General features: G+C 63.2%; 106 protein-coding genes, 2 tRNA genes and 2 pseudogenes (2 of these 110 running past the window's edge). 64 read left to right on the top strand and 46 right to left on the bottom strand.

Going from position 1 to position 113,706, the window contains the following annotated elements; all coding sequences use genetic code 11:
• Positions 1–964, top strand: partial view of a cobyric acid synthase gene (locus LB551_RS16920; RefSeq protein ID WP_140551383.1) — the 3' portion only. It extends 512 nt beyond the left edge of the window; 964 of the gene's 1,476 nt are visible here — the last part of the coding sequence; the start codon falls outside the window, past its left edge; the stop codon is at positions 962–964.
• Here the strand turns inward: LB551_RS16920 and LB551_RS16925 are convergent, their stop codons facing one another.
• The 3 genes from LB551_RS16925 to LB551_RS16935 all read right to left on the bottom strand — a co-directional run bounded on the left by LB551_RS16925 (position 965) and on the right by LB551_RS16935 (position 3,186).
• Entirely contained in the window at positions 965–1,387 is a 423-nt protein-coding gene (locus LB551_RS16925; protein WP_224659917.1) for a VOC family protein, read from the bottom strand.
• An 84-nt stretch (positions 1,388–1,471) separates the two neighbouring features.
• Positions 1,472–2,311, bottom strand: a complete 840-nt coding sequence (locus tag LB551_RS16930; RefSeq protein ID WP_224659918.1) for a helix-turn-helix domain-containing protein — start codon at positions 2,309–2,311, stop codon at positions 1,472–1,474.
• Positions 2,312–2,400: 89 nt separating this feature from the next.
• A complete protein-coding gene (locus LB551_RS16935) occupies positions 2,401–3,186 on the bottom strand; it encodes a TSUP family transporter (RefSeq protein WP_224659919.1) in 786 nt (261 codons plus the stop codon).
• A gap of 184 nt (positions 3,187–3,370) precedes the next feature.
• Between LB551_RS16935 and LB551_RS16940 the strand changes: the two genes are divergently transcribed.
• Positions 3,371–3,802, top strand: coding sequence for a TerB family tellurite resistance protein (locus tag LB551_RS16940; RefSeq protein WP_140551387.1), 432 nt, complete (start codon positions 3,371–3,373; stop codon positions 3,800–3,802).
• A gap of 96 nt (positions 3,803–3,898) precedes the next feature.
• Here LB551_RS16940 and LB551_RS16945 read toward each other — a convergent pair whose 3' ends face one another.
• From LB551_RS16945 to LB551_RS16965, 5 genes are all read right to left on the bottom strand, one after another.
• A complete protein-coding gene (locus tag LB551_RS16945) occupies positions 3,899–5,521 on the bottom strand; it encodes an ABC transporter ATP-binding protein (protein ID WP_224659920.1) in 1,623 nt (540 codons plus the stop codon).
• Entirely contained in the window at positions 5,518–6,387 is an 870-nt protein-coding gene (locus LB551_RS16950) for an ABC transporter permease (RefSeq protein WP_224659921.1), read from the bottom strand. The genes LB551_RS16945 and LB551_RS16950 overlap by 4 nt, the downstream gene beginning before the upstream one ends.
• The gene (locus LB551_RS16955) at positions 6,384–7,331 is read right to left on the bottom strand and encodes an ABC transporter permease (RefSeq protein ID WP_224659922.1); all 948 of its coding nucleotides are present in this window, start codon (positions 7,329–7,331) and stop codon (positions 6,384–6,386) included. Before LB551_RS16955 ends, LB551_RS16950 begins: the two co-directional genes overlap by 4 nt.
• 256 nt (positions 7,332–7,587) lie before the next feature.
• Positions 7,588–9,066, bottom strand: a complete 1,479-nt coding sequence (locus LB551_RS16960) for an ABC transporter substrate-binding protein (protein ID WP_224659923.1) — start codon at positions 9,064–9,066, stop codon at positions 7,588–7,590.
• A 158-nt stretch (positions 9,067–9,224) separates the two neighbouring features.
• Positions 9,225–10,499 (bottom strand): acetylornithine deacetylase/succinyl-diaminopimelate desuccinylase family protein, encoded by a 1,275-nt coding sequence (locus LB551_RS16965; RefSeq protein ID WP_224659924.1) that lies wholly within the window; start codon positions 10,497–10,499, stop codon positions 9,225–9,227.
• A 217-nt stretch (positions 10,500–10,716) separates the two neighbouring features.
• Here LB551_RS16965 and LB551_RS16970 point away from each other — a divergent pair, with 217 nt between their 5' ends.
• Positions 10,717–11,145 carry a L,D-transpeptidase gene (locus LB551_RS16970; RefSeq protein WP_140551394.1) on the top strand — a complete coding sequence of 143 codons (429 nt, stop codon included), beginning with the start codon at positions 10,717–10,719 and terminating at the stop codon, positions 11,143–11,145.
• Between the two features lie 46 nt (positions 11,146–11,191).
• Here LB551_RS16970 and LB551_RS16975 read toward each other — a convergent pair whose 3' ends face one another.
• From LB551_RS16975 to LB551_RS17000, 6 genes are all read right to left on the bottom strand, one after another.
• On the bottom strand, positions 11,192–12,133 hold the full coding sequence (locus tag LB551_RS16975; RefSeq protein WP_263495906.1) for a lipid A biosynthesis lauroyl acyltransferase: 942 nt from the start codon (positions 12,131–12,133) through the stop codon (positions 11,192–11,194).
• Positions 12,134–12,172: 39 nt separating this feature from the next.
• Entirely contained in the window at positions 12,173–13,201 is a 1,029-nt protein-coding gene (locus LB551_RS16980) for a zinc-binding dehydrogenase (protein ID WP_224659926.1), read from the bottom strand.
• Positions 13,202–13,238: 37 nt separating this feature from the next.
• Positions 13,239–14,510, bottom strand: a complete 1,272-nt coding sequence (locus LB551_RS16985; protein ID WP_140517231.1) for a beta-ketoacyl-ACP synthase — start codon at positions 14,508–14,510, stop codon at positions 13,239–13,241.
• Between the two features lie 41 nt (positions 14,511–14,551).
• The gene (locus tag LB551_RS16990) at positions 14,552–15,739 is read right to left on the bottom strand and encodes a beta-ketoacyl-ACP synthase (RefSeq protein WP_224627943.1); all 1,188 of its coding nucleotides are present in this window, start codon (positions 15,737–15,739) and stop codon (positions 14,552–14,554) included.
• 17 nt (positions 15,740–15,756) lie between these two features.
• Complete coding sequence (locus LB551_RS16995) at positions 15,757–16,038, bottom strand: acyl carrier protein (protein ID WP_010909964.1); 282 nt, start codon at positions 16,036–16,038, stop codon at positions 15,757–15,759.
• A gap of 302 nt (positions 16,039–16,340) precedes the next feature.
• Positions 16,341–16,889 (bottom strand): histidine phosphatase family protein, encoded by a 549-nt coding sequence (locus LB551_RS17000; protein WP_224627946.1) that lies wholly within the window; start codon positions 16,887–16,889, stop codon positions 16,341–16,343.
• A gap of 250 nt (positions 16,890–17,139) precedes the next feature.
• Between LB551_RS17000 and LB551_RS17005 the strand changes: the two genes are divergently transcribed.
• From LB551_RS17005 to LB551_RS17015, 3 genes are all read left to right on the top strand, one after another.
• Positions 17,140–18,090, top strand: a complete 951-nt coding sequence (locus LB551_RS17005; protein WP_140551399.1) for an AEC family transporter — start codon at positions 17,140–17,142, stop codon at positions 18,088–18,090.
• A gap of 229 nt (positions 18,091–18,319) precedes the next feature.
• The gene (locus LB551_RS17010) at positions 18,320–19,777 is read left to right on the top strand and encodes an NAD-dependent succinate-semialdehyde dehydrogenase (protein ID WP_140555081.1); all 1,458 of its coding nucleotides are present in this window, start codon (positions 18,320–18,322) and stop codon (positions 19,775–19,777) included.
• Between the two features lie 85 nt (positions 19,778–19,862).
• The gene (locus LB551_RS17015) at positions 19,863–20,885 is read left to right on the top strand and encodes an aldose epimerase family protein (protein ID WP_140551401.1); all 1,023 of its coding nucleotides are present in this window, start codon (positions 19,863–19,865) and stop codon (positions 20,883–20,885) included.
• Positions 20,886–20,888: 3 nt separating this feature from the next.
• Here LB551_RS17015 and LB551_RS17020 read toward each other — a convergent pair whose 3' ends face one another.
• Positions 20,889–21,809 carry a sugar kinase gene (locus LB551_RS17020; RefSeq protein WP_224659927.1) on the bottom strand — a complete coding sequence of 307 codons (921 nt, stop codon included), beginning with the start codon at positions 21,807–21,809 and terminating at the stop codon, positions 20,889–20,891.
• Positions 21,810–21,961: 152 nt separating this feature from the next.
• Between LB551_RS17020 and LB551_RS17025 the strand changes: the two genes are divergently transcribed.
• On the top strand, positions 21,962–22,411 hold the full coding sequence (locus LB551_RS17025; protein ID WP_224659928.1) for a FixH family protein: 450 nt from the start codon (positions 21,962–21,964) through the stop codon (positions 22,409–22,411).
• Between the two features lie 7 nt (positions 22,412–22,418).
• The gene (locus LB551_RS17030; protein WP_224659929.1) at positions 22,419–23,618 is read left to right on the top strand and encodes a cytochrome-c peroxidase; all 1,200 of its coding nucleotides are present in this window, start codon (positions 22,419–22,421) and stop codon (positions 23,616–23,618) included.
• 1 nt (position 23,619) lies between these two features.
• On the opposite strand, the gene LB551_RS17035 is transcribed toward LB551_RS17030, so the two are convergent.
• Positions 23,620–24,072: an Lrp/AsnC family transcriptional regulator gene (locus tag LB551_RS17035; RefSeq protein WP_224659930.1), complete on the bottom strand. Its 453-nt coding sequence runs from the start codon at positions 24,070–24,072 to the stop codon at positions 23,620–23,622.
• Positions 24,073–24,234: 162 nt separating this feature from the next.
• Here LB551_RS17035 and putA point away from each other — a divergent pair, with 162 nt between their 5' ends.
• On the top strand, positions 24,235–27,846 hold the full coding sequence (putA, locus tag LB551_RS17040) for a bifunctional proline dehydrogenase/L-glutamate gamma-semialdehyde dehydrogenase PutA (protein WP_224659931.1): 3,612 nt from the start codon (positions 24,235–24,237) through the stop codon (positions 27,844–27,846).
• A gap of 28 nt (positions 27,847–27,874) precedes the next feature.
• Here putA and LB551_RS17045 read toward each other — a convergent pair whose 3' ends face one another.
• The 3 genes from LB551_RS17045 to LB551_RS17055 form a co-directional block, all read right to left on the bottom strand.
• The gene (locus LB551_RS17045) at positions 27,875–28,189 is read right to left on the bottom strand and encodes an antibiotic biosynthesis monooxygenase family protein (protein ID WP_224659932.1); all 315 of its coding nucleotides are present in this window, start codon (positions 28,187–28,189) and stop codon (positions 27,875–27,877) included.
• A gap of 108 nt (positions 28,190–28,297) precedes the next feature.
• Positions 28,298–28,741 (bottom strand): hypothetical protein, encoded by a 444-nt coding sequence (locus tag LB551_RS17050; protein WP_140551407.1) that lies wholly within the window; start codon positions 28,739–28,741, stop codon positions 28,298–28,300.
• 2 nt (positions 28,742–28,743) lie between these two features.
• On the bottom strand, positions 28,744–30,933 hold the full coding sequence (locus tag LB551_RS17055; protein ID WP_224659933.1) for a TonB-dependent hemoglobin/transferrin/lactoferrin family receptor: 2,190 nt from the start codon (positions 30,931–30,933) through the stop codon (positions 28,744–28,746).
• Positions 30,934–31,132: 199 nt separating this feature from the next.
• On the opposite strand from LB551_RS17055, the gene hemP reads away from it, so the two are divergent.
• From hemP to LB551_RS17080, 5 genes are read left to right on the top strand one after another with little or no spacing between them, the layout of a single operon-like run.
• Positions 31,133–31,339 (top strand): hemin uptake protein HemP, encoded by a 207-nt coding sequence (gene hemP / locus LB551_RS17060; protein ID WP_023757683.1) that lies wholly within the window; start codon positions 31,133–31,135, stop codon positions 31,337–31,339.
• 18 nt (positions 31,340–31,357) lie between these two features.
• Positions 31,358–32,419, top strand: coding sequence for a hemin-degrading factor (locus tag LB551_RS17065; protein WP_224659934.1), 1,062 nt, complete (start codon positions 31,358–31,360; stop codon positions 32,417–32,419).
• 10 nt (positions 32,420–32,429) lie between these two features.
• The gene (locus LB551_RS17070) at positions 32,430–33,338 is read left to right on the top strand and encodes a hemin ABC transporter substrate-binding protein (protein ID WP_224659935.1); all 909 of its coding nucleotides are present in this window, start codon (positions 32,430–32,432) and stop codon (positions 33,336–33,338) included.
• Positions 33,339–33,343: 5 nt separating this feature from the next.
• Positions 33,344–34,444: a FecCD family ABC transporter permease gene (locus LB551_RS17075; protein WP_224659936.1), complete on the top strand. Its 1,101-nt coding sequence runs from the start codon at positions 33,344–33,346 to the stop codon at positions 34,442–34,444.
• 9 nt (positions 34,445–34,453) lie between these two features.
• A complete protein-coding gene (locus LB551_RS17080) occupies positions 34,454–35,245 on the top strand; it encodes a heme ABC transporter ATP-binding protein (protein WP_224659937.1) in 792 nt (263 codons plus the stop codon).
• A gap of 58 nt (positions 35,246–35,303) precedes the next feature.
• Here LB551_RS17080 and rirA read toward each other — a convergent pair whose 3' ends face one another.
• Positions 35,304–35,765: an iron-responsive transcriptional regulator RirA gene (rirA, locus tag LB551_RS17085; protein WP_140551413.1), complete on the bottom strand. Its 462-nt coding sequence runs from the start codon at positions 35,763–35,765 to the stop codon at positions 35,304–35,306.
• A gap of 396 nt (positions 35,766–36,161) precedes the next feature.
• On the opposite strand from rirA, the gene LB551_RS17090 reads away from it, so the two are divergent.
• The 3 genes from LB551_RS17090 (at position 36,162) to LB551_RS17100 (ending at position 38,674) form a co-directional block, all read left to right on the top strand.
• Entirely contained in the window at positions 36,162–37,457 is a 1,296-nt protein-coding gene (locus LB551_RS17090) for a DUF445 domain-containing protein (protein WP_224659938.1), read from the top strand.
• Positions 37,458–37,528: 71 nt separating this feature from the next.
• On the top strand, positions 37,529–37,957 hold the full coding sequence (locus LB551_RS17095) for a phasin family protein (RefSeq protein ID WP_224659939.1): 429 nt from the start codon (positions 37,529–37,531) through the stop codon (positions 37,955–37,957).
• A gap of 219 nt (positions 37,958–38,176) precedes the next feature.
• A complete protein-coding gene (locus tag LB551_RS17100) occupies positions 38,177–38,674 on the top strand; it encodes a MaoC family dehydratase (RefSeq protein ID WP_140495716.1) in 498 nt (165 codons plus the stop codon).
• Positions 38,675–38,741: 67 nt separating this feature from the next.
• Here the strand turns inward: LB551_RS17100 and LB551_RS17105 are convergent, their stop codons facing one another.
• Positions 38,742–40,205: an MFS transporter gene (locus LB551_RS17105; RefSeq protein WP_224659940.1), complete on the bottom strand. Its 1,464-nt coding sequence runs from the start codon at positions 40,203–40,205 to the stop codon at positions 38,742–38,744.
• A gap of 130 nt (positions 40,206–40,335) precedes the next feature.
• Here LB551_RS17105 and LB551_RS17110 point away from each other — a divergent pair, with 130 nt between their 5' ends.
• A complete protein-coding gene (locus tag LB551_RS17110; RefSeq protein WP_224659941.1) occupies positions 40,336–41,226 on the top strand; it encodes a LysR family transcriptional regulator in 891 nt (296 codons plus the stop codon).
• A 23-nt stretch (positions 41,227–41,249) separates the two neighbouring features.
• Here LB551_RS17110 and LB551_RS17115 read toward each other — a convergent pair whose 3' ends face one another.
• On the bottom strand, positions 41,250–42,650 hold the full coding sequence (locus LB551_RS17115; RefSeq protein ID WP_224659942.1) for a PLP-dependent aminotransferase family protein: 1,401 nt from the start codon (positions 42,648–42,650) through the stop codon (positions 41,250–41,252).
• 108 nt (positions 42,651–42,758) lie between these two features.
• On the opposite strand from LB551_RS17115, the gene LB551_RS17120 reads away from it, so the two are divergent.
• Entirely contained in the window at positions 42,759–43,658 is a 900-nt protein-coding gene (locus LB551_RS17120) for a DMT family transporter (protein ID WP_224659943.1), read from the top strand.
• Here the strand turns inward: LB551_RS17120 and LB551_RS17125 are convergent.
• From LB551_RS17125 to LB551_RS17135, 3 genes are all read right to left on the bottom strand, one after another.
• The gene (locus LB551_RS17125; protein WP_224659944.1) at positions 43,655–44,695 is read right to left on the bottom strand and encodes a zinc-dependent alcohol dehydrogenase family protein; all 1,041 of its coding nucleotides are present in this window, start codon (positions 44,693–44,695) and stop codon (positions 43,655–43,657) included. The genes LB551_RS17120 and LB551_RS17125 overlap by 4 nt on opposite strands.
• Positions 44,696–44,830: 135 nt before the next feature.
• A complete protein-coding gene (maiA, locus tag LB551_RS17130) occupies positions 44,831–45,481 on the bottom strand; it encodes a maleylacetoacetate isomerase (protein ID WP_224659945.1) in 651 nt (216 codons plus the stop codon).
• Between the two features lie 4 nt (positions 45,482–45,485).
• Positions 45,486–46,184, bottom strand: a complete 699-nt coding sequence (locus tag LB551_RS17135; RefSeq protein ID WP_224659946.1) for a fumarylacetoacetate hydrolase family protein — start codon at positions 46,182–46,184, stop codon at positions 45,486–45,488.
• A 226-nt stretch (positions 46,185–46,410) separates the two neighbouring features.
• On the opposite strand from LB551_RS17135, the gene LB551_RS17140 reads away from it, so the two are divergent.
• The gene (locus LB551_RS17140; RefSeq protein WP_140495724.1) at positions 46,411–47,094 is read left to right on the top strand and encodes a response regulator; all 684 of its coding nucleotides are present in this window, start codon (positions 46,411–46,413) and stop codon (positions 47,092–47,094) included.
• A 9-nt stretch (positions 47,095–47,103) separates the two neighbouring features.
• Here the strand turns inward: LB551_RS17140 and LB551_RS17145 are convergent, their stop codons facing one another.
• Positions 47,104–48,444 carry a hybrid sensor histidine kinase/response regulator gene (locus tag LB551_RS17145; protein ID WP_224659947.1) on the bottom strand — a complete coding sequence of 447 codons (1,341 nt, stop codon included), beginning with the start codon at positions 48,442–48,444 and terminating at the stop codon, positions 47,104–47,106.
• An 8-nt stretch (positions 48,445–48,452) separates the two neighbouring features.
• Positions 48,453–49,589 (bottom strand): FIST signal transduction protein, encoded by a 1,137-nt coding sequence (locus LB551_RS17150; RefSeq protein WP_224625452.1) that lies wholly within the window; start codon positions 49,587–49,589, stop codon positions 48,453–48,455.
• Between the two features lie 305 nt (positions 49,590–49,894).
• On the opposite strand from LB551_RS17150, the gene LB551_RS17155 reads away from it, so the two are divergent.
• The 5 genes from LB551_RS17155 to LB551_RS17175 all read left to right on the top strand — a co-directional run bounded on the left by LB551_RS17155 (position 49,895) and on the right by LB551_RS17175 (position 56,575).
• Positions 49,895–50,383, top strand: coding sequence for a (2Fe-2S)-binding protein (locus LB551_RS17155; protein ID WP_140521053.1), 489 nt, complete (start codon positions 49,895–49,897; stop codon positions 50,381–50,383).
• Between the two features lie 98 nt (positions 50,384–50,481).
• Positions 50,482–52,830, top strand: coding sequence for a xanthine dehydrogenase family protein molybdopterin-binding subunit (locus LB551_RS17160; protein WP_224625453.1), 2,349 nt, complete (start codon positions 50,482–50,484; stop codon positions 52,828–52,830).
• 112 nt (positions 52,831–52,942) lie between these two features.
• Positions 52,943–53,740 (top strand): FAD binding domain-containing protein, encoded by a 798-nt coding sequence (locus LB551_RS17165; protein WP_224625454.1) that lies wholly within the window; start codon positions 52,943–52,945, stop codon positions 53,738–53,740.
• A 193-nt stretch (positions 53,741–53,933) separates the two neighbouring features.
• A complete protein-coding gene (locus LB551_RS17170; protein ID WP_140551426.1) occupies positions 53,934–54,956 on the top strand; it encodes an acyltransferase family protein in 1,023 nt (340 codons plus the stop codon).
• Positions 54,957–55,195: 239 nt separating this feature from the next.
• Positions 55,196–56,575, top strand: a complete 1,380-nt coding sequence (locus LB551_RS17175; protein ID WP_140551427.1) for an OFA family MFS transporter — start codon at positions 55,196–55,198, stop codon at positions 56,573–56,575.
• A 155-nt stretch (positions 56,576–56,730) separates the two neighbouring features.
• On the opposite strand, the gene LB551_RS17180 is transcribed toward LB551_RS17175, so the two are convergent.
• Both LB551_RS17180 and LB551_RS17185 read right to left on the bottom strand, forming a co-directional pair.
• Positions 56,731–57,225, bottom strand: coding sequence for a GNAT family N-acetyltransferase (locus LB551_RS17180; protein ID WP_140551428.1), 495 nt, complete (start codon positions 57,223–57,225; stop codon positions 56,731–56,733).
• On the bottom strand, positions 57,222–57,980 hold the full coding sequence (locus LB551_RS17185; protein ID WP_224659948.1) for a copper homeostasis protein CutC: 759 nt from the start codon (positions 57,978–57,980) through the stop codon (positions 57,222–57,224). Before LB551_RS17185 ends, LB551_RS17180 begins: the two co-directional genes overlap by 4 nt.
• 199 nt (positions 57,981–58,179) lie before the next feature.
• Here LB551_RS17185 and LB551_RS17190 point away from each other — a divergent pair, with 199 nt between their 5' ends.
• Both LB551_RS17190 and LB551_RS17195 read left to right on the top strand, forming a co-directional pair.
• Complete coding sequence (locus LB551_RS17190; RefSeq protein WP_224659949.1) at positions 58,180–58,608, top strand: SRPBCC family protein; 429 nt, start codon at positions 58,180–58,182, stop codon at positions 58,606–58,608.
• 117 nt (positions 58,609–58,725) lie between these two features.
• Positions 58,726–59,180, top strand: a pseudogene (locus LB551_RS17195) (carboxymuconolactone decarboxylase family protein).
• Positions 59,181–59,249: 69 nt separating this feature from the next.
• Here LB551_RS17195 and LB551_RS17200 read toward each other — a convergent pair.
• The 4 genes from LB551_RS17200 to LB551_RS17215 form a co-directional block, all read right to left on the bottom strand.
• Entirely contained in the window at positions 59,250–59,696 is a 447-nt protein-coding gene (locus LB551_RS17200) for a hypothetical protein (RefSeq protein ID WP_140551432.1), read from the bottom strand.
• Between the two features lie 230 nt (positions 59,697–59,926).
• A complete protein-coding gene (locus LB551_RS17205; protein ID WP_224659950.1) occupies positions 59,927–60,358 on the bottom strand; it encodes a cupin domain-containing protein in 432 nt (143 codons plus the stop codon).
• A 107-nt stretch (positions 60,359–60,465) separates the two neighbouring features.
• A complete protein-coding gene (locus LB551_RS17210; protein WP_224659951.1) occupies positions 60,466–60,885 on the bottom strand; it encodes a RidA family protein in 420 nt (139 codons plus the stop codon).
• The gene (locus tag LB551_RS17215; protein ID WP_224659952.1) at positions 60,882–62,096 is read right to left on the bottom strand and encodes an NAD(P)/FAD-dependent oxidoreductase; all 1,215 of its coding nucleotides are present in this window, start codon (positions 62,094–62,096) and stop codon (positions 60,882–60,884) included. Before LB551_RS17215 ends, LB551_RS17210 begins: the two co-directional genes overlap by 4 nt.
• A 353-nt stretch (positions 62,097–62,449) precedes the next feature.
• Between LB551_RS17215 and LB551_RS17220 the strand changes: the two genes are divergently transcribed.
• Together LB551_RS17220 and LB551_RS17225 are read left to right on the top strand one after the other, a co-directional pair.
• Entirely contained in the window at positions 62,450–63,451 is a 1,002-nt protein-coding gene (locus LB551_RS17220) for an ornithine cyclodeaminase family protein (RefSeq protein WP_224659953.1), read from the top strand.
• A 4-nt stretch (positions 63,452–63,455) separates the two neighbouring features.
• Entirely contained in the window at positions 63,456–64,598 is a 1,143-nt protein-coding gene (locus LB551_RS17225) for an aminotransferase class V-fold PLP-dependent enzyme (RefSeq protein ID WP_224659954.1), read from the top strand.
• Between the two features lie 6 nt (positions 64,599–64,604).
• On the opposite strand, the gene LB551_RS17230 is transcribed toward LB551_RS17225, so the two are convergent.
• Positions 64,605–65,609, bottom strand: coding sequence for a LysR substrate-binding domain-containing protein (locus LB551_RS17230; RefSeq protein WP_140551542.1), 1,005 nt, complete (start codon positions 65,607–65,609; stop codon positions 64,605–64,607).
• A gap of 153 nt (positions 65,610–65,762) precedes the next feature.
• Positions 65,763–67,091, bottom strand: coding sequence for an amidase (locus LB551_RS17235; protein WP_318012736.1), 1,329 nt, complete (start codon positions 67,089–67,091; stop codon positions 65,763–65,765).
• 518 nt (positions 67,092–67,609) lie between these two features.
• Here LB551_RS17235 and LB551_RS17240 point away from each other — a divergent pair.
• The 3 genes from LB551_RS17240 to LB551_RS17250 all read left to right on the top strand — a co-directional run bounded on the left by LB551_RS17240 (position 67,610) and on the right by LB551_RS17250 (position 69,879).
• Positions 67,610–68,395, top strand: a complete 786-nt coding sequence (locus tag LB551_RS17240; RefSeq protein ID WP_411970949.1) for a transporter substrate-binding domain-containing protein — start codon at positions 67,610–67,612, stop codon at positions 68,393–68,395.
• A 73-nt stretch (positions 68,396–68,468) separates the two neighbouring features.
• Entirely contained in the window at positions 68,469–69,191 is a 723-nt protein-coding gene (locus LB551_RS17245; protein ID WP_224659957.1) for an ABC transporter permease, read from the top strand.
• Between the two features lies 1 nt (position 69,192).
• Entirely contained in the window at positions 69,193–69,879 is a 687-nt protein-coding gene (locus tag LB551_RS17250; protein ID WP_224625465.1) for an ABC transporter permease, read from the top strand.
• Between the two features lie 57 nt (positions 69,880–69,936).
• Here LB551_RS17250 and LB551_RS17255 read toward each other — a convergent pair whose 3' ends face one another.
• Positions 69,937–70,191 (bottom strand): hypothetical protein, encoded by a 255-nt coding sequence (locus tag LB551_RS17255; protein WP_224659958.1) that lies wholly within the window; start codon positions 70,189–70,191, stop codon positions 69,937–69,939.
• A 78-nt stretch (positions 70,192–70,269) separates the two neighbouring features.
• On the opposite strand from LB551_RS17255, the gene tcmP reads away from it, so the two are divergent.
• Positions 70,270–71,220, top strand: coding sequence for a three-Cys-motif partner protein TcmP (tcmP, locus tag LB551_RS17260; RefSeq protein WP_224659959.1), 951 nt, complete (start codon positions 70,270–70,272; stop codon positions 71,218–71,220).
• Here the strand turns inward: tcmP and LB551_RS17265 are convergent.
• The gene (locus LB551_RS17265) at positions 71,195–71,950 is read right to left on the bottom strand and encodes a DUF5131 family protein (protein WP_224659960.1); all 756 of its coding nucleotides are present in this window, start codon (positions 71,948–71,950) and stop codon (positions 71,195–71,197) included. The genes tcmP and LB551_RS17265 overlap by 26 nt on opposite strands.
• A 342-nt stretch (positions 71,951–72,292) precedes the next feature.
• On the opposite strand from LB551_RS17265, the pseudogene LB551_RS17270 reads away from it, so the two are divergent.
• Positions 72,293–72,621 (top strand): annotated as a pseudogene (locus LB551_RS17270) (integrase); the annotation flags it as partial.
• A 38-nt stretch (positions 72,622–72,659) separates the two neighbouring features.
• Here LB551_RS17270 and LB551_RS17275 read toward each other — a convergent pair.
• Positions 72,660–72,734, bottom strand: a tRNA-Asn gene (locus LB551_RS17275).
• Between the two features lie 221 nt (positions 72,735–72,955).
• On the opposite strand from LB551_RS17275, the gene LB551_RS17280 reads away from it, so the two are divergent.
• Complete coding sequence (locus tag LB551_RS17280; RefSeq protein ID WP_140551440.1) at positions 72,956–73,216, top strand: hypothetical protein; 261 nt, start codon at positions 72,956–72,958, stop codon at positions 73,214–73,216.
• 52 nt (positions 73,217–73,268) lie between these two features.
• On the opposite strand, the gene LB551_RS17285 is transcribed toward LB551_RS17280, so the two are convergent.
• Positions 73,269–73,520, bottom strand: coding sequence for a hypothetical protein (locus tag LB551_RS17285; RefSeq protein WP_140551441.1), 252 nt, complete (start codon positions 73,518–73,520; stop codon positions 73,269–73,271).
• Between the two features lie 221 nt (positions 73,521–73,741).
• On the opposite strand from LB551_RS17285, the gene LB551_RS17290 reads away from it, so the two are divergent.
• The 4 genes from LB551_RS17290 (at position 73,742) to LB551_RS17305 (ending at position 77,223) form a co-directional block, all read left to right on the top strand.
• A tRNA-Cys gene (locus LB551_RS17290) sits at positions 73,742–73,815 on the top strand.
• Between the two features lie 89 nt (positions 73,816–73,904).
• Positions 73,905–74,573 (top strand): protein-L-isoaspartate O-methyltransferase family protein, encoded by a 669-nt coding sequence (locus LB551_RS17295; protein WP_140495747.1) that lies wholly within the window; start codon positions 73,905–73,907, stop codon positions 74,571–74,573.
• Positions 74,574–74,751: 178 nt separating this feature from the next.
• Complete coding sequence (locus tag LB551_RS17300; protein ID WP_140639227.1) at positions 74,752–76,131, top strand: TolC family outer membrane protein; 1,380 nt, start codon at positions 74,752–74,754, stop codon at positions 76,129–76,131.
• A gap of 258 nt (positions 76,132–76,389) precedes the next feature.
• A complete protein-coding gene (locus tag LB551_RS17305; protein WP_224659961.1) occupies positions 76,390–77,223 on the top strand; it encodes a PopZ family protein in 834 nt (277 codons plus the stop codon).
• 43 nt (positions 77,224–77,266) lie between these two features.
• Here the strand turns inward: LB551_RS17305 and LB551_RS17310 are convergent, their stop codons facing one another.
• Positions 77,267–78,520 carry an MFS transporter gene (locus LB551_RS17310; RefSeq protein ID WP_224659962.1) on the bottom strand — a complete coding sequence of 418 codons (1,254 nt, stop codon included), beginning with the start codon at positions 78,518–78,520 and terminating at the stop codon, positions 77,267–77,269.
• Positions 78,517–80,037 (bottom strand): FAD-dependent oxidoreductase, encoded by a 1,521-nt coding sequence (locus LB551_RS17315; RefSeq protein ID WP_224659963.1) that lies wholly within the window; start codon positions 80,035–80,037, stop codon positions 78,517–78,519. Before LB551_RS17315 ends, LB551_RS17310 begins: the two co-directional genes overlap by 4 nt.
• Before the next feature lie 44 nt (positions 80,038–80,081).
• Between LB551_RS17315 and LB551_RS17320 the strand changes: the two genes are divergently transcribed.
• The 5 genes from LB551_RS17320 to LB551_RS17340 all read left to right on the top strand — a co-directional run bounded on the left by LB551_RS17320 (position 80,082) and on the right by LB551_RS17340 (position 88,068).
• Positions 80,082–80,579, top strand: a complete 498-nt coding sequence (locus LB551_RS17320; RefSeq protein WP_224625470.1) for a MarR family winged helix-turn-helix transcriptional regulator — start codon at positions 80,082–80,084, stop codon at positions 80,577–80,579.
• A gap of 258 nt (positions 80,580–80,837) precedes the next feature.
• Positions 80,838–83,621 (top strand): valine--tRNA ligase, encoded by a 2,784-nt coding sequence (locus LB551_RS17325; protein ID WP_224659964.1) that lies wholly within the window; start codon positions 80,838–80,840, stop codon positions 83,619–83,621.
• 361 nt (positions 83,622–83,982) lie between these two features.
• Positions 83,983–85,203, top strand: coding sequence for an OmpP1/FadL family transporter (locus LB551_RS17330; RefSeq protein WP_140551447.1), 1,221 nt, complete (start codon positions 83,983–83,985; stop codon positions 85,201–85,203).
• Positions 85,204–85,508: 305 nt separating this feature from the next.
• The gene (gene ilvD, locus LB551_RS17335) at positions 85,509–87,233 is read left to right on the top strand and encodes a dihydroxy-acid dehydratase (protein ID WP_140638959.1); all 1,725 of its coding nucleotides are present in this window, start codon (positions 85,509–85,511) and stop codon (positions 87,231–87,233) included.
• Positions 87,220–88,068, top strand: a complete 849-nt coding sequence (locus tag LB551_RS17340) for a tetratricopeptide repeat protein (RefSeq protein ID WP_224625474.1) — start codon at positions 87,220–87,222, stop codon at positions 88,066–88,068. The genes ilvD and LB551_RS17340 overlap by 14 nt, the downstream gene beginning before the upstream one ends.
• Before the next feature lie 57 nt (positions 88,069–88,125).
• Here the strand turns inward: LB551_RS17340 and LB551_RS17345 are convergent, their stop codons facing one another.
• From LB551_RS17345 to erpA, 4 genes are all read right to left on the bottom strand, one after another.
• Complete coding sequence (locus tag LB551_RS17345) at positions 88,126–88,443, bottom strand: hypothetical protein (protein ID WP_318012737.1); 318 nt, start codon at positions 88,441–88,443, stop codon at positions 88,126–88,128.
• A gap of 64 nt (positions 88,444–88,507) precedes the next feature.
• Complete coding sequence (xth, locus tag LB551_RS17350) at positions 88,508–89,302, bottom strand: exodeoxyribonuclease III (protein ID WP_140495757.1); 795 nt, start codon at positions 89,300–89,302, stop codon at positions 88,508–88,510.
• A gap of 7 nt (positions 89,303–89,309) precedes the next feature.
• A complete protein-coding gene (locus tag LB551_RS17355; protein ID WP_224659966.1) occupies positions 89,310–89,702 on the bottom strand; it encodes a VOC family protein in 393 nt (130 codons plus the stop codon).
• Positions 89,703–89,709: 7 nt separating this feature from the next.
• Positions 89,710–90,057 (bottom strand): iron-sulfur cluster insertion protein ErpA, encoded by a 348-nt coding sequence (gene erpA, locus LB551_RS17360; RefSeq protein ID WP_140551452.1) that lies wholly within the window; start codon positions 90,055–90,057, stop codon positions 89,710–89,712.
• Between the two features lie 85 nt (positions 90,058–90,142).
• Here erpA and LB551_RS17365 point away from each other — a divergent pair, with 85 nt between their 5' ends.
• The 15 genes from LB551_RS17365 to LB551_RS17435 all read left to right on the top strand — a co-directional run bounded on the left by LB551_RS17365 (position 90,143) and on the right by LB551_RS17435 (position 107,754).
• A complete protein-coding gene (locus LB551_RS17365; RefSeq protein ID WP_224659967.1) occupies positions 90,143–91,357 on the top strand; it encodes a deoxyguanosinetriphosphate triphosphohydrolase in 1,215 nt (404 codons plus the stop codon).
• A 62-nt stretch (positions 91,358–91,419) separates the two neighbouring features.
• Positions 91,420–93,177, top strand: coding sequence for an arginine--tRNA ligase (argS, locus tag LB551_RS17370; RefSeq protein WP_140551454.1), 1,758 nt, complete (start codon positions 91,420–91,422; stop codon positions 93,175–93,177).
• Between the two features lie 103 nt (positions 93,178–93,280).
• A complete protein-coding gene (locus LB551_RS17375; RefSeq protein WP_224659968.1) occupies positions 93,281–96,679 on the top strand; it encodes an SPOR domain-containing protein in 3,399 nt (1,132 codons plus the stop codon).
• Between the two features lie 124 nt (positions 96,680–96,803).
• Positions 96,804–97,823, top strand: a complete 1,020-nt coding sequence (gene nagZ / locus LB551_RS17380) for a beta-N-acetylhexosaminidase (RefSeq protein ID WP_140551456.1) — start codon at positions 96,804–96,806, stop codon at positions 97,821–97,823.
• 63 nt (positions 97,824–97,886) lie between these two features.
• Complete coding sequence (locus LB551_RS17385; RefSeq protein WP_224660003.1) at positions 97,887–98,690, top strand: segregation and condensation protein A; 804 nt, start codon at positions 97,887–97,889, stop codon at positions 98,688–98,690.
• Positions 98,687–99,466 (top strand): SMC-Scp complex subunit ScpB, encoded by a 780-nt coding sequence (gene scpB, locus LB551_RS17390; protein WP_224659969.1) that lies wholly within the window; start codon positions 98,687–98,689, stop codon positions 99,464–99,466. The genes LB551_RS17385 and scpB overlap by 4 nt, the downstream gene beginning before the upstream one ends.
• A gap of 179 nt (positions 99,467–99,645) precedes the next feature.
• Positions 99,646–99,867: a twin-arginine translocase TatA/TatE family subunit gene (locus LB551_RS17395; protein ID WP_015317533.1), complete on the top strand. Its 222-nt coding sequence runs from the start codon at positions 99,646–99,648 to the stop codon at positions 99,865–99,867.
• 85 nt (positions 99,868–99,952) lie between these two features.
• Complete coding sequence (gene tatB / locus LB551_RS17400) at positions 99,953–100,708, top strand: Sec-independent protein translocase protein TatB (RefSeq protein ID WP_224659970.1); 756 nt, start codon at positions 99,953–99,955, stop codon at positions 100,706–100,708.
• Positions 100,705–101,568: a twin-arginine translocase subunit TatC gene (tatC, locus tag LB551_RS17405; RefSeq protein ID WP_140551459.1), complete on the top strand. Its 864-nt coding sequence runs from the start codon at positions 100,705–100,707 to the stop codon at positions 101,566–101,568. Before tatB ends, tatC begins: the two co-directional genes overlap by 4 nt.
• A 375-nt stretch (positions 101,569–101,943) precedes the next feature.
• The gene (gene serS / locus LB551_RS17410) at positions 101,944–103,251 is read left to right on the top strand and encodes a serine--tRNA ligase (protein ID WP_224659971.1); all 1,308 of its coding nucleotides are present in this window, start codon (positions 101,944–101,946) and stop codon (positions 103,249–103,251) included.
• A gap of 229 nt (positions 103,252–103,480) precedes the next feature.
• A complete protein-coding gene (gene surE, locus LB551_RS17415; RefSeq protein WP_140551461.1) occupies positions 103,481–104,239 on the top strand; it encodes a 5'/3'-nucleotidase SurE in 759 nt (252 codons plus the stop codon).
• Positions 104,236–104,889 carry a protein-L-isoaspartate(D-aspartate) O-methyltransferase gene (locus LB551_RS17420; protein ID WP_140551462.1) on the top strand — a complete coding sequence of 218 codons (654 nt, stop codon included), beginning with the start codon at positions 104,236–104,238 and terminating at the stop codon, positions 104,887–104,889. Before surE ends, LB551_RS17420 begins: the two co-directional genes overlap by 4 nt.
• Before the next feature lie 256 nt (positions 104,890–105,145).
• The gene (locus LB551_RS17425) at positions 105,146–105,433 is read left to right on the top strand and encodes a hypothetical protein (RefSeq protein WP_224659972.1); all 288 of its coding nucleotides are present in this window, start codon (positions 105,146–105,148) and stop codon (positions 105,431–105,433) included.
• A 243-nt stretch (positions 105,434–105,676) separates the two neighbouring features.
• On the top strand, positions 105,677–107,209 hold the full coding sequence (locus tag LB551_RS17430) for a LysM peptidoglycan-binding domain-containing M23 family metallopeptidase (RefSeq protein ID WP_224659973.1): 1,533 nt from the start codon (positions 105,677–105,679) through the stop codon (positions 107,207–107,209).
• Positions 107,210–107,448: 239 nt separating this feature from the next.
• Positions 107,449–107,754 carry a hypothetical protein gene (locus LB551_RS17435; protein ID WP_224659974.1) on the top strand — a complete coding sequence of 102 codons (306 nt, stop codon included), beginning with the start codon at positions 107,449–107,451 and terminating at the stop codon, positions 107,752–107,754.
• 82 nt (positions 107,755–107,836) lie between these two features.
• On the opposite strand, the gene LB551_RS17440 is transcribed toward LB551_RS17435, so the two are convergent.
• Positions 107,837–108,712, bottom strand: a complete 876-nt coding sequence (locus LB551_RS17440; protein WP_224659975.1) for an ATP-binding protein — start codon at positions 108,710–108,712, stop codon at positions 107,837–107,839.
• A 279-nt stretch (positions 108,713–108,991) separates the two neighbouring features.
• Between LB551_RS17440 and yajC the strand changes: the two genes are divergently transcribed.
• The 5 genes from yajC to LB551_RS17465 form a co-directional block, all read left to right on the top strand.
• Complete coding sequence (gene yajC / locus LB551_RS17445; protein WP_027024896.1) at positions 108,992–109,330, top strand: preprotein translocase subunit YajC; 339 nt, start codon at positions 108,992–108,994, stop codon at positions 109,328–109,330.
• 51 nt (positions 109,331–109,381) lie between these two features.
• Positions 109,382–111,934, top strand: coding sequence for a protein translocase subunit SecDF (secDF, locus tag LB551_RS17450; RefSeq protein ID WP_224659976.1), 2,553 nt, complete (start codon positions 109,382–109,384; stop codon positions 111,932–111,934).
• A 29-nt stretch (positions 111,935–111,963) separates the two neighbouring features.
• The gene (locus LB551_RS17455) at positions 111,964–112,353 is read left to right on the top strand and encodes an Mth938-like domain-containing protein (protein WP_224659977.1); all 390 of its coding nucleotides are present in this window, start codon (positions 111,964–111,966) and stop codon (positions 112,351–112,353) included.
• Positions 112,354–112,378: 25 nt separating this feature from the next.
• Positions 112,379–113,194 (top strand): phytoene/squalene synthase family protein, encoded by an 816-nt coding sequence (locus LB551_RS17460; protein WP_224659978.1) that lies wholly within the window; start codon positions 112,379–112,381, stop codon positions 113,192–113,194.
• Positions 113,195–113,276: 82 nt separating this feature from the next.
• A protein-coding gene (locus LB551_RS17465) for a type II secretion system protein (protein ID WP_224659979.1) crosses the window boundary here: on the top strand, positions 113,277–113,706 show its 5' portion. 5 nt of this gene lie beyond the right edge of the window; only the first 430 of its 435 coding nucleotides appear in the window; its start codon is at positions 113,277–113,279; its stop codon lies beyond the right edge, outside the window.

A 113,706-nucleotide genomic window follows, 5' to 3' on the forward strand; every position in this document is an offset into this window, starting at 1 on the left:
CGACATCGATCGCGGCGGCGTCATCGCCTCGGTCGCGGGCACCCATCTAATCCTGTCGGAGGAAGACCGGCGCATGATCGTCGGCTATCTCATCAACAAGTTCCGTGGTGACGTCTCGCTGTTCGACGACGGCATCAAGGCGATCGAAGGGTTCACCGGCTGGCGCTGCTTCGGTGTCGTGCCGTGGCTGAAGGCGGCAGCGCGGCTGCCCTCGGAGGATTCGGTGGTGCTGGAACGGCTTGCCTCCGGGGAGGCGCGTGCGCTGAAGGTGGCGGTGCCGATGCTCGGTCGCATCGCCAATTTCGACGATCTCGACCCGCTCAAGGCCGAGCCGCAGGTGGAAGTGGTGTTCGTGCCGCCTGGAAAGCCGTTGCCGCAGGATGCGGGACTGGTGGTCATTCCCGGCTCGAAGTCGACGATCGGGGATCTGCTGAAATTTCGCGAAAATGGCTGGGACCGTGATCTTCTTGCCCATCGCAGGCGCGGCGGCCATGTCGTCGGCATTTGCGGCGGCTTCCAGATGCTTGGCCGTGTCGTGCGCGATCCCGACGGCATCGAAGGCAGCGTCACCGAAGCGGAAGGGCTTGGCCTGCTCGACATTGAAACGGTGATGGAACCGGAAAAGACGGTGCGCAACGTCAGCGCCCGCTCGGTGCCGTTCGACCTGCCGCTCGAAGGCTACGAGATCCATCTCGGCCGCACCACCGGCCCGGACATGCTGCGGCCGTCGGCGATCATCAACGGCGCCGAGGATGGTGCGGTCTCGGCGGATGGCAAGGTGGTCGGAACCTATATGCACGGCCTGTTTGGCGCCGACGCCTTTCGAGGGAGATTCCTCGAAAGCCTTGGCGTCAAGGGCGGCGGCATCGACTATCGCGCCGAGGTCGAGAGGGCTCTCGACGAGGTCGCGGCCCAGTTGGAAAGCCATCTCGACTGTGACGCGATCTTTTCGCTGGCGCGGTAGCTAGTTGGCCATTTCGCCTGCCTTCGGCCAGTAGGTGCCGAAGGACCAGACACTGCCCTCCGGGTCGCGGCAGATGAATTCGCGGCTGCCATAGTCGCGGTCGGTCAATTCCTGGAGGATCGTGGCGCCTGCCTTCTTCGCTTTGGCGTAGGCGGCGTCTGCGTCGTCGACGGCGATGTAGATCGACTTGCCGCCGCCTGAGCCGGGTTCGCCGACCATCTTGCCGTAGTCATCGTCGCGCGTGCTGCCGAGCATGATCATCGAGGAGCCGAAGACCAGTTCGGCGTGATGCACGACATCGCCTTCGCCGTAGCGGGCACGGACGCTGAAGCCGAAGGCATCGCACAGCCAGTCGATCATTGTTGCCGCGTTCCTGTAACGCAAGGCGGGGTACAGGCGGGGGGCTTCAGGTGATGCGGGCATGGCAACCTCCTTCATTCGGGCTCATCGATGAACCCAGTCTGAGCGACAGCTGTGCCGGCGTCTTGAAGAAATGTTACCCGGGCTTCACGCCTGTGCTGGAACCGGGAGCGCTGTCGGTGTCTCGCCGGCAAGGACGCGGAACTCACGCACCAGATGCGCCTGGTCGGCATAGCCGCAATCGGCCGCGATGTCGGCCCAATCGCCGGCTTGCTGCCTCGACAGGCCAAGCGCACGGTTGAAGCGGACGATGCGCGACAGCTTCTTCGGGCCGATGCCGGTCGCGTCGGCGAATTTCCCCGCCAGATGCTTGCGGCTCCAGCCCAGCCTGTCGGCCAGCGACGAGATGCGCATGCGGCCGCCCGAGGCGACGATCCTGTCGTAGGCCCAGGCAATTCCGACCTGCGTTTCCGGCGCAGCTGCCAGCCGGGCGGCGACGAACATCTCGACAAGTGCAAAACGCTTGCTCCAGCCGGCCGTGTTGCCAAGCCGCTCGCGCAAGGCGGTACCTTCGGGGCCGAGCACATCGTCCAGGCTGATCATGCGGTCCGTCAACCCGCTCATCGGCAGGCCAAAGAACCGGCGTGCGCCAAGCGGGGTGAAATTGACCTGAATGCAGCAGGCGCCGCCGAAGGATTCGATCATCACGGGTCCCGCATAGAGGCCGGCGGCGAAACTGGCGAAGCGATCATTGTCGCCGGGCGGCTTGCCCAGGCCGATGGCGAAGGGTTCGGCGAAGCTGATGACCAGAGGCACGGTAAGGGAGGCATATTCTACATTGCGGTAATAGCCGGGCGCCGTTTCGCGATAACCGCAAATGTCTGACACAATGCCCGCGAGGGCAGGGTTGGGACGGCGCCGGCGCATCTCGAACCGCCCGGGGACTGACTGGTCCTGTTCCTGCTGGCATGGCATCTCGATTGACATCGACAGGACTCTAGCAGAGCCCGGACCGGAATCAAAAGCGCCCGGCTTTTGGCCGGGCGCTCCAAGTGGCATTCCATCAGGCGCGCGGGTCACACGCCAATCAGGACGCGCAGCGGGTTTACCGGGTCTGCCAGGAGCTTCGCCGCCAGTGCGACGCAGACGATGACAAGCAGCGGCTTGATCAGCCTGGCGCCGATCCGCATGGCCAGACTGGCGCCGAGGCGGGCGCCGAGGAACTGGGCGACGCCCATCATCAGGCCGATCTTCCAGGAGATGACACCGACCGCGGCGAAGACGACGAAGCCGCCGATGTTGGAGGCGAAATTGAGCAGCTTGGTGTGGGCCGTCGCCTTGAGCACGCCGTAGCCGGCGAGCGCGACGAAGGCCAACATGTAGAAGGAGCCGGCACCCGGCCCGAACAGGCCGTCGTAAAAGCCGATGGCCGGCACCAGCGTTATCCCGAACAGGAAGGGCGTCATACGCTCGGCGCGATCGACGTCGGTCATGTTGGGCTTCAGGGCGAAATAGAGCGCGATGGCGATCAGCACCAGCGGCAGAAGCGCCCGCAGCAGATCGCCGGGCACGACCGTTGCCAGCAAGGCGCCGACGGCACCGCCGGCAAGCGCCAGCAGCGCAGAAGGCAGTTGCCGGCGAAGGTCGACATGGCCTTTCGCGGCATAGTGGATGGTTGCGGATCCCGAGCCGAACATCCCCTGAAGCTTGTTGGTCCCCAGCGCCTCGACCGGCGAGAAGCCGGCCAGCAGCAGTGCGGGAATGGTAATCAGCCCACCGCCGCCGGCGATCGAGTCGACAAAACCCGCGGCAAAACCGGCGAAGGCGAGCATGGCGACGGATTGTAAGGTGAGGTCGATCATCAGGTGGGAAGTATCAAGCCAAAAGACGCTCCGGCTTCGATCACGAACACCCCGTTTGCGCAAGACCGATTTCACGCTACTTCTATCCAAGCGTCGCGCCGGATTTTGTGTTTGTGCTGTCGTTATCCCGACCGCTGCGCTTTTTGGGCTACATGGATTAGAGGAATCGGCAAAGGGGCTTCCGATGGCATTCGAACTGCTCGACCAGATACGCTCGATCTTCGACGGCGACCCGGGCGTGCGCAAGGTGGCGGACGACCCCGTGTTGTCGGCGGAACTTCTGATGCTGTTCCGCATGATCCTGGCCGACGGAACGGTGAGCGAGAGCGAGATGGTTGCCTTCCGACGCATCTGCAAGGATGCCTTCGGCATTCCGGAAACCAGCATCGACGCCGTCATCGAATATCTCAACGAATTCGGCTACGAGACCAACGGCTCGCAGGCCATTGCGCTGTTTCGCGACCTCGATATCGAGCGGCGCAAGCAACTGGCGCAGCATATGGCCGAGATCGCCAAGGCGGATGCGCAATTGGCCGAGACCGAGGTACGCCTGCTGCGCCGCACGCTCGACCTGCTCGACATCAGCCCGGTCGACGTGGTGAAATCGGAGCCGTAGGTTGATGGGATCCCGGGCGGGGCCGGTTGCCCACGGCACCCTCCGGCATTTGTTCCCTTTCACTCACACGGCGGATTCGCTTCGCGAACCGATCGCTCACCCCTGCTCCTGCATACGGCGTGCAATTGCCCTGTGCAGGTCCGGCGCTGCGGCGACAAGCGCCTTCGCTGCCTCGGATTGCGGGTGATCCAGCACCTCATTCGTCTTGCCGCGCTCGACGATCATGCCGTCATGCATGACCAGCACCTCGTCCGTGATGGCACGGGCGACGCTGAGGTCGTGGGTGATGAAGAGATAGGCGATGCCGAGTTTCTGGTTGAGCTCGGCGAACAGGTCGAGGATCTGAGCGCGGATCGAAACATCGAGCGCCGAAACAGGCTCGTCGGCGACGACCAGTTTCGGGCGGGTGATGATGGCGCGGGCGATCGACAGGCGCTGGCGCTGGCCGCCGGAAAATTCGTGCGGATACTTTTCCATGTCGTGCTGGTCGAGGCCGACTTCATGCAGCGCCTGCGCCACCATCTCGCGGCGCTCGGCGCGCCCCGGTTTCCTGTCCAGCACGTGCAGCGGCTCGGCGACCAGTTTCTCGACCTTCTGGCGCGGATCGAACGAGCCATAAGGGTCCTGGAACACCACCTGCATGTCGCGCCGCGCCGGCTTCAGGTCCGCCTCGCTCTTGCCGGTGAGGGGCTCGCCGCGAAAGCGGATGGTCCCCGAACTCGGCCGGTCCAGCGCCAGGATCATGCGTGCCAAGGTAGACTTGCCGCAGCCGGAGCGGCCGACCAGCGCCACCGACTGGCCCGGCTCCATCGATAGCGACACGCCGTCGACGGCGTGGATATCAGGGGCGCGCCTGAACAGTGAGGTACGCCGGCCGGGATAGTCGCGCGTCACGCCCTCGACCTCGAGCAAGGGCCTGGCTGCCGTGGCGCCATGCGGCCGGGCGCGTGCGGGCACGTGCATCGAGGCCAGCGCCAGCTGACGGGTATAGGGGTGGAGCTGCTCGGAGAGCGTGCGTGCCGTATCGCCGGCTTCCATGACTTCGCCCCGACGAAGGATGGTGATGCGGTCCGCCATCTCGGTGACGACGGCGAGGTCATGCGAGATCAGCAGCAGGCCCATGCCGCTCTCGGCGACCAGGTCGCGCAAGAGGGCGAGGATTTGCGCCTGCAGCACCACGTCGAGCGCCGTCGTCGGCTCGTCGGCGATCAGCAGTTTCGGCTTCAGCGCGCAGGCCATGGCAATGACGACACGTTGGCGCTGGCCGCCGGACAGTTCGTGCGGATAGCGCGACAGCGGGAATTTTGCCGATGGCAAGCCGACCCGGTCGAGCATTTTTCGCGCCCGCTCTTCCGCCTCGGCGCGTGTTGCCTTGGCATGCCAGCGTATGCCTTCGGCGACCTGCTCGCCGATGGTCTTGAGCGGGTTCAGCGCGGTCATCGGCTCCTGGAACACCATGCCGATATCGTCGCCGCGCAGGGCGCACATCTGATCCTCGCTTGCCGCGAGGATGTCGATGCCGTCGAAGGTAACGCGCCCGCTGGCACGCGCGGCATATGGTAAAAGCCGCATGACGCTCAGCGCCGTCATCGATTTGCCGGAGCCGGATTCGCCGACCAGCCCCATCACCTCGCCGGGCGCGATGGAGAGCTCGACGCCTTTGAGGATCGGTGTGTCTCCGATCGCCAGCGACAGATTGTCGATTTCCAGCAGGCTCATCGTTGCCGCCGCGATTTCGGATCGAGGATGTCGGCGATGCCGTCGCCCAGGAGGTTCAGCCCAAGCACGGTGATCACGATCGCCATGCCGGGAAAGATCGCCATCCAGGGCGCCACCACCATGCGGGTCTGGGCGTCGAACAGCATGCGGCCCCAGCTCGGCATTGGCGGTTGGGCGCCAAGGCCCAGATAGGAAAGCCCGGCCTCGGCCAATATGCCGAGCGCGAACTGGATAGTGCCTTGCACCAAGAGCAAGGTGGCGATGTTGGGCAGCACATGTTCGATTGATATCAGCGCTTTGCCCTTGCCCGCCGCGCGGGCGGCGAGGATGAATTCGCGCGGCCAGATCGCCAAGGCGCCGGCGCGGGCGACGCGGGCAAAGACAGGGATGTTGAAGATGCCGATGGCGATGATGGCATTGACGGCGCCGGGGCCGAAGATGGCGGTGATCATGATGGCCGACAAAAGGGCAGGGAAGGCGAAGACGAGATCGTTGATGCGCATCAGCGCCTCGTCGACGAGGCCGCCGCGCGCCGCCGCAAAAGCGCCGAGCGGCACACCGACGCCCATGCCGATGCCGACCGCGACCAGAGCCACGGCGATCGAATTGCGGGCGCCGACCATGATCATCGACAGGATGTCGCGACCGAAATGGTCGGTGCCGAACCAGTGCGCCCAGGACGGCGCGAGCGTCTTGTCGGATATGACCAGCCGGGTCACGTCATAAGGCGTCCAGACATAGGAGAGGATCGCCACCGCCGCCACGAACATCGTGACGACGAAGCCGGCGAGAAACGAGCGATTGCCGAACGCCTTGACGAGGATGTTGCCCAACGTCTCTTCGGGGATGTCCGGATGCAGCGTCATTGCCGGCTCCTGAGGCGCGGATCGACCACGGCATAGGAAAGATCGACGATGAGGTTGACGGCGATGACGGCGGCGACCAGCAGCATGACGACGCTTTCGACGACGATCAGGTCGCGCTGGGTGATCGCCTGGAACACCAGCCGGCCGAGGCCGGGCAGGTAAAAGACGTTCTCGATGATGATGGTGCCGGCGAGCAGGAAGGCGAATTGCAGGCCAAGGATGGTCAGCACGGGGATCATGGCATTGCGCAGCGCGTGCCGCCACAGGACCGCGCGATAGGGCAGACCCTTGGCGCGGGCGGTGCGGATATAATCCTCGTTCAGCACCTCGATCAGCGCCGAACGGGTGACGCGTGCCAGAATCGCGGCCTGCGGCAATGCGAGCGCCACAGCCGGCAGCAGCAGCGATTTCAGCGCCGGCCAGGCACCGGCCCCCCAGCCGGGAAAGCCGCCGGCCGGAACCAGCCGCAACCAGACTGCGAAGAGATAGATCAGCATCAGCGCGAACCAGAAATTGGGGATGGCGACGCCGAGCTGCGCGGCGCCCATCGCTGCCGTGTCACCCATCCGGCCGCGATGGTTCGCTGAAAACAGGCCGACCGGAATGGCGATGAGGGTGGATAGGGCGAGCGCGATCAGCGCCAGCGGCAAAGAGACGACGAGACGCTCCCGCACAAGATCGATGACCGGTACCGAATAGGTGTAGGAGCGGCCGAAATCCAGGCTGAGCAGGCCCCCGGCCCAGTGCAGGTAGCGCCATGCCAGCGGCGCGTCGAGGCCCATCTGGTTGCGCAACAGCTCGACCTGGTCGGCGCTGGCGTTCATGCCCAGCATCAGCCGCGCCGGATCGCCGGGCAGGATCTCCAGCACGGCGAACACAACCATGGAGGCCAGCGCCAGCGTGGCGGCGGCGATGGCGAGGCGTTTGAGGAGGTAGGCGGTCATGGGAGGTGGGAGGCCGGCGTGTTGCCTGGGGCGAACAGCCGGCGACGGTATAGCCCTACGGCGCCCCCCTCTGTCCTGCCGGACATCTCCCCCACAAGGAGGGAGATCGCTCGTTCATCACGGCTTTCGCCAATCGCTAGCATGGCATGGTCGGCGGCGGCGCTGAAATTGCCAATCTCCCCCCTTGTGGAGGAGATGCCCGGCAGGGCAGAGGGGGGCGCGAAGGAATGCAATCGTCGCCTGTTGCGCAACAATCTCACTCGCTCCACTTCACCTTGGTGAGATCATTGGCCTGGATCGGCGCGTTTTCCCACAGGCCCTGCAGCTTGGCGTCCCAGACGCCGACCTTGGGCAGTTCGTAGAGGAAGCCGACCACGGCGTCGTCGGCCAGAATCTTCTGTGCCTGCCCCAGCAACTCCTTGCGCTTGGCCTCGTCGGAGGTGACGTCCAGATCGGCGATCACCTTGTCGAAGGCCGGGTTGTCGTAGTTGAAGTAATAATCCTTGCGCGCGTAGATACCGATGTCGTTGGGCTCGGTATGGGAGACGATGGTCAGGTCGTAGTCTTTCTTGGTGAACACCTGATCCAGCCATTGGGCCCACTCGACGGGAATGATCTCGAGGTTGATGCCGACGTCACGGAGCTGCGAGGCGATGATCTCGCCGCCGAGCCTGGCATAGGTGGGCGGCGGCAGCTTCAGCGTCGCCTTGAAGCCGTTCTCCAGCCCGGCTTCCTTCAAGAGTTCCTTGGCCTTGGCGACATCGTGCGGATAGCGGCCGGTGAGGTCGACGTAATCCTTGTTGGCCGGCGACATATGCGAGCCGATCGGCAGGCCGAGGCCGGCCGAGGCACCGTCGATGATCGCCTTGCGATCGAGCGCGTAGGAGATTGCCTGCCTGACCTGCAATTTGTCGAAGGGCGGCTTCTTGTTGTTGATCGACAGGATGGTTTCGCCTTCGGTCGAACCGATCACCACCTTGAAACGCGGATCGTCCTTGACCTGCGCGAGACTGTCGGGATCGAAGAATGGGAACGCCTGGATATCGCCGGAAAGCAATGCCGGTACGCTAGCGGCGGCATCGGGCACGATGCGGAATTCGACCTTGTCGAGGTAAGCCGGCGTGCCCCAATAGCTGTCGGATTTCACCAGCGTGATCGAGGATCCCTTGGCCCAGCTCTGGAATTTGAACGGGCCGGTTCCGACCGGCTTTTCCTTGTTGGCGTCAGCGGATTTCGGCGACACGATAACCGCGTCGCCCCAGCCCATATTGTAAAGGAAAGACCCTTGCGGGTTCTTCAACGTCACCTTGACCGTTGCTGGGTCGATCACCTCGACCGTGTCGATGGCCGCGAACAGGGCTTTTTGCGCATTGACCGAATTGTCGGCGCGGGCGCGGTCGAGCGAGAATTTCACGTCGTCGGCGCTGAAGCCGGCGCCGTCGTGAAACTTCACGCCGCTGTGCAGCTTGAAGGTGTATGTCTTGCCGTCATCGGAGATGGTCCAGCTTTCGGCCAGGTCCGGAAGCACCTCGCCGTTGGGGCCGATGCGGGTCAGGCCTTCGAACACATTGGCGTAGAGGACCTCATCGATGGCCGCGGCGGCGCCGGCGGTCGGATCGAGATGCGGCGGTTCGAGCGGGATGCCGATGACCAGATCGGTGCGCGCCGCGAACGCGGGAGTGCCGGCGGCCAGCGCCAGGACGGCGGCTGCCAGGATGGTTTTCCACAATTTCATCGTGCGACTCCCCGTGTGGTCAAACATGCGCTCAAACCGGGCGAATAGAAGCGTGATTTCGCACGGGAGTAAATTGCGTTTCGTGCGGCGCGGCGGCGTAGCCGGGAATGTTTTTCTCCGGACGGCCGCATCGATCATTGGCTCTTGTCCGTGCGGCGCTATCGGGCGCCGCGCAATAGCACGTTGAGCCCAATCGCCATCACCTTGGCCGATTCCACCATATCCGAGATGCCGACCCATTCGTCCGGCCGGTGGGCGAGATCGAGAATGCCCGGACCATAGGCGATGCAATCATAGACATGGCCGATGCGGGCAATGTGCTTCTGGTCGTAGGTGCCGGGTGAAATGACGTAATCGGGCTCGCGATCAAAGATCGCGTGGATGCCTTGCGCGATTGCCTTGACGACGGGAGCGTCGCGCTCGGTCATCAGCGGCAGCACCTCCATCAGGTCGCGGATCTCGTAGTCGAATTTTTGCCGATCGCGCTTCAGCCGCTCGAGAATGCCGGTCACCTCGCCCTTGACCGTGGCGAGATCCTCTTCGAGCAGGAAGCGGCGGTCGATGGTCAGCCGGCAGGAATCGGGCACGTTGGGCGAGGGCAGGCCGGGCCGGAAATCCTCGGTCTGACCGCCATGGATGGAGTTGATATTCATGGTCGAGCGCTTCGCCCCTTCGGGCACGACCGGCATGCGCGTCATCTTGCGGTCGAGCGCAGGGAACAATTCGTCCTCGAATGCCTGCAGCACGGCGCCCATATGGCGCACCGCATTGTCGCCAAGGAACGGCATCGAGCCATGCGCGATTTCGCCCTTGGTCTCGATCTCGGCCCACCAGACGCCGCGATGGCCAAGGCAGATGCGGTCCTTGTTCAACGGTTCGGGAATGATGACGTGGTCGACCCTGGGTTTCGAGAAATAGCCGAGCGTCGCCAGATGCGCGACACCGCCGAAGCCGCCGGATTCCTCGTCGACCGTGCCTGATATCTCGATGGCACCGGGAAAATCGGGAAATACCTCCATGAAGGCTTCGGCCGCGATGATCGAGGAAGCCAGGCCGCCTTTCATGTCGCAGGCGCCGCGGCCGTAGACCTTGCCGTCCCTGACGACGCCGCCGAAAGGATCGACGGTCCAGCCGTCGCCGGCCTCGACGACATCGATATGCGAGTTGAAGTGGACGCAGGCGCCAGGCGAGCGGCCGTCGAAGCGAGCGACGACGTTGACGCGCGGGTAGCGGTCGGTGTCGCCGGGCGTGCCCTCGGCACGGATGAACTCGGTCTGAAAGCCGCTCTTCTTCATCCGCGCGCCAAGAAATTCGGCGCATGGCCGGTACGCTTCGCCGGGCGGGTTGATGGTGGGAAAACGGATCAGCTCGGCGGTCAGCGCGACGAGATCGTCACGCCGGTCATCGATCGCTTGCAAGAGTCGCTCGTTCATGGCTCGAGTTGAGCAGCGATCGGCGTCGTTTTGCAAGTCCGCTGGCAATTAGGCCGTTGCGGCGTGTCGTTACGGCAACTCTTGCGGGAATTCGTTCAAATTCGCTGCTTTGGATTCGCGAATTGGTCAAAGGTATATGTTATGCTGTTCACCTGCCATTAAAGAGATGAAAAACGACATGAAGGCAGGCAAGGGGCAATCAAGGGGGTTTGATCGCATGAAAAAGACAGTTCTCATGGCAGCAGCACTTGTCACGATGCTGTTCGGTGCTTCGGTGCAGAGCTGGGCAGCCAGCCTCATTGCAAATATAGACGTGTCGTCGCAGACAATGACGGTCAGGTACGGCCAGGAGGTTTACCGGTGGAACGTGTCCACGGCCCGGCCCGGCTACTTTACGCCGCGCGGCACCTACCGGCCGCAGCGAACGGCCCGGATGTGGTATTCGCGCAAATACGACATGTCCCCGATGCCTTATTCCGTGTTCTTCCACGGCGGCTATGCCATCCACGGAACGGGCGCGGTGAGGCAGCTCGGCCGACCGGCCTCGCATGGCTGCGTGCGGCTGCATACGGCCAATGCGGCGGCTTTCTACTCGATGGTGCGAGAAGTCGGCTTCGGCAACACGCGCATCGTCGTGAGGAACTGACTGCTACGCCGGCCATTGTGCCTGAGGCGCATCGGACAAATTCAGGTTAGGCGCTTCGGGTCTTTGCCTTGCGTCGCTTGCGGCTGATGTCCCATCTCTTGTGGAACCACATCCACTGGCCGGGATCCTCGCGCACCCAGCGCTCGACCACGTCGTTGAGGATCTGGGTGGTGGCGCGCACGTCGACGCTGCCATCGGCGGTGCGCGGTAATGTCAGCTTCTCTTCTATCTCGAGCCTGAAGCGGTTGCCCGGCAGCCTGACGCAGCGCGCCGGGTAGACGTCGCAATCATAGTGACGGGCAAGTGTGCCGAGCACGCGATTGCTCTGGCAGGGGCGGCCGAAGAATGTCGTTTCCAGGCCGCCCGTGAATTTCTGGTCGACAAGAACCCCGATATTGCCGCCGTTTTCCAATACCGAGGCGAGCGCGAATGAAGCGCCCGCCATCGAGGGCAGCAAAGATCCCATCGTCGCGCGGCGCGTCGAGAGGATGTAGTCGGCCAAATAGGGATTATTGGGCGGGCGAAACAGCGCGGTGATATTCATGCCGAACGTGGCTGCCGCCACCGGCAGCAATTCGAAATTGCCGAGATGCCCGGTGAAGACGATATGCGGCTTCTTTTCGGCCGCGATCTCCACGAAGTGGTCTACTCCCTTGACCTCGACGCGGCCGGGACTGGCGGCGGCTGGATCGTAATCGAACAAGGCGTCGAGGAAGATGTATTCGGCGGCCAGCCGCGCCATGTTGCCCCACATGTCGGAGGCGATGGCCTGGATCTCGGCTTCGCTCTTCTGCGGATAGGCCTTGCGCAGATTTTCGACGGCCACATTATGGCGTCCGACCCATGGACCGATGCGGCGGGCGACGCGGTCAGCGAAATTCAGCGCGCTGTCGGGCGGCAGCAGGCGCAGCACCGAGATGATGATCATCGCAATGCGCGCAACCAGCCAGTGCTCGAACCGGCGCAACTGCCGGCCGTAGCGGAACATCAGGTCGCGGCGAAGCTTCTTCAACACAGAAGTCAGGGCCTAGACGACGCGCAGGATGATCTTGCCAAAGACGTCGCGGCCTTCCATGCGCTTCAGCGCGGCGTCGATGTCGTCGAAGCCGACTTCGGTGTCGATGACGGGTGCGACCTGTCCCGCCGCCATCTTCTGCATGGCGTTGGCCATGTTCTCCATGCGGCAGCCGAACGAGCCGAGCAGCTTCAACTGCTGCTGGAAGAGCTGCATCAGGTTGACCTGCGTCGACACGCCCGACGTCGAGCCGCAGGTGACGAGCCGGCCGCCGCGCCTCAGGCACAGCATCGAGCCGGCAAAAGTGTCCGCGCCGACATGTTCGAACACGACGTCGACGCCCTTCTTCCTGGTCAGCTTGCGTACGACGCCCTCGAACCGGTCGTCACGGTAGTTGATGACATGATCGGCGCCGAGCGCCTTGGCTTTGTCGATCTTGTCGTTCGAGCCGACCGTGGTGATGACCGTGCAGCCCATCCGCTTCGCCAGCTGGATTGCGGCCGAGCCGATGCCGGATCCGCCGGCATGGACAAGGATCGTCTCGCCGGGCTCGAGCCTGGCATTGTCGAACAGCATGTGTTCGACGGTGCCGAAAGTGACGGGGGCGACCGCCGCGCCGATCTCGCTCACGCCCGGGGGGGCGGGGACCAGCAGGCGCGCAGGCAGGTTGATCTTCTCTTGGGCGAAGCCGTCGAGATGGAAGCCGTGAACGCCCGAGACGTGTTCGCAAAGATTGTCGCGGCCTTCGCGGCAGGCGCGGCAGAGGCCGCAGGTGCGCGCGCCGTAGATCGATACCAGCTGCCCCGGCAGCAGTCCGGAAACGCCGGGGCCGACGGTCTCGACCTCGCCGGAGGCTTCCGCGCCGACGACCAGCGGCAGCTTGCGCTTGGCGAAAGCCATGCCGCGCCAGCCCCAGACGTCGATGTGGTTCAGCGCCACTGCCTTGATGCGCAGCGTCACTTCGCCGAGCGCGGGCGGCGGCGGGGGCGGCAGGTCCATCGTTTCAAGACGGCGGTCCTCGATAAGTTGCAGTGCGCGCATGGAGCCTGTCGGTTCTGTTCTAGCGGAAGCGGCTCGCTTAGACCGGTTCCCGCGCCATGACAAGGCAAGTGTTCTGGCCGCCGAAGCCGAAGGAGTTCGAAAGCACGGTGCCGACCTGCGCATTGCGCTTCTTGTTCGGCACGACATCGAGCACGATCGCCGGATCGGGATTGTCGTAGTTGATGGTCGGCGGAATGACGCCTTCGCGCATGGTCATCAGGGAAAACGCCGCTTCCACCGCCCCGGCGGCGGACAGCGTATGGCCGATCATCGACTTGTTGGACGAGATCGGCATCGAGCCGATCCGTTCGCCGAACACCGTCGACAGCGACAGGTGCTCCATCTTGTCGTTTTCCGGCGTCGAGGTGCCGTGCGCGTTGACATAGTCGATCTCGTCCTCGCCCAGGCCGGCATCGGCAAGGGCCGCGCGCACCGCCGCTATGGCCGGCGAACCATCCGGCTTGGAGCGGGTGCGGTGGAAGTCGTCCGCCTTTTCGCCGCAGCCGCGCAGAATGCCCAAGACGCTCGCTCCACGGGCGAGCGCTGCCTCCAGCGATTCCAGCACCAGAGCGCCGGAACCTTCGGCCAGCACGAAGCCGTCGCGGTCCTTGGAGAAGGGCTTGGAGGCTTTTTCGGGGATGTCGTTGTGGGTCGAAAGCGCCGACAGCAACGAGAAACGAATCAGCGCCTCGGCGGTCGCCGAACCATCGGCGCCGATCGACAGCGCCCGATCGCACTCACCGCGGCGGATCGCCTCGACGCCGAGCTGGATGGCGGTGGCGCCGGAGGCGCAAGCGGTCGACAGCGTGATCGGCAGGCCGCGCGTGCCGAAACGGTCGGCGAGCCGGTCCGCGATCGAGCCGAACTGCGTGGTCTCGAAAGTATCGAGCTCCTTCAGGCCGCGCGCCACCCGAAGCAGCCTTTCGGCACCGGCGTCGTGCTTGTCGGAATTGTAGAGCGCGAACCGCTCATGCCAGTCGAGTTCGACCGGCGGCGAGGCCAGAAACAGCGGTCCGCCGAAGTCGCTGGAATTGAGGCCGGCTTCGGCAACAGCTTCCTGCGCGGCGGTCTCCGCCAGTTCGTAGGTGAGGGGGCTGGCGCCCTTCGAGCTCGACGCAAGGAAATCGACCATGCCGGAAATGCGGGTGTTGAGGTGGTCGACAGGGAAGCGGGTGATCGGGTGGATGCCCGACCTGCCCGAGGTCAGCGCCGCCCAATTGTCTGATTTCCCGGCTCCAAGGGAAGTAACCACGCCGATGCCTGTGACGGCAACGATCGGCCTGCCCATGTGATCTCTGAGATTGGCCATCCGGAAGCCCTACCTTTATCGTTGTAATGTGGCTGGCCGCTCTATGCGGCGTTGACCAGCGCCATGCCCTCGAATTGGTGGTAGCCGATCGCCGTTGCAAGGACGCTTCTTGGAATGCCTTCGAACGGTTTCTCGGCAGCGGCATCGAAAACCGGGTAGGCGGCCTTGCGGTCGACTGCGAGCGCCGCCAGCGCCACGGCGAAGGGAAACTGCGCTTCCTTCATGTGACCGGTCAGTGTCGCGAAGCCGCGCGCCGCGATCGCCGGATTGGCGTCGAATGCCGACTTCTCGGCGGCGGTAGCCGCGTGAGCGCCAGAGGCGCCAGACATGGTCAGCAAGCCGCCATCCGGTACGGCGGTCTTCTTGAGCAGCGCGGCGATCTCGGAATCGAGCTCGCCCTGCCGCCGCCTGGCACGGCCGGAGACGACCGGGCCGAGTTCGGCATAGATCCTGCGCCCCCGGCTTGCCGCGTGTTCGCGCTGCTCCAGCACCAGGAAGGCGCCGCCGGATCCCGACACAACGCCGCCGCCTTCGTCGCCTTGCCGCTGCCAGACCGGCCTCCAGGCGCCGCGATGCAGGTAGCCGGCAAGCTCATAGCCGAGCAACATATCGGAATGTTCGGTCTGGAAGGCGCCCCCAACCAGTATGTGCGTCGACTGGCCGGAGCGGATGCGCGCGGCAGCCGTCTCGACGGCGGCTACGCCGGCGCCTTCCTCGCCCATGAAGGTCCTGGACGATCCCGTCACCTTGTGGACGATGGAGATGTTGCCGGCGAGCAGATTGGAAAGCTGCGCCAGGAACAGGGTGGGACGCAATTCGGTAGTGAGCTTCTCGTTGAGCAGCACGTCACGATCATTGCGGTTTTCCGAGGCGGCCAGGATGGCGGCGTCGACCGCTTCGTCGCGCTCGCCGCCGCCGGCGGCCACGACCATGTCCATGGTCGTGCAGAGTTCGTCATTGCCCTTGATGCCGGCATCGTCCAGCGCAAGACCCGCGGCATAGGTGCCGAGCCTCTGCCAGGTTTCCATCTGGCGCTGGTCGCCGCGCTTGGCGATCTGCAGGTTCCAGTCGATCTCGGGCAGCGGATGGACGGTGTAGGGCGCGAAACGCTCGGCTTCGAGCACCGGCTTCTGACCCGGCTGAGTGAGCTTGCGCCAGTGTTCATCGGGGCCTTCTCCCAACGAGGAGACAAGGCCAATGCCGGTGATGACGACGTCGCGGGGGCTCATGGATGATCGGGTACGGATCAGGCGGTCTTGGCGGCGACCAGTGCGTCGATCTTGGCGCACAGGTTCTTCATGACAAAGTAATCGTCCGTCGAAGCCTTGCCGTCATTGACTTCCTGGGTCCACTTTTCCAGCGGCACCTTGATACCGAATTCCTTGTCGATGGCGAAGACTATGTCGAGGAAATCGAGGCTGTCGATGCCGAGATCGTCGATCGTGTGGCTCTCGGGCGTGATGGTGTCGATGTCGATCTCGCTGGTGTCGGCAATGATCTTGGCGACTTTGTCGAACGTGGTGGACAAGGGCTTTTCCTTCGGTTGCGGGCGGAATCTGTCCGCATCTTGTTTGGGCGCTGTCTAATCGGTTTTTCCCGGCAGGAAAAGGCCTGATACGCCGGGTGCAGATGGGTAGCGTGCCCAAGAAACGCAAGACGGGCTGCCGGTCAACCCGGCGGCCCGTCCATGGCTGGCGGCGGCGGATGATGTTGGCCTCATTGTCGCGGCCCGAGCGCGGCATCTTTTTTTGGTGGTATTCTGGCAACATTCTCTCTGTCGCAAGTCCTCATCGACGGGTAGCTGCCCGCTGATGCGCCGCTCGGCCCCGATTAGAACGTAACGCGGCCGAGCACGCGCAGGCCATCGCCCTGCGGCTCGACGACAACGGCTTCGCCCTCGCGCGGCGAGACGCCCGTCAACGCCGCGATATTTTCCAGATGAGTGACCATGACCAGGTTATCGGAGCCGGAATAGGCACGGATTTCCTTCACGATCGCGGCGAGTTGCGCCGCCTTCTGCACTGCGTCGCCCTTCAGCAGGTCGAGCGGCGCGAAAGGCTCCGGCTCGGTCTCGAAGGCGATGCGCGCGGTGTCGAGGCAGCGGCAATAGCGACTGGACAGCACGCGCTCGACCGGGGCGGCACGGGCGGCGAGCAAGGCGCCGATCTTGCTCGACTGCTGCTTGCCGCGTGCCGACAAATTGACCTGGGTGGCGCAGCGGTCGATATCGAAATTGGCGGGATCGGTGGTGCCGGTGACCATGGCATGGCGCAAAAGCACGACATGGCCGCCATCGCGCAGCAGCGCCCAGCCGGCGTCCGTCGCATGCGCTGCAACGGGCACGCCAAACAGGAACAACGCCAAGGCAAATCGGATCATCGTAATCCTTCCAGAAGCCGGGCACCGGCCACCCGCATATAGGGAGCGGAAAGCAGGTACAAAGACAAGCGAAAGGCCTGCGGCCCTCCGCGGCCTCACGTCTTCGTCATCACGGCGTCAGAAGATCGATCTTCCGGCCGGTGAGCGGGATGGGGATCGTGTAGCCCGCTTCGGCGAAGCCCTGCCTGGCATTATCGAAGAAATTCGGGCGCGATTGCGCAGCGACCGTGGCTCGCCTATCCCTGGAAAAATGTCTCCGCTTACCGAAACCGTCCTATTCGTCTTCAGCCTTGTCGCGCTCGGCTACCTCGCCGGGCTCACCGGCTATCTGAAGCCGGCGAGCGGCGAGGGGATAGCCGATTTCGCGGTCAGCGTTGCGATGCCGCTGCTGTTGTTCCAGACGATGGTGAATGCCGATTTCCACGGTGTGGCGCCATGGTCCCTATGGGGAGCCTATTTCGCGGCGGTGGCAATCACCTGGGCCGTCGGCCATGTCGTCACCACGCGGATATTCGGACGGGACGCACGCGCCGGAGTCGTCGGCGGCGTGTCGTCGGCCTATTCCAATGTTGTCCTGCTTGGCGCGCCGTTCATTCTCGGCATATTCGGGCGGGACGGATTCGAGGTGCTGTCGCTCCTGGTTTCCGTGCATCTGCCTGTCATGATGATGGCCTCGATCGTGTTGTTCGAGATGTTCGGCCGCGGCGGCGGCGAGCATGTGCATCCCGTGCGCATCATCCGCAATTTCCTGAGGCGGCTGTTCATCAATCCACTGATCATCGGCATCCTTTTGGGTCTCGCATGGCGTTTCAGCGGCATGCCGCTGCCCGAACTTGTCATGCGGCTGGTCGACGCGCTGGCCGACACCGCCGGGCCGGTGGCGCTGTTCGCCATGGGGCTCAGCCTGCGCCGCTTCGGCATATCGGGCAATGTCCGCCCGGCGCTGGCGCTATCGACGCTGAAGCTGTTCCTGATGCCGGCGCTGGTTCTGATCTTCGTCTGGTTGCTCGGCCTGCCGCCCTTGACCGCCAAGGTAGCGGTCGTGGTGGCGGCGCTGCCATCCGGCATCAATTCCTATCTCATTGCCGTGCAGTTCAACACCGGCCAGGCGCTGGCTTCGAACCAGATGACCATCGCGACCGCGAGCGCGGTCGTCACCACGGCTTTCTGGCTGGCGGTGAGCGTGCACGTCTTCGGCTGACATGAATATGACCAGGGTCTGAGCCGTTCGGCGTGAATCCGGTTGACGCGATGTCTCGGCGGTGAAATCGGGCCCCGGCTCTCGCCTTGTGCTGGCATAACCCCTATATGCCATCTTGCGATTGCTTGCGGGGCTTTCCCTAGGTTAAGAGCAATGGCCCCAGCGCCCGATGCGCTAATCGAAGACATCCAGATAGCGGCCCGTCAGTGCGCCGAACGGAGGCTAGACCATGCTTCAGAAGACCAGCCATTTCATGCGCCAGGCCAATCTCATCAACGGCGAATGGGTACAGGCCGACAGCGGCCAGACGGTCGACGTCACCAATCCGGCAACCGGCCTCAAGATCGGCACCGTGCCCAAGGCAGGCAAGGTCGAGACCCGCCGCGCCATCGAAGCCGCCGACGAAGCTTTCAAGACCTGGCGCAAGACCACCGCGCTCGAGCGCTCAAAGCTGCTGCGCAAGCTGCACGATGCGATGATGGACAATCAGGACGTTCTGGCGGAGCTCCTGACCATCGAACAGGGCAAGTCGCTGTTCGAATCGAAGGGCGAAATCGGCTCGGCCGCCTCCTACATCCTATGGTTCGCCGAAGAGGGCCGTCGCACCTATGGCGATGTCGTGCCGTCGCCATGGGCGGACCGCCGCATCCTGGTCACCAAGGAACCGGTCGGCGTCATCGCCGCCATCACGCCGTGGAATTTCCCGTCCTCGATGCTGGCCCGCAAGCTCGGCCCGGCGCTCGCCGCGGGTTGCACCGCCGTGGTCAAGCCCGCCTCGCAGACGCCTTACTCCGGTCTCGCCTGGGGTGCGCTGGCCGAGGAGGTCGGCTTCCCCAAGGGCGTGATCAACATTCTGACCGGCGCGGCCGGCGAGATCGGCGATGAGATCTGCGCCAATCCGCTGGTCAAGAAGATCACCTTTACCGGCTCGACCGAGGTCGGCAAGATCCTGATCCAGAAGTCGTCCGTCACCGTGAAGAAGGTGTCGATGGAGCTCGGCGGCAATGCGCCGTTCATCGTCTTCGACGACGCCGACATCGACCGCGCCGTCGCCGGTGCGATCACGGCCAAGTATCGCAATTCGGGCCAGACCTGCGTCTGTACGAACCGCTTCCTTGTCCAGGCCGGCGTCTATGACCGGTTCGTCGAGAAGCTGGCTGCGGCCAGCGACAAGCTGAAGGTCGGCTCCGGGCTGGAGGAAGGCGTGCAGCAGGGACCGTTGATCGACGAGAAAGCCGTGGAGAAGGTCGAGGAACTGATCGCCGACGCGACTTCGAAGGGCGGCAAGATCGTCGCCGGCGGCAAGCGCCATGCGCTCGGCGGCTCGTTCTTCCAGCCGACCGTCATCGCCGATGCGACGCCCAAGATGCGCTTCATGAAGGAAGAGATATTCGGGCCGGTGGCGCCCGTCTTCAGGTTCGAGACCGAGGAAGAGGCGATCGCGCTTGCCAACGACACCGAATTCGGCCTCGCCTGCTACTTCTACACCGGCGATCTTGGCCGCGCCTTCCGCGTCATGGAAGGGCTGAAATATGGCATGGTCGGCGTCAATGAAGGCCTGATCACCACGCCGGAAGCTCCATTCGGCGGCGTCAAGGAGTCCGGGCTCGGCAAGGAAGGCGGACATCAGGGCATCGAGGATTACCTCGATACCAAATATGTCTGCATCGGCGGCCTCGGCCTCTGATAGAGTGTCGCCGGGACAGGCAGGCCTATGATCTGCCTGTCCCGGCTACGAAACGGGCCGTCTGGATCAACTGACGTTTGCGGGCATGGCAATGAAGGACGGCGAGGTTTTCGGCACCACCCAGGCGGGCGAACCGGTTCGCCGCTTCACGATCAGAGGCGGCGGGCTTAGCGCCAATATCCTCGGGCTCGGCGCGATCATCCAGGACCTGCGCCTAGCCGGCCACGATGCGCCTCTGGTGCTCGGCTATGACAATCTGTCATCTTATGAAACCGACACGGCTTTCTTCGGCGCGGTCGTCGGCCGCTATGCCAACCGCATCCGCGACGGCCGTTTCACCATCGCCGGCAAGCGCTACCAGACCGAGCGCAATTTTCTCGACAAGCACACGCTGCATGGCGGCTCGCAAGGCTTTTTCCATCGGCCGTGGACGGTTTCGCTGCACGGCCGGGACTTCGTCACGCTGACGCTGCACGATCCCGACGGCACGATGGGCTTTCCTGGTGCGCTCGACGTCACCTGCACCTACCGGCTGAAGATCCCCGGCACGCTCAGCGTCGAGATATCGGCCACATGCGAGGAGCCGACGCTGTGCAATCTCACGCAGCATTCCTACTTCAACCTCGATGATGGGGGGACGGGCGACATCCTCGATCACCGGCTGATGCTCAATGCCGGCGCCTATCTGCCGGTGGATGGCGAAATGATTCCGACGGGTACGGTGAAGCCTGTCGACGGCACGCCTTTCGATTTCCGCCAGGCACGGCCGCTGCGCATGGAGACCGAAGGCGAGCAGCTTGCCTATGACCAGAATTTCTGCCTCGCCTCGGCGCGCGGGCCGCTCAAACAGGCGGCGTGGGTGCAAGGAGCGAGTTCCGGCGTCGAGATGGAACTGTGGACCACGGAGCCCGGCGTCCAGCTCTATACCGGCCAGTATGTGACACCGCGCACGGGGCTGGAGGGGCGAAACCACAAAGCTTTCTGCGGCTTCTGCCTGGAGCCGCAAATATGGCCGGACGCACCGAACCGGCCGTATTTCCCGCAGGCGACGCTGTGGCCGGGCGCGATCTATCATCACGTAACGGAATATCGGTTCCGGCTGCCCTGACCCTCAATCCATCTCGAATGCTGCCCGCAAAGTCTCGAACGGCGCCAACGCGCCGCGCACCCGCACCACGCTGGCCGCGACACGGTGCGCGCGTTTCGCAGCCTCCACGGGGGCGTGTCCGGCGAGACGCGCGGCGAGATAGCCGCCATTAAATGAATCGCCCGCGCCCGTCGTGTCGACGGGCGTGGCCACATGGATCGCATGAACCTCCCGCAGCGTCCCGTCCTCGACGATCAGCGCCGGCTGTTCGCCGTTCTTGACCACGACTTCGCCGACCAGTTGCCCGAGCCGCTCAGCCGTTGCCTGCGGCGCTTCATCGCCGAACAGCATCTGCTCGTCCGGGAAAGTCGGCAATGCGATGTCGGTGACGGCGAGCGCCTCCATGGTCGCGGTTTGCGCCTCCTCGCGATCGCGCCACAGCCGTGGCCGGTAGTTGGGATCGAAGGCGATTAGCGACCCCGCGGATCGCGCCTCGGCCACGGCCGATAGCAACGTGGCGCGCGCAGCGGAGTCCAGAATTCCCAAAGTGATTCCGGAAAAGTAGACAAGCGACTGTTTTTCAAGGCTTTTTGCTAACGCAGCCGGATTGGAGGCAAGCTGCCTGGCAGCCGCATCGCCACGCCAATAGGTGAAGGAGCGCTCAGCGCCGGTCAGCGTGATGGCATAGAGGCCGGGCCGGGCCCCCGGGATAACAGGGCTTTCGCCAATGCCGATGCCGTTGTCCGCGAAGAAGCCGATCTGGTCTTGCGAGAAAGGATCGTCTCCGAAAGCCGACACGTAGGTCGCAGGCCTTCCACTCAGCGCATGCAGGGCCCACAGCGTATTGAACGTGTCGCCGGCAAATCCCATGCGCCAGTTCGAACCCGTTTGGCCCGAAAGCTCGATCATGCATTCGCCGATCGAGGCGACACCTTTGCCGATCATCATCCATTCCCCTGTTACGATGCTGCTGTAGCTTTTTGGAGAGTAGAGCGCCATGGTTGGCAAGGGCGGTTTTTTCCGTCACCGGCGATTCCAACAGGTTTGGCGGGATGCGATCCGTGCGGCAAAACGTTATCCCCTGAAGAGGAACCGGCTTGGCTTCGATATGGCGTTATCTTTTGGCGGGTCTTGGTCTGGCAGCCTTGCTGGCTGGCATCCTGGCAGTGGTCTATCTGACCGCACCGCGAACCGCGCAGGTTGCCGGCCCGGATATCTCCCGAACCAAAAAGACCGAGAACGGGTTGTTCATGGCGAGCTTCGCGCCGGAACGCGGCGTTGTCCGTCAAGGCGAGCTGGAATCCTGGCTGTTGACGTTGAAGACGATAGCCGGGGCGCCGGTGGAAGGGGCCGCCATCGCGGTATCCGGAGGCATGCCGCAACACCGCCACGGCCTGCCGACCAGCCCGCAGGCGACGGACTATCTCGGCGACGGGCGCTATCGCATCGAAGGAGTGAAATTCACCATGAGCGGCTGGTGGCAGCTGCATTTTGCCATCTCCGCGACGGCTGGGTCGGATACGGTCGTCTTCAACGTCGTGCTGTGAGCCGCGGATGAGGCGTCTTGCGCGCTTTTTCGTCTTGATGGCGATGGCCGTTCTTGCCGGCTGCGGCAAGCCGGATTTTTCCGATGCCGAGAAAAAGACCATCGCCTCGCTGGCGCTGTCGAGGCTGCCGGCGCTGAAGCCCGACACCACGAACCGGTTCGCCGATGTCCCGGCCGCTGCTGCCCTTGGTTCGACGCTGTTCTTCGACGCCAGCATGAGTCGCGACGGCACGGTGTCCTGCTCGACCTGCCACAAGATCGACCGGCAGTTTCAGGACGGCCTGCCGCAGGCGGTTGGCGTCGGTCGCACGAACCGGCGTACCATGCCGCTCGCCGGCATCGCGCGCGATCCCTGGTTTTTCTGGGACGGACGGCGCGACAGCATGTGGGCGCAGGCGCTGACGCCGCTGGAGAACCCCCTGGAGCAGGCGGGAAACCGTGCCGCCTATGCGCATTACATCAAGGCGCGCTTCGGCGAACGCTATGAGCGCATCTTCGGCCCGCTGCCCGATCTGTCCGGCATACCAGCCAATGCCAGTCCGCTCGGCAGCGATGCCGAGAAGGCTGCATGGAGCGCCATGAGCGACCAGCAGCGTGACGCGACAAACCGGGTGTTCGCCAACATCGGCAAGGCAATTGCTGCCTTCGAACGCTCGATCGAGCCGCCGCAGACCCGCTTCGACCGGTTCGCGCTGGATCTGGCGACCGGCGCCGAGCCGAAAGGCGACGCCGCCTTCTCCCGAGAGGAAATCCTCGGCCTGAAACTGTTCATCGGCAAGGCCAATTGCGTGACCTGCCACAACGGGCCGCGCTTTACCGACAATGGTTTTCACAACACCGGAGTGCCGCCGGTCAAGGGCCTGCCGCCGGATCGCGGCCGCGTCGATGCGGTGGCCCAAGTTCAGGCCGACCCGTTCAACTGCTTCGGCGCCTACCGCGATGGCGATGTCGGCGCCTGCGGCGAATTGCGGTTCATGGTCAAGGATACGCCGGAATTGGTGCGCGCCTACAAGACGCCTTCGCTGCGTGGCGCGGCGACGCGGCCGCCCTACATGCATGCCGGTCAGTTTGCGTCGCTCGACGAGGTGGTGGCGCATTATGCCAAGGCCGCCCCCAGTATTGAGGGGACATCCGAAATTCATCCGCTGGAGCTGTCGGACCGCGAGCGCGCCGCGCTGGTGGCGTTTTTGAAGACGCTGGCGGAGTAGGCTATCTGTCCTTCACCGTCTCCATCGCCACGAAGGTCGAGGTCTGGGCGACATGGGGCAGGGCGGAGATGCGTTCGCCGAGCACGCGGCGGTAGGCGGCGATGTCCCGGGTCCGTACCTTCAAGAGGTAGTCGAAGCTCGATGCCATCATGTGGCACTGCTCGATCTCGGGCACGGCCTGTACGGCACGGTTGAAAGCATCGAGTGCGGCCGAACGTGTGTCGGACAATTTCACCTGGACGAAGGCGACATGGCCTTCGCCCATGCGCTCGCGGTCGATGATCGCCTGGTAGCCCCTGATATAGCCGTCCTTCTCCAGCCGCTTCACCCGCGCCTGTACCGGCGTCTTGGACAGGCCGACCCTGGCGGCGAGCTCCGACATGGAAAGCCTGCCGTCGCTTGCCAGCGCCGACAGGATGTTCCTGTCGATGCGGTCCAATTGGTCTTCTGTCATCGAAAATGCAGCCTGCTTAAGTAATTTTTGGTCGTATGATAGATCGATCGGACTGCAATGTCGATTTCTTCAGACCACCTAGAATCGACACCTGTGCTAGCTTGCGCCATTCGGTCCGGTGACCGCCGGCCCGCTCCCTTGTGCTTGCCCGTAGGACCCGCCATGCCAGCGCTCGATGCCATCCGCCAGCAAATCCGCGCCAACTATCTGCCCGACGAGGATCAGGCCGTGAAGCGGCTGGCCGAGGCGAGCGGCCTCTCGGTGGAGGACCGCCGGGCGATCTCGGCTCGTGCCGCCGATCTGGTGCGGGCGGTGCGCGGCTCGTCCGATCCGCGGCTGATGGAGGTTTTCCTGTCCGCCTATGGCCTCTCCACCAAGGAAGGCGTGGCGCTGATGTGCCTGGCCGAGGCGCTGCTGCGCGTGCCCGATACCGAGACGATGGACGACCTCATCGCCGACAAGATCGCGCCGCACGATTGGTCTGCGCATTCGGGCGGTTCGAGTTCGATCTTCGTCAATGCCTCGACCTGGGCGCTGATGCTGACCGGCCGCGTGCTTGACGAAGGCGAAGGCGGCATCGAAGGCACGCTGCGCGCCATGGTGCGCAGGCTGGGCGAGCCCGTCATCCGCAAGGCGGTGGCCGCGGCAATGCGCGAAATGGGCGAGCAGTTCGTGCTCGGCCGCACCATCGCCGAAGCCGTCAAGCGCGGCCGGCCGATGACGCAGAAGGGTTATCTCTATTCCTTCGACATGCTGGGCGAGGCGGCTCGCACCGAGGCAGATGCGCTGCGCTACCACAAGGCGTATGCCGATGCCATCTCGTCACTCGATGCGGGTTCAAACGGGCCTGACATCCGCCATAACCACGGCATCTCGGTGAAGCTTTCGGCGCTGCATCCGCGCTACGAGGAAGCGCAGAAGGAAGAGATGCTGCCCGTCATGGCCGAGCGGCTTTTGTCGCTGGCACTCGCTGCGCGTCATTCGCGCATGGGCCTCAACATCGATGCGGAGGAGGCCGACCGCCTCGACCTCTCGCTCGACGTCATAGAGCGCGTGCTTGCCGAGCCGGAGCTCGCAGGCTGGAACGGATTCGGTGTGGTGGTGCAAGCGTATGGACCACGCGCGGCCTTCGTCATCGACTGGCTCTATGCGCTTGCCAGGAAACACGACCGCACCATCATGGTGCGGTTGGTCAAGGGTGCCTATTGGGATACTGAGATCAAGCGGGCGCAGACGCTGGGGCTTGCCGGCTACCCCGTCTTCACCCGCAAGGTCAACACCGACGTTTCTTATCTCGCTTGCGCGAGAAAGCTTTTGTCGATGACCGATCGCATCTATCCGCAATTCGCCACCCATAATGCCCACACTGTCGCCGCCATCCTGTCGATGACGAAGAACCGTGATAGCTTCGAGTTCCAGCGCCTGCACGGGATGGGCGAGGCGTTGCACGAGACGGTGCGCAAGGCCGAAGGCACGCGCTGCCGCATCTACGCGCCTGTCGGCGCGCATTCCGACCTGCTCGCCTATCTGGTGCGCCGGCTGCTGGAGAACGGCGCCAATTCATCTTTCGTCCACCAGCTCACCGACGAGGACGTCGAGCCCGAAGACATTGCGCGCGACCCGATCGAGGCGGTCGAGAACCAGGGCCCCGCCGCCAATCCCGCGATCCCCCGGCCTGCCGTGATCTTCGGTGCCGGCCGCCGCAACTCAAAGGGGTTCGACATCACCGATCCGGTGACGCTGGCGGCGATCGACAAGGAGAGGACAGCCTTCGCGGGCGCCAGCCGCTGGCACGCCAAGCCCATCACCCGCGCCGCCGGCTATGGCGAGCAACGCCCGGTCGTCAATCCGGCCAGGCCTTCGGAAATGGTGGGGACCGTCAGCGAAGCCACCGCCAAGCAGGTGGTAACCGCCGTGCGCATCGCTGTCGAAGCGCAGCCGGCCTGGGCGAAGCGTCCGGTTGCCGAACGTGCCGCCATCCTCAATCGCGCCGCCGACCTCTACGAGGCCAATGCGGTCGAGTTTTTCGCGCTGGCCACCCGCGAGGCCGGCAAATCGCTGGCCGACGGCGTCGCTGAAGTGCGCGAGGCCGTGGATTTCCTGCGCTATTACGCCGCCGAGGCGAGCAATGCCGAGGCGGGCACCGAGGCGCGCGGCGTCATTGTCTGCATCTCGCCGTGGAATTTCCCCCTCGCCATCTTCACCGGCCAGATCGCGGCAGCGCTCGTCACCGGCAATTCGGTGATTGCAAAGCCCGCCGAACAGACGCCGCTGATCGCCTTCCGGGCCGTCGAAATGCTGCGCCAGGCCGGCGTGCCGGAAGACGTCATCCAGCTTCTGCCGGGCGACGGCCCCTCGGTCGGCGGACCGCTGACATCAGATCCGCGCATTGCCGGCGTCTGCTTCACCGGCTCGACCGAGGTCGCCAAGCTGATCGAAAAGCAACTGGCCGAGACAGCCGCGCCCGACGCCATGCTGATCGCCGAGACGGGCGGCCTGAATGCCATGATCGTCGATTCCACCGCACTGCCCGAGCAGGCGGTGCGCGATATCCTCGCCTCAGCTTTCCAGAGTGCGGGCCAGCGCTGTTCGGCGCTGCGCGTCCTCTATGTGCAGAAGGACGTTGAGAAGAAGATGCTGGAGATGCTGAAGGGCGCCATGGAAGCGCTCAAGGTCGGCGATCCCTGGGCTATCTCGACGGATGTCGGTCCCGTCATCGACGACGAGGCGCAGGGTTCGATCCGCGAGTACTGCACCAAAATGGGTCTGCAGGGCCGGCTGATCGCCAAGCTCGAAGCACCCAGGGATGGCCGTTTCGTCGCGCCGCATGTGTTCCGGGTCAAGGGTATCGAGGAGATGGAGCGCGAGGTGTTCGGGCCGGTGCTCCATGTCGCCAGTTTCGACGCCGACGAGATCGACGCGGTGATCGCCGCCATCAACCGCAAGGGCTATGGCCTGACCTTCGGCCTGCACACCCGCATCGAGGGCAGGGTTCAGCACTTCGTCGACGGGATCCATGCCGGCAACATCTATGTCAACCGCAACCAGATCGGCGCGGTCGTCGGCTCACAGCCGTTCGGCGGCGAGGGGCTGTCCGGCACCGGGCCCAAGGCCGGCGGACCGCATTATCTCCGGCGCTTTCGCAAGGGACCGGAGGCAGGTACGCCGCTTGCCGACGGTCACAAGGTGACGGCGACCGAGCTCGCCGACAATCTGCCCGATCCCGCGCTTGGCGGCTGGTCGACGCGGCCGGATCGCGTCGCCATCCTGCGCAAGCACCTGCGCGGCAAAGGTGCCGCGGCGATCGGAGCAGCCGCCGGTATCGATTTCGGCCAGGTCGACCTGCCCGGGCCGACCGGCGAGGCCAATACATTGTCACTGGCGCCGCGCGGCCGGGTGCTTTGCCTGGGACCGGACGGCGACACGCTGCTTGCGCAGACGATCCAGGCGCTCGCCGCCGGCAACGCGGTGCTGGCGGTGGCGCCAGGCGCGCCGGCAGCGCTTTCGGCGCTTACCGGCAAGGGGCTGCCGCTGGCGGCGATCGACGGCCGCCCCGATCCGGTCGAGGCTCGGTCGTTGCGCGTCGACGTCGTCGCCTTCTCGGGGATGCCGGAAGCGGCGCGCATCGTGCGCAAGGTGATCGCCGAACGCTCAGGGCCGATCGTGCCGCTGGTCAGCGAGGTGCTCAATCCCGCGGCCTACGTGCATGAGCGGGCCGTCTGTGTCGACACCACCGCCGCGGGCGGCAATGCCAGCCTGCTTGCGGCGGCGTAAGAACCCTTATCCGGCGGGCGAGGTCGCTTCAGGCGCCCTCGACGACCGAAAAGCCCTCGAATTGGGGATGGCCGAGATAGTGGACCTTCGTCGTGCCGACATTCCTGTGGGCGGCGCGAAAGTTCTCCGACTTGGTCCAGGCGACGAAATCGTCGTGGCTTGCCCAGACCGTGTGCGAGGCAAACAGCGTATAGCCTTCGGTCTCGTTGACCGGGCCACGCAGCAAATGGAACTCCTGGAACCCCTTCATTTCCGCAAGGCTGGAATCGCGATTTTTCCACACGGCCTCGAAATCGGCCTCCGAGCCGTTCTGCACCTTGAAGCGGTTCATGGCGATGTACAATGGAGTTCCTTTCGATTTCCTGGACTGAGACAGGTGGTTCCCGATTGGGCGCGTTCAGAAAGGCCTGGTTGCATGCCGCAGGAATGCCGCACGCAGTCCACACCGTGCTCAGACCCCGAAGGCGATGCTGGTCTTGGCATCTGTCTTGAGTTTTCGCATGCAGGTGTTCGGCTCGACGCCGGTGCCGACGCATTCGGTCGCGCTGTTGATCAGCACGCGGCTGACCTTGGCGCAGTTGGTGCCAGCGAGATCGAAGCGCGTCACCTTCGTCTTGCCGGCCGGCAAGTCCTTGAAATCGAGCACGGTCAGGCGGTCGACGACGCCGGCGTCGTTGAACAGCGCGATCTCGAACGCCGCCCTGGAAAGGTCGGCGCCGAGATTGTTGGTGACCACGAAGGTCAGGCGGCAGCCCTTTTCGGAGGGTTGCGCGCCATTGAGTTCTAGGGCGAGAGCAGGCGCCGGCGCGGACTCTTGTGCCCACGCCGGAACCGCTGCAAGCGACATCGCCAGCGCCGAGGTCAGCAGACGAAGGGATGCCGTCAAGCTCGTCATCATCATCCTCCAAATCGCATCGTTGCCGCCAGCTTCAGCGTTATGCCCGGTTCATAGACCGCGACCGTCGTGCTACCGTTCAACGGGTTGGCGTATTTGACATCGAACAGATTGTCGGCGCGGAAATCAACCTTCAGATTGTCAGTCGCCTGGTAGCTGGCGAAGGCGTTGACCAGCGTATAGTCCTCGGCGATCGGGTTGCCCTTGGGCTTGCCATTGTACTGCACCTCGCCGCCGACAGTGAGTTTGTCCTCGAGGAAGCGCAGGCCGAGCTGCGCGGTGACCTGCGCAGACGGGATCGTGGCAAGGTCCGCCCGATCGCCTTCGTAGGATATGGTGTGGCCATTGATGATGGAGGCGGAAAGTCCGGCGTAGCCCCATGCTGCATCATAAACGCCTTCCATCTCGAAGCCGTTGATCTTTGCCTTGGCGAAGTTCTGGTACTGGAAGCAGATCGGAATGCCCGGCCCGAAGGGGCAGCCGCTGGTCGGGTCGAAGGCCGACAGCGTAACGCCCTCGATATAGTCTTCGACGTCGTTGTTGAAATAGGCGGCCTTCAGCCGAAACGCGTCGCTGGATTCGAGAATGTCGTTCTGCTTGTAGTTGACGCCGAATTCGACGGTCTTGCCGGTTTCAGGTTTCAAATTGGGATTGGGCAGGAACGGGAAGCTCACCCCCGCCGGGTGGTTGCCGCTGATCAGCGTTTCGGTCAGCGACGGCGACCGGTAGCCCTCGGCATAGGTGCCGTAGAATTGCAGGCCGGCAAGGCTGGCGCTTTCGAAAGGTGAAACGCCGACGGTGATGCGCGGCGACAGGCGGTCTCCCGACGCTTCGTGCGTGCCGTCCTTGAGGCTGTAGTTGTCGTAACGCAGCCCGGCGATGACTTCGAGCCAATCCCAACTGAGCTTGTCCTGGACGTAGGCGCCGGAAACATTGCGCTTGCCGGAAGGCGTGTAGAAGCTGTCGCCGCCTGCCGTGCCGCCAGTCTCGACGTCGTCATTCACCCAGTCGCCACCATAGGTCAGTTCATGCGCGAGGCCGCCAGTCTCGAATCGCGACGTGTTCCAGATGTCGATGGCGGTGGTGCCGACATCGAAGGTCGACGTCGAACCCGCCGGCAATATCACGGGAAGGCCGGTGACGGGATCGAAGCGGCGCTGAGGAACAAGACTGGTCAGGTCGAGATTGGTCTTGTTGTAGGAGGTGTTGACGTGGAGGTCGAGCCAGCTCTTGTCTTCGTCCGTGACATTGTAGCGCGCGGTGAAGGTGTTCGACTTCAGGTCGACGTCATTGGCCGGCATGCCGCCGCTGATCTCGTTCCAGCCGTCGCTTGAACCAACCCAGCCGAGCTTCAGTTCGCTATTGTCGCTCGGGCGGATTGTGGTCTTGAGCAATCCGCTCAATACGTCGAAGCCGGTGCCCTTGACGGTGTCGCCGCCGCCATCCTTGTAGTCGTCATAGTCGCGGTAGACGATGTTGCCCAGCGCATCCCAGTTCTCGTTGAAGCGATAGGCGCCGGACGCGCTGGTGGTCCAGCCCTTGCCGTTGGTCTCGTAGCGTCCGGTGACGGATCCAGCCCATGTCTCATCCGGCTTGAGGAAGTCCTGGGCATCCTTGGTGTCGAAGAAAACCACGCCGCCGATCGCGCCCGAGCCATAGGTGTTGGCGACGGGACCACGGATGACGTCGACGGATTTGATAAGTTCGGGGTCAACATAGAAGGTCGATTGGGTTCCGTGATCGGAACGCTGGAAGTTCTGCCGCGCGCCGTCGACTATGACCGCGACGCGGCCGAAATCCTGCAGGCCGCGGATGTTGACGCTGGTGCTGACGCGCCTGGCATCGGCCTGCGCCGCGACGCCGGGCACGCCGAACAGTATTTCGTTCGGCGTCGTCGCCATGCGGCGGTCGAGCTGTTCCTGGTCGACATGGCTGGCCGAGGCCAGCGATTGGATCGCCGTTTCCCCCGTGCGGCTGATGACCAGGACCTTGTCGAGCAGCGTTGCGCCCGCCGGCGCCGGCTTTTCCTGCTCAGCCTGCTTCGATTGATCGGCCTGCTCTCCCGCCGCCTGTGCCGATTGCTGAGCGTTGGCGGGTGGCACGAACAAGGCAATCGCCGCCACACCCGCCAGCAAAGCCGCTGCACCGTTCGCCGCCGACCAGCCGCGCCGTTCCCAAATCGCTAACCCCATGTGCCCCAACTCCAAATTCCAGGTTGATGCGGGCTGGCCTGGGGCTGGCTGGCATTTGTGATCGTATTCAGCGTCTTAAATCTTGACTCATTTAATCCGGTATTGCACTGACTAGTAAACATGATTATTCGAGTCAAGAATGAATCGGATTACGCAAACGCCTAGCCAGACGCCCGGCACAGGAAAGGGATCGATCCACATGAACACGCACAATCCCAACGACTTCCGCTATCGCGTCCGCCGTTCCGACGATGCTTCCGCCCGCTTCGACCGCGTTCCGCTCGCGGTGCGGACGCTGTCGAGCAACACGCTGTTCCAGGGCGAGCACGAGATCGGCATCGAGCATCACGGCGCGCTCTACCGGCTCAAGATCACCCGCCAGGGCAAGCTTATCCTCAACAAGTAAGCGTAAGGGATCAGGACAATGGACCAGCGCGTAAAACCCGCCCCGCATGAAATCCGGCGGGCGCGGACGGACAATCCGAAAACGCGCGAGCGCGATCTGGCCGCGCAGCTTGGCATTTCGGAGGCCGAGCTGGTCGCCGCGCATTGCGGCGACGGCGTCGTTCGCGTCGAGCCGCGCGTCAACGACCTCCTGACCGGCCTCGAAGCCGTCGGCGAGGTGATGGCGCTGACCCGCAACGAAAGCGCCGTGCATGAGAAGATCGGCGTCTACGACAAGGTCGTCACCGGCAATCACAATGCCATGGTGCTGGGCGAGAACATCGACCTGCGCATTTTCCCGAAAATCTGGGCGCACGGCTTTGCCGTGGAAAAGCGCGACGGCGACGACATCCGCCGCAGCCTGCAATTCTTCGACGCGGCGGGCGAGGCGGTGCACAAGGTGCATCTGCGGCCGGGATCCAATCTCTATGCCTATCAGAAACTGGTCGCTTCGCTGGAATCGTCGAACCAGGGACCACTAGTCGCCATTTCGGGGCCTGCCGCCGAGAACGAAGGCGAGGCGGCGGCAACGACCGCGAATCTCGACGATCTGCGCGATCGCTGGAGCCGGCTGACCGACGTGCATCAGTTCTTCGGCATGCTGAAGACGTTGAAGCTCAGCCGCCGCCAGGCTGTGCGCATGGTGGGCCAGGACTACGCCTGGCTGCTCGACAATGATGCGGTGAGAGCCATGTTCAATCATGCCGCCGCGGGCGAGATGCCGATCATGTGCTTTGTGGGAAACCGCGGCTGTATCCAGATCCATTCCGGTCCGGTCAAGTCGATCAAGCCGATGGGGCCATGGATCAATGTGCTGGACGAGACCTTCCATCTGCACCTGCGCACCGACCACATTCATGAGGTCTGGGCCGTGCGCAAGCCGACCAAGGACGGTCATGTCACGTCGCTGGAGGTCTACGACGCCGTCGGCAACATGATCATCCAGTTCTTCGGCAAGCGCCATGAAGGAGAGGGTGAGCGCGACGACTGGCGCTTCCTGGCCGAGAACCTGCCGCGCATTCCAAGCCCGACGGCAGCCTGAGGAAACGATGATGGGTCTTCTCACCGGATTGACGGCCGCGCGCGGATCGATGCTTGGCCCGATGCTCGGCTTTTCCCTTGCCCTCGGCGCGCTGCAGCCGGCCGACGCCAGCGACGGTGTCTCCGTCTTCGCCGATCCCACCAGGATCGCGTCCATCGGCGGCTCGATCACCGAGATCGTCTACGCGCTCGGCGAGGAAAAGCATCTTGTGGCGCGCGATTCCACCAGCCGCTATCCGAAAGCCGCTCTCGACCTGCCGGATGTCGGCTACATGCGTCAGCTGTCGCCGGAGGGTGTGCTGTCGGTCAACCCTTCGGGCATGCTGGCGCTGCACGGCAGCGGCCCCAAGGAGGCGCTCGATGTGCTGAAGAAGACGAGCATCCCCTTCATCGAGGTGCCTGACCGGTACGACCGTGAGGGCATCCTCGAAAAGGTCCGCGTGGTCGGCAAGGCGCTCGGCGCCGACGCCAAGGCCGAAGCGCTGGCCAGGGAGATCGATGCCAAGCTGCAGGCGGCGGAAAAGCAGATCGCCTCGATCAAGCAGCGCAAGCGCGTGCTGTTCGTGCTGTCGATGCAGGGCGGCAAGATCATGGCGGCCGGCAGCGACACCGCGGCCAACGGCATCATCAAGCTGGCCGGCGGCGTCAACGCGATCGAGGGCTTCTCCGGCTACAAGCAACTGTCCGACGAGGCTGTCGTCACCGCCAGGCCGGACGCGATCCTGATGATGAGCAATGCCGGACCGCCGGTAGCGGACGACGAACTGTTCGGCAATGCGTCGATCGCCTCGACGCCGGCCGGAACGGCGCGCAAGCTGATCCGCATCGACGGCGGGTATCTGCTCGGCTTCGGACCACGGACGGCCGACGCCGTCCACGACCTTACCGTCGCGCTCTATGGCACGCAGATTACGGACTGAGCGGCATGGTCGACCAGTCGATCGCCAGGCCGGCGGAAAGGAAGATGGCCAGCGACGGTGACCGTTCCGGGCGCGCCCGTCTGGTCATCGCGCTCGCCTGCGTCATGCTTGCGGCAGCGGTATTGCTGTCGCTGACCTCCGGCGCCTCGGATGCGTCCGCCGTCAAGGTCGTCGGCGACTGGCTGTTCGGCGCAGCGCCTGGCGACGCGGCGATGAGCGCGCGAGATCGCCTCATCGTCTATGACATAAGGCTGCCGCGCGTCGTGCTCGGCGTGCTGATCGGGGCCGCCCTCGCGGTGTCCGGCGCGGTCATGCAGGGGCTGTTCCGCAATCCGCTTGCCGACCCCGGACTTATAGGCGTTTCGGCGGGCTCCAGCCTCGGCGCGGTGGCCGTCATCGTGCTCGGCGCGACCGTGCTGTCCCCGGTGACCGCCTGGTTGGGCGCGCTGGCCCTTCCTCTGGCGGCCTTCGGCGGTGGTTTGTCGGTGACGTTGCTGCTCTACAAGGTCGCGACGCGGCAGGGCCGCACATCCGTCGCCACCATGCTGCTTGCCGGCCTGGCGCTGGCCGCGCTTGCCATGGCCCTGACAGGCATCCTGATCTTCATGGCCGACGACCGGCAATTGCGCGACCTGACCTTCTGGCAACTCGGCTCGCTGGCCGGTGCGACATGGCAGAAGATCGGCTCAGTCGGCCCGGTCATCGTGCTTTCGCTGGCGGCGATGCCGTTCCTGGCACGCGGCCTGAATGCGCTGGCGCTGGGCGAGGCGACCGCCGGCCATCTCGGCATTCCGGTGCAGCGGCTTAAGTACACGGCCATCGTCGGCGTCTCGGCGGCGGTCGGCGCGTCCGTCGCGGTCAGCGGCGGTATCGGTTTCGTCGGCATCGTGGTGCCGCATCTGCTGCGCCTGCTGATCGGCCCCGACAATCGCTATCTGCTGCCGGCCTCGGCGCTGCTCGGCGCCTCGCTGCTGCTTTTGGCCGACGCGGTCGCGCGCACCATTGTTGCGCCCGCAGAACTGCCGATCGGCATCGTCACGGCGATCGCCGGGGCGCCGTTCTTCCTCTGGATTCTGCTGCGCAAGCGCGGCGTCATCGACCTTTAGGGATGTTTCATGATCGAAGCGCGCGATGTTTCGGTGGCGATCGGCAGGAAAGGCATCGTCGCCGGCGTCGATTTCGAGGTCAGGCCGGGTGAAATTTCGGCCATTGTCGGGCCCAATGGGTCGGGCAAGACGACCTTCCTCAAGGCGCTGTCGGGGGAACTCCCGCATACTGGCCGGATTGCCATCGACGGCCGCGAACTCTCGACCATGACGCCAGTCGAGGCGGCGACGCTGCGCGCGGTGCTGCCGCAGGCGACGACCCTGTCGTTTCCCTTTACCGTGCGCGAGATTGTCAGGCTCGGCCTTGTCGGAGGCCGCTCGGGTGTGCTGCCGGGCGAGGACGAACGCCTGCCGGAACGGGCGTTGGCGCGTGTCGACCTCGCCGGTTTCGCCGGTCGCTTCTACCAGGAGCTTTCCGGCGGCGAGCAGCAGCGCGTTCAACTCGCCCGGGTGCTGTGCCAGGTCTGGGCGCCGATGCTCGACGGCAAGCCGCGCTATCTGTTCCTGGACGAGCCGGTGTCCAGCCTCGACATCAAGCACCAGTTGATCATCATGAACATCGCCCGCGACTTCGCCAGAAGGGGCGGCGGCGTGATCGCCATCCTGCATGATCTCAACCTGACGGCGATGTATGCCGACCGTATTTTCGTCATGCACCGCGGCCGGCTTGCCGCCACCGGTTCGCCGCAGGATGTGCTGAGCGACGATCTGATCGAAAGGGTGTTCGGTTGCCGCTTGAGGGTCGGAGTCCTGCCGGCCGGCAATACACCGTTCGTGCTGCCGCAATCGTCGGTCAGTTGATATTCAGGCGAGGCGCAAATAGCCTAATCTCGACCTGCCGAGCAATATCGCGATGTGGTCAGGCCGCCGGCGCACGGCGCTCTAACATGTCGATGCCGAGCAGGCTGCGCACGTTCGGACGCGCCGCCACGAGATCGGCGATCGTATAGCGGGCAAGCACGGCGAAGAAGGCGTTGAGCGCTTCGCGCAACGCCGAATTCAGCGCGCAGCTGTCGACCAATGGGCACTCCGCGGCGTCGTTCTCGAAGCACTCAGCCATGGCGAAGCTTTCCTCCGTCACGCGCACGACGTCGAACAGGCTGATCGATTCCGCGGCACGGCCAAGCCTGACGCCGCCATTGCGGCCGCGCACCGTCTCGACAAGGCCATTCTCGACCAGCGGCTGGAGGATCTTGAACAGGAAAAGCTCCGACACCGAATAGGCGGCGGCGATCTCGGGAATGCGGCTCAGCCGATCGGTATTGGCGGCGCAATACATCAGGATGCGCATGGCATAATTGGTCTGGCGGGTAAGCCGCATCTTGTCCTCACAAAGCGCTGGCGAGCTGCGATCACGCCGGATTGGAACTTTGCTGGTGCGGCATTGCTCCGAGCGTTCGGATTCGCCACACCGGCCCCTGCGGAATATGGCCTATACCTTGGAATAATTCCAGACTAGCCTCGCATAATAGCTGAACATTCTCGTCAACTTTGTGTGCGCCACGCAGCAAGACGCGGCCGATTCGGCTGTCACGCGCATTTCCTCGGGTGAAACACCAGAGCGGTCCAACGTTTGGCAGAATGGTCGACCGCTCCAACTCTTTGTTTTTACGCAATTCCCTTGGGAAAGCGCCACGCGCTTTTCCCAGGAACACCATGACACACCCTTTCCTGGAATGCTCTAATAGGCCCGAGATCGACGAGGAGCGGCTCCGACATGTCACAACCAGCCACGGTCCTGGCTTCCGCCGGATATGATGCCGACTCGCGTGCCAAGCTTGCCATGCTGCGGCGGACCAAATTCGTCGCCACGTCGGCACTTGCGCTTTGCGTCGCAGTGTTCGCCCTGGCCAAGTCCTTCGAGGGCACACATCCATGGCTCGGCTTCGTCGCCGCCTTTGCCGAGGCGGCGACCATTGGCGGCCTGGCCGACTGGTATGCTGTGGTCGCGCTATTCAAGCGGCCTCTCGGTCTGCCGATCCCGCACACCGCAATCATCCCCGAGAACCAGAACCGCATCGCCGACAATCTCGGCCGTTTCATCGAAGTCAATTTCCTTGCCCCCGAGCCGGTGCGCGAAAAGCTGGCCGAGGTCGATTTCTCGGCGCTTGTCGCCGACTGGCTGGCCGATTCCGAGCGCGCCGAGGGCCTGTCGCGTTTCGTCGTGCGGCTGATTCCGCAGACACTTGCCGCCGTCGAGCAATCGGGGCTGCGCGGCTTCGTCACCAGCCGAATGCTGGAACAGATCGAAAAAGTGCCGCTGGCGCCCCTGGCGGCCGAATTGCTCTCGGCCCTGACCGACGATCGCCGTCACCAGAGGCTGTTCGATGAGTTCATCAAGGTGATCGGCCGATTCCTCAACGATGAACAGGCGCTGACGACCATGCGCGAAAAGATCCGCGAGGAACTGCCGTCGCTGTTCAACCTGTTCCGGGCCGACGCCTATCTCCTGAAGAAGATCGTCGCCTCGGCCGGTTCGCTGCTCGACGAGGTGAGAGCCGATCCCGACCACCCGATGCGCGCCGAATTCGACCGTTTCGCGCAGGGCTTCGTCGAGCGGCTGAGAGCGTCGAAGCAATATGCAAGGCGCGCCGAGAAGCTGAAGCGCGATTTCCTCGCCAGGCCGGAAGTCAAGGCGCTGGCCGGCGACATGTGGGAAAGTCTCAGCCTGTTCATCGGGCAGGATGCCAAGGCGCCGCAATCGATCATCCGCGCGCATCTTGCCAACATGTTCGTCGAGGTCGGCAGGCATCTGGCCGGAGACGCCAAGATCAGGGCCGACATGAACCAGGGATTCGTGGTGGCGCTGTCCTCTTTCGTCGAGAGCCAGAAGGGCGGCGTATCGAAATTCATCGCCGACCAGGTCAAGCGCTGGGACCTGGCGCAACTGACGCGGTTGATCGAGATGAACATCGGCCGGGACCTGCAATATATCCGCTTCAACGGCATGATCATCGGCGGTCTGGCCGGCATCGCGCTTTACACCGCGGAGCGGCTGTTTCTCGTCAATTGACGGGCGCACGCCATGCCCTATTCTCATGGGGCCGGGCATCAGCAGTCGCGGCAACAGGGGAGCAGATGAGCGTGGCCAAACGACCGGATTCCGATTCCTTCACGGACATGTTCGGCCGGTTCGGCCGTGACCTGAAACTGCCCAATGTCGATGTCGAGGCGATCCTCGCGCACCATCGCAAAAATCTTGAAGCGTTGGAGAAATCGGCGCGGGCAAGTGCCGCCGGCGCGTCGTCGCTGTTTTCCAGGCAACGCGAGATGCTTCAGGACACGCTGCGCGAAATCGCCGACATGACGCAAGGCTACAGAGCGCCGGGCACGCCGCAGGACCTGATGGCCAAACAGACTGAGTTCGCCAGGAAATCCTTCGAGACCACGCTGAAGAATGCCAGCGAAGTGGCCGAGCTGGCCAGGAAATCCGGCACCGAATCGGTCAACATCCTGCGCATGCGCATCAAGGAGGCGATGGAGGAAATCCGCGCCGGCTTCGAGAAGAAGTAGCTCGCGTGCCAAAGACTGATTGCCTGCCAGCCCTGCGCTCGGCGAAGGTTTGTTCGCATGCTCTCTCATCGGCCCGCCACGCTGTTGCACCGGGCAAATACGGCTTGACGCGATGCCAGGATTCACGTCGATCCTGGGGGAACGGAATCATGCAGGGCGAATTGACAGGAGCCGCCGGTTCGTGGTCCGGAAGCGTTGGAAGCCATCGGGAAAACAGGAATGACCGAAATACGGCCTAAGACGCCGCCTACCTACGAGCAGTTGAGGACGATGTCCGGGCAGGAGCTCGGCGTCTCGGAATGGACGACAGTCGACCAGAACCGTATCAACCAGTTCGCCGAATGCACTGGCGACCATCAGTGGATCCATGTCGACCCCGAACGGGCGCGGCGACAAAGCCCATTCCGCACGACGATCGCGCATGGCTACCTGACGCTGTCGATCATCGGCGCGCTGGCGCTCGGCATGGGAATCGTGCCCGAGAACACGCAGGCCGCCTTCAACTACGGCTTCGACAAGGTGCGGTTCCTGGCGCCGGTCAAGGTCGGCGCACGCATCCGGCTGCGCACCACGCTGCTGTCCATGGAGGACCGGGGACCGGGTCAATACCTGATGAAGGCTGCCAACACCGTCGAGATCGAAGGCGAGGAAAAGCCGGCGTTGACGGCCGAAACGCTGGTCATGCTCTATGAGCGCCGCAAGCGGGCAGGGGCCTGAACGGGAGTCCGTCAGGCCCCTGAATTGATCTTTGTCAGGGTTCTTTGCCTGCCGGCTCGGCAAAAGGCTAAGCGCGCATTTCGGGCGCAGCGCGGCCGACGGCGCGAGCCGAAACCAGCGCCAGCACCAGCGCCGCCAGCGTCAGGGCCGTTGCCGTCTGGAAGGTCACCTGCATTCCGCTGGCCGCCGCCGCTGACGTCAGCATGCTCTGGCCGATGCCTTCGCGTCCTCCGGCTGATGCGGCGGCGAATATGGCGCCCATCACCGAGGCGCCCGTAATGAGGCCAAGGTTGCGCGACAGGTTGAGCAGGCCGGAGATGAGGCCGCGTTGACCGGCGCCGACGCTGCCCATGACGGCGGCATTGTTCGCCGTCTGGAACAGGGCATAGCCGAAGCAGGTGACGGTGATGGGGACGACATAGCTGGCGATGCCGAGTGCCGTCATTGCCAGGGACAGGAGGAACGTGCCCGTGGCAAGGCCAAGCAGGCCCGCGACCATCATCCTTTTGGCTCCGAAGCGATCGGCAAGGCGTCCGGCCAGCAACGCCGACAGCGCAGAGACCAGCGGGCCTGTCGAGAGCACCAGTCCGACGTTTGCCGCGTCCAGTCCGAGCCCGCGCGAGAGATAGAACGGCGCAACCACCAAGGTCGCCATCATTACCGTGGCGACGATCAGGTTCATGGCCAGGCTCGCGCTCAGCGAGAGATCACGGAAGGCGGAAAGCTCGACCAATGGGTTTTTCGCCATCCTTTGCGCCGTCGCGAACAGGAAGATGCCGATGCCAGCCGCGACCAGCAGGCCGATATTGATGAGCCCGAAACTGCCTCTACCCAGTGTCATCGCCATCGCGTAAGCCGCCAATGCCAAGGCCAGCAGGCCCGTGCCCAAACCATCGAAGCTGGCTTGACCGGTCCGCGTCATCCGATTGCCGGCAGGCAAAGCGCGCCAGGCCATGGCAAAGGTCAGGACGCCGAGCGGCACATTGACCAGGAAGATCGAACGCCAGCCGAGAGCGGCGATCAGCAGGCCGCCCAAGGAAGGGCCGAGCGTGGTGCCGATGGCCGACATGGCGCCCAGCAGGCCCATGGCGCTGCCGGTTCTGGCCTTGCTCACCGTCTCGGCGACAAAGGCCAATGTCAGCGCCATCATCAGCGCCGCGCCAAGCCCTTGCACCGCCCGCGCCGCGATCAGCAGCCACAAAGCCGGCGAGAGGCCGCAGAGCACCGACGCCGATGTGAACAGCGCGATGCCGAAAAGCAGCAGCGGCCGCCGCCCGAGCATATCGGCGAGGCGCCCGGCACTGACGATCAGAATGGTGATCGCGAGCAGATAGGCGAGCACGACCCATTGTACCTGTTGGAACGAAGCGTCGAATGCCTGCATCAGCGAGGGAAGGCCGACACTGGCGATGCTGGTGCCGAGCGACGACAGCAGCGTGGCCAGCGACAGGCTCGCCAGCGCCCATCCAGCCGATCCTCGCTGTTGCGGCGCTGATATCAGTACATCCCGATCTTGCTCCGCGATTGCCATGGCGATCTCCTTTCTGCACGCTCCGGAAACCGGAGCCGCCGGAGATCTAATCTTGCGGCTGATATGGCGGAAGACGCAGCATTTGCATGATATCAGTGCACTGAACGCCACATCATGTTATAACCCACCGATGACATCGCCCGATCTCAACCTGCTCGTCGCCCTCGATGTCCTGCTGGCCGAAGGCAGTGTGGCGCGGGCCGCGACGCGGTTGCGGCTCAGCCCCTCGGCGATGAGCCGCACGCTGGCACGCCTGCGCGCGGCGACGGGAGATCCGCTGCTGGTGCGCGCCGGTCGCGGCCTGGTCCCAACGCCACGCGCGCAGGAACTGCGCCAAAAGGTCGGCCGAGTGGTTCAGGATGCGGAAACGCTGCTGCGCCCGGCCAGACTGCTCGATCTGCCAGGCCTGGGGAGGACCTTCACGCTGCGCACCAATGAAAGCTTCGTCGAGGAGTTCGGACCGCGGCTGATCGCCCGCATCGAGGCCGACGCGCCGGGCGTAAGGCTGCGTTTCGCGCCGAAGTCGGACAACGATATGGCGTCACTGCGCGAAGCGGCGATCGATCTGGAGGTAGGCGTGGCCGGTGAAAGCGGGCCGGAGGTGCGCATCCAGGCGCTTTTTCGCGACCGTTTCATCGGCGCCGTGCGCAACGACCACCCGCTGGGCCAGGGCGCGATGACGCCGGAACGCTATGCGGCTGGCCGCCACATCAATGTTTCGCGGCGGGGCCGCGAAAGAGGACCGATCGACGAAGCCTTGAGCCGGCTCGGATTGCAACGGACGGTCGTGTGCATGGCTTCCGGTTTTTCGGCCGCGCTCGCCATGGCGCGCGCCTCGGACCTGATCGCCAGCGTGCCCGAGCGGCATACGCAAGGCGCGCGCGCCGGCATGCAGAGCTTCTCGCTGCCGGTCGACATCCCGGCGGTCACCATTTCCATGCTCTGGCATCCGCGGCTCGATGCCGATCCGGCGCAGCGCTGGCTGCGCGGTTGCGTGCGCGAGATTTGCATGAAGTCCTGATCGCGCAAGCCTCGCCGCGGCCTTCAGCGCGGCATGGCAGCCTCCAGCGTCCGGAAGATTCGCTCGTCTTCGCACTGGGCAACATTGAAGCGCAGGAAGCGGCTGGCCGATTGCGACAGGCTGAACGCGTTGCCGGGCGCCAGCACGACATTGGCCGCAAGCGCGCGGCGGGCAACCTCGGCTGCGTCCACTGCATCCGGCAGGCTGCACCAGAGGAACAGGCCGGCGGGCTGCTCGATCCAGGGCGTGATGCCGATCGCCTTCAGCCGGGCGCCTGTCTCGCCCATGGCACGCGAAAGCCGGGCGCGCAGCAGATCCATATGCTTGCGATAGCTGCCATCCCTGAGCAGGGTCAGCACCAATTCGGCCGCGAGCCGCCCGCCGCCGAAGGTGGTGGCGATCTTGAGGTCGGCCAGCCCTTCCATCCAGTCACGGGGCGTGGCGATGAAGCCGCAGCGTATCGAGGCCGAAAGCGTCTTGGAGAAACTGCCGATATGGACGACACGCTCGAGACCGTCGAAAGCCGCGAGCCTTGGGGCAGGGGTATGTTCGAAATCGGCGAAGATGTCGTCCTCGACGATGGTCAGGTCCGATTGATCGGCGAGCTTGAGCAGCCGGTGCGCGGTGACCGGCGATAGGATCGCGCCGGTCGGGTTGTGGATGGCGGAATTGGTGATGTAGAGGCGCGGCCGATGCTCGGCCAGCGCCTGCGCGAACAAGTCGATATCCGGTCCCGATGGCGTGTAGGGGACGCTGACGACCTTGGCCTGATGGGCGCGCAACAGCGCGTGGAAATTGAAATAACAGGGATCGTCGACCAGCACCGTATCGCCGGGTTCGAGCAGGAAGCGGCACAGGAGATCGATGGCCTGCGTGCCCGATTCCGTCAGCATGATCTGTTCGGGGGAAGCCTCGATGCCATGCGTGGCCATGCGCCGCGCCAGCAATTGGCGCAGCGGCGGCAATCCGAGCGGCGTGCCGTAGTCGGCGAGCGCCACATCATCGGCGCGCGCCACCGTGCGCAGCGCGCGGCGCAGCGCCGCCTGCGGCATCCACGAGGCGGGCAGCCAGCCGCAGCCGGGCTTCAGCATATCGTCGCCCGCTTCCAGCGACTGCCGAGAAACCCAGAGCGGATCGACGGCGCGGTCGAGCCGGGGGCCGATCTCGGCCAGCGACAACGGCGCCAGCGATCCGGCGGCATAGAAGCCGGAGCCTGGCCGGGAACGGATCGCGCCTTCCGCAGCCAGGCGTTCATAGGCCTCGACCACCGTGGATTTGGAAACCTGCATGGATTTCGCGAAGGCGCGGATCGAGGGCAATTGGGCGCCGGGCGTGAGGCTACGCGCGGCAATTCGCTGGCGGATGGTGGACATGATGCCTTCGACAAGGGTTCCGCTGTTGTCGAACCTCGCTGATTCGTCCATCTGTACCTTCCGACAAACCATGACAGTTTTGTTGAATTGTACTGCATTGTCTCTGGTCGCGCCATGGGTATGGGCCCGATAGAGGGCGCAATGGATGGAGTGCCTGCAATGGACAAGACGACGAGCGGCTGGATGAGCGGATTCATCGGCGTGTTGATTTTCAGCGGCTCCCTGCCGGCAACGCGCGTGGCTGTGATGGATTTCGATCCGACATTCCTGACGTCGGCGCGCGCGGTGATAGCAGCCTTGCTTGGCCTCGCGTTGCTGCTCGTGTTCCGCGAGAAGCGCCCGGAGCGTCACGACCTGATGTCGCTTGTCATCGTCGCGTTGGGTGTGGTGGTCGGCTTTCCCTTGCTGACTGCACTGGCGCTGAAGCATGTCACCTCTGCCCACTCCATCATCTTCGTCGGCCTGCTGCCGCTGGCGACCGCGATCTTCGGCGCGCTGCGCGGGGGCGAGAGGCCGAGGCCGGCCTTCTGGCTGTTCTCATGCCTCGGCAGCGCGCTGGTGGGCGGGTTTGCGCTAGCGCAAGGCGTGACGGCCTCGCCGGTTGGCGATGCACTGATGCTCGCCGCCATCGTCGTTTGCGGCCTGGGCTATGCCGAAGGCGCCGCGCTGTCGCGCAGGATTGGCGGCTGGCAGGTGATCTGCTGGGCGCTGGTGCTGTCACTGCCGGTCATGCTGGTGCTGACCGTGGTAACCCTGCCACCGTCCTTCGCCACGGTCGGGACCAGTGCCTGGATCGGGCTTGCCTATGTCTCGCTGTTCAGCATGCTGATCGGCTTCGTGTTCTGGTATCGCGGCCTCGCGCAAGGCGGCATCGCCGCCGTGGGGCAGTTGCAACTGCTGCAGCCCTTCTTTGGCCTCGCCCTGGCGGCGACACTGCTGCATGAACAGGTCAGCCCGCTGATGGTCGCCATCACGCTCGGCGTGGTGCTGTGCGTATTCGGCGCCAAAAAGTTTGCCAAGCGGGATTTGCCACGGCGCGCGACCAGCGCCGCTGGCTAAAACTTCGTCACCACACCGATGCCGATGCCTTCGAAGCCGCCCATCGCCATCAGCGCGGCCGGCGCTTCCTCAAGGCTGATCTTCTTGCCGACCAGCAGCTCGGGTTTCAGCTTGCCGGTGCGGATCATCTCCATCATCGCGGGGTATCGGTAGGCCTGCATGCCGTGGCTGCCGAGGATTTCGAGCTCGAAGGCGATCACCTTGTCCATCGGAACCTGCGGGCGGGCGTGATCGCCCAGCATCAGGCCGACCTGCACATGGCGGCCGCGCCGGCGCAGATTGGCGATCGAATTGAACGAGGTCGTGGGATGGCCGAGCGCATCCATGGACATATGGACGCCGCCATTGGTGATCTGCTTGACCGCCTTGACGACGTTCGGGGTCGTCGCCGCGTTGATGGTCGCCACCGCGCCGATCTTCCTGGCGAAGTCCAGCTTCTCTTCGGTGAGGTCGATGGCAATCACGTTGGCGCCCATGGCGCTGGCGATCATGATCGCCGACAGGCCGACGCCGCCGCAGCCATGCACCGCCACCCATTCGCCCGGCGTCACCCGGCCCTGGTCGACGATGGCGCGGAACGAGGTGACGAAGCGGCAGCCGAGGCTGGCGGCAGTGGCGAATTCCATCTCGTCGGGCAGGCGCACGAGATTGGTGTCGGCGTGCTCGATGGCGACATATTCGGCGAACGAGCCCCAGGCGTTGAAGCCCGGCTGGGACTGGTGCTCGCAGACCTGGTGATTGCCGCACGTGCATTCGAAACAATGGCCGCAGCCGACGGCGAACGGGACGGTGACGCGCTCGCCAGCCTTCCAGCGGGTCACCTGCTTGCCGGCGGCTACCACGACGCCGGCCAGTTCGTGACCGGGGACATGCGGCAGGCGGATATCGGCGTCATGGCCCATCCAGCCGTGCCAGTCGCTGCGGCACAGGCCTGTCGCCTCGACCTTGATGACGACGCCGTCGGGGGCCGGCTTCGGATCGGGAACGGTCTGGATCGTCGGCGCTTCGCCGAATTTCTCGAAGACGACGGCTTTCATCGGCAACTCCACCTTGCGCGCACTTCGGGAAACGATAGCCGATTCCCTGGCCGGTCAAGCGGAAATCGATTCCGCCAGACAAGTCGGCCCTTTGCGCATGCGCCGAGGGTGACGCTGCGCGTCGCCGAATGAAGGTTACTCGGCATGGATCTGGTTCTGCGGCGCGGCTTTCTGAAAGGCCGGCAGGGCCATGCAGGCGGCATTGATGCGCGAGATCGTCGGGTAGGGCGCCATATCGACGCCGAAACGGGCATTGCTGGTGACCTGTGCCGCCAGGCAGATATCGGCCAGCCCCGGCGTGTCGCCGTGGCAGAACGTGCCGGTCTCGGGCGAAGCCATCAACAGGTCTTCGAGTGGCTTGAAACCCTCTTTGACCCAGTGCCGGAACCAGTTGGCGACATCCTCGTCGCCGGCGCCGAACAGGGTTCGCAGTGAGGTCAGGATACGCAAATTATTCACCGGATGGATATCGCAGGCAATCATCTGCGCCAGCATCCTGACGCGGGCGCGCCCAACTGCGTCCTTCGGCAGCAGAGGCGGTTCGGGCGTCGTCTCGTCGAGGAATTCGATGATCGCCAGCGATTGCGTCAGCAGCGTCCCGTCGCCCAGGATCAGCGCCGGCACCAACCCTTGGGGATTCACCGCAAGATAAGCCGGTTCGAGATGTTCGCCATGGCGCAGGTGATGCGGCACGTAGTCATAGGTCAGCCCCTTCATCTCCAGCGCAATCCGCACCCGGTAGGAGGTGGAGGAGCGGTAGTAGTTGTGAAGGACGATGTCGCTCATGCACTCACCGATTTGGCGGGCCGATGGTCACTTCGATCGTGCCGATGCCGTCGACGCCGCCGGTCATCGTCTCGCCAGGCTTGACCGCGCCGACACCGGCCGGCGTGCCGGTGAAGATGAGGTCGCCTGGCTGCAATTCCATGCCTTCGCTGCAGATCGAGACAATGTCGGAGATCGGCCAGATCAACTCGGCGAGATCGGCGTCCTGCCGGACCTTGCCGTCGACGGCCAGCCAGATACGGCCCTGGCTCGGATGGCCGGATTTTTGCGCGGGAACCAGAGGACCGCACGGCGCGGAGCGGTCGAAAGCCTTCGACCAGTCCCATGGCCGCGCCGCTTTCTTGGCTTCGTCCTGGAGATCGCGGCGGGTGAGGTCGATGCCGACGGCATAGCCCCAGACATGATCCAGCGCCTGGGCGCGCGGGATGCGGAAGCCCGGCTTGCCGATCGCGGCCACCAGTTCGATCTCATGGTGCAGGTTGGTCGTCAGGGGCGGGTAGGGGACCGTGGCGCCGGAGTCTGCCACCGCATCGGCCGGCTTGGTGAAGAAGAAGGGTGGGTCGCGCTCGTCATTGCCGAACTCCCTGATATGCGCGGCGTAATTGCGGCCGACGCAGAAGATGCGGCGCACCGCAAAGCGCTCGCTCGAGCCGGCCACTGCGACCGAGGGCGTTGGGGGGGCGGGGAGGACAAAGGCGGTCATGGTCTGTCTCTGCGGTTGGATGTCGGGCCGGCGGGCACCTTCGGCCCAATTGAGGGGCCGGGCAAGGCGTCGCTTTTCATAAAGCATTGGCCGGCCCGCCCGTATAACGAATCCGGAGTTTCCATCCCTTTCGCGGCGATGCATCCTCGACCGGGATAGACTATTTGCCAATAAGTCGGCCATGGTCGCGGGATTATGCTGCGGCCGGCAAACCGAAACGAGCCACATGACAGCAGCCACTGACAGCGCCCGGTTCCTGATCATCGACGATCATCCGCTGTTTCGCGAGGCGCTGCACAGCGCCGTGCAGATGGCCTATCCCGAGGTCGACACGGTAGAGGCGCGCTCGATCGCCGAGGCACTCGACCTGCTGGCCGGGACAAAGCCGTTCGACCTTGCCCTGCTCGATCTCAGCATGCCCGGCGTGCACGGCTTCGAGGGGTTGCTGCAGCTTCGGACCCGCTATCCGCGCCTGCCCGTGGTCATAGTGTCGGGTTACGAGGAGCCCAAGATCATCTCCGAGGCGCTGTCCTACGGTGCTGCCGGCTTCATCCCGAAATCGGCGCGCAAGAGCGATCTGGCCAACGCTATACGCTCGGTGATGGAGGGCGCCATCTATGTTCCGGAAACTTATGAGGGCCGCCCGCCCGACGCCGACAGCACCGACCGCGCCGACATGGTGCAGCGCCTGTCGACTTTGACGCCGCAGCAATTGCGCGTGTTGCAGATGTTGCGCCAAGGCCTGCTCAACAAGCAGATCGCCTATGAGCTGCAAGTGGGCGAGACCACCGTCAAGGCGCACGTCTCGGAGATCTTGCGCAAGCTCAACGTCTACAGCCGCACGCAAGCGGTGATCGAGGTTTCGAAGCTGGACAATGCGGAGCTGTTTCGGGACCAAGCGGGGTTTTGAGGGGCCGGTCTAAGCCAGCAGATGTGCCAGCAGCGCCCTTAATTGCGCGGGCTTGAGCGGCTTGCGCATCAGCTCTATGCCGCCGGCCCGCGCCGCCTTGGCGACGGCTTCGGAACTGTCGGCGGTGACGATCAGCGCCGGCACCGCGCGGCCGAGATAGCGGCGGACCTTCGATATGGTGGTGGTGCCGAGATCGCCGCCGTCGAGGTGCTGGTCGGCTATGACGATGTCGGGCACCCAGTCCGTGTCGCCGAGCATGTCGAGCGCGTCGTCGGTCGAGGTCGCGGCGCGCACCAGGCATTGCCAGCGTTCGAGCAACGAGGTCATCGCCTGCAGCACCTCGACATCGTTCTCGACCAGCAGAACCTTGGTGCCGAACAAGCCGTAGCCGCGCGGCCGCTCCAGGCTTGCAGCGCTGGCAATGGCGTCCGCCGTGGCACCGATGCCGACAGGGACATCGATGTGGAAGATCGTGCCGCGGCCGACCTTCGAGGAAAACGTCACGGGATGGCCGAGCGCGCCGGCGATGCGCCGCACGATGGCCAGCCCAAGGCCGAGGCCGCCGCCGGCGAGTTCGGCATTGGCTGGCATGATGCCGCGATGGAACTCCTCGAACACCGCCTCGCGCTGGTCGTCGGGAATGCCGCAGCCGGTGTCGGCGACATCGATGCGGATGGCATCGCCGCGGTGCCTGGTGCCGACAAGGACGCCGCCCGAGCGGGTGTAGCCCAGCGCATTGGAGAGGATGTTCTGCAGGATGCGGCGCAGCAGCGTGCGATCGGAGCGGACCACGGCGTTGACGGCGCGGAATTTGAGCGACAGGCCCTTCAGTTCGGCCACAGGCTGGAAATCCGACCGCAGCGACGAGAACAGCGCCTCCAGGCTGACGTCGCCAATGTCGGGCTGGACCACGCCCGCGTCGAGCTTGGAGATGTCGAGCAGCGTGCGCAGCAGGTCCTCCATCGTCTCCAGCGAGCGCTCGACCTGCCGCACCAGTTTCCGGCCCTCGTCGCTGGTCTGCACTTCGGCAAGGGCGGAGACGGACAGATGCGCCGCATTCAATGGCTGCAGCACGTCGTGGCTGGCCGCGGCGAGAAAGCGGGTTTTGGACAGGTTCGCCTGTTCGGCGTTTTCCTTGGCGGCGCTGAGGTCGATGTTCGATTGTTCCAGCCGCCGCAGGGTCGAGTGCAGTTCCTCGGTGCGCGCGCGCACCCTGCTTTCCAGGGAGATCGCGGTCTGGAACAGCGAGAAGGCGTTGCCTTGCTGGTCCATCGAACGCTCGACCCGGCTGACCAGCGCGGCGTTGATCTTCTTCAGCCTGTCGGGATCGTCTATGTCCTTGAGGGGCACGGCAGCGCTCACTCGGCGGCAGGGCGCTCGCCGAAGGCGATGCCGGTGAAGGTCTGGTTGAGATGCATCGACCGGTATTGTTCGCCATAAGTGCCGAAGCCGATGACGTTGTTGACCCGGTAGAGTTCGGAAATTTCGCGAAAGACCTGCCGGTTGCGCGCATCCAGCCGGCGCAGGACACAGTCGAAGCCGATGATCATGTCGATGCCGCCAAGCCTCGCCTCGACGTCGAGCAGAGCCGCGCGGGTCGATTCCACCATGTCCTTGGGTTGGGCGATCGACAGCACGACACCATCGTCGATGGCGCAGAAGAACGACAGCGAGCCGTCCGCGTGCATCTTCTGGATGGAGCGGCAGTAATATTCACCGCCTACCTTCACCACCACCGGATGCGAGGCGAAGCTCAGCGGCGTCAGCGTCTGCGCGACGATGCCGACCGAAGCGGCATATTCCTCGGCCGCATTGGTGGCATTGAACTCGCGCACGATGCGGTGATCGGGATCGGACGCGGTGACCACCAGTTTTTCATCGGTGGGAACGAAATTGTCGGTCTTGAAGACATGGAAAGGGATTTCCGTAGCGACCAGCACGATGATGGCGCTGTCGGACGTGACCTTGCCGTTGGAGATCAGGCTCGTCGTCTCGAATTTCAGGTCGTCACCGGCGGAACCGCCGAGCAGCGGTATGTCGTCGAGGCCCCAATGGATGGCCGAACTCACCGCTTCCTCGGCATAGGACAGCCCGTCGATGAAACAGAGCGCGAAGGTGTTCCTGGTCCGCTCGCCGCCGATACGCCCATGCAGAGTGCGTCTCAGATCCTCGACATCACCAGTGACCCTGTCCAAGCCCGATGACGAAAGGTTGTCGACCGTGGTGCTGACCGCGGTGAACGACGCCGAAGGGAGCAGCATGGCGAGGATATGGCCTTCCTCGAGGCCCTGCGGCGTGATTTCTCCGGCGGTCGAGCAGCCGGCGTAGTGGAGCGCCGGCGCATGGGCCGCGATTGCACGCGTAATGGCGCCGGCCTCGACAAGGCGCTGGGAAAAGAACAACAGGGCGAAGCCGGCCTCGATGGCGGCGGCCTCCGCCGCTACCGCGCGTGCGAAGACGTCCGGGTCGGGCTCGTCCGTGGTCAGCGCCGACAAGCCGCATGCGTAGCGCGTCCGTGAAACGGTCAGCGACGTTCTCCCGCATTTCCTCCGACGCTGCCTGTGCGCGCTGTTTATGTGCTTCTTGCGCGCCAACGTCGAAGGTCATTGTTGCCGCCAATCGGCATTTTGGCAATGGGGCGAGGGGAATGCGTGTTTCGCCTTGCCATGGCCGAAAGTACAATGATCCGGCTTTTGCGCCGCGCTGTTTTTTACGGCTTGTGCGGTGTACGAATAACGCATGGCCGAAGCCAACACCGCCTCGGCAGCGTGATGACCAAGGTGATACCCAGGGAGGATTCATGTCGGACGTTTCGTTGATGGTGAACGGAAAACAGGTCCGCGGCGCGGCCGAGGACCGGACGCTGCTGGTTCACTTCTTGCGGGAGAATCTCGGCCTCACCGGTACCCATGTCGGTTGCGATACCTCGCAATGCGGCGCCTGCGTCGTCCATGTCGACGGCAAGGCGGTGAAATCCTGTACGATGCTCGCGGTGCAAGCGTCCGGATCGAGTGTGGTGACGATCGAGGGGCTTGCCAACGGTGCCGACCTTCATCCCGTGCAGGCGGCGTTCAAGGAGCATCACGGACTGCAATGCGGCTTCTGCACGCCAGGCATGATCATGACGGCGGCCGACATGATCAAGCGCCACCCTGAAGGCCTCGACGAAGCGACGGTGCGCGCAGAGCTCGAAGGCAACATCTGCCGCTGCACCGGTTACCACAACATCGTCAAGGCGATCCTCGCCGCATCGGAGGGGATGAGCGGCAAGGTCAGGCAAGCGGCGTGAGAAAAGGGGTGAGTAGTGAGTAGCCGGTCCGAACCGGCGCCGATCTTCACTACTCACTACTCACTACTTCCTACTCACTATTTCGGGAGGAATTTCTGATGGGCATTGAAGGTGTTGGCGCTCGCGTTGCGCGCAAGGAAGACAAGCGGTTCATCACCGGCGCCGGTCGCTATGTCGACGACATGGTGGTGCCCGGCATGAAGCATGCGGCCTTCGTGCGCAGCCCGCACGCGCATGCCCAGATCGTGAAGATCGACGTCGACAAGGCGCAAGCCATGCCGGGCGTCATCGGTGTGCTGACCGGCAAGGAACTGAAGGCCGATGGCATCGGCAATCTCATCTGCGGCTGGATGATACATTCCAAGGACGGTTCCCCGATGAAGATGGGAGCCTGGTCGCCGCTGGCGGTCGACAAGGTTCGCTATGTCGGCGATGCGGTCGTCGTCGTGGTCGCCGACACCAAGGCGCAGGCGCGCGACGCCGCCGAAGCGGTCGAGATCACCTACAATGAACTCGAGGCAGTGGTGGATGCGACGAAGGCGCTCGAAAAGGGCGCTCCGCAACTCCATCCGGAAGCCGAAAACAATCTGATCTTCGACTGGGAGATCGGCGACGCCAAGGCGACCGACGCGGCGATCAAGGCGGCTTCCCACATCACTCGCATGAAAATCGTCAACAACCGGCTGGTGCCCAACGCCATGGAGCCGCGGGCAGCGCTGGGTCACTACGACAGAGCGGAAGACCATTATACCTGCTGGACGACCTCGCAGAACCCGCATGTCGCGCGGCTGGTGATGAGCGCCTTCTACAACATCGCGCCGGAAAACAAATTGCGCGTCATCGCGCCCGATGTCGGCGGCGGCTTCGGTTCCAAGATCTATATCTATCCGGAAGAGATCGTCTGCCTGTGGGCGTCCAAGAAAACCGGCGTGCCGGTGAAGTGGGTGGCCGACCGCACCGAAAGCTTCCTCTCCGACGCACATGGCCGCGATCATGTCTCGACAGTGGAAATGGCCTTCGACAAGAACAACAGGATCACCGGCCTCAAGGTCGACACGTTGGCCAATCTCGGCGCCTACATGTCGTTGTTCTCGTCCTGCGTGCCGACCTATCTCTACGCGACGCTGCTGTCGGGTCAGTACGATATCCCGGCGATCCACGCCAATGTCCGCACGGTCTACACCAACACGGCACCCGTCGATGCCTATCGCGGGGCAGGGCGTCCCGAAGCCACCTATCTCATCGAGCGCACGATGGAAACCGCGGCGCGGGAACTCGGCGTGTCGCCGGCCGAGCTTCGGCGGACCAACTTCATCACCACGTTCCCGCACCAGACACCGGTCATCATGAATTATGACGCCGGCGACTATGGCGCCTCGCTCGACGCGGCGATGGAGGCCGCCGACTATGCCGGCTTTGCCGGGCGCAAGGCGGAGGCCGCCAGGAACGGCAAGCTGCGCGGCATCGGCATGAGCTGCTACATCGAAGCATGCGGCCTGGCGCCGTCGGCGGCGGTGGGCTCGCTTGGCGCCGGCGTCGGCCTTTGGGAATCGGCCGAGGTGCGCGTCAACGCCGCCGGCACCATCGAGGTACTGACCGGCTCGCACAGCCATGGCCAAGGCCATGAGACGACCTTCGCGCAACTCGTCAACGAGCGGTTTGGGGTGCCGATCGACAGCGTCTCGATCGTCCATGGCGACACCGACAAGGTGCAGATGGGCATGGGCACCTACGGCTCGCGCTCGGGCGCGGTCGGCATGTCGGCGATTGCCAAGGCGCTGGACAAGGTCGAGGCCAAGGCCAAGAAGATCGCGGCGCACCTGCTCGAGGCCGACGAGGGCGACATCGTCATCGAGAACGGCGCGCTGAAGGTCGCCGGCACCGACAAAAACGTGCCGTGGTTCCAGATGGCGCTGGCGGCCTATACCGCTCATAATTTGCCCGGTGGCATGGAGCCGGGATTGAAGGAGACGGCGTTTTACGACCCGTCCAATTTCACCTTTCCGGCCGGCTGCTACATCTGCGAGGTCGAGATCGATCCGGAGACCGGAACGACCGAGATCATCCAGTTCGTCGCAGCCGACGATTTCGGCAACATCATCAACCCGATGATCGTCGAGGGCCAGGTGCATGGCGGCATCGCGCAGGGCATCGGCCAGGCGCTGCTCGAAGGCGCCCACTATGACGCCGACGGCCAGCTCCTGACCGCGAGCTACATGGACTACACCATGCCGCGCGCCGACGACCTGCCTTCGTTCAAGATCTCGACCTCGAACACGCCGTGTCCGGGCAATCCGCTCGGCATCAAGGGCTGCGGCGAGGCCGGCGCCATCGGCTCGCCGCCGGCGGTGATCAACGCCATCACCGACGCCATAGGAATCGCCGATATCGCCATGCCGGCTTCGCCGTCCACGGTGTGGGCCGCGATCCGTGCGACGAAGCATTGAAAAGCGAATAGGAAGTAGGGAGTAGCGAGTAGGGGAAAAGCGTGATGCGAAGGGAAGGTCCTATTCGCTAACTCGCTATTGCCTATTCGCTCTTCCCGAAGGGAGAGAGACAATGTACGCAGTCAATTACCACCGCGCCGCCTCAGTCGCCGATGCCGCGAAGCTCGTCACGGGCGGCGACGCCAAGTTGCTGGCGGGCGGCATGACCCTGATCCCGGCCATGAAGACGCGGCTGGCGGCCCCTTCCGATGTCGTCGACCTGTCGCGGATCAAGGAATTGCAAGGCGTGACAGTGTCCGGCAGGACGGTCACGATCGGCGCCGCCACCACGCATTTCGATGTTGCCAGCGACGACACGTTGAAACAAGCCTGTCCGGCGCTCGCCCATCTGGCATCGATGATCGGCGATCCGGCAGTGCGCTACAGGGGCACGATCGGCGGCTCGATCGCCAACAACGACCCGGCGGCCGATTATCCGGCGGCCATGCTGGCGCTAAGTGCAACAATCATTACCAATACACGCCAGATCGCGGCCGCCGAATTCTTTAAAGGCCTGTTCGAGACGGCGCTGGAGGATGGCGAAATCGTCACCGCCGTCACCTTCACCGCGCCGTCAAAGGCAGCCTATGAAAAGTTCCGCAATCCGGCCTCTCGCTACGCCATTGTCGGTGTGTTCGTGGCCAAGGGTGAGGACGGCGTCCGCGTCGCCGTGACCGGCGCCGGCGACGATGGCGTCTTCCGCTCGAAGGAGATCGAGGCCGCGCTTGCGAAGGACTTCGTGGCTTCGGCGCTCGACGGCGTCAAGGTGCCGCCGACCAAGCTGATGAGCGATATCCACGCTTCCGCCGAATACCGTGCCAATCTGGTCGCGGTCATGGCCAAGCGCGCGGTGGCCGCCGCCAACGCCTGATTCCTTTCTGCTCCTGTCAGGCAGGAGAGGGACTTCGCGCCCCTTTTCCGCAGACGGGCGCATTGTGGCAATCTCGCACTTGCACAAAGCGATATTGCACTGCACTATGCCGGCGATCAAACGCGAGCCGGGTTCGGAGTGTTCATCACGACCTGCGACCCCTATTCGCATGTTTCGATGCGAAGGGAGCGGCATGACCGACATCTCCGCGACGCATGTTGTGCCGCCAAGACCCGTCGCCGACAGATCCGCCAGGACAAGACTGGCCTATCTCGACGGCTGGCGCGGACTTTCGATCGCGCTGGTGCTCATCGGCCATTTCTTTCCCGTTGCAGGGATCAATCTTGGCGTGCTGGGCGTCGAATTCTTCTTCGTGCTCAGCGGCCGGCTGATGGCCGAGATCCTGTTCGTCGAGCGCTACCCGCTGAAGAAATTCTTCAAGCGCCGCTTCTCCCGCATCTATCCCGCACTGCTGGTGTTCGTGATCGTTTCGATGATTGCGCTGTCGGGCACGTTCGTCGCCTTCAAATGGAAGGCGGCGCTGACGGCGCTGACATTCACCTACAACTATGCCGGAATTCTCGTGAACCGCGCCGGCGCGCTCGACCACATCTGGTCGCTCTGCGTCGAAGAGCATGCCTACATAATCCTGGCCGCGATCAGCGCGTTCGTCGCAAGCCGCAGCCGCGTCATCCCGCTGCTCCTGGTGCTGGCGGTGCTGGCCATGGCAAACGGTGCCGTTTCGTACTGGTTCCTGCATATGGATTACGAAACCACATACTGGCGCACCGACGTGCACATTGCGTCGATCCTGCTGTCGGCCGCCATCTGCCTGCTGAAGGCCGACGGCAAGCTGCCGGCCCTGTTGAATGGCCGCTATGTGGCGGTGGCGGCAGCCGTCGCGGCGGTGCTTCTGTTCATGGACCCGGTACCGACCCCGATCCACTATCTGGTCGCCGTGCCGCTGCTGGCGGTTGCCGTCAACGCTCTCGATTTCAGCACGAGGTTGTTTTCCGGACTGCTGTCGTCCTGGCCTATGGCGACGCTGGGCCTATGGTCCTATTCGCTCTATCTGTGGCAGCAGCCATTCTACAAATTCGTCTATGAGCGAGGCAGCGACCCGTGGCTGATGCTGGCTGGGGTCTTTGCCTGCGCGCTCTGCAGCTATTATGTCATCGAGCGGCCGTCGCGTGAGTGGCTGAACCGCAACTGGTGAGTGACGCCGCAGCGTCCTTCCCTTGCGTTGCATAGCGGCCAAGGTCAGCCTCGCTCGATGCCGCCTGTTCGGCAGCTTGTTTGGTAAGTTCATCCTAATCTATCCAGGGGTGACCTGGCGATCTGCTTGCCGGACAGCCCAATGTCCTTAGACATTGGTACTATGGCAGCTATTCCTTGTTGTCCCGCCCCGTGCTCCGCCTAGTTTGTTCGAAACAGAACATTGCATGGGAGGATGGAATGGCAACGACCAGGGAAAACGCCGGCGGCTGGCTCGACCGGTCGCGCACGATCGCCGAGCCCGGTTTCAGCAGATGGATGGTGCCGCCGGCGGCATTGTGCATTCATCTTTGCATCGGTCAGGCCTACGCGTTCAGCGTCTTCAACCTGCCGATGTCGAAACTGATCGGTATCACCGATTCGGCGCCCGATGATTGGAAGCTGACCGGACTCGGCTGGATTTTTTCGATCGCGATCCTGTTCCTTGGCCTCGCGGCAGCTTTCGGCGGCGGTTGGCTGGATCGCGTCGGCCCGCGCAAGGCGATGGTCGCGGCCGCCTGCTGTTTCGGCGGTGGTTTCATCGTGTCGGCGCTCGGCGTCACCTTGCATCAATTGTGGATCATCTATCTCGGCTACGGCGTCCTGGGCGGCATCGGCCTCGGGCTCGGCTACATCTCGCCGGTCAAGACGCTGATCACCTGGTTTCCCGACCGGCCGGGCATGGCGACAGGCATGGCGATCATGGGGTTTGGCGGCGGAGCCTTCATCGCTTCGCCGCTTTCGGTCTATCTGTTGAAGCTGTTTTCGACCCCGCAGCATATCGGTGTCGCCGAAACCTTCATCGTGCTGGGCATCGTCTACTTCATCTTCATGCTGATCGGCGCTGTCATCGTCAGGGTGCCGCCCGATGGCTGGCGTCCGGCCGGCTGGACGCCGCCGGCGACACAGAACACGATGGTCACAACCGCCAACGTCCATCTCGACGACGCGTTGAAGACACCGCAGTTCTGGCTGCTGTGGGGCGTGCTGTGCCTCAATGTGACGGCCGGCATCGGCGTCCTCGGCCAAGCCTCCGCCATGAGCCAGGAGATGTTCCCGGGACGCATCACGCCGGCGGCTGCCGCCGGCTTCGTCGGCCTGCTGTCGATCTTCAACATGCTCGGCCGCTTCTTCTGGGCATCGACCAGCGACTATATCGGCCGCAAGACGACCTACGCGGTCTTCTTCGTGCTGGGCGTGATCCTTTATGCGGTGGTGCCGTGGACGGGCCAGTCGGGCAACGTGTTCCTGTTCGTGCTGTTCTATGGCGTCATCTTGAGCATGTATGGCGGCGGCTTTTCCACCATTCCGGCCTATCTGCGCGATGTCTTCGGCGTGCGGTATGTCGGTGCCATCCATGGCCGCCTGCTGACGGCGTGGTCGGTGGCGGGCGTTCTGGGGCCGGTCCTGGTCAACTACATCAGGCAGTACCAGATCGATGCAGGAGTAGCGAAAGCCGATGCCTACACGGTCACCATGTATATCATGGCCGGCCTGCTCGTCGTCGGTTTCCTGCTCAACCTGATGATGCGGCCGGTGAATGCACGGTTCCACATGAAGGCCGAACCGGCTGCAGCATAAGGAGAGTGATCATGGCGCAAGACAACAGCAATTCTGTCAAATTGGTCCTTGCCTGGCTGCTGGTCGGCATCCCGCTGTTGTGGGGGTTCTGGACGACGCTGGTCAGTGCGGCAGCGTTGTTCCAGTAGTGGCAGAGACCTGGAAAGGAGCAGCGCTCAGGCGATGATCCGCCTGACGTAGTAGCGCACCGCCTTCTTGCCGCCGTGGATCACCGCGTCGCCGACCTCGGTGAAGCCGAGCGCGGCATGGAAGGCGTCCGAAGCCGGATTGGGCGGGTCGGCATTGACCTCGCATGTGACCAGTGCGTGGCCGGCGCGCGTGGCGTGCTCAAACAGGTCCTTGTAGAGCAGGCGGGCATGGCCGCGGCCACGGGCTTGCGCCGCCACCACGACACGATCGACATAGACGAAGCGCTCGTAGCGTCCGCGAAACCAGAGAAAATTCGGGCTGTCGTACCGGGCCCCCTGATCGAAGGTCATGATGAAGGCGTCGAGCGCGCCGATGCGGCGCGCATAGAACGCCTCGCCAAGCAGGAAAGACAGGCGCTCGGGCTCAAGCCACGACAATTCGGCGGCATGCTCGTTGTTGAGCGCGAGTATGGCCGCTTCGTCGCTTTGCGAGACAGGGCTGATCGGGGAGAGAGCGGTCATGCCTTGGCCGCCGCGATCGTCGCTGCCACAAGCGGCGTATCGGTTAGCGTATTGCGATACTCGCGGTCGAGGTCGGAGCCGCCCATGCCGACCTTGGGATTGCGGTAGCGCATGGCGCTGGGCACCTCCTTGAGGGCGGCGAAATGCATTTCGGATAGTCCAGTCCTTTGCCGCACCTCGGCAATGTTGCCGAGATCGAGCCCGCCGCAGCCGAGAACGACGATGCGATCGCCTCCCTGTCGCACCAGGTCCGCCAACAGCGACAGGCCTTCCATCGCCGTGTCGCGCTGGCCGCTGGTCAGCACGCGGCCGACCTTGCAACGGATCAGCGCTTCCAACGCCTCGGCCGGGTCGCGCGTCATGTCGAAAGCGCGGTGACAAGTGACGTTGAGGCCGCCGGCGGCCTCCGTCAATTCGCTCATGCGGCGCTCGTCGATGGTGCCTTGGGCGGTGAGGCAGCCGAATACCACGCCTGATACACCGAGGTCGCGCAGGGCGGCTACGTCGGCCAGCATCGAACGGTACTCGGTTTCGCTGTAGAGAAAATCGCCGCCACGCGGCCGCACCATGACATGGAACGGCACAATCGCCTGGTCGAGGGCGGCGCGCACGGTTCCCAAGCTCGGCGTGATGCCGCCTTCGACGAGGCTGGCGCACAGTTCGACCCTGTCGGCGCCGCCGGCCTGCGCGGCCAGAAGGCCATCAATGCCCTCGACACAGATTTCGATCAGCGGCGGGCGGACTTCTTCGGTCAAGGTGTGATCCTGTCCATGATGTTGTGAGAAGCCCGTAGCATCCGGGCGGCCAGCGCGAAAGCAGGAACGGCACGTCGCATTGGACCAGGGGGCATTTCCGTGCTTGACAGTTTTATAACTAAATGGTTATGAATTAATCCATAGCCACCGGGTTATTGATCGCGAGCGGCCGCTCGACAACGACAAAGAGGAGCAGGGCATGACACAGACCAAATCGATCGTCGTTGAACGGCTGATTCCGCATTCGGCGGAGAAGATATGGCGTGCGCTGACGGTGCCCGAACTTGTCGCAGAATGGCTCATGCAGAACGACTTCGCGCCGCAAGAGGGGCATTGCTTCACCTTCCGCGCTTCACCGGTACCGGGCTGGTCGGGGGTGACGAACTGCGTCGTGCTGAAAGTCGAGGCGCCACGCCTGCTTGCCTATAGCTGGGGCGACGGAAGCGAATTCGACAGCGGGCTGAAAACCGTGGTGACCTGGTCGCTCACGCCTGAGGGCGCGGCGACCCGGGTACGGATGGAGCACTCTGGATTCCGACCGGCCGACGAGCGTGGATATGTCGGCATGGGAAGCGGCTGGCCGCGTATTCTTGAGCGGCTTGAGCACGTGGCTGCGAAGCAAGGCTGAGCGCCGACTCTCCTCGATCAGCTGGCGGGCATGGCCGGCGAACCACAATAAGTCTCCCGATGGGCCGCTTCCGGGCAATGGCAAACCGCGACCAAACGTTTCAAACGGAGAAAGACCATGGAAGCCAGGCTCAAGAACCCCGTGATGCTCATTCCCGGCGCTTTGCAGGCACTGCTGGCGCTGGATAAGTCGACCGAGGCGGCCGATTTGCCCTATGTGACACGCAAGCTCGTCCATCTGCGCGCCAGCCAGATCAATGGCTGCTCGGTTTGCGTCGACATGCATGCGCGCGAACTCAAGAAGCCGGCGAGAAGGACGAACGCATCTTTGCCTTGTCGGCCTGGCGGGAAACGCCGTACTTCACCGATGCCGAACGCGCCGCGCTTGCCCTTGCCGAGGCCGGCACAAGGCTGGCCGACCGAACGGATGCAGTGACGGACGAGGTATGGGACGAGGCCGCCCGGCACTATGACGAAAAGGCGCTTGCCGGGCTCGTCATCCAGATCGCCGTGATCAACGCTTTCAACCGGCTGAACGCCACGACGCGGCAGATGGCCGGCGCCTGGGGCTAGGGCCACGCAAAGGCGAGCCGTGCCACGGTGCGATGGCGGCTGGAATCGCGGGGCACCCAAGCCGCTTGCCTAGCCCGGCCGGGTCGCGGCCGGCGGCAGTTCGAACAGTTTGGCGCCATTTTCCTCGCCGCGTTCGACATAGCCGATGGTGCGAAACCATTTTGCGATTTCCGGTCCCGTGAGCCAGCTGCGGGAGTGAATAGGGAGATTGCCGGCGAGCGCCTGGATCTGCCTGATATGCCGCCTGCAGAAGCGCACGGTCGCGGCCCTGAAAAAGCCCTCGCGCGCGGCGAACAACGTGTCCGCGGCGTCGCCATGCTCGTGCCAGGCTATGATCGCCACGGTCCCGTCGCTGTCGACAAGGGCATGGGCGCGGCCCTCCTTCAGGTTCATCATCAGATTGTCGTAGGCGACCTTGCTGTCCTTGCCGGCGGCGATGTATTCGTCCGACATCCGCTTGGACAGATGGCGAAACACGTCTTCCAGATCGCCGACCGTCGCTGTTCGTGCTCTCATTTCTGCTCCTTGAGCCCCGACAGGGAGTTTGCTCCAGGAAAAGGCATTCACCAAGCAAAGGGATTCCGCGAAAAACTCGGCACGAGGAATCCGGTTCCGCCGGTAAGGCGGGCAACCGGCATAGCATCGTCAGCCCGGTCGTGCGGAACCGGATGTGAGGAGCTGGGCCGACGACTTCGCGCGGCGCGCTCCTGTGGCAAGACAGTTCGAGGAGCCAGAGCAGCGGTGGCTTACTGGCGCAAAACCGTGTTCTTGGTGCCTTGTTCGACCTGGTCGATCACCAGAAGCTTGACCGGGTCGTTGCCGATATTGGTGGCCTGATGCCACTGCCCGATCATCTCGATGATGAAATCGCCAGTCTTGTAGGTGTTGCTGTTGCCGGTCTCGACATTGGTGACCTTCAACGTGCCGGCTTCGACATAGGCGTAGCGCGGGAACGGATGCTTGTGCACCGGCAAGGTCGCGCCCGGCGCTATGTCGTAGGTCGACACCAGCACCTGCACGTTCTTCTGCGGCAGCGTGATCGGCTGGCCGGAAGCGGTGGTCGTGCGCGAGGCGAGGGGTGTCACGACGACGGGCGTGCCGCTGCTGTCCAGCGCATGAGCGCCGGTTGCGAACGCTGCAGCCGCCAGCAGCAAGGCCGATGCCAGGATTTTTCGCATGATTCCTCCCCGAACCGCCGCATCTATCGCGCCGGGAAGGCCCGCGCGCAAGCATGCCGCTGACGAATCTGATCGGACTCGTTGACCTCGACGTTGCGTGCGACGTGTCAGATCGCTGCGGTAAGCTGAATCTCGACGCGGATCTCGGGCAGCGCGAAGCTTGCTCCGACCGTCGCGCGTGCCGGGGGCTCCACGCCGTCGAGCCATGTGACCCAAGCCTTGTTCATGGCGTCGAAGTCTTCGACGTCCCTCAACCAGATCTGCGCGAACAGCAGCTTCGATCTATCCGAACCGACGCTCGCCAGGAGGCGCTCCGCCTTTTCCAATATCTCGTTCGTCTGGTCAGGCGTGCCGTTTTTCTTGTTATCGGCCGTCAAACCCGAGAGATAGACCGTGCCGTTATGAACGACGATCCGGCTAAGCCGTTCGTTCTTGTCGAATCTTTCGATGTTCGCCATGGCGGAGGTCGTAACTGCATTGGTTAAAAGCAGGCCGCTGCAGGCAATCCCGCAGCCTGCGGGGATCAAACGTGCGCGACTGCGGAGCGCTGAGCATGGACCTGGAAGAAGCGTTGCGGGCGAAATGTCTCCATTTCATCATGGATTTTGCCGCGCACGACTTCGTCGGCGACCACCTTGCCCAATTGCGGGCCGATGGTCACACCGCTGTGCGTTACGGCCATGTAGTGGCCGACGATGTCCGGCATGGCGCCGGCGACGGTGTAGCCGTCCTCCGGGAACGGCCGGACAGTGGTGCGAATGGCTTCCACACCCGCATCGCGGAGCGAAGGCAGGATCTTGGCCGCCGCATCCAGGAGCGTCGCCGCCTCGTCCCCGGCAGGGCTGAGCGCCTCCGGCTTCTCCAGGGTCATGTCCACCGAGACCTTATGGATCATGATGCGGCCCGCTCCGTCGGGACGGATATCCAGATCGTCGGCATGCAGCTGGCTCCGGAGCGTCAACGCCACTGGCGGGGTGAAGGCGAGCACGCCTATGGTCGAGGAAAGTGGGATGCCCTGGGCATCGCCGAGCCTCTCACTAGACCAGCCGCCGGTGCAGCTCACGACGGCATCCGCGGCGTGCCGGTCTCCATCCGCCGTGCGAACTGCCCGTACGCGCCCGCTTTCGGTCTCGATCTCGGTCACGCGTGAACCGAGTTTGACCTGTGCACCCCAGCGCTCCTTCGCCGCCCGCAAAAGCCAGGCTGAGTAGAGCACCGGATCGACCCAGCCTTCTTCCGGATAGTAGGAGATTGGACAATCGCCGAAGGCGGAGACATCGATATCGGGCTCCATCTCAGCAACACGCTTCTTGTCGATCCACTCGACGCCGTAGCCCCATTCCTTCATCTGCCTGAAGTTCTCGAAATAATCGTCCATCGACTCCGGCTCCGTTCGCCAATCGAAACTGCCGGTCTGGGTGAGCCAGGGAACGATGCCGAAGTCGCGCTTGAGTTCAAGATGGGCGCGCATTCCCGAGACGTTCAGATCGAAATACGGCCGGGGCCGCTTGGTCGTCGCATTTGTCCAGGCAAAGCTTACCGCCGACGTGCCGCCTGCTATCCTTCCGGCCTCCAGCACGACGACGCTTGCTCCCGCCTTGGCGCACTCATAGGCGGTGGAACTGCCGATAATGCCGGAACCGATGACCACGACACGCATAAAAGATGACCTCCGATAAATTACCGAGCTAATGACGCCATCCGATGCGAGTAATCTCTGAAAGACAAATCGATGCAAATGCCGTTATATCGTTGAGGGATGTTGCTGGAGTTTTTGACAGTACTGCTGACGCCGCTCGCTTAATTCGAGCGGCGCCTGCGGTGTGTTTGCAATCCCGCACAACATCCTCGGTGCCTGAAAACATTGCAATGGGTGCCAACTAGGGTCAATTGAACTGGTCGCTGCCGTTCATGGCCAAAAGTTATGAACCAGTGTCCCGGCCACCTCCAGCCGCATAGGTCGGCCCATTAGTCCGCGCGGGCAACTTCCCGCGCGAGGTTATCAAATTCGGGCGCAACAGTTTGCGAGGGCAATGCTACGCTTGGCGAAGATCGGCGTATCAGCGATCTCGGAACGGGAGAGACTGCGGAGTGAATGGCGAGCCGGAATTCCTCCTGATCGACAAGAACGCGATCCGGGACATTTTGAGCCTCTCCCTGGCTCTTGACACGACCGAGGCCGCGCTGCGCAAAACATCGAGCGGCATGGCGCGCCAGCAGATCAGGCGCACGCTCGAACTTCCGGGCGCGGCCGGGAGTTGTCTGTCGCTCATGTATGCTGCGCTGGATGACCGGCCACTGTTCGGGGCGAAGGTGCTTTCCGTGTTTCCTGACAATTTCGCGCATGGATTCGCGTCTCACCGCGGCGGTGTCTTCCTGTTCGACAAGGATCATGGACGGCCTGTAGCCTTGATCGATGGGGGAGAGCTTACGGCTTGGCGGACCGCGGCAGCCAGTGCTGTCGCGACGAGGACACTTTCGCGCGAAGACAGCACCACGTTGACACTGTTCGGATATGGCGAGCAAGCGCGCCGGCATGTCGCGGCTATTGCAGGCGTCCGGCCAATCCATGCGATCCATGTTTGGGGCCGCGATTTTGCAAAGGCGCAGCGCTTCGCCGAGGAGCAGTCAGCCGCCGGATTCCAGGCGAAGGCACATCGCGACCCTGGCGAAGCCGTTCGCGAGGCCGACATCATCTGCACCACGACATCTTCCGAAAAGCCGGTGCTGTGCGGCGAATGGCTTCCGCCTGGCGTCCACATCAATGCGGTCGGGGCGAGCGTCGCTTCATGCCGCGAGCTCGACCTCGACTGTGTGCGCAGAGCGCAGATCTGGGTCGACTACCTGCCTATGGCGCTGACGGCTGCGGGGGAACTGATCGAGGCGATTGAAACCGGCGTGATCGGCGTCGATCATATCCGTGGCGAGGTCGGCGACGTGCTGGCAGGTGCGAAACCCGGCCGCACTGGCGACGATCAGATCACGCTTTTCCGGTCTCTCGGCGTTCCCGCGCAAGACATCGAGCTTGCCAATCTTGTCTATATCTGCGCCCGCAATGCCGGACTCGGCACCTCAATTGATTTCAGGTTGTGATGCCATGCTGAGCTGCCAACGAAATCTTTTCTCCATTCCCCGCGAGACAGCTTATCTGGATGCCGCATACATGTCTCCGATCCCGACCGCCGCCGTCGCGGCCGGCGAGGCTGGCGTCAGGGTGAAAGCCGAGCCCTGGAAAATGACCATCGCCTCTTATTACGACGAGGTCGAAGAGGCGCGGCAGCTCGCCGCATCAATGGTGGGCGCCGATGCCGACGAAATAGCCATTGTGGCCGCCACCAGCTATGGCATGGCTATCGCAGCCGCCAACGTTCCGGTTCCGGCAGGTTCGGCCATCCTTCTGATGGAGAACGAACACACCTCGCACAGATATGTCTGGTACGACCTCGCGCAACGCGCCGGCGCCTGCGTCGATATCGTCCCGCAACCAGCCGACGGCGACTGGACCAGCGCGATCGTATCGGCAATCCAAAACTCGAGCCGTCCCATCGCGGTCGTCGCGGGGACGCTGGTGCATTGGTTCGAGGGCATGGCGATCGACCTGGAGGCAGTGGCCGCCGCCACACGGGCAGCGGGCGCCAGTCTCGTCGTTGATGGAACCCAGTGGGTTGGCGCGATACCCTTCGATGTCCGGCGCGTCCGACCGGACTTTCTCGTCTTTGCCACCTACAAGTTTCTTCTGGGGCCATATCGCCTCGCATTCCTTTACGCCGACCGGCGTTGGCACACAGAGGGGCGCACTCTGGAGCATCATTCATGGAACCGGATGGGTGGGGACAAGTCGGACTTCTACAAGGTGGCCGTGGCCAAGTTTCTTCCCGGCGCGCGGCGGTTCGACATGGGGGAACGCTCCGATTTCGCGGTCCTGCCCATCGCGATCGCCGCAATGAAGCTCATCCGCGGATGGACCATCGAACGCGTGTTTGAGCGCCTGCGTCACCTTAACGAGCTTGTCTGGGCGCAGGCGGAAAGCAGAGGGCTGCCGGTCGCGCGTCCGCGACACCCAACGCCCCATATCGCGATCCTCGATATAGGCGACCGTCTTGCGCCGGACGCGGCACAAGAGCTGAAGCGGGGTGACGTGCACGTCACGCTGCGCGGCACGAAGATGCGCGTGTCGCCGCATGTCTACAATGACGAAGCCGATATCGGCCGCCTGTTCGAATGCCTGCCGCTCCGCTAGAGGCTCTCAGCGGTGAATGGAAACAGTTCTGTCGGCCTGACGGCGAGGACCCAGCGCGGTGATTCCGGCCTCAACGCTGTTCATAAAGGTTCGCGTCGTCTGGATGAGATGCTCGGTGAAGGCGTCCGCCGCCGTCGATGCAATGACACCCCACGGCCGGTAGACGCTGAGATTCAGATCGAGACGTGGCCGGAAATCCCTGATCTCGATCGGCAGGTCGCGCGCCAGCCACGCCGAAAGCCTGTCGACGACGCTCACGCCCGCACCGGACGCGACAAGGGCGATGCACGCACTGGAGAGGCTGGCCTCTACCTTCAACAGACGTCCCACCCCGCGTTCTTCGCACAAGGCATCGAGTTGCTGCCGCATCGGATCGGCAGAACCCATCGAGATGAAATCGAGACCGTCGAGATCTTCCGCCTGCACCACGTCGAGTTCGGCCAGACGGTGACCCGCCGGCATGACGCAAACAGGCGGCGTCGCTGTCAGCGCTCGTCTGACGATTGAAGAATTCTCGTCCGATGCCGTTACGCCTATTCCGATGTCGAGCTGATTGCGGCTCGCCCGCTGCACCACCGTGGCGGAGCTGCGGATATCCAGGGAAATCGACACCGACGGATGCTGTTTTGAGAAGCTCGTGATGATGGACGGCAGCAGCGTGGACCCGAAAGCCGGGAGCGCGCAGATGTTTAGCCTGCCACTTCGCAACTCGCGTATCTCCCTCGCGGCGCGCGAGATGCCGCGCGCGGACTCGAAAACGCGCTTCACCTCGGCATAGAGCATGTGTGCTTCAGGGGTGGGGATCAGCCGCTGCCGGCTTTTCCTGAACAGCTGGAAATCCGCCTTCTCGCTGAGTTGCTGGAGCATCTTGCTGACAGCCGGCTGCGTGATGTCGAGTGCGTCGGCCGCCTTCGTGGTCGTTCCGTGCAGCATGACCGAAGCGAAGACCTCGATCTCGCGAGGCGTAAACTCTGCCTCCTTCGTGACGGTGTCCTTTTCGCCAAATTTCATGCCCGCTTACCTTGCTAGGCAGCTGGATCGCTGTGCCGAAACAGCGAGCTGCGAACGCCAAGATTAATGGGAAGGGCCGGATGTTCCAAGAGGCGCGCGAAGGAAGTTTATTCCTGGAGGTTATGAACTTTCAGCGACTTGGCGGAACTGATTTCAGTTGCTTGTCAACATTTCGGCGAGGTCGAGCAAACCGGCGTCCTGGCCGGGACCTGAGGCAAGTTGTACCGACACCGGAAGCCCGTCAGGAACCGGCAAAGGAATAGCCAGCGCCGGCATGCCAAGCATATTTGCCCAGCGGCGGAAGCGGCCGCCCGCCATTCCCCACGGCACCATTTCCTCATTCACCTCGGTAAGTTCGTCGGAAAGCCGCGGCGCCGATCCAGGCGCCGTAGGGATGGCAAGAGCGTCCAGGCCCGCGATTTTCTCCAGAAACCGGCCTCGCACGTCGTTACGGATTGCGATGGCGCTATCATAGGCGTCGGCATGGACACGAATGCCGTCCTGCAGGAATGAGCGAACCGCGTCGCCGACCATGTCCGGCTTCCGATCGATTGCATTGCGGTGGATTCGCGCGAACTCGAATTGGAGGATTGTCAGTCCCGCGGCGACGAACGCCTCCCTGTCGTCGAAGGAGATCTCGACCGTGCGCACTTCGGGACGATCGAGCATGGCAGCCATCGCGATATCGACTGACGTGTCGACGTGAGCGCCAACCAGCTCTGGGCAGATGCCGACGGTGATGCCGGTTGTCGTTCTGCTGCCCCCGCTTGCCGACGAGGCGAGCCGTTTTCCGGCAAGCGCCTCGGTCATCAGGCGAACGTCCCTGACCGAGCGTGCAAGAACGCCGACGCAGTCCAGCGAAGGCGCTATGCTCATGACGCCCTGCACGGCGATCAGATCATTCGTCGGCTTGTAACCGAACAAGCCGGTTGCAGCAGCCGGGGATCGGTTTGACCCGCCGCTGTCCGTGCCAACCGCCGCCAGGCAAAAACCGGCTGCGACCGCTGCGGCCGAGCCGCTGCTCGTCCCACCTGTCCCACGGTCCGGATCAAGCGGGTTGGCGACCTTGCCGAACCAAGTGTTGTCATGACCGCCGACGCACAGTTCGTGCAGGTTCGTCTTGCCGATGATGATGGCGCCGGCCGCCTGAAGATTGGCAATGCACGGTGCCGTTTCCGTCGCGACGTGGTCGCGAAACAACCGGGAGCCAGCCGTTGTCGGCCAATCCTTGACATCGATAACGTCCTTGACCGCGATCGGCACGCCATGCAGCGGACCCCGCCTTTGACCGGATCTGATTTCGCGTGTGGCCTGAAGCGCGGCGTCCAGGGCGCCAGCTTCGTCCACGAATATCATCGACTTGATGTGTTCATTCAGTTCCTGGATGCGCTCGAGGCAATCCTCCACGATTTCCACGGGCGACAAGCCGGCGGCGATCTTTTCGCTCATCTCCTCGATCGACCGGCAAGGGCTGCTATTCATATGACGACCTTAGAGCGAACGGGCCTGACCGACTGCATTGCGGCCGGCCGGAACCCAGCCGACGATGCCACATCAAGAATTTGGTGGACAGTCGCGAGCTTATTCCCGTGGACGCGGGACTATCGCTGAAAACTCATAGTCGCGATCAATGGCGGCGTCGTGAACCGTTCAATTCAGCCCTGTCCTCGCACGCGCCGATCAAGGAGCGCCGATCGTTTGCCGGTCGCCGGACTGCGTCACTCGAAGGGGCTATCGCTGTCATAACTATTGGTGATGAACCGCACGGCAGGGGGCATTAGATCGAGATCATTCGAACTGTTAGCGTTTTCAAACACCGCCCTGAAAGAAGGTCGACTGAGCCGAATGGCCAAGTTCGCATCGCCGACATCCGTACCAGTCCACGATGCTCGATGCTGCCGGCTGGCCGCGGGCCGACGCCGAAAGATCGGCACATGCCCGGCGACCAGCATCATTATTGCGGAAGATACAAATCCACAGAAACAAAAAGGGGAACAATCATGAAAAAGCTTGCACTCGCCTTGTCACTGATCGTGGCGGTATTTGGCGCCGCCAATTCATCGTCGGCGGCCGATGATGTCATCCGTTTCGGTGTCGCCGCGGAGCCATACCCGCCTTTCTCCGTCAAGGATGCCAGTGGCACCTGGCAAGGCTGGGAAATCGACCTGATGAATGCCGTTTGCAAAGAGATGAAGGCGAAATGCGAGATCGTCGATATCGCCTGGGACGGCATCATTCCCGCGCTGTTGGCCAAGAAGTTCGACGTTATCTGGAGCTCGATGTCGATCACGGACAAGCGCAAGGAGGTGATCGATTTCACCGACAAGTACTACTATTCGCCCAACGTGCTTGTCGGTGCCAAGGCGGATACGCGGCAGTTCGACGTGACCAAGCCGGAGACATTCAAGGGGATCGCCGTCGCGGCACAGAGTGCCAGTCTGCAGGCGACCTACATGCAGGATAAGTTCAACGGCATTGCCGAAGTAAAGATATATCCAACACTCGATGACGAAATCGCCGACATCCAGGCCGGACGCGTGGATCTCATGGCGGCGGCAGGCATCCAGATCCAGGATTTCTTAAAGAAGCCGGAGGGCCAGGCTTATGAAATCAAGGTGACGCTGCCGCATGAGAAAATGTTTGGATACGGCGACGGCGGCGGCCTGCGCAAGGAAGACAGCGCTCTGAGGGACCGCCTCAATGCAGCACTCAAGGCGGTGCGCGCCAGCGGCGAGTATGACACCATCACCAAGCGCTATTTCGATTTCAACATTTACGGCGATTGATCGTCTGGTTCAGGCCCGGGGACGGCCGCCACGGGGCGGCCGTCGCCATCTTCATTGAACTGGAACGCGCTGTATGAACTCGACCGTGTCTTGGGCAACCCTGCTCAGCTTCGGGGACAAGGGCTGGGGCGACGAATTGCTTCTTGGCGCTTGCCTGAGCCTTGGAATTTCGATCAGCGCCTATCTCGTGGGCCTGACCCTCGGCCTCATGGGTGCGGTGGCCAAGATCTCGAAGAGCCGCGTGGCCGCCTCCGCAGCCGTTGCCTATACGACAATCATCCGGTCCGTCCCGGACATTCTCGTCATATTTCTCGTCTACTATACCGCGACGGACGCGTTGCGCTGGGCCGTGAGCCTGGCGGGACTGACTTCCGAATTCCAGGTCAATGGGTTTGTCGCCGCGACGCTGTCGCTTGGGATCGTTCAAGGCGGCTACAGCACGGAGGTCCTGCGTGGCGCGATCGTGGCCATCCCGCCAGGTCAGGTCGAGGCAGCCCATGCACTCGGTCTGACACGGCGACAGACGTTCTTCCTGGTGACCGTGCCGCAAATGGTTCCCCTGGCCTTGCCGGGGCTTGGCAATTTGTGGCTGGTCGTCTTGAAGGAAAGCTCACTGGTCAGCCTGATCGGCTTTACCGAGCTCGTTCTCGCCGGCAAGATGGCTGCCGGCGCGACGCGCGACTACTTCATGTTCTATTGCGCGATCGCGTTCGTATTCCTCGCCATGTCGGGCATATCGGCGATGCTTTTCCATGCCCTCGAAACAGCCACCGTCCGTGGCGGGAGGCGGGGCTAGCGTGACTGAGTTTGGAGCGTACCTTGCCAATCAGCTTCTGGCCGGCGTCCAGGTCACCATAATCCTGTTCCTCGGCTGTGCGGCGGTCGGCAATTTGCTTGCCATCCCGGTTGCACTGGCCCGGTTATCCAACAGCAAATGGCTGCGATATCCTGCGGTTGCGTTTATCCTCGCGTTCCGGGGGACCCCGCTCCTGGTCCAGCTTTACCTCTGCTACTTTGGTATCGGGCAGATTCTCTCGGGTATCCCCTCGATCCGCTACAGCCCGCTCTGGCCCATTTTGCGAGGCGCAGACTTCTATGCGTTTTTTACCCTTTCCCTGAACACCGCGGCCTACTGTGGCGAGATTTGGAGAGGGGCGATACAGGCCATTCCGGAAGGGCAGCGGGAGGCCGGCCAATCGCTTGGCCTGTCGAAAACACGGATCATGATTTCCGTCCTTCTCCCGCAGGCTTTCAGGTTGGCTTTGCCGGCGATCGGCGGCCAGAACATCCTGCTTTTGAAGGGGACCGCGCTGGCGTCGACGATCACGGTCTTTGAACTCATGGGTGCGGCGAACCTCGTTCGCGCGCAGACATTTCGGGTCTACGAGCCTCTGTTCGCCGCCGCGCTAGGGTATTTCCTGCTGGCGGCATTGATCACTATCGGCTTTGGTTTCTTCGAGAGACGGCTTGCTCGACAGCATTGAGCGGAACGGTGTCGCCTGTGATAGCGGCCGCTTTTCGGGATAGGGCGACTCGGCTTTCTACAGCATGCTGCGCGAAGCTGCAGCAAGAGCGGTTGCCGTGGTGCTCGCGCCAGAGCCCGCCGATCCGACGAGAGCGATCACAAGTTTGTCGGTGCGCCACTCTTCATTCATCGCTGGAATTTCGCCGTGTAATTCCTCCTTGTCATTTCTTGTCATTTCTCGGCGTTTGATTGCTGCTCTTAGCAACCGCGATTGATTGAATTGGAAAGCGGGCCATTGCGCAATCGTCAAATAAAATTCGATCTTCTCCATAGCACTGCCGAATGTCTGGCGTTTACTTCTTTCAGCATTTTTGGGGATATCTAGCGTTTTGCAGTGCGAGATCTGGACATGACTCTCGAAGAAGCCTCTGTTTCGTGTTGGGTAAAGGGCAGAGAAATGGCTGGGCACAGATACGGAGGACCTTGGTCCGAAATCAAGGTCGCAGCGGTCGAATACTATCTCCAATGCTATACGGCGGCGTTGACACCGAAAGCGATGGAGCTTTGGTATTTCGACGCTTTCGCGGGATCGGGTGACAGGGAAGAAGAACGTCAGACTGGCGGGCTGCTAGATGGGAAACCCTATGAAACTATAGTCGAAACGACAGACGGGTCGGCCCGCAAGGCTTTAAAGGTTGACCCACCGTTCAAGCACTACGTCTTCATGGAGACCGATGATGTGCGATTGAAGGCGCTGATTGAGCTGAAGGCTACTTACCCGTCGACGGACATCCGTGTCCACCCAGGAGATGCAAACGAAGAGCTTGCCAAAGTTGTCTCGCAGCAGCCATGGATAAGGAAGGCCAAGAGTTTCCATAGGGGGGTGGTATTTTTGGATCCCTTTTCCCTGCAGGTCGAATGGAAAACGCTACAGGCGCTCGCCGCCACGGAAGCACTGGACGTGTGGTATCTCTTTCCTATTCGAGATGTTACGCGACAGCTTGCGCACAAAATCTCGGGGATAGGGCCGAAGGCTAAACGGTTGGACCTGGTGCTTGGTCCAGAGTGGCGAGAACTGTACTCTCTGCCGCCCACCCCCACGACGACACAGCTCGACATCTTTGGTAGTGCACCACCAGACGAGTTGGCTCGCGTCGCTCAGTGGCGGGACATAGAGGCTTGGTTTAAACGCCGCCTCGAAAGCGAATTCGCGTACGTTTCGGACCCCGTTCCAATTCTTAAGAGCAAGGGCCGACAAACGTTCTCTCTTTTCCTTGGAGTCGGGAACCGCAAGGAAGCTGCTACAAGATTAGCTAAGCATTTTGCTAGTCATGTTAGAAAGAACTTTGCGGTTGAATAGGCATCTCGTCGTAGGTTTGACCATTGAGCATCCGGCCCGCTGCCTTTTTGTTTTTACCACCCCATTGCTTGAAGAAAAATGCTGTTCCCGCCCCGCGGCAGGCTGTCTCAATCTCGTCGACCCAGGCAGGATCCATCAATCGGGAATTAGGACCGCTTTCTCCACCCACAATTGCCCAGTGAATGTCCTTCAGGTTTGCCCGAGCCACACTCCCGATCAACGGTTCGAACGAGATAAACCGCACCGTTGCAGGAACCTTTCGCAACTCATCAATGCGGTAGAGGACACGGCTGTCTTCGACGCTGGTCCCAAGCCACACGTTAGGCAGTTTGGCGAGACCAGGAACGATTTCGATCATTCGGTCGGGGCGCTTCGTAAGGATCTGGTAGGTGTGCCGGGGTGTATCCGCCATTACCCGCCAGACATCCGCGATGAAGTCAGCGGGTACGTCGGAGTGAAACAAATCTGACATCGAATTGACGAACACGCGGCGGGATTTCGACCATGTTTCGGGGATCGCCAACGCCTTCCGATCCAAATAAATTTTGCCCGTCCATTTGGCGCGGCCTCCCGACTTGCGCGTCAAGCCCGTATATTTTTCCTGGCCCATGGCCTCAAGCCGCGCGGCCATGCGCATTGCATAGCAGTTTGTGCACCCTGCGGTCAGAATTGTGCAGCCAGCCACCGGGTTCCAAGTCGCATCGGTCCACTCAATAGATGTCTCGGCCATAGGAATTTTCTCCCTTTGTCATCCGGATAGTGCACTTTCAACCTTACGCCAAGATGGTGGCATTCCCTACCATGTCGGGACACTCCCGGCGTTCAATGCGTCAGCAATCGTCTTCGCGGCATTGTCCCGACGCCGGCGGAAGGTCGAATAGGGCCCAGCCGCGGCGCTCGCACTCGACCACGGTGTGGCGGCCACCAACGCTCCTCCCCAACTGATCTTGCCCGCCAACTTGGCCGCGTACGGCAGCCCCAGGAGCTATCATGCGGAATATCTCGGCGAGAGGCCGTCGCCCGAAAGCGAAGCGCGCTGGGATGGCGCAAGGGCCGGAAGAACTCGAAGCGGCGGCAGATCAGGGCGGCGGGCATGGCCTGTCCGGCAGAGCACTACACGCCATCACCGCGCATCTACGCCGGCCTGCCGGATCTCGATTATCCGTTTCACGACAAGGCCGTCACCGTCACCACTGCGGCCGCATCTGCTACAATCGCAAGAAGATCAACCTCAGCCTCGTCTTTGCCGGCCAGACCGTCGGCATCAAACAGGTCGAGGACCACATCTGGCTGGCTAGCTTCATGGATTATGATCTGGGATATTTTGACAATGAGACATGCAGGCTCGAACCACTCCAAAACCCCTTCGGGCCAAAAGTGTTACCCATGTCTCCGGTATAAACCGTAACCTATGTGTCCGGAACGGACCTTGGAAATAGTGGCTCCCCGGGCCGGATTCGAACCAGCGACCAACCGGTTAACAGCCGGTTGCTCTACCACTGAGCTACCGGGGAACAGAGGCTCTCATGCGAGTGGCGCAGCCTATAGCAAACCCTTTTCGGCTTTGCAAAGAACCATTTCGCATTTTTCCGAGACTTTTTCGCTCAGGCGTTTCTCGCAATCGGCGGCGTTCGTCCTCATATTAGCCTCCTTGCGAGGGGCGCGGAACCGAATGCGCGGTCGCGGCTTTCCTCAAGTGACACCCTCAAGCCACCAGACGGACCAGCCATTCGAGATGACGGCAGCAGAAGAAAACCAGGCAACGGCGCGAAAGATATCAGTCTTCGGGCGCAAGTTCACCATGCCGCGTTCGCGCGGCCTCAGGATTGCGATCGGCGTGCTTTTGACGATCGGCGGCATTCTGGGGTTCTTGCCTGTTCTCGGTTTCTGGATGGTGCCGCTCGGACTTTTGGTGCTCTCCTACGAATTCGCCATGGTGCGCCGCCATCGGCGCCGGTTCGTCGTCTGGTGGGAACGGCGGCGCCGGCCGGATTGATCGGCCACGCGGGGCCTTGCCCGGCTTCGTCGCGGCGACCTTTGGGGCCGAATCAAATCGCAGCGCTATCCTGCGTTCCAGTGCTCGCCTCCTCCGGGGCGTCCTGCTGGCCTGCTTTCAGATCCTCGCTGATTTCCTTCAGGACGGCGGAAGCCGAGGCAAGGCGCGCGCGGTCGCGCGGCGAAAGCCGGCCGGTGCCTTCTATCTTGAGGCAATCCATGGCGTAGCGCACCAGCTCCTCGCACCCCAGCAGCGGCGAGCTGTCCGCATTGTTGGTCGACTCGTCCGGTTTGGCCAGCTGCATGGCGCAGTCCTCCTCGGCTTCAACGCAGCCCGGTGCGCGGAGTTTCTCTCGATCATCCGCCATGCTTAACGGCTTGCTAACGCAGCTCGAACCGCCCTGTCTCGCATTTAGGGCGGGGTGCGGGAACTGGCGCAGGCGAAACCGTCGCGAATGCATTGTCGCCGCTTGACGGCTTTTTCGCCGCAACCTATTGGAACCGGGTGGAACGCCGGGAGCAACGAGGCCTCGTGGCGGAGTGGTTACGCAGAGGACTGCAAATCCTTGCACCCCGGTTCGATTCCGGGCGAGGCCTCCAATCTCCGGGCTCCCGCGCGTCAGCGCAGGGGCTCGCCGTTCCCGTCTAGATGAACCGCGATGTGGCGCGGCAAGCGGATTGGTTGGGACATGAGCGCTGATTTCTCCGAGCTTCGCGTCAAGATGGTCGATGGTCAGATCCGCACCACCGACGTGACCAGCACGCCGCTGCTCGACGCCATGCTTTCCGTCCCGCGCGAGCTTTTCGTCGACGAACGCCAGCGCAATCTCGCCTACATCGACGAAGACATCCGCATCGCGGACGGCCCCGGCGGCGCGCGATATCTGATGGAGCCTTCGCCGCTGGCCAAGCTGATGCAACTGGCCGAGATCAGTCAGGCCGATTCGGTCCTCGATGTCGGCTGCGGCACCGGCTATGCCTCGGCCATCCTGTCGCGACTGGCGGGATCCGTGGTGGCGCTTGAAAGTGATTCGGCGCTGGCCGAAACCGCAAAGTCGGTGCTCTCATCGCTGGGCTGCGGCAATGTGACCGTGGTCCAGGGCCCGCTGCCGCAGGGATATGCGGCCAAGGCGCCCTACGATGTCGTCTTCGTCGGCGGCAGCGTCGGCAAAGTGCCGGCGGCGCTGCTCGACCAGCTCGCCGAAGGCGGCCGCCTCGTCGCGGTCGAAGGGCAGGGCAATTCCGGCGTGGCGCGGCTTTTTTTCAAAGCAGGGGGGGTTGTAACCGGTAGACGGGCATTTAATGCGGCAATTAAGCCACTACCCGGGTTCGAACGTGAGCATGCTTTCGAATTCTGAATGATTTGGCCTTGCAGCAGAGGCTTTGTCATGGTCGCTTGCATTTGAACAATCGTTGCTGATCCCAATGGGGGCACTTTGGGCCGAGCGACAGGGAACATTCTGACACGCCGCTCCGGTTCTCAAAGGAGAAGCCGGTGCGGTGTGGTTCCCATGGAAAACGAATGAGGGTTTAATGGTGCCGTCTCTACGCAAGTCACTTTTCACCGCCGTCCTCGTTTCGGCGACCGCGCTTTCCCCGCTGGCCGCCTCGGCCGAAACCATCTCCGGCGCGCTTGCAAAGGCCTATCAATACAATTCCTCGCTGAATGCCTCCCGAGCCGGCGTACGCGTCACCGACGAGAGCGTGGCCATCGCCAAGTCCGGCTGGCGCCCGACCATCACCGGGACGGCCGACACGAATTATGTGAATACCCGTGCCAGCGGCGCCAACGTCAAGACGGGGTCGGCCAGTGTGGGCATCGTCATAAACCAGAGCCTGTTCGACGGCTTTCAGACGAGAAACAATGTGGCGGCAGCCGAATCGCGGGTCAAGGCATCCGTCGAAAGCCTGCGCAACACCGAGGAGAACACGCTGTTGAGCGCGGCCACGGCCTATATGGACGTGATTCGCGACCGGCAGATCGCGGTGCTGACGGAGCAGAATCTGCAGTTCCTGACCGAGCAGGCGCGCGCCGCGCGCTCGCGGTTCGAGGTCGGCGAAGGCACGCGCACCGACGTTGCGCAGGCCGATGCGTCGCGCGCTTCCGCCGTGGCGTCGCTCAGCGCCGCTCGCGCGCAGGCGCTGGCAAGTGCGGCGAGCTATCACCAGATCGTCGGTGACGAGCCGGGCAAGCTCAGGCCTGCCTCGCCATTGGCCAGGCTGCTGCCGCCGAGCCTCGATTCGGCGATTGCCATCGCCTCGGCCGAGCATCCGGCGATCCTCGCCACCCAGCATCTGGTTGATGCGGCCGCGTTTTCGGTGAAATCGTCCGAGGGCGCATTGCTGCCGCAGCTTTCCGCGTCGGCCGGCATTTCGGAGGATTATCTGCATCGCAATCCCGACCTCCAGGGGAGCAACGGGGGTTCGACCTCAGCCAACATCGGTGCGACACTGACAATCCCGATCTATTCGGGCGGCCGCACCTCGGCGGTCGTGCGACAGAACAAGGAATCGCTTGGCGAGGCCCGCATCCAGGTCGATGTCAGCCGCGACCAGGTGCGTCAGGCCGTCGCCTCGGCGTGGTCGCAATACACCGCCGCGCAGCAGAGCGTCGCCGCCAACAGGCAGGTGATCGACGCCGCGCAACTGGCGCTGAACGGTGTCATCGAGGAACGCAATGTCGGCCAGCGCACCACGCTGGACGTGCTCAACGCGCAGGCCACCGTCATCACCGCCAAGATCAACCAGGCAAATTCCGAGCACGACGTGGTGGTGGCAAGCTATGCCATCCTGTCGGCGATCGGCCGCCTCTCGGCCGAGCGCCTTGCGCTGCAGGCGACGAAGTACAGGCCTGAAGAGCACTACAACGCCGTCAAGGACAAGTGGATCGGCCTGCGCACGCCGGACGGCCGCTAAGCTCCACAGATTCGAGTAGTTCTCTAGAAGCGGCCCGGCCTTCGATCGAAACGCCGGGCCGCTTCATTGTTTGCGCAACTGCGCCGGCAAGCCGTCACATGCTTTTCGACGAATTGCGCTAATCTGTTGAAATCCCACATGTCCCCAGAATGGGGATTCTCGTACGGCGATCCGTCGGTTACGCTGTCGCCATGATTCGAATCCGGCTTTTTCCGGAGCGGAAATCTGCAACAGGTCACAAGGGCGGCGGATGTGACGATGGCAACGGCAAGCAGCGCACAGCGCGAACCTTCCATGGAAGAGATACTGGCTTCCATCAGGAGGATCATCGAGGACAGCGACAGCGGCCGCAAGCAGCCGGACGATGCCGATGACTTGCGGCAGGATCTGAAGCCGGCGGCGGGTGCCGCTCCCGACGTCGATGCGTTCCGCGCCGAATTGCATGCCGCTCCCGAGGTCAGGAAGCCGGTCACGTTGGCCGAGGTGCAGGCACAGACGTCGGCGGCCGAACCGACGGTCGCGCGCATGGAAGCGCCGGAGCGAACCGATCCCGTGGCGCCAAGGGCGTCGATGACGCTTGCCGAGGTGAGCGCCCGGATCGCCGCCGAGCCGCTTCCCGCCGAAAGAACCGACAGGCCCGCGGCGCCCGAGGCCGGCGCGGCAAGCGATGCCATCGTCGCCGATTGGCGCCGCGAGATCGCGGCGGTCGGCGAGCAGGCGAAGGCGATACCAGGCATTCGCAAACCGGTTGCCCAACCCGAAGCGCCGGTGAACGAGCCGATGCCTGAGCCGGCGTTCGAGCGGGCCCCTTCGATCGCCGCCCCGGCCAGCACCGATGAGGCGCGCAAGGCGGCGGATGAAACGCCAGCAACCCGTCCGGCAATCCTTTCCGAGCATACGGGCCGGCAGGTCGCCGCGGCCTTTGGCGAACTCTCCGACGCCTTTGCCAGCCGCAGCAAGAAGACGTTCGACGAGATGGCCGAGGAGATGCTGCGGCCGATGCTGCAGGACTGGCTGGACAACAACCTGCCGACGCTGGTCGAGCGTTTGGTGCGGGAGGAGATCGAGCGCGTGGCGCGCGGAGGACAATGATTTCCCGGAAGCCTTAGGCAGCTAGTTGGACACCGTTGCGCATTCACCCTGGCGGCGCAGGCACGGCAATCTCGGGGTCGGCATGGCGAGGAAGGCGGGTGGCTGCAATGATAGCTCCGACGATTGCGATTGCCACGACCACGCCGCTCCAGGCTTCATATAGGCCCAATCCAAGGATAAAGCCCGCCAAAACCGGTGAAGCGATATCGGTTACCGCGACCAGGGCTTGACCCGTTCCAATGGCGACCCCTTGTCGCTCGGACGAGACATGGACTGACAGCGCCGCGAGATAGGTGGGTTTGGCAAGAGCGTCGCCCGTACTGATGCAGAGCACGGCGAAGGCGAGCACGGGAATTGTGCCCGCCATCCCGGCGCTGACGAAACCTGTGCAAATGAGGGCGAAGATCAGGATGATCAGTCGACGCTCTGAGAAAAACCGACCGAGCCATCTGAGCAGGAAGAGCTGAACGAGGATGTTGATCACACCGTCTGCCGCGATGATGTAGCTGAACTCGCGTGGTCCGAGAGCGTGGCCGTTCCAGACGAACCTGTCGGCAAGAAAGATCGGAAGCTGCGAGGTGTACATTCCATAGGCGAGGAAATGGCATAACATCACCACCATGAGCACCCGGATCACCGGAGAACTGGTTACCGCCCGTAATGAGACTTTCTCTCGATCGGCCCCGTCCGCGCCCTGTCCCATCACCTTGCCGCCGTTCAGGCCGAAGGTCGTCACGACAACACCGGAAGCCGACAAGGCCAGTGCCATATAGATCGGGGTGGTCAGCGATATCTCCGACAGAATGCTTGAAAAACCTGCACCGATGGTTCCTCCGAGACCGAGACCGGCGTTTACGACGCCGATCGCCTGGCGTCGGGTCATCGCCGAACTATTGTCTGCTGCATAGGCCGCCGCAGCCGAGAAGTTGCCGGCGGTGAAACCGAACAGGAAGCGAGCAAGCAGGACGGCCAGGATACTCTGCGCCTGGGCGAGCAGCAGCAGGCTGACGACTGCCACCATCTGGCTAGCCAGAAGAACCCGCTTGCGTCCGAAACGGTCGGAAAGCTGGCCGAGCAAAGGCGATGCAGCGGACTGGCTCAGCGCCTCGGTGGAAAGGACGAGGCCGAAGACGAAAGGGCTCGCCCCCATCTCACGCAAATAGAAAGGCAGGACGGGTAGAACCGCACCGATCCCGGCGGCATAGAGGGTGACGACAGCGAATAAAGGCAGCATCAACCGCCAGTCGAGCCTGTCCGGCGCGCCAACTTCGTTCTTCGAACACATCTCGACGCTCATTTCGGTTCTTCTTCGGGTTGGACTACGCCCATGCGGCCCAAATAGATTTCGAGCTCCGCGGTCCGGTCCGCGCCAAGAATCGCGATCGCACCGACATACCCGTCCGGCCGGATCAGCACAGAGTCGCCCGGTGCTAGTGCATAAGCATTGCGAAGGTGTCCCCAGGCATCGATGACATCGCCTTGCGGGCCGATGTAGTGGACATGCAGCCCCTGGCGTGGCGCAACCGTCTCTCTCCCGGCTCGATGAACAAGCAGCGTCCAATGCGGCCCTTTGAGCAGTTGGAACAGTCGCCATGGTTGGCCCGCCGCGCCCCTGATTTGGGCATCCGGCGCGCGGTCCCCGGCACGCGGGCCGCTGCTGCGTTCGGCCAGTTCCCTGGAGAGCGACGAGTCCGGATAGCCGATATCGAGCTGGCGCACCTCGCGGCCGCGGTGCATTCCACCCTGTTTCTGGGCGTCGAGCAGCCGCGTCGAAAGGCCGAGAACCGATTCCGCGACCGGACGCCGTTCCTGCTCATAGGTGTCGAGCAGGCAATCATCCGCGCCGCCGAGCACGGCGGCGAGTTTCCAGCCCAGGTTATAGGCATCCTGCACGCTGGTGTTCAGGCCTTGGCCGCCGGTTGGCGGATGGATATGAGCCGCATCGCCGACGAGGAATACCCGATCGACCCGGTAGCGATCGGCAAGCCGGGCGTTCATCAGGTAGGCCGACGCCCAGGCGACCGAATCCACCTGCACGTCGGCGCGGCCTGTCCGCTCACTAATCAAGCGCCCCAGTTGTTCTGCCGAGAGGTCCACTTCGCCGTCCAGCGGGATGGGGGCCTGAATCTGGAAGAGATCGGTTCCGGCGAGCGGGCAAATCGCGACCATTCGCTCCATGTCACCGTCGTTGAACTGGTGCCACGCATCGCGGTCCAGCCCGGTCAACAGCACATCCGCCACGACCGCACGCACGCCCAGCGTCTTGCCGGGGAAATTCAAGCCGAGCGTGCCGCGCACGAAGCTGCGTCCGCCGTCCGCTCCGACAAGATAGCGTGCGCGAACGGTTTGCTCGCCATTCGGCCCCGCAAGACGTGCCATGACACCGTTTTCGCCTTGCTCGAACCCAACCAACTCACATCCGTACTCGACCCTATGGCCTAGTTCTGCCAGCCGCTCTCGCATGATCCGCTCGGTGAGGAATTGCGGAATCATCAGCGCGATAGCGTAAGGCTCTGCCGGCGTCGGATCGGGGCGCTCGCCGGTGTCCTTTTCGATATAGCTGCCGTCATCGCCATACACGCGCATCGGCGGATAGACGCCGCCTGCGGCAACGACCCTGTCGAGAATGCCGAGGTCTTCGAAAATCTCCTGTGTCCTCGGCTGGATGCCCTTGCCGCGCGAGCCACGGAAAGGTTCGCTCATCTTCTCAATGAGCTGGAAAGATATACCGCGCCGTGCAAGCTCGATCCCCAGCGTCAGGCCAGCCGCTCCCGCGCCGCAGATGAGCACATCTGCCACAAATCCGTTTGTCATGTCGATCTCCTTGTGTGTAAAATGCACATAATAGGAGAGTCGGAGTGCCGTCAATGAAAAATGTGAAAAATACACATATTGGAAGTCATCAGATTCGCGAGCTCCACGGAGCGCTGATCGAGATTGCCAGCCTTATGAACCGGCCTCAGCGCGATGAGCAGATGGTAAAGGAGGCTGGAATTGCGCTCGACCGCGCATTGTTTCCTCTGCTGGTCGGGATAGAGCGGCTTGGGCCGATCGGGATAGTGGACCTCGCCGACCGAGCTGGCCGCGATTACACCACTGTCAGCCGTCAGGTGGCAAAGCTCGAAAGCCTTGGCCTGGCCGTGCGCCGGCAGAGCGAGACAGACCGCCGCGTGAACGAGGCCGTCGTCACGCCAAAGGGCAAGGCGATGACCGACAAGATCGACGCTGCACGAGAGAGAAACGCTCGCGCCATTTTCGAAAGCTGGGACGCACACGACATCGACGAACTCGTGCGGCTTATGCGCAAGTTCGCCGACGCTATGAAAGAAAAGCCGGAGGACTCCAGCGCGCCCTGAGACGTCGCGCTATTCCTCGTTTCGCACGACGCGAGCTGGCATTTGGGATTGGGCGGCGTCGGCGTGCAATGCCTCTCCGGCTGGAGCCGGTGACAGTGCCGACGCCACCAGGGATTGTCGCATACGGGACAGACGCTATCTGAACGGTGATCCTCTTTCTGTTGTGCCGGTTGCCGAGGCGGCCCCCACGGTTGACTCGATCAAAGCCTTCCGATTTACACCGGACCAGCAAAATCCGACAGCGCGGACCGTTTTCCCATGCTCGAAAAGACCTACGACGCCAAAACCGTCGAACCGAAGATTGCCAAGGTGTGGGAAGAGGCCGACGCGTTTCGCGCCGGCGCCGGCGCCGAGGAGGGGGCTGAGGCCTTCACCATCGTCATCCCGCCGCCCAACGTCACCGGCTCGCTGCATATGGGCCATGCGCTCAACAACACGTTGCAGGACATTCTCGTTCGCTTCGAGCGCATGCGCGGCAAGAACGTGCTGTGGCAGCCGGGCATGGACCATGCCGGCATCGCCACGCAGATGGTGGTCGAGCGGCAGTTGATGGAAAAGCAGATCCATCGCCGCGACCTCACCCGCGAACAGTTCATCGAGAAAGTATGGGAGTGGAAAGCCGAATCCGGCGGCGCGATCCTCAACCAGCTGAAGCGGCTCGGCGCCTCGGCCGACTGGTCGCGCGAACGCTTCACCATGGATGAGGGCCTGTCCAAGGCCGTGCTCGAAGTGTTCGTCACGCTCTACAAGGAAGGCCTGATCTACAAGGACAAGCGCCTTGTGAACTGGGATCCCAAGCTGCTCACGGCGATTTCCGATCTCGAGGTCGAACAGCAGGAGGTCAACGGCAATCTCTGGCACTTCCGCTACCCCGTTGAAGGCGTGGCCTTCGATCCGGAAAACCCGAAGACCTTCATCACGGTTGCGACCACGCGTCCGGAAACGATGCTGGGCGACACGGCCGTCGCCGTGCATCCGGAGGACGAGCGTTTCCGGCACCTTGTCGGCAAGAACGTCGTCCTGCCGATCGTCGGCCGCAAGATTCCCGTGGTGGCGGATGAGTATTCCGATCCGGAGAAGGGCTCTGGCGCGGTCAAGATCACGCCGGCGCACGACTTCAACGATTTCGAGGTCGGCAAGCGCCACAAGTTGCCGGCGATCAATATCCTCACCGTCGAGGCGGCGCTAAACCTCAGGGACAATGAGGATTTCCTCTCCGGCCTCGAGGTGACGCCGGAGCGCCAGGCGGTCTGGGACGAACTCAACGGCCTCGACCGCTTTGTCGCGCGCAAGAAGATCGTCGAACTGATGGAAGAAGGCGGCTTCCTCGACAAGGTGGAACCGCATCGCCACGCCGTGCCGCATGGCGATCGCGGCGGCGTGCCGATCGAGCCGTTCCTGACCGAGCAGTGGTATGCCAACGCGGCGGAACTCGCCAAGCCGGCCATCGCCTCGGTGCGAGAGGGGCGCACCAAGATCATACCCGCGAATTGGGAAAAGACTTACTTCCAGTGGATGGAGAACATTGAACCCTGGTGCATCTCGCGCCAGCTTTGGTGGGGTCACCAGATTCCGGCATGGTATGGGCCGGACGGGCGCGTCTTCGTCGAGAAGACCGAGGAAGAAGCGCTGAGTGCCGCGATCGAATATTATCTGGCGCTCGAAGGACCCTGGAAGGCCTGGGTCGAGGACAAGCTTGAGAATTTCCAGCCAGGCGAAATCCTGAGCCGCGACGAGGACGTGCTCGACACCTGGTTTTCGTCGGCGCTGTGGCCGTTCTCGACGCTGGGCTGGCCGGATGAGACGCCGGAACTGAAGACCTACTACCAGACCGACGTGCTGGTGACCGGCTTCGACCTGATCTTCTTCTGGATCGCCCGCATGATGATGATGGGCCTGCACTTCATGGACGAGGAGCCGTTCCACACCGTCTACATGCACGCGCTGGTGCGTGACAAGAACGGGCAGAAGATGTCGAAGTCGAAAGGCAACGTCGTCGACCCGCTCGACCTCATCGACGAATATGGCGCCGACGCGCTGCGCTTCACGCTGACGGTGATGGCGGCGCAGGGACGTGATGTGAAGCTCGATCCCGCCCGCATCGCCGGCTACCGCAATTTCGGCACCAAGCTGTGGAACGCGACGCGCTTCGCCGAAATGAACGAAGTCGCGCGCAACGACGATTTCTGGCTGAACGACGCCAAGCTGGCGGTCAACCGCTGGATCCTGACCGAGCTGACACGCGCCGCGCGAGAGGTCACGGACGGCATCACCTCATACCGCTTCAACGAGGCGGCCGGGGCGGCCTACCGCTTCGTCTGGAACCTGTTCTGCGACTGGTATCTGGAGCTGCTGAAGCCGGTGTTCATGGGCACGGACGAGGCGGCCAAGGCCGAAAGCCGCGCCTGCGTCGCCTTCGTGCTCGACGAGATCTACAAGCTCCTGCATCCGATGATGCCGTTCATGACCGAGGAACTTTGGGCGCAGACCGCGGGTGAGGGCAAGGAGCGCGCTTCGCTGCTTTGCCACGCCGCATGGCCGTCGCCGGATTTCGAGGACGCTGAAGCGGCCGCCGACATCAACTGGCTGGTTGATCTCGTGTCCGGCATTCGTTCCGTGCGTTCGGAAATGAACGTGCCGCCGGCAGCCATCGCGCCGCTGATGGTGATCGGAGCCAACACGCTTACCCGCGAACGGCTGGAGCGCCACGCCGCCGCGATCAAGCGGCTGGCACGCGTCGGCGACATCTCGCAGGTTGACGCCGCACCCAAGGGCTCGGCGCAGATCGTGCTCAACGAGGCAACGGTCTGCCTGCCGCTCGGCAGCCTGATCGATCTCGCCGCCGAGGCCGCGCGCTTGCAGAAAGAACTGGCCAAGGTGACCGAGGAGATCGCACGCCTGCACAAGAAGCTGTCCAACGAAAGATTCGTCGCGAGCGCGCCGGCCGAGATCGTGGAAGCCGAGCGTGAAAAGCTGGCCGAGTACCGCGAGGCGCAGGGCAAGCTTTCGGTTGCGTTGGCCAGGGTTCGCGAAGCGGGTTGAAGGCAGATTCGGGAGGCTTTAGGACCCTCTAAAATGGGGTGGCTTTTTGCCTCGAAAACCGGCATTCCGTAGCGTTAATGTTGACGTAAACGGAAGTTTTCGCCCCATTGTTGCCATAATGTAACAATGGGGCGTCTGACTGCTCAAAACTACTTATTTTTGGCCCTTTTGGCCGATTTTCTCCTGCTTTTTTGAGTGCGACGCCCGCCGGCGGACCGTTTTTTTGCCTTGCTGCGCTGGTCTGCATTTTGTCCGGGATGCGTCCGGTGGACATGTACATGTACGCCCCGAGAATTCGTTGTTGCACCGTTAACCTGAATTGGTTCTAGCTGGATGCACTGACTATTCGGGGAGGACATCCATGAACAATCTGCGTCTGAAAGCACTGCTGGGGGCAGGGTGCTTTTCGCTGGCTTTGCTGGGGACGGCAATGAGCTCGGCACATGCCGGCGGCCTGGAGCGCGGCGGCTACGATATCGACCTCCTGTTCGATCCGGCTCCGTTCACGACGGACGCGGAAGCGACCTACGTGATGCCGGATCGCAAGTACGAGAATGCGCGTGGTCCCGGCGGAGCCAATCTCGGCCTGGGCACCTCGGCCGACGGAGCCGAGGGTTATTGGGTACCACGCATAGGAATGAAGGCCCAGATTGTGCAGGGCGTCGACTGCATGGTCGATTATTCGCAGCCTTGGGGTGCGCATACAGCGCCTGGTATGTGGAACGGCGCGCTCTCTAACATCGAGACCGATATCAAGAGCAACAACTACGCCGGCACCTGTTCCTACAAGTTTGATGCAGGCAAGGGCCAGCTCCGCTTTATCGGCGGGTTGTTTTACCAGGATATCTCGGGCTTCAAGGAAAGCTTGGTCAATCTTGCTCCCGTATTGACGGGTCGTGTCGATCTGGAGGCTAGCGGTTGGGGCTGGCGCGCCGGCGTTGCCTACGAAATCCCTGACATCGCGCTCCGCGCCAGCTTGGTCTACAATTCGAAGGTCAAGCTTGACAACATTTCGGGCACACTCACCTTACCGGCTATTCTTGGAGGTTCTCGGCCGATCTATGGCGCAGAGGAGTCGATGCCGGATTCGCTGGAACTGAAACTGCAGTCCGGTATTGCGCCTGGCTGGCTGGCCTTCGGTTCAATCAAGTGGGTCAACTGGAGCGTGCTGCAAAGCGTTCCGATCTGCCCAACAATTGCGCCTGGGGCGGCTTGCTTCACGAACGGTCCGGGTCAAGTGACGTCGCTCGACCTGATGTATCGTGACGGCTGGACCGTTTCAGGTGGTATCGGCCACAAGTTCAATGATCAATGGAGTGCCGCCGGTCAATTGACTTGGGATCGTGGCACCTCGCATGGCTATGGTGCGCAGACCGATACGTGGACCCTGGGCGGCGGCGTCGCCTATACGCCGCAGCCCAACATCGAAGTGCGGCTCGCTGGAGCTGTCGGCGTTTTGACCAGCGGCCATTCGGGGACATTGGCTGGTGAGAACGGCTATGTTGCAGGCGAGGATGCCAGCTACGATTTCGGGAATGATCTGATCACGGCGATCTCTGGTGGTGTGAAGATCAAGTTCTAAGTCTCTGTAAGATCGAATGAAAGGCCGGGCAATGCCCGGCCTTTTTCGTTGCGGGCTGTGGCCGAGCCTGTCGGCCCCAGGACTGCGTTGCAGATAAACCGCACCGGCTCCGCCTCGTGTCGATGTGATGTTTTGGCAACACTTTCTGAACAACCCCTGCGCTAGAAGTCAGGCCGAGGAAATTGCCCATTTCCCGCCATAAACCCGGCGCACCTCGATCTTGTCTCGGGACACGCGCCAAAAGGCTCGGCGATGAGGCAGGCCGCACCGCCCCCTTGCGAGGAAGATGTGGGGCAAGGAAGAGTATGGACGCCAAAGTCATCTCCAAGGCCAAGCTCCCCAGCCGCTATGTGACCGTCGGTCCGGCGCGTGCGCCGCATCGTTCCTATCTCTATGCCATGGGCCTGTCGGCGGCCGAGATCGCACAGCCGCTGGTCGGCGTCGCCTCCTGCTGGAATGAAGCGGCGCCCTGCAACATTTCGCTGATGCGCCAGGCGCAAGTAGTCAAGAAGGGCGTCGCGGCCGCCAACGGCACGCCGCGTGAATTCTGCACCATCACCGTCACCGACGGCATCGCCATGGGCCACCAGGGCATGAAGTCTTCGCTCGTGTCGCGCGAAGTCATCGCCGATTCGGTCGAGCTCACCATGCGCGGCCATTGCTACGACGCGCTGGTCGGGCTCGCCGGCTGCGACAAGTCGCTGCCCGGCATGATGATGGCCATGGTGCGGCTCAACGTGCCGTCGATCTTCATCTATGGCGGCTCGATTCTGCCCGGCAGCTATCGCGGCCGCCAGATCACCGTGCAGGATGTGTTCGAGGCGGTGGGCCAGCACTCGGTCGGCACGATCGGCGATGCCGAACTGCTTGAAATCGAGCAGGCCGCCTGTCCGTCGGCCGGCTCCTGCGGCGCCCAGTTCACCGCCAACACAATGGCGACCGTGGCCGAGGCGATCGGCCTGGCACTGCCCTATTCCTGCGGCGCGCCGGCGCCCTATGAAATGCGCGATCGTTTCAACTTCGCCTCCGGCGAAAAGATCATGGAACTGATCGCCAGGAATATCCGGCCGCGCGACATCGTCACGCTGAAAGCACTGGAGAACGCGGCAACGGTGGTTTCGGCCACTGGCGGCTCGACCAATGCGGCGCTGCATTTGCCGGCCATAGCGCATGAGGCCGGCATCAAGTTCGACCTGTTCGACGTCGCCCGGATTTTCGAGAAGACGCCATACATCGCGGACCTCAAGCCCGGCGGCAAATATGTCGCCAAGGACATGTTCGAGGCCGGCGGCATCCCGTTGTTGATGAAGACGCTGCTCGACCACGGCTACCTGCATGGCGACTGCCTGACGGTCACTGGCCGCACTTTGGCCGAAAATATGGAGCATGTTGCCTGGAATGAACACCAGGATGTGGTCCGCCCGGCCGACAGACCTATTACCCAAACCGGCGGTGTCGTGGGCTTGAAGGGAAACCTTGCCCCCGAAGGCGCGATTGTGAAGGTCGCGGGCATGACGGAGTTGAAATTCTCCGGCCCGGCGCGCTGTTTCGATTCGGAAGAAGAATGTTTCGAAGCGGTGACGCATCGCAACTACCGGGAAGGCGAAGTTCTCGTCATCCGCTACGAAGGGCCGCGCGGCGGACCTGGCATGCGCGAGATGCTGTCGACGACGGCGGCACTCTACGGCCAGGGTATGGGTGGCAAGGTGGCGCTGATCACAGACGGCCGTTTCTCGGGCGCGACGCGCGGCTTCTGCATCGGCCATGTCGGGCCGGAGGCAGCCGTTGGCGGTCCGATCGGCCTCATCCGGGACGGCGATGTGATCTCTATAGACGCCGTGAACGGCACGATCGATGTGGCGTTGTCCGATAGGGAACTGGCTGCGAGGGCAAAGAGTTGGAAGGCGCGCACGACCGACTATCAGTCGGGCGCGATATGGAAATACGCACAGACGGTAGGTTCCGCCCGCGACGGCGCGGTCACCCATCCGGGCGGTGCGAAAGAAACACACTGCTATGCGGACATCTGAGTTGTTGAAGTCAACGCCAGAGTTGTTGAGGTCGTCTGTCCTTCCGGCACTGGTCGCGTTGGCGATCTTCGGCGCCGTCGGCCAGGCCATGGCCTTCGACGACAAGGTGTTCGACGACAAGACCGGCGTGAAGCCGCAGTCGAGCCCCTGGGCGGTGTTCCAGTTCGGTTTCTCCGCCTACAAGAACGGCCACAAGGAACAGGCCGCCGAGGCCTATAAATACGCCGCCGAAAACGGCCAGATCGGCGCCACCTGGAAGCTTGCCCGCATGTATGCCGAGGGCGACGGCGTGGCGCGCGACGATTACGAGGCGTTCAAGTTCTTCTCGGAGATCGTCGATCAGGACGTCGAGCCCGGCTCACCGGAAGAAAGCTACGTTTCCGACGCGCTGGTGGCGCTGGGCGACTACCTGCGCAAAGGCATTCCCGGCAGCCCGGTGACCGAGAACGAAGTGGCGGCCCAGGAATATTACATGCGCGCCGCCGCCAACTACCGCAACCCGAATGCCCAGTTCGAGATGGGGCAGATGTTCCTGAAGGGCGAGGGCGGCGTGAAGGCCAGCGTCAAGCAGGCCGGGCGCTGGTTCCAGCTCGCCGCCGAAAAAGGCCATGCCGGCGCGCAGGCGACGCTCGGCCATCTCCTGTTCCAGAGCGGCAAAATCGTGCGCGGCCTGGCGATGATGACGGCAGCACTCGAACGTGCGGCGCCCGCCGACCAGCCCTGGATCCGCGGCATGCAGGAAGAGGCCTTTGCCGCCGCCGGCGAAGCCGACCGCCGCACGGCGATCTCGCTCGCTGACGACATCCTGACCAAGGGCACCAACGCTGAGCAGTAAGGAGCGACGGCCGAACTGCCGATCTCCCTACAAGGGGGGAGATTAGCCACCGCAAACTCAATTCTCGGTCGGCTCCGTCGGCACCATGCTGGGAGCGGGCGCCGAGATCGGCGTCATCGGCGGGTGGGGTGCCAACATGTCTTGCGGGCAGCTATCCCCGACCTTCGTCCATGAGGTGTTGTTGAGCACCATTTCGCAGCGGGCGAGATGGCTCTTGTCGGCGACCGTCAGGCAGGCGACCTGGCCGACCGGGTAGGATTTTCCATTGGCGAGACATTCCTCAGCGGCGAAAGCCGCCGCGGGAGCGGCCATGGCGAATGCCAGGCCGATCGGACAAAGGACAAGTCGTATGGTCATGGGAACCCCAGCCGCCATGATGATCTTCCATCATGCGCCTGATTGTGGCGATAGGAGGTCCAGCGCGGGCTCGGGGTCTCCGTCAGGCCGGCAGCAAATCGAGATCGATGGCCACCGGCACGTGGTCGGACGGTTTTTCCCAGGCGCGCACATGCTTTTCGATCGAGGCCGATGAAAACCGGTTGGCGGCCTCGGGCGACAGCAGCAGGTGGTCGATGCGGATGCCGTTGTTTTTCTGCCAGGCGCCGGCCTGGTAGTCCCAGAAGGTGAAGGTGTCACCCGCATCGGTGACCGAACGCACCGCTTCGGTGAAGCCGAGATTCTTCAGCCTGCGGAACGCCTGCCGCGTCTGCGGCTGGAACAGCGCGTCATTCAGCCAGTTCTCCGGGAATTTCGCGTCGACAGGTTCGGGAATGACATTGTAGTCACCGGCCAGCACCAGGGCTTCCTCCAGCCTCAGCCGCTCCTCGGCCCAGCGCTCCAGCCGCGCCATCCAGGACAGCTTATAGGAGAATTTCCTCTCGTCATCGATCGGATTGCCGTTCGGCAGATAGAGCGAGGCGACACGCAGCGCGCCCTTGTCGGTCGAGAACACGCCTTCGATGAAGCGCGCATGCTCGTCGGCGTCATCGCCGGGCAAGCCTCTGATGACCTCGTCGAAGCGCAGTTTCGACAGCAGGGCGACGCCGTTGAACCCCTTCTGGCCGTGGGTTTCCACATTGTAGCCAAGCGCCTCGATCTCGGCACGCGGGAACTGCTCGTCGACCGTCTTGATCTCCTGCAGGCAGACGATGTCGGGGGCGCTTTCGGTCAGCCAATGGGTGAGGTTGCCGATGCGGGCGCGAATGCCGTTGATGTTCCAGGTGACGATCTTCATGGCGGCCTCAATGTTCTTCCGGGGCAAGACGTTCGACGAGACCGATCGTATTGCCTGCGGGATCCTTTAGAAAGGCCATCCACTCGCTTTCCCCCGCCCGGCCGAACTGGCCCTCGGCGTCGCGATGAACAAGCGTGGGAGCCGCGGTGAAGGGAACGCCCGCAGCTTTCGCGCCGGCGTGGAAATCCTCGAGACCGGATATGTCGAGATAGACGGTTCCGGCCGGAATGCCGTCGGTGAACAGCAGCCGCACGCTGCCGGCCATGATGAAGGCGATGCCCGGCGGATCGTAACGCGCATGCACGCTCATCCCCAGCACGTCGCGCCAGAAGGCCAGGGTCGCGTCGAGGTCTCGCCCGGCCGAGAGTGCGACCTGACGGACCGCGCCAATGGCAGGCATGTTGTTCCTAAATGGAGAAGCTTGTGCCGCAGCCGCAGGAGGCGACCGCATTCGGGTTGCGGATCTGGAACGACTGGCCCATCAGGTCGTCGACGAAATCGATCACCGACCCGCCCATATAGACCAGCGACAGATCATCGATCAGAACCGTGGCGCCGTCCTTCTCGATGGCGACATCGTCGTCGTTGCGCGCATCGACCAGATCGAACTTGTAGGAAAAACCGGAGCAGCCGCCGCCTTCGACGGAAACGCGCAACGCCGTCTTGCCGGCCTCGCCCGACACAATCTTGGCGATCCGCCTGGCGGCGGCATCGGTCATCTCGACTTTCATGGCAGTCTTGGCATCCGCGCCCATGGGCGTCACCTTGCTTTCGGTTTCAGATGATAGGTATGAAGCGCGAAGGGCCAAGTCAACCGGCCAAAGTCAGGCGGCATCGACCATGACCAACGAGTTGGGCGACATCGGATTCGGGTATAGGCCCCGCGCGGCCTACGCCAGCGATCCGGCGCGCTCGCGCGGGCGTCTGTTCGAAGAGGTCGAAAGCCCGACCCGCACGCCCTTCCAGCGCGACCGCGACCGCATCATCCATTCCACCGCGTTCCGGCGGCTGAAGCACAAGACGCAGGTCTTCATCGCCCATGAAGGCGATCATTATCGCACCCGGCTGACCCATTCGATCGAGGTGGCGCAGATCGCACGCGCCCTGGCGCGGGCGCTGCGCGGCGACGAGGATCTGGCTGAAGCGGTGGCGCTGGTCCATGACTTCGGCCACACGCCTTTCGGCCACACCGGCGAGGACGCCCTCAACGAGAAGATGGCTGATTGGGGCGGCTTCGACCACAACGCGCAATCGCTGCGCATCGTGACAAGGCTGGAAGCGCGCTATGCCGAGTTTGACGGACTGAACCTGACCTGGGAAACGTTGGAAGGCCTGGTCAAGCACAATGGTCCGCTGACCGATGCAGACGGCAAGGGCCTGAAGGGGCCGGTGCCGCAGGCGATCCGCGACTATTCGGAACTGCACGACCTCGAACTCGACCGGTTCGCCGGCATCGAGGCGCAGTGTGCTGCCATCGCCGACGATATCGCCTACAACACCCACGACATCGACGACGGTTTGAGGGCGGGGCTGCTGACGCTGGACATGCTGAAGGCCGTCTCGCTGCCGGGGACGATCCTGGAGGGGGTGCGCGCGCGCTATCCCAATCTCGACGAGGTGCGCACCGGCCACGAGCTGATGCGGCGCCAGATCACTGCCATGGTCGAGGACGTGATCAGGTCGACCACCGCCAATCTGGAACGCACCGGGCCGCGGAGCGCCGATGCGGTGAGGGCGGCGGGCGAGACGATGGTGACCTTTTCCGCCGAAATGGCCGTCGCCGAGAAAGAGCTGAAGGCCTTTCTCTACAAGCACCTCTACCGGCACAAGGAAGTCATGCGCGTGCGCGCCGATGCCGAGCGGATCGTCAGGGACCTGTTCGACGTCTATTTCGCCGACCCGCGCGCCATGCCGGACGGCTGGCGCGAAGGGCTGGACCGGGCCGAGGATCGCATCAAGGCGCGCAGCGTGGCCGACTTTCTGGCGGGGATGACCGACACCTACGCGCTGAAGGAACACCGGCGTTTGTTTGACCGTACGCCGGATTTGAGCTAGGGCGGGCTCGATTTTGCCGGCCAACAAGCCGGATTCCCTGCAAAGCCGCCAGAGTCATACCCATGAACATCTTCGCCGACTTCACCGCGCGAATCATAAAAGCCGTCGAAACGCTTGATCTGAAAGACAATGACGGTGTTCCGCCCGACCTGTCGCGCATCGCCGTCGAGCCGCCGCGCGATGCCAGCCATGGCGACCTCGCTACCAATGCGGCGATGGTGCTGGCCAAGCCCACCGGCCAGAACCCGCGGGCGCTGGCTGAGCGCCTGGCGCTCGCGCTGCGGGACGACAAGGATGTCGCGGCCGCCGAAGTCGCGGGCCCTGGCTTCGTCAATTTGCGGCTCAAGGACGGTTTTTGGCAGGCACATCTCACGACGCTTCTAGGCGAGGGCCGCAATTACGGCCGCTCCAGCATCGGCGGCGGCAGGAAGGCCAATGTCGAATATGTATCGGCCAACCCGACGGGACCAATGCATGTCGGCCATTGCCGTGGCGCGGTGGTTGGCGATGCGCTTGCCAATCTGATGGCCTTTGCCGGCTTCGACGTGACCAAGGAATATGTCATCAACGACGCCGGCTCGCAGATCGACGTTCTCGGGCGCTCGGTGATGCTGCGTTATCGCGAAGCGCTTGGCGACGAAATCGGCGAGATCCCGGCCGGGCTCTATCCCGGCGACTATCTGGTCCCGGTCGGGCAGGCGCTGGCCAAGGAATTCGGCCGGTCCTTGCTGCAGATGCCGGACGAAGAGGCGCTCGCCATCGTCAAGGACCGCACCATCGACGCGATGATGGCGATGATCCGCGAGGATCTGGCGCTGCTCAACGTGCATCATGACGTGTTCTTCTCCGAACGCACGCTGCACGCCGACAATGCCAGGAAGATCCGCTCGGCGATCAACGACCTGACGCTGAAGGGCCATATCTACAAAGGCAAGCTGCCGCCGCCCAAGGGCGAGAGGCCGGACGACTGGGAAGATCGCGAACAGACCCTGTTCCGGTCGACGGCGGTCGGTGACGACATGGACCGGGCGCTGGTCAAGTCGGATGGTTCGTTCACCTATTTCGCCGCCGACGTCGCCTATCTCAAGGACAAGGTCGATCGCGGCTTCGTCGAGCTGATCTATGTGCTCGGCGCCGATCATGGCGGCTATGTCAAGCGGCTGGAAGCGCTGGCGCGGGCGATCGCCGGCGACGATGTGAAGCTCACGGTTCTTCTGTGCAACCTGGTAAAGCTGTTTCGCGATGGCGAGCCGGTGCGCATGTCCAAGCGGTCCGGCGATTTCGTGACGCTGCGCGAAGTGGTGGAGGAAGTCGGACGCGACCCCATCCGCTTCATGATGCTCTATCGTAAGAACGATGCGCCGCTCGATTTCGACTTCGCCAAGGTGACCGAGCAGTCCAAGGACAATCCGGTGTTCTATGTGCAGTACGCTTCGGCGCGCTGCCATTCGGTGTTCCGGCAGGCGAGCGAGCAATTGGGCGAAGCGAATTTCGATCGCAACAGCCTGGCGGCCGCCGTGGCGTTGCTGACCGACGAAGGCGAGATCGGCCTGATCAGGAAACTCGCTGAATATCCACGGTTGATCGAGTCGGCGGCACTTGCGCTCGAGCCGCATCGGCTGGCATTCTACCTCTACGATCTGGCCTCAAGCTTCCACGGGCACTGGAACCGCGGCACCGATAATCCGGACTTACGTTTTGTTAAGGTTAACGACCGACAATTGACGCATGCCAGACTAGGGCTGGTGCAGGCTGTTTCGGATGTCTTGACGTCCGGCCTGACGCTGATCGGCGCCGCCGCGCCCACCGAAATGCGTTAGGTTTGACTAAAAAACCTGTCACCTTTTGCCCACATTGCGCTGGTAAGGGCCAACCCTGCGCGACGTCCATGGCGTCCGAATGAGTGCGAGTTCGGGAACAATAATGGCAGACAGAACCCAGCTGAGAATAGCCGACAACAACGACATCGCCAACGATGATCCGTTCGCGGAACTGACCAGGATCATGGGGTTCGACCCGCGCCAGCCGGTCAGGCCCCAGGCGCCCGCCCAGCCGAAAGCCGCCGCTGATCAGCAGGCGCAGGAGGCCGATTTCGACATCGATCTCGAAAAGGAATTGATGGGCGACTTCGACTTTGCCGAAGGCGACGCAGCGACCGTCGCCGATGTTGATGAGCCGGCCTTCGATGCCGCCGCTACCGACGGCACGGATGACGAACTCGCCATGGCGTTCGACGACATGCAGCTCGACGATGCGCATGGGGTCGATGACGCAGCTGTCGTCGCCGAGGCCGCGCCAGTTGTCGATCCCGCTTTCGATACGGATTTCGACGATGCGGTAGCCAGCTCCCTCGATGGCGTTTCGCCGCTCGATGACGATCTGCCCATGGCGGACGAGCTTGCGGCATCGCTCGATCAGGACTTCCGGCTTGATGACGCGATCGATGCGGCCGAGCCCGCCCTGGCCGCCGAAGTGGCGGAGCCTGTCGCGGAGCCGGCCGTCGACCATGAATTCGACGATGGCTTTGCTCTTTCGCGCGAAGACGAACTGATGCTCGATGGTCACGTGGCGGAGCAGCAGCCTGAAGCGGCCGCGGCTCCGGTCGAGCCTCCCGTCGAGGCGGAGCTGAACGCGAACCAGGCGTTTTCCGAAGAGGATTTTGGCGATCGCTTTGATGACGCCACGGCTTTCGACGACGCTTTGGCGGATATCGATTTCGATCTGGCTGCCGATCACTCGGTCGCGACCGATGCGCCCGTGGCTGCGGAGACGGATGCGCTTGACGCGCACGACGTGACCGCCGAGACGGCCGATGCGCACGAAATGGATGACGTGTTCGCCAAGGCGACGGATGCGGAAGGCGAGGCGGCAGACCTGGCCGCCGACGAGCCACTCGACGATGCTTTCGAGCAGGACTTCAACGACGCGCTTGCCGAAGCGACGGACGAGCCGGCTGCCGAGCCTGAGGCTGCCACCGTTCAGCCGACCGCCCCGGCTATGGCCGAACCGGTCCATGCCGCTGCCGACGAGCGTAGCCTTGAAGACGAGTTGAACGCGCTGTTGGGCGCTATGAGCGCACGCCCGGCGCCGGTGGCCAAGGAGGAGGTCGCGGTTCAGCAGCCTGTCGCCGCGACCGCGAAATCCGACGAAGAATCGGCGGCCGGTGACCTCGACTGGAACCTGGACGAACCTGCGGCGGCGCAGCAGCATCAGGCGGTCTCGACCGCTGACGTCGATCTTGACGATCTCATGCTCGATGAGCTTCAGGATCAGGACCTCGGCGCGCATGCTACTGCCTCTGAGGACGATGATTTCGAAGCGGAACTCGCCGCAAGCATCGACCTGGCCGAAGGCATCGACCTGGATGAAGGCGTCGCCGCGGATCCCGCCGCGCCGGAAACTTTCCGCGACGATCCCCTCGATTGGCTGACGACGCAGTCCACGCCGCCCGAGCCGGCCCGCTCGTGGAGCCGGGTTACGCCGGTCCCGCAGCCGCAACAGGCGAGTTTTACCGCCCAGCCGATGGCTTCGGCGGCCCCCATGGCCGCGGCGCCGGCTGCCGCGGTCCCGACCTATCGTGCGGCTGAGCCTGCCGCTTATGCGGCGCCGGCCGCCGCGCAGCGCGAGCAGTCCCCTTTCGATGACGAGATGCCCGACGTCGAGACCGTCGATGTGCCGGAGCGCGTCGTGGCGCTTCAGGATGATCTCGACATTCCGGAATTGCACTTCGAAGAGGACGAGCCGGCCGCGCCCGGCTACGACGATCTCGACGCCGAATTCTCCAATCTGCTGACCGAGATGAATACAGTGGATGTCGCCGCGGCTCCCGCAAACGCCAGCGCGTCCTATGCCGACGACTCCTACAATCCCGGCTTCAAGTCGGGATACGATGCCTTTGAACCGGGCTATGAGGCTCTCAAGCCGGGCTATGAGACGCTCAAGCCGGGCTATGAGGGGCTCAAGCCGGGCTATGAGGGGCTCAAGCCGGGCTATCAGCCCGAGGCGCGCACCTACGCGGCACGGCCGGCGGAAATGTCTGCCCGCGCGACAGCGCCGGCAGGTTATGCCGACGCCACCAATGGCTTCGACGTCGACGACTTGCCCGGCAGCCAGCCGGGTTCACAAGCCGACGAGTTTGCGGTCGACGAGCTCGACTACGATCCCGAGTTGGATGAGGCGATGTCGGTTCCTGGTCTCGCCGAACGCGAGGCCGGCGGGTCACCGCGCAGGCGCGGCCTGTTCATCGCCGCCATTGTCGGTGCGGTCGTTGTCGCCGGTGGTCTCGGCGCGTTCGCGCTGTCTCTGGGCGGCGAGGGCGGCAGTGACGCCCCGGTCCTGGTCAAGGCCGACAACGCACCGATCAAGGTCAAGCCGGAAAACCCGGGTGGTGCGGTGGTGCCGAACCAGGACAACAAGGTCTACGACGCGGTGGCCAAGGGTGCCAGACCCGCCGAGCCGGTCCAGCAGAAGCTCGTCACCAATGTCGAGGAGCCGGTCGATGTGGCGGCGAAAGATCCGGCTCGCGCCGTCGATCTCTCGCCCGACCAGACCGCAGCCGCCGTGACGGACGGCGACAGCGGCAATGCTTCAACCGCCGTTGCGGCGCCAGCCGACAACGCCGCGCCCGCAGCCAAGTCCGAGGACCGCATCGCGCAGGTTCTCCAGGATGCCGACAAGGGAACGAATCCCGACGTCGTCGCCGTGGCGCCGCGCAAGGTCAGGACCATGGTGGTCAAATCGGACGGGTCGCTGGTGCCGCGTGAGGATCCGGCGCCCGCCGCACCGCAAGTGGCTGCCGTGGAGCCGGTCGATCCGGCGCCGCAACATGTCGCGCCGTCGGCTCAGGCCGATGCCGATCAGACCGGCACGGTGGCGCCGGCCGCCGCACAGGCGGACGATGAGCCGGCCTTGAAACCGGTGGCCGAGCCCAAGACGGAAGCCAAGGCCCAGTCGGCCAACACGCCGGCCAAGGTTCCGGTCGCGCCGCAGCGTCCGTCCGACCAGCCGGTCGACGTGGTCGGCGAGGTCAAGCCCGATCAGGTTGCCTCCATCAGTCCGGCGGCGCCCTCGACCGGCGGCGGTTCGTGGTCGATGCAGATCGCCTCGCAGCCGACGGTCGAAAGCGCGCAGTCGACCTATCAGGACCTGCAGCGCCGCTACGGCGGCGTGCTTTCCGGCCGCACCGCCAACATCGTCAAGGCGGAGATCGCCGGCAAGGGGACTTTCTACCGCGTCCGCGTGCCTGCGCAGTCGCGCAACGATGCCATCAATCTGTGCACCAGCTACAAGGCTGCCGGCGGCAACTGTTTCGTGTCGAGGTAGTTATTCACCTCCCGTGCTGGAGGAGAGCAGTTCGAAAACCGGCGCGGCATCAACGCCGCGCCGGTTTTCTTTTGATTTTTCGACGTGATTCCCTTTGGCCGCGGAAGATTCTAGACTCGTCGGCATGACCGAATCAAAATCCATGATCCTTGGCTGTGCCGGGAAATCGCTCACCCGCGAAGAAATCAGTTTCTATCGCAATGAATGCCCGTGGGCGTTCATCCTGTTTGCCCGCAACATCGGCGAGACCGAGCAGATCCGCGATCTGGTCGCCGAGATGCGCGACTGCATCGGGCGCCCGGACGCGCTGGTGTTCATCGATCAGGAAGGCGGCAGGGTGCAGCGCCTGCGGCCGCCGCTGGCGCCGAACTATCCAGCCGGCGGCGCGCTCGGTGCGCTGTGGCGCGACGACCACGACGCCGGAGCCCGCGCCGCCTGGCTGATGGCGCGGCTGCACGCTTTCGACCTTCTGCGCTACGGCATCACGGCGGATTGCCTGCCGGTGCTCGACGTGCCGATCGAAGGGGCGAGCGACGTCATCGGCGCGCGCGCCTATGGCAAGGAGCCGCGCCCGGTTATCGAGCTCGGTCGTGCCGCGGCGGAAGGCCTGATGTCGGGCGGCGTGCTGCCGGTCATGAAGCACATTCCCGGCCATGGCCGGGCCTTCGCGGACACGCATTTCGAATTGCCTGTCGTCGACGCTTCGATGAGCGAGCTGCAGCGGCACGATTTTGCGCCGTTCAGGGAACTCAACCACCTGCCGATGGCGATGACCGCGCATGTCGTCTACAGCGCGATCGATCCCAAGAACCCGGCAACCACTTCCGGCAAGGTCATCGACGAGGTCATTCGCCGCGAGATCGGCTTCGATGGGCTCTTGATGAGCGACGACACCTCGATGAAGGCACTTTCTGGGGATTTCCCGACAAAGGCGGCCTCGATCCTTGCGGCCGGCTGCGATCTGGTCCTTCACTGCAACGGCGTTTTCGAGGAGATGGCGGGCATCGCATCGCGAACCAAAGGGCTTGAGGGCAAGTCGCTGGAGCGCGCAAACCGGGCAATGACCTATATAGAAAAACGCGACGCGGCTGAAGAAACCGAGATACGCGCCGAATTCGCCACCTATTTCGATGCGGTGGCCTAGCAAGAGGACGTGACAGGACAAGTGGCGGAAACATTGGAAAGCAAGGCCGCGAAAGCCGCACCGATGGACCGCCTGTGGGCCGAGAACGGCGATTCACGGCTGACGGGCGACCCGTCGCTGGTCGTCGACGTGGCTGGCTTCGAAGGCCCGCTCGATCTCCTCCTGCATCTCGCCCGCAACCAGAAGGTCGATCTGGCGCGCATCTCCATCCTGGCGCTGGCCGAACAGTATCTGGCTTTCGTCGAGACGGCGAGGGCACTGAGACTGGAGCTCGCCGCCGATTATCTGGTGATGGCGGCGTGGCTCGCCTTCCTCAAATCGAAGCTTTTGATTCCAAAGCAGCCGGGAGAAGAAGGCGAAAGCGGCGAAGAACTGGCGGCGGTGCTGCAATTCCGGCTCAAGCGGCTGGAAGCCATGCGCGATGCATCGGCGCGGCTGGTCAACCGTAACCGCCTCGGCCGCGACGTGTTCGCGCGCGGCATGCCGGAAATGGTCATCATCGAGAAGCGCAATGCCTATTCGGCGTCGCTCTACGATCTGCTCACCGCCTATGCCCAGCAGCGGCAGAAGCAGGCAATCACCAATGTCACGATCGCTAGGCGCGGCGTCTGGTCGCTCAAGGACGCGCGCGACATCCTGACCAGGCTGATCGGAAGCTTGCGGGACTGGACGGCGCTCGACAGTTTTCTCGTCCGATACTTGTCCAGCCCCGAAGAGCGGCGCACCGCGATCGCCAGCTCGTTCGCGGCGACATTGGAACTGGTGCGCGAGGGCAAGATGGATGTGCGGCAGGACGAGGTGTTCGCGCCGATCTATCTGCGCGACCACCGCGCACAGGCAATCAAGGCAGTCGAGGTGGCATCATGAGCGAACGCGCCAACGCTTCCGTTATCCCGTTCAAGATGGACAACGAGCCGGAGGAGGGCGAGATCGACCAGGCTTCGGTTCAGAATCCGGCCCAGAATCCGGCGCAGAATCCCGCCGAGCGGCTGCATATGGCGGAGGCGGTGCGCATGGCCGAGGCGATCGTTTTCGCCAGCGCCGAGCCGGTCAGCGAAAAGCAGTTGGCCGCGCGCCTTCCCGATGGCATCAACATCGCGCTCGCGATGGCCGAACTGCAGCAGATCTATGCGCGCCGCGGCGTCAACCTGGTGCGGGTCGGCGATGCCTGGGCGTTTCGCACCGCCGGCGATCTTGCCTTCCTGATGAGCCGTGACACCGTGCAACAGCGCAAGCTGTCGCGCGCGGCGCTCGAGGTTCTGGCGATCATCGCCTATCACCAGCCGGTGACGCGCGCCGAGATCGAGGACATCAGAGGCGTCGAAACCTCGAAAGGCACGCTGGATACGCTCTTGGAAACGGAATGGGTGCGCATGCGCGGCCGGCGCAAAACGCCCGGCCGTCCCGTCACCTATGGCACCACCGAAACCTTCCTCGACCATTTCGCGCTCGAGGAAATCCGCGATCTCCCCGGCATGGAGGAGTTGAAGGGCGCCGGCCTGCTTTCGGGCCGCATGCCGTCGAATTTCTCCATTCCGCAGCCGCCGGCCGATCCGGATGCGCTGACCGAGGACGAGGATCCACTGACCGATATCGATCTCGAGGAACTCGGCCTGCTGACGCCGCGCGTCACGGAAGATTGACCGCAAGCCTCTGTTCCTGGAGGCTTTCCCGGGCTAGATGCGCCGATTGGTAGCGGACCGCATCGCCGAAAATGCGTGACATCCGACACCCTTTCATAAACTCTGTCGCGGTTGTGTTTGAATCCCAACGCGAAAACGCATAGATCATCGCCAGGGAAACCATTCGAGAGAGAGTTGCTATGGGTTCATTTTCGATTTGGCACTGGATGATCGTGCTGGTCATCGTGCTTCTGGTGTTCGGCCGCGGCAAGATACCCGAGCTGATGGGCGACATGGCCAAGGGCATCAAGAGCTTCAAGAAGGGCATGGCCGACGACGACGTTGCCGATGACAAGCGGACCGTCGAACATCGCGCCGACGAAACCGTTTCGGCAGCGAAGGAAAAGGCCAGCAAGAGCTGAGCCAAGGGTTGTTGCTTTGTGCGTGTCGTTGTCCCAAAACCGCTTCGCACTTTTGGGCGGCATGCATTAGTCGGAACGGATAGCCATGTTTGAAGTCGGCTGGACCGAAATGCTGGTGATCGCGATCGTCATGATCGTGGTCGTCGGGCCGAAGGATTTGCCCAACATGCTGCGCACATTCGGCCGCACGACGGCGAAGCTGCGTGCCATGGCCGCCGATTTCCAGAAGCAGTTCAACGAGGCACTGAAGGAAGCGGAGCTCGACGACGTCAAGAAGTCGGTCGACGAGCTAAGGGGGCTCAGCCCGGTTGCCGAGATCAGGAAGCAGCTCAATCCGTTCGAGCAGGCGGCCGCCGATGTGCGTTCCGGCGTCGACGCGGCGATGAAGCCGAAGCCGGCCGCCGATACGGCAGCGCCCGCCGGCTCGGTACCGCAGTCGGCCGAACCTTTGAAGAACGGCGCGACCACCATGGCGGGGCCCAATGACCCCGATGTCACGCCCGCCGCGCCGATTTTCCCGGTCATGACCGACGAATCGGTGGTGGCGTCTTCAGTGCCGACAGAGCTGACGCCAAAGGCACCCGCGGCAGGGAAAGCGGCAAAGCCTGCGTCTGCCAGGGCTTCGGCGAATGGCGCAAAAGCCTCCGCGCCTGCGAAAGCGGCGAGCGCCAAGGCCGCGCCAGCATCCAAAGCGCCGGCGAACCCCGTGGCGGCGTCAAAGGCTGAAAGCTCCAAGGCTGCCAAACCGGCAACAGCCAAGGCGGCCACGACCAAGGCCGAGGCGAAACCGGCTCCGGCGAAGAAGCCGGTTGCCAAAAAGACGGCGGGAGCCGCCAAGTGAGCGTTTCGGACAAGGAAAAGGACGAGATCGAGAAATCGTCGGCGCCGCTGATGGAGCATCTCATCGAGTTGCGCCGGCGGCTGATCTGGTCGCTCGGCGGTTTCTTCGTCGCCTTCCTGGTCTGCTTCTTCTTCGCCAAGAAGCTGTTCAACCTGCTTGTCGTGCCGTTCAAATGGGCGACCCAATGGGCGGGGCTCGACCCACACAAGGTCGAGCTGATCTACACCGCACCGCAGGAATTCTTCTTCACCCAGGTCAAGCTCGCCATGTTCGGCGGCATGGTGATCGCCTTTCCGCTGATCGCCACGCAGATCTACAAGTTCATCGCCCCCGGCCTCTACAGGAACGAGCGCAACGCCTTCCTGCCGTTCCTGATCGCGTCGCCCATCCTGTTCCTGATGGGCGCCTCGCTGGTTTATTTCTTCTTCACGCCGATGGTGATGTGGTTCTTCCTCGCCATGCAGCAGTCGGGCACCAACGATCAGGTGCAGATTTCGCTGCTGCCGAAAGTGTCGGAATATCTCAGCCTGATCATGACGCTGATCTTCTCCTTCGGGCTGGTGTTCCAGCTGCCGGTGGTGACCAGCCTTATGACGCGCGTCGGCATGCTGTCGTCCAAGGCGCTGGCCGAGAAACGCAAATGGGCGATCGTCATCGCTTTCGTCGTCGCGGCGGTGCTGACGCCGCCCGATCCGATGAGCCAGATCGGGCTCGCCATCCCGACCATCCTGCTCTACGAGGTCGCCATCTGGTCGGCCAGGCTGATCGAGCGCAGCCAGGAGCGCGAACGCCTGGCGCGAGAGAAGCAGCAGTCCGAGGAAGAGGTGGCGGAAAAGCCGGCGGACGCATCCTCCACATAGGCAAGGCGCGTCGCCCCTGCGGGCTGCCGGGCTCGGAAATCGATTCGCGGTCCGACGCCGATAGGAATTTTTTCTTGACTTCCTGCCCGCCACTATGGTAGATATTTGCCTATGGTGCTGATTTGCGCCAACCACCCGCCGCCGAGGCGGGTTTTTTATTTTTGGACTGTCGCGCTATCCCTCACCAGTCGAAAGCGGGCTCGCGGCCCTGCCGTCACCCAAGCCCGATCTTGCATCGATCAGAGATGCGGTTTACCCCCTCTGGCCTGAAACGCATCGCGAACCGGCGATGCGTTTCAGGCTATATTCTTGAGCATATCGTAGCGCAAACCGCCGTGCGCTTTGGCGGCAAGCTACCGCAGGAGCTTTCAGACCATGCTTGACATCAAATGGATTCGCGACAACCCGAAGGCCCTTGTCGAGGCGCTGGCGAAGCGCTCCTGGTCGGTCGAGGAAGCGCGGTCCACCGTCGAGGACCTGATCGCCAGGGACGAGGCGCGGCGCGAACATGTCACCGAGCTGCAGACCAAGCAGGAACGCCGCAACGCCGCCTCGAAGGAGATCGGCAACGCCATGCGCTCGGGCGATGCGGCCCTTGCCGAAAAACTGAAAGCCGAAGTCGGCGAGATAAAAGCCTTCATCCAGAACGGCGAGGCGCGCGAACGCGAGCTCGACAAGGCGCTGAACGACGCGCTGGCGGTGCTGCCCAACGTGCCGCTCGACGACGTGCCGGTCGGCAAGGACGAGCACGACAATGTGGTCAAGCATATCGTCGGCGAGGTGCCGACTCGCCCGAACTGGGTGAAGGAGCATTTCGAGATCGGCGAAGCTCTCGGCATGATGGATTTCGAGCGTGCGGCAAAGCTGTCCGGCTCGCGCTTCACCGTGCTGAAGAGCGGGCTGGCGCGGATGGAACGCGCGCTCGGCCAGTTCATGCTCGACCTGCACACGACCGAGCATGGCTACGAGGAAGTCATTCCGCCGCTGATGGTCAAGGACGATGTTCTTTTCGGCACCAACCAGCTGCCGAAATTTGAGGAGGATCTGTTCTTCACGCCGCATGGAGACGGCAGGCTTGGCCTGATCCCCACCGCCGAAGTGCCGCTCACCAACCTGGTGCGCGAGGAGATCACCGCGCATGAGAAATTACCGCTGCGCTATACGGCGCTGACGCCGTGCTTCCGGTCGGAGGCAGGCTCCGCCGGGCGCGACACGCGCGGCATGCTGCGTCAGCACCAGTTCTACAAGGTCGAGCTGGTGTCGATCACGGACCAGGAGTCCTCGCTGGCAGAGCACGAGCGGATGACGCAATGCGCCGAGGAAGTGCTGAAGCGGCTCGGCCTGCCTTTCCGCACCATGGTGCTGTGCACCGGCGACATGGGCTTCGGCGCGCGCAAGACCTATGACATCGAGGTCTGGCTGCCCGGCCAGAACGCCTATCGCGAAATCTCGTCCTGCTCTGTCTGCGGCGATTTCCAGGCGCGGCGCATGGACGCCCGCTACAAGGACAGGGATGGCAAGGGCAATCGCTTCGTCCATACGCTGAACGGCTCGGGCACCGCTGTCGGGCGCGCACTTATCGCCGTCATCGAAAACTACCAGAACGAGGATGGCAGCGTAACCATTCCTGAAGTGCTGCGGCCTTACATGGGCGGGCTGGAAAAGATCGAATCATCGAAGTGACTAGCTTGGCAGTGTCGCATTCCTTCGCGCCCCCCTCTGTCCTGCCGGACATCTCCCCCACTAGGGGGGAGATCGCCCTCTCATCCCGGCTTTCGCCAATTATTGGCGTAACAAGGAAGTCGGCGGTCATGGAACTGCCGATCTCCCCCCTTGTGGGGGAGATGGCCGGTAGGCCAGAGGGGGGCGCCATAGAGCGCTGCCATCAATCCAATTCTGCGAAGGCGGCTTCATGCGCATTCTCTTGACCAATGACGACGGGATTCATGCCGAGGGCCTGGCGTCGCTCGAGCGCGTCGCGCGCACATTGTCCGACGATGTCTGGGTGGTGGCGCCGGAGCAGGACCAGTCCGGCTATGCGCACTCGCTGTCGATCTCGGAGCCGCTGCGGCTGAGGAAAATCGGCGAGAAGCATTTTGCCGTCCGCGGCACGCCGACCGACTGCGTCATCATGGGCGTCAAGAAGGTCCTGCCCGGCGCGCCCGACCTGATCCTGTCTGGCATCAATTCCGGCGCCAACATCGCCGACGACGTCACCTATTCGGGGACTGTCGCCGGCGCGATGGAGGGCGCGTTGCTCGGCATACGCTCGATCGCACTCAGCCAGGGTTACAGCACTGTCGGCGAGGACCGCGTGGTCCCTTACGAGACCACCGAGGCGCTGGCGCCGGCGCTGCTCAAGAAACTCGTCGCGACGCCGTTGCCGGATGGCGTGCTGCTCAACGTCAATTTTCCGAACTGCCTGCCTGAAGAGGTCGCCGGCACGGTGGTCACCTCGCAGGGCAAGCTCGTGCACAGCCTGTGGGTCGACGAACGCCGCGACGGGCGCGGCCTGCCTTACTACTGGCTGCGCTTCGGCCGCGAGCCGGTCGAGGGCAAGCAAGGCACCGACCTTTTTGCCCTGCGCAATCGCCTGGTATCGGTGACGCCGTTGCAGCTCGACCTCACCGCGCATGAGATTCGTGACCAACTGAGCAAGGCCCTTGCATGAACCTGCCAATCGATGACCGAGAAGGATTTGCGGCCTTCCTGCTGCGCCTGCGCGGCAGGGGGACCGTGCCGAAGGCGCTGATCGCGGCTTTCGAGGCGACGCCGCGGCGCGGCTTCCTCGCCGCCCAATTCCATTCCATCGCCTGGTCGGACCGCATGCTGCCGATCGAGTGCGGCGAAGCGATCGAGGGTGCGGACATGCAGGCGGCGGTGATCGCCGCACTCGCCATCGAAGTCGGCAACCGCGTGCTCGAGATCGGCACGGGCTCCGGTTATACGGCAGCGGTGATGTCGCGCCTGGCGGGCCGGGTCGTCACCATCGACCGCTACAAGACGCTGGTCGAACAGGCCAGGCAGCGGTTCGAGGCGCTCGGCATCGGCAACGTCATTGCGCGCCAGGTGGACGGTTCCTCCGGTTTGGCTGCCGAAGGACCGTTCGACCGGATCGTCGCCTGGGCCGCCTTCGACAGCCTGCCGCGCTTCCTGCTCGACCAATTGTCGAGCGGCGGCATCGTGATCGCGCCGATCGGACCGGAGGAGGGCGAGCAGGTGCTGGCCAAGCTCACCAAGGTCGGCAGCCGTTTCGAGCGCGAGGATATCGGCCTCGTGCGCCTGCAGCCGGTATTGCGCAGCTTGGCGGCCGTTATCTAGGTTTGTAGACTCACATCGACAAGCCAGAGGCGCCACGCGGCTTGTTGGGGAGAAGTGGCTCGATCACGCGCCACTCGAAGTCGGTTAGGTCATATCGACTTACGCGGAGCTGAATCAGGTTCCGTCGCAATATAAAAGCCGCCAGTCGGATACGGCCCAAAACTGCCATCCGAACTTATCCGCCCCGCTTAACGCTGATGCAACCAACGCGTGCTAACGGTGGTGCGTGCAAGCGTCATCGGCAGGGGATATCGATATGAATGATCGTCGGCTGCCATGGCGTTACAAAGCGCTCATAGCCGCCAGCCTCGCGATTGTCATAGCAGGCATTCTGTTGCGGCCCATATATCCGAAGAGCATTTTTATCGCGATGTTTGTTATGTCCGTAATGCTTATGGCTTTATCGGTTAAGATGGTGCTGGGGGCGCTGAAGGAGCCATTCACGTCGAGGCACGACAAGAGTATGTTCCTCATCATTGCTCTCATGGCCTTAGGCGCAAGCGCTTATGGAATCTTTCTAACGCTGCACTCCGTATTGAGATGAAGTGAGCCAGAGGGCCGCTTCCCACACATCTCGGCCACTGCGCCTTTATGAGTTCACGGCCTAGCTTCGGGAAGGTTGCTTCGCCCGCCATACCGGGGGCGGTTTGGTGTGCCGATCAGCCGAGTTGGCCGTCCCCAAATATTTTAAGAAAATTTGCGTCTGATTCTAATGGGTTAACCGACCAGTAACATTAACGCGCTTTAATCCTGTCCAGTTGGTGCAGAGTTTGTGCGGGTTAGTGCGATGCAACTCAGTGTTTTGAAGGCAAACAGTCGCAATTTGGCGCGGGGCTGCGCTGTTCTCATGATCGCGGGTGCTGCGGCTGGGTGCAGCTCGCAAGTATCGCGGTTCAACGGCGTCGACGACGTCTTCACCTCCTCGACAAACAACCAGCGCGCCATCATCAACAAGCAGGATGCCGTGCAACAGCCCTATCCGGGCGATGTCGCCGCCGCGCCGCTCGATGGCAGCCACACGCAGTCGGTCAGCCGCTCCAGCCTCGAACCTGTTTCGACGCGGCCGCTGCCGCCGCCGGTCGCCCAGGCACAGCCGGCTCCGGCGCTGGCACCCGCCGCCAATCCGGTACGTGTTGCATCGGCGCCCGCTCTGGTGCGCCCGGCACCGCATGTCGACCGGACGACGACCGGCACGGTTGCTCCCGCGGCCAAGCCGTTCAAGGATGCCCAGCCCGACGCCAAGATGGCCGGCACGCCGCACGCTACCGAAATCGTCGTCAGGGACGGTGAAACGATCTCCGGCCTGGCGCAACACTACAAGGTGCCGGCCGACGTGATCATGAAGGTCAACGGGCTGAGCGCGACCAAGGGACTGAAGACCGGCCAGAAGATCATCATTCCGGCCTACGCCTATTCCAGCAAGGCCGAGCCCAAGGTGGCCGATGCCAAGCCCGCCAATGGCAAGCGCGACTTGCCGGCCACCGCGCCGGACAAGGTCGCCGTGCTGCCGCAGCAGCCGAAGCTCAAGGAGGGCAAGCCGGCCGCGCAGGTCGATGCTTCGGCCGCGGCGAACAAGCCGAAGGACAACAAGCCCGCGCCGCAAATGGCCGCCGCCGCGCCCAAGGCCGGCGCCGGCGGCACCTATACGGTGCAATCGGGCGATACGCTTTCCTCGATCGCCAGGAAGACCGGGGTCGGCGTTGTCGCCATCAAGCAGGCGAACGGCATGCAGGACGGCTTGCTGAAGATCGGCCAGATCCTGAAGGTGCCGGCGGGTGGAACAGCGACCGTCGCCGCCGCCAAGCCGGCGAAGGTCGATCCGGTAACCACGGCCACCACGCAGCCTCCCGTGAAGGCAACGCCGTCGGAAACGTTGGCGTCCTACACGCCGCCGAAGAAAGACGCGAAAGTCATTCAGCAGGCCGAGGACGACGATATTGCGGCACCCGACGCTACGGGCATCGGCAAGATGCGCTGGCCGGTGCGTGGTCGCGTCATTTCCGGCTTCGGCTCCGGCAAGGACGGTGTCGACATCGCCGTGCCAACAGGCACGCCGGTCAAGGCGGCGGAGAACGGCGTCGTCATCTATGCCGGCGACGGCCTCAAGGAATTCGGCAATACGGTGCTGGTGCGGCACGAGAACGGCCTGGTCACCGTCTATGGCCATGCCAGCTCGATCGAGGTCCAGCGCGGCCAGAAGGTCAAGCGCGGCCAGGAGATCGCGCTGTCGGGCATGAGCGGCACGACGGACTCGCCGAAGCTGCACTTCGAAGTGCGCAAGAACTCGGCCCCGGTCGATCCCTCCGGCTATCTCGAATAGTCGGGGTTATTTCGAATAGAATAAAAAAAGCGATTTGCGGGCCGCCTGACCTCCAGTCCGGCCCGCCGGCTCGGCCCGCCCCGCAAGGAGCGGGCTTTTTCAGTTGATTGCGGGATCCACGTCGTTGTTTCCATATATGTCGCCGTTCCAAATTCGGGGGGCGCCGTCAGAAAAGCGATTATCTGCATTTTAACTAATATAGAGGAAAGTCATTTTCGGCGCTCTGCAAGGAGAGTGGAATGACTGAATTTGTCGAAGAGGATGAACTTCCGTCTGCCAGTCCAACCCATCGCTGGCAATCGCATGTGCGAGCGACTGCTTTAATTGTCGCGCCGGTCATTTCGATCGGATGTGCCGCTCTGGCCGGTTATTTCTCCTATGCGGTGATCAATACCAAGCCGCCCACGGACATGTCCAAGCTGGCCATTTCCATCCTGAAATCAGGCGATGCTTCACCGGAAATGCAAGCCTGGGCGACCGATGCGCTCGGCATACAAACCGATATTCCCATGGTCCTGGGAAGCATAAAGCCTGTGCGGGAATGAACACGATATAGAAACCAGCGTCCCCGGACGGGGTCGGCCACGAACTTTTGTGGCGGCTCCTGCCGTCGCTCGGTCGACCCGCCTAGTCCTTCAACGGCTTGCCGAGCCGGCCAGCCAGGTCCTGCGTGAACTGCCAGGCGACGCGGCCCGAGCGGCTGCCGCGTGTCGTCGCCCATTCCAGCGCCTCGGCTCGCAACTGCTCGGGGTCGATGTCGAGCCCATGATGGTTGGCATAGCCGTTGACCATTTCGAGATATTCGTCCTGCGAACATTTGTGAAAGCCAAGCCACAAGCCGAAGCGATCGGAAAGCGAAACCTTCTCCTCGACCGCCTCGGACGGATTGATGGCGGTGGAGCGCTCATTGTCGATCATGTCGCGCGGCAGAAGATGGCGGCGGTTCGATGTGGCGTAGAAGATGACATTGGCCGGGCGGCCCTCGACGCCGCCTTCGAGCGCTGCCTTCAATGATTTGTAGGAGGTATCGTCATGGTCAAAGGAGAGGTCGTCGCAAAACAGGATGAAGCGGTAAGGCGCGGCCTTCAGCAGCGTCATCAGCTTCGGCAGCGTATCGATATCCTCGCGATGGATCTCGATCAGCTTGAGCGGACGGTCGAGTTTCGGCGAGGCGTTGATTGCGGCATGCACAGCCTTGACCAGCGACGATTTGCCCATGCCGCGCGCGCCCCACAAAAGCACGTTGTTGGCGGCGTAGCCGGCGGCGAAGCGCTCTGTGTTGTCGACGAGGATGTCGCGCACGCGGTCGACGCCGCGGATCAGGCCGATATCGACGCGGTTCACCTTGCGCACCGGCTCCAGGTAACCCGGATCCGCCTGCCAGACGAAACAATCGGCTCCGCCAAGGTCGGTTTCGGGCACAGGCGGCGGGGCGAGGCGGCTGACCGCCTCGATCAGACGGTCGAGTTTCTGGTTCAAGGCGTCGATGCTGATATCGGTCATCTCTGGTCTTTGCTTCGGTTCTTGCGTGGGGCAGGTTCGACCCCGGCGGTTTCGAAAATCGGCTGCAACCGTTTGTTCGAGCGTGATCTTTTGCGAAAACCCGCTCGCGCTTTTCGCGGCCATGCTCTAACACGGGCGAACAAGCCGGAAAAGCAGCCGATTTGCCCGGCCACGCAGTTGCATTGGCAACTTTACCGACTATATTCCGGCCAAATTTCGCGGGGCTGCCAAATCCACTGAACCCTTTGGCGGCTGTTTTCAAAATTCAGGAGTACCTCGATGTTCGTGACACCGGCATATGCCCAAGGCATTGGGGCTTCACCCGATATGTTCATCAGCATTTTGCCGTTTGTCCTGATCTTCGTGATCATGTATTTTCTCATCATCCGGCCGCAGCGCACGCAGCTGAAGAAGCGCGGCGAGATGCTTGCCGCGGTACGCCGCGGCGACACGGTCGTCACCGGCGGCGGCTTCGTCGGCAAGGTGACCAAGGTGATCGACGACAATGAGCTCGAGATCGATCTCGGCGGCGGCACCAAGGTGACGGCGCTGCGCTCGACGATCGCCGATGTGCGTGTCAAGGGCGAGCCGGTGGCGAACCAGAACGCCAAGAAATAACCAAATTCCAGGCGGAGCGATCCGCGGACACGCTCTGACGGACGACGCTATATGCTTTATTTCTCGCGCTTCAAGATGATCCTGATCTGGCTGGCCGTGGCCGCCACAGTGGTCCTCGCCGCGCCCAATCTCATTCCTGCAAGCACGCTGGCGCAGCTTCCGAGCTGGGTGCCCAAGCGGCAGATGACGCTTGGCCTCGACCTGCAGGGCGGCTCGCACATCCTGCTCCAGATGGATCAGAACGACCTGGTCAAGGCGCAGCTGGAGACGACGCGCGACGAGATCCGGACGCTGCTGCGCGAGGCCAAGATAGGCTATACGGGCCTGGCGGGCACGGGCAGGACCGTGCAGGTCCGCATACAGGATCCTAACCAGCTCGACGCGGCCAAGACGGCGCTGAAGCCGCTGACCGAGCCGGTCGCCGCCAGCCTGTTCACCGGCGGCTCCGTCCAGGAGATGGCGCTGGACGATTCCGAGCCCGGCCTGCTCAAGTTCAGCGTGACCGACGCCGGCATAAAATATCGCACCTCGGCTGCGTTGGCGCAGTCGATCGAGGTCGTGGAACGCCGCGTCAACGAACTCGGCACCACCGAACCGATCGTGCAGCGGCAGGGGGATGACCGCATCCTGGTGCAGGTGCCCGGTTTGCAGGACCCGCAAAGGCTGAAGGAAATCATCGGCCAGACCGCCAAGCTGACCTTCCAGATGGTGGACGAATCGATGCCGGTGCAGGATGCGCTGAAGGGCCGTCCGCCGGCCGGTTCGTCGATCCTCTATTCGCAGGACGATCCGCCGGTTCCCTACCTGATCGAAAACCGCGTCATCGTTTCCGGCGAAGACCTCTCCAAGGCGACCGCAACCTACAATTCGCAGACCAACGAGCCGGTGGTTTCCTTCACCTTCAACTCGCGCGGCGCGACACGGTTCGGGCAGGCGACATCGCAGAATGTCGGCAAGCTGTTCGCCATCATCCTCGACAACCAGGTGATTTCGGCGCCGCAGATCCGCGAGCCGATCCTGGGCGGCACCGGCCAGATCTCAGGCAATTTCACGGCCGAGAGCGCCAACGACCTCGCCGTCCTGCTGCGCGCAGGCGCGCTGCCGGCAAAGCTGACCGTGATCGAAGAGCGCACGGTAGGCCCGGGCCTAGGCCAGGATTCCATCCATGCCGGCAAGGTCGCCGGCATCATCGGCTCTATCCTCGTCGTCGCCTTCATGTTCGTCGCCTACGGCTTCCTCGGCTTCCTCGCCAACATCGCGCTGGCGGTGCACGTGGCGATGATCGTCGGGTTGCTGTCGCTGCTTGGCGCGACGCTGACCTTGCCGGGCATTGCCGGTATCGTGCTGACCATCGGCATGGCCGTCGATTCAAACGTTCTGATCTACGAGCGTATCCGCGAGGAGCGGCGAAACGGCCGCTCCGTGATCCAGGCGATCGATACCGGTTTCAGCAAGGCGCTGGCGACGATCGTCGATTCCAACGTCACCTCGCTGATCGCGACCGTGGTGCTGTTCTATCTCGGAACCGGGCCGGTGAAGGGCTTTGCCATCACCTACGCCATCGGCATCCTGACCACGGTGTTCACCGCTTTCACCTTTACCCGGCTGCTGGTGTCCATCTGGCTGCGCCGCGCCCGCCCGAAGGAATTGCCGCGGGCGCCGGTGACCTTCATTCCGCCCGGCACGAAGATCCCGTTCATGGGTATCCGCCGCTGGACCTTCGCGCTGTCGAGCCTGCTGTCGGTCCTGTCGGTGGTGCTGTTCATGACCGTCGACATCAACTACGGCATCGATTTCAAGGGCGGATCGCTGATCGAGGTGAAGTCCAAGAGCGGCAATGCCGATCTTGCCGACATCAGAGCCAGGCTCTCCGAACTGAATATCGGCGAAGTGCAGGTGCAGCAATTCGGCGAGCCGAACGACGTGCTGATCCGTGTCGGCACGCAGGACGGCGGCGAGAATGCCGAGCAGACCGTCATCGACAAGGTTCGTGGCGAGTTGCAGGACAATTACGATTTCCGCCGCGTCGAGGTGGTGGGACCGACCGTGTCGGGGGAACTGGCCAAGCAAGGTACGATCGCCATGCTGGTCGCGCTGGTGGGCATCCTGATCTATGTCTGGTTCCGCTTCGAATGGCAGTTCGCGGTCGGCGCCATCGTGGCGACCGTTCACGACGTGGTCATGACCATAGGCTTCTTCGTCATCACCGGGCTGGAGTTCAACCAATCGTCGCTGGCGGCGATCCTGACCATCATCGGCTATTCGCTGAACGACACGATCGTGGTCTATGACCGCGTTCGTGAGGACCTCAGGAAATACAAGAAGATGCCGCTGCCGCAGCTCCTCAACAACGCCATCAACGAGACGCTGTCGCGAACGACGCTGACCTCGGTGACGACGATCCTGGCGCTCCTGGCGCTGGTGCTGTTCGGCGGCGAGGTGATCCGCTCGTTCACGATGGCAATGTTGTTCGGCGTGGTGTTCGGCACCTATTCGTCGATCTTCATCGCCGCACCGCTGCTGATCCTGTTCAAGCTGCGGCCGCAGGCCGCGAGCTCGGACGAGGAAAAGCCGGTCGGCGGCGGCAAGGCGGTCGCGACCTGACGCGCGGCCCGAAGGGCGGATAGGCAGGGATGGCCAAAGGCATCGTCATCCGCGAGGCGCATTTCCCCGGCCGCGCCCCTATCGAGGCGTATGGCAATGGCGGCTTCCGCTTCGCCGACATGTCGCATCGCGGTTCGCTTCTGTGCCTGCCGTCGGGCATCCATGGCTGGGAGCCGGCGGACCCATCTGCGCTGACGGTGGCGGATTTCGAACGGCTGCTGGCCCAGGCCGATAAGATCGAAATCCTGCTGGTCGGCACGGGCAGGGATTTGCGGCCCTTGCCGGCGCAGCTTCGCGCCGCCTTGAAGGCCGCGGGCATAGCCGCCGACCCGATGGCGACCGGTGCAGCGGTGCGGACATATAATGTCCTGCTCGCCGAGGATCGCGCGGTCGCCGCCGCGCTGATCGCCGTCGACTGACGTGGACCACAGGGGCGAAATCGTCATGGGCGCCGTGCGCGCCGCCGACCATGACCGCTATCTCAGCGCGCTCTATGCGCCAACCGACAAGCGCGACGCGCTGTTTTCGCTCTACGCCTTCAATGCCGAACTAGCGGGCATTCGCGATCGTATCCGCGAGGCCTTGCCGGGCGAGGTGCGCTTGCAATGGTGGCGCGATGTCATCGCAGCCGAAGGGGCCGAGACGGGCCATCCGATCGCGGATGCGCTGAAGGCCACGATTTCCAGGTACAGCCTGCCGAAGCCGGCATTCGAGAATATGCTCGAGGCCCGGATCTTCGACCTCTATGACGACCCGATGCCGTCGCGAACCGATCTCGAAGGCTATTGCGGCGAAACGGCAGCCGCGCTCATTCAACTGGCGGCAATGGTGCTGGATCCGGGAGAAGCGCCACGTTTCGCCGAACTGGCGGGCAGGGCTGGTTGCGCGCAGGCGATTACGGGACTGTTGCTCCTGCTGCCGCTGCATCGCAGGCGCGGGCAGTGTTTTGTTCCGGCCGACATCCTGGCCGCGGCGGGTTCTTCTCCGGAGGAATTCGTCACCGACGATGGTGGACCAGGTGCGCAGCGCGCCGTCGCCGCCATGATCGCGCTGGCGTGGGAGCATCTCTCGGCCTTCGAGAAAGGCGCATCGGGTCTGCCGGCTTCGCTGCGTCCGGCCTTTCTGCCGCTGGTCCTGTCGCGAGCCTACCTGACGAAAATGGAACGCGGTTCGCCGCTCGACGGCACGGTGCGACTCTCGACCATACGCCGCCACTGGCTCATGCTGGGTCGCGCGATGGTGGGCTGGCCAGCACTTTGACGTAAACGTCAATTATGCTAAGGAATCGCTCGACCGGGAACTGTTGCCAAGACAACAGGCCGGATGGAGGAGACGCCTGTCCATGAGCCTGCCCGTGCTGGTCGTGATCGTCGTATTCGGCATCGCGCTGTCGGTCGCCGCCGTTCATTTCACCGGCGGCAGCCGCGAGGCCAGGCTGGCCGATGCGGAGCAGGCGCGAGAGCGTTTTGCCGAGGATTTTCCGGATGAACCGGCGGCCGCCATCCGCCTCACATCCGATGGCCGGACCGCGTTCCTGGAACTCGGGCGCGGGCGCCTCGGCATCGTCCAGAGCATCGGAGACCGTTTCCTGACGCGTATCGTCACGCCGCGCGATGTATTGGCACGGAGTTACGATGGTGCCGGCACGATTGCGCTGCGCCTTGCCGATTTCACCTGGAAAGGCGGCCGCTTCGCCTTCGCCAACGCTGCCGACGCGCACGCTGTGCTAAGAGTTCTTCAGCCGCAGCATGTGAGTTCGACGAAGAGGGCGG

Source organism: Mesorhizobium sp. BR1-1-2, assembly GCF_020165435.1.
In the GTDB taxonomy this organism is placed as follows: Bacteria; Pseudomonadota; Alphaproteobacteria; order Rhizobiales; family Rhizobiaceae; genus Mesorhizobium.

Bases quoted from the DNA above. Each gene is read 5' to 3' on its own strand.
- LB551_RS17050 (WP_140551407.1), bottom strand. From the start codon at position 28,741: ATGACGAGCTTGACGGCATCCCTTCGTCTGCTGACCTCGGCGCTGGCG.
- LB551_RS17180 (WP_140551428.1), bottom strand. From the start codon at position 57,225: ATGACCGCTCTCTCCCCGATCAGCCCTGTCTCGCAAAGCGACGAAGCG.
- scpB (WP_224659969.1), top strand. From the start codon at position 98,687: ATGAGCGAACGCGCCAACGCTTCCGTTATCCCGTTCAAGATGGACAAC.
- maiA (WP_224659945.1), bottom strand. From the start codon at position 45,481: ATGAGCGACATCGTCCTTCACAACTACTACCGCTCCTCCACCTCCTAC.
- LB551_RS17340 (WP_224625474.1), top strand. From the start codon at position 87,220: ATGCGGACATCTGAGTTGTTGAAGTCAACGCCAGAGTTGTTGAGGTCG.
- ilvD (WP_140638959.1), top strand. From the start codon at position 85,509: ATGGACGCCAAAGTCATCTCCAAGGCCAAGCTCCCCAGCCGCTATGTG.
- LB551_RS17100 (WP_140495716.1), top strand. From the start codon at position 38,177: ATGACCGAAATACGGCCTAAGACGCCGCCTACCTACGAGCAGTTGAGG.
- LB551_RS17365 (WP_224659967.1), top strand. From the start codon at position 90,143: ATGACCAACGAGTTGGGCGACATCGGATTCGGGTATAGGCCCCGCGCG.
- argS (WP_140551454.1), top strand. From the start codon at position 91,420: ATGAACATCTTCGCCGACTTCACCGCGCGAATCATAAAAGCCGTCGAA.
- LB551_RS17135 (WP_224659946.1), bottom strand. From the start codon at position 46,184: ATGACCGCCTTTGTCCTCCCCGCCCCCCCAACGCCCTCGGTCGCAGTG.
- serS (WP_224659971.1), top strand. From the start codon at position 101,944: ATGCTTGACATCAAATGGATTCGCGACAACCCGAAGGCCCTTGTCGAG.
- LB551_RS17285 (WP_140551441.1), bottom strand. From the start codon at position 73,520: ATGCAGCTGGCCAAACCGGACGAGTCGACCAACAATGCGGACAGCTCG.
- xth (WP_140495757.1), bottom strand. From the start codon at position 89,302: ATGAAGATCGTCACCTGGAACATCAACGGCATTCGCGCCCGCATCGGC.
- LB551_RS16955 (WP_224659922.1), bottom strand. From the start codon at position 7,331: ATGACCGCCTACCTCCTCAAACGCCTCGCCATCGCCGCCGCCACGCTG.
- LB551_RS17425 (WP_224659972.1), top strand. From the start codon at position 105,146: ATGAATGATCGTCGGCTGCCATGGCGTTACAAAGCGCTCATAGCCGCC.
- LB551_RS17280 (WP_140551440.1), top strand. From the start codon at position 72,956: ATGACGGCAGCAGAAGAAAACCAGGCAACGGCGCGAAAGATATCAGTC.
- LB551_RS17005 (WP_140551399.1), top strand. From the start codon at position 17,140: ATGTCTCCGCTTACCGAAACCGTCCTATTCGTCTTCAGCCTTGTCGCG.
- tatB (WP_224659970.1), top strand. From the start codon at position 99,953: ATGTTTGAAGTCGGCTGGACCGAAATGCTGGTGATCGCGATCGTCATG.
- LB551_RS17265 (WP_224659960.1), bottom strand. From the start codon at position 71,950: ATGGCCGAGACATCTATTGAGTGGACCGATGCGACTTGGAACCCGGTG.
- LB551_RS17165 (WP_224625454.1), top strand. From the start codon at position 52,943: ATGTACGCAGTCAATTACCACCGCGCCGCCTCAGTCGCCGATGCCGCG.
- LB551_RS17295 (WP_140495747.1), top strand. From the start codon at position 73,905: ATGAGCGCTGATTTCTCCGAGCTTCGCGTCAAGATGGTCGATGGTCAG.
- LB551_RS17255 (WP_224659958.1), bottom strand. From the start codon at position 70,191: ATGGAGAAGATCGAATTTTATTTGACGATTGCGCAATGGCCCGCTTTC.
- LB551_RS17110 (WP_224659941.1), top strand. From the start codon at position 40,336: ATGACATCGCCCGATCTCAACCTGCTCGTCGCCCTCGATGTCCTGCTG.
- LB551_RS17170 (WP_140551426.1), top strand. From the start codon at position 53,934: ATGACCGACATCTCCGCGACGCATGTTGTGCCGCCAAGACCCGTCGCC.
- LB551_RS16945 (WP_224659920.1), bottom strand. From the start codon at position 5,521: ATGAGCCTGCTGGAAATCGACAATCTGTCGCTGGCGATCGGAGACACA.
- LB551_RS17330 (WP_140551447.1), top strand. From the start codon at position 83,983: ATGAACAATCTGCGTCTGAAAGCACTGCTGGGGGCAGGGTGCTTTTCG.
- LB551_RS17440 (WP_224659975.1), bottom strand. From the start codon at position 108,712: ATGACCGATATCAGCATCGACGCCTTGAACCAGAAACTCGACCGTCTG.
- LB551_RS17395 (WP_015317533.1), top strand. From the start codon at position 99,646: ATGGGTTCATTTTCGATTTGGCACTGGATGATCGTGCTGGTCATCGTG.
- LB551_RS17090 (WP_224659938.1), top strand. From the start codon at position 36,162: ATGTCACAACCAGCCACGGTCCTGGCTTCCGCCGGATATGATGCCGAC.
- LB551_RS17355 (WP_224659966.1), bottom strand. From the start codon at position 89,702: ATGCCTGCCATTGGCGCGGTCCGTCAGGTCGCACTCTCGGCCGGGCGA.
- LB551_RS16975 (WP_263495906.1), bottom strand. From the start codon at position 12,133: ATGTTCCGCTACGGCCGGCAGTTGCGCCGGTTCGAGCACTGGCTGGTT.
- LB551_RS17385 (WP_224660003.1), top strand. From the start codon at position 97,887: ATGGACCGCCTGTGGGCCGAGAACGGCGATTCACGGCTGACGGGCGAC.
- LB551_RS17435 (WP_224659974.1), top strand. From the start codon at position 107,449: ATGACTGAATTTGTCGAAGAGGATGAACTTCCGTCTGCCAGTCCAACC.
- LB551_RS16935 (WP_224659919.1), bottom strand. From the start codon at position 3,186: ATGATCGACCTCACCTTACAATCCGTCGCCATGCTCGCCTTCGCCGGT.
- LB551_RS17240 (WP_411970949.1), top strand. From the start codon at position 67,610: ATGAAAAAGCTTGCACTCGCCTTGTCACTGATCGTGGCGGTATTTGGC.
- LB551_RS17230 (WP_140551542.1), bottom strand. From the start codon at position 65,609: ATGAAATTTGGCGAAAAGGACACCGTCACGAAGGAGGCAGAGTTTACG.
- LB551_RS17175 (WP_140551427.1), top strand. From the start codon at position 55,196: ATGGCAACGACCAGGGAAAACGCCGGCGGCTGGCTCGACCGGTCGCGC.
- rirA (WP_140551413.1), bottom strand. From the start codon at position 35,765: ATGCGGCTTACCCGCCAGACCAATTATGCCATGCGCATCCTGATGTAT.
- LB551_RS17375 (WP_224659968.1), top strand. From the start codon at position 93,281: ATGGCAGACAGAACCCAGCTGAGAATAGCCGACAACAACGACATCGCC.
- LB551_RS17115 (WP_224659942.1), bottom strand. From the start codon at position 42,650: ATGGACGAATCAGCGAGGTTCGACAACAGCGGAACCCTTGTCGAAGGC.
- LB551_RS17125 (WP_224659944.1), bottom strand. From the start codon at position 44,695: ATGAAAGCCGTCGTCTTCGAGAAATTCGGCGAAGCGCCGACGATCCAG.
- LB551_RS17030 (WP_224659929.1), top strand. From the start codon at position 22,419: ATGAGGCGTCTTGCGCGCTTTTTCGTCTTGATGGCGATGGCCGTTCTT.
- LB551_RS17055 (WP_224659933.1), bottom strand. From the start codon at position 30,933: ATGGGGTTAGCGATTTGGGAACGGCGCGGCTGGTCGGCGGCGAACGGT.
- tcmP (WP_224659959.1), top strand. From the start codon at position 70,270: ATGACTCTCGAAGAAGCCTCTGTTTCGTGTTGGGTAAAGGGCAGAGAA.
- LB551_RS17420 (WP_140551462.1), top strand. From the start codon at position 104,236: ATGAACCTGCCAATCGATGACCGAGAAGGATTTGCGGCCTTCCTGCTG.
- LB551_RS17075 (WP_224659936.1), top strand. From the start codon at position 33,344: ATGGTCGACCAGTCGATCGCCAGGCCGGCGGAAAGGAAGATGGCCAGC.
- LB551_RS17455 (WP_224659977.1), top strand. From the start codon at position 111,964: ATGGCCAAAGGCATCGTCATCCGCGAGGCGCATTTCCCCGGCCGCGCC.
- LB551_RS17200 (WP_140551432.1), bottom strand. From the start codon at position 59,696: ATGAGAGCACGAACAGCGACGGTCGGCGATCTGGAAGACGTGTTTCGC.
- LB551_RS17325 (WP_224659964.1), top strand. From the start codon at position 80,838: ATGCTCGAAAAGACCTACGACGCCAAAACCGTCGAACCGAAGATTGCC.
- LB551_RS17120 (WP_224659943.1), top strand. From the start codon at position 42,759: ATGGACAAGACGACGAGCGGCTGGATGAGCGGATTCATCGGCGTGTTG.
- hemP (WP_023757683.1), top strand. From the start codon at position 31,133: ATGAACACGCACAATCCCAACGACTTCCGCTATCGCGTCCGCCGTTCC.
- LB551_RS17430 (WP_224659973.1), top strand. From the start codon at position 105,677: ATGCAACTCAGTGTTTTGAAGGCAAACAGTCGCAATTTGGCGCGGGGC.
- LB551_RS16970 (WP_140551394.1), top strand. From the start codon at position 10,717: ATGAAAAAGACAGTTCTCATGGCAGCAGCACTTGTCACGATGCTGTTC.
- LB551_RS17105 (WP_224659940.1), bottom strand. From the start codon at position 40,205: ATGGCAATCGCGGAGCAAGATCGGGATGTACTGATATCAGCGCCGCAA.
- LB551_RS17245 (WP_224659957.1), top strand. From the start codon at position 68,469: ATGAACTCGACCGTGTCTTGGGCAACCCTGCTCAGCTTCGGGGACAAG.
- nagZ (WP_140551456.1), top strand. From the start codon at position 96,804: ATGACCGAATCAAAATCCATGATCCTTGGCTGTGCCGGGAAATCGCTC.
- LB551_RS16990 (WP_224627943.1), bottom strand. From the start codon at position 15,739: ATGAGCCCCCGCGACGTCGTCATCACCGGCATTGGCCTTGTCTCCTCG.
- LB551_RS17010 (WP_140555081.1), top strand. From the start codon at position 18,320: ATGCTTCAGAAGACCAGCCATTTCATGCGCCAGGCCAATCTCATCAAC.
- LB551_RS17065 (WP_224659934.1), top strand. From the start codon at position 31,358: ATGGACCAGCGCGTAAAACCCGCCCCGCATGAAATCCGGCGGGCGCGG.
- LB551_RS17345 (WP_318012737.1), bottom strand. From the start codon at position 88,443: ATGGCGGCTGGGGTTCCCATGACCATACGACTTGTCCTTTGTCCGATC.
- LB551_RS17140 (WP_140495724.1), top strand. From the start codon at position 46,411: ATGACAGCAGCCACTGACAGCGCCCGGTTCCTGATCATCGACGATCAT.
- LB551_RS17015 (WP_140551401.1), top strand. From the start codon at position 19,863: ATGGCAATGAAGGACGGCGAGGTTTTCGGCACCACCCAGGCGGGCGAA.
- LB551_RS17035 (WP_224659930.1), bottom strand. From the start codon at position 24,072: ATGACAGAAGACCAATTGGACCGCATCGACAGGAACATCCTGTCGGCG.
- LB551_RS16980 (WP_224659926.1), bottom strand. From the start codon at position 13,201: ATGCGCGCACTGCAACTTATCGAGGACCGCCGTCTTGAAACGATGGAC.
- LB551_RS17020 (WP_224659927.1), bottom strand. From the start codon at position 21,809: ATGATCGGCAAAGGTGTCGCCTCGATCGGCGAATGCATGATCGAGCTT.
- putA (WP_224659931.1), top strand. From the start codon at position 24,235: ATGCCAGCGCTCGATGCCATCCGCCAGCAAATCCGCGCCAACTATCTG.
- LB551_RS16950 (WP_224659921.1), bottom strand. From the start codon at position 6,387: ATGACGCTGCATCCGGACATCCCCGAAGAGACGTTGGGCAACATCCTC.
- LB551_RS16940 (WP_140551387.1), top strand. From the start codon at position 3,371: ATGGCATTCGAACTGCTCGACCAGATACGCTCGATCTTCGACGGCGAC.
- LB551_RS17235 (WP_318012736.1), bottom strand. From the start codon at position 67,091: ATGAATAGCAGCCCTTGCCGGTCGATCGAGGAGATGAGCGAAAAGATC.
- LB551_RS17155 (WP_140521053.1), top strand. From the start codon at position 49,895: ATGTCGGACGTTTCGTTGATGGTGAACGGAAAACAGGTCCGCGGCGCG.
- LB551_RS17305 (WP_224659961.1), top strand. From the start codon at position 76,390: ATGGCAACGGCAAGCAGCGCACAGCGCGAACCTTCCATGGAAGAGATA.
- LB551_RS17315 (WP_224659963.1), bottom strand. From the start codon at position 80,037: ATGACAAACGGATTTGTGGCAGATGTGCTCATCTGCGGCGCGGGAGCG.
- LB551_RS16930 (WP_224659918.1), bottom strand. From the start codon at position 2,311: ATGTCAATCGAGATGCCATGCCAGCAGGAACAGGACCAGTCAGTCCCC.
- LB551_RS17205 (WP_224659950.1), bottom strand. From the start codon at position 60,358: ATGCGAAAAATCCTGGCATCGGCCTTGCTGCTGGCGGCTGCAGCGTTC.
- erpA (WP_140551452.1), bottom strand. From the start codon at position 90,057: ATGGGCGCGGATGCCAAGACTGCCATGAAAGTCGAGATGACCGATGCC.
- LB551_RS17000 (WP_224627946.1), bottom strand. From the start codon at position 16,889: ATGATCCGATTTGCCTTGGCGTTGTTCCTGTTTGGCGTGCCCGTTGCA.
- LB551_RS17310 (WP_224659962.1), bottom strand. From the start codon at position 78,520: ATGAGCGTCGAGATGTGTTCGAAGAACGAAGTTGGCGCGCCGGACAGG.
- secDF (WP_224659976.1), top strand. From the start codon at position 109,382: ATGCTTTATTTCTCGCGCTTCAAGATGATCCTGATCTGGCTGGCCGTG.
- LB551_RS17225 (WP_224659954.1), top strand. From the start codon at position 63,456: ATGCTGAGCTGCCAACGAAATCTTTTCTCCATTCCCCGCGAGACAGCT.
- LB551_RS17080 (WP_224659937.1), top strand. From the start codon at position 34,454: ATGATCGAAGCGCGCGATGTTTCGGTGGCGATCGGCAGGAAAGGCATC.
- LB551_RS16985 (WP_140517231.1), bottom strand. From the start codon at position 14,510: ATGGCCAATCTCAGAGATCACATGGGCAGGCCGATCGTTGCCGTCACA.
- LB551_RS17070 (WP_224659935.1), top strand. From the start codon at position 32,430: ATGGGTCTTCTCACCGGATTGACGGCCGCGCGCGGATCGATGCTTGGC.
- yajC (WP_027024896.1), top strand. From the start codon at position 108,992: ATGTTCGTGACACCGGCATATGCCCAAGGCATTGGGGCTTCACCCGAT.
- LB551_RS16960 (WP_224659923.1), bottom strand. From the start codon at position 9,066: ATGAAATTGTGGAAAACCATCCTGGCAGCCGCCGTCCTGGCGCTGGCC.
- LB551_RS16965 (WP_224659924.1), bottom strand. From the start codon at position 10,499: ATGAACGAGCGACTCTTGCAAGCGATCGATGACCGGCGTGACGATCTC.
- LB551_RS17460 (WP_224659978.1), top strand. From the start codon at position 112,379: ATGGGCGCCGTGCGCGCCGCCGACCATGACCGCTATCTCAGCGCGCTC.
- LB551_RS17160 (WP_224625453.1), top strand. From the start codon at position 50,482: ATGGGCATTGAAGGTGTTGGCGCTCGCGTTGCGCGCAAGGAAGACAAG.
- LB551_RS16925 (WP_224659917.1), bottom strand. From the start codon at position 1,387: ATGCCCGCATCACCTGAAGCCCCCCGCCTGTACCCCGCCTTGCGTTAC.
- surE (WP_140551461.1), top strand. From the start codon at position 103,481: ATGCGCATTCTCTTGACCAATGACGACGGGATTCATGCCGAGGGCCTG.
- LB551_RS17190 (WP_224659949.1), top strand. From the start codon at position 58,180: ATGACACAGACCAAATCGATCGTCGTTGAACGGCTGATTCCGCATTCG.